The 115343-nt window shown below is 66.2% G+C and carries 99 protein-coding genes and 2 riboswitches (2 of these 101 running past the window's edge); of the genes, 50 read left to right on the top strand and 49 right to left on the bottom strand.

Translation table 11 applies throughout. The annotated features are described in order from the left end of the window. On the top strand, window positions 1–914 hold the 3' portion of the coding sequence (locus KQH53_08960; GenBank protein MCB2226793.1) for a hypothetical protein. The gene continues 82 nt to the left of window position 1, outside the view; only the last 914 of its 996 coding nucleotides appear in the window; the start codon falls outside the window, past its left edge; the stop codon is at window positions 912–914. A 193-nt stretch (window positions 915–1107) separates the two neighbouring features. Here the strand turns inward: KQH53_08960 and KQH53_08965 are convergent, their stop codons facing one another. Beyond that, a complete protein-coding gene (locus tag KQH53_08965; GenBank protein ID MCB2226794.1) occupies window positions 1108–1452 on the bottom strand; it encodes a hypothetical protein in 345 nt (114 codons plus the stop codon). A 166-nt stretch (window positions 1453–1618) separates the two neighbouring features. On the opposite strand from KQH53_08965, the gene KQH53_08970 reads away from it, so the two are divergent. From KQH53_08970 to KQH53_09040, 15 genes are all read left to right on the top strand, one after another. Next, the gene (locus KQH53_08970; protein ID MCB2226795.1) at window positions 1619–2239 is read left to right on the top strand and encodes a YkgJ family cysteine cluster protein; all 621 of its coding nucleotides are present in this window, start codon (window positions 1619–1621) and stop codon (window positions 2237–2239) included. 74 nt (window positions 2240–2313) lie between these two features. Then, window positions 2314–4986 carry a DNA polymerase I gene (polA, locus tag KQH53_08975; GenBank protein ID MCB2226796.1) on the top strand — a complete coding sequence of 891 codons (2673 nt, stop codon included), beginning with the start codon at window positions 2314–2316 and terminating at the stop codon, window positions 4984–4986. Between the two features lie 21 nt (window positions 4987–5007). Further along, the gene (locus KQH53_08980; protein ID MCB2226797.1) at window positions 5008–5784 is read left to right on the top strand and encodes a hypothetical protein; all 777 of its coding nucleotides are present in this window, start codon (window positions 5008–5010) and stop codon (window positions 5782–5784) included. A 120-nt stretch (window positions 5785–5904) separates the two neighbouring features. Further along, window positions 5905–7203, top strand: coding sequence for a hypothetical protein (locus KQH53_08985; protein MCB2226798.1), 1299 nt, complete (start codon window positions 5905–5907; stop codon window positions 7201–7203). Between the two features lie 4 nt (window positions 7204–7207). Further along, a complete protein-coding gene (locus KQH53_08990; GenBank protein MCB2226799.1) occupies window positions 7208–8437 on the top strand; it encodes a hypothetical protein in 1230 nt (409 codons plus the stop codon). Further along, on the top strand, window positions 8437–9603 hold the full coding sequence (gene carA / locus KQH53_08995) for a glutamine-hydrolyzing carbamoyl-phosphate synthase small subunit (GenBank protein MCB2226800.1): 1167 nt from the start codon (window positions 8437–8439) through the stop codon (window positions 9601–9603). Before KQH53_08990 ends, carA begins: the two co-directional genes overlap by 1 nt. A 30-nt stretch (window positions 9604–9633) precedes the next feature. Continuing rightward, the gene (locus KQH53_09000; GenBank protein MCB2226801.1) at window positions 9634–10530 is read left to right on the top strand and encodes a DUF4405 domain-containing protein; all 897 of its coding nucleotides are present in this window, start codon (window positions 9634–9636) and stop codon (window positions 10528–10530) included. A 75-nt stretch (window positions 10531–10605) separates the two neighbouring features. Then, window positions 10606–13869, top strand: coding sequence for a carbamoyl-phosphate synthase large subunit (carB, locus tag KQH53_09005; protein ID MCB2226802.1), 3264 nt, complete (start codon window positions 10606–10608; stop codon window positions 13867–13869). A 52-nt stretch (window positions 13870–13921) separates the two neighbouring features. Next, window positions 13922–15328 (top strand): amidophosphoribosyltransferase, encoded by a 1407-nt coding sequence (locus KQH53_09010; protein MCB2226803.1) that lies wholly within the window; start codon window positions 13922–13924, stop codon window positions 15326–15328. Window positions 15329–15337: 9 nt separating this feature from the next. Then, on the top strand, window positions 15338–16333 hold the full coding sequence (locus KQH53_09015; GenBank protein MCB2226804.1) for a KpsF/GutQ family sugar-phosphate isomerase: 996 nt from the start codon (window positions 15338–15340) through the stop codon (window positions 16331–16333). A 142-nt stretch (window positions 16334–16475) separates the two neighbouring features. Further along, entirely contained in the window at window positions 16476–17837 is a 1362-nt protein-coding gene (locus KQH53_09020) for a cytochrome c biogenesis protein ResB (protein ID MCB2226805.1), read from the top strand. 4 nt (window positions 17838–17841) lie between these two features. Further along, a complete protein-coding gene (gene ccsB, locus KQH53_09025) occupies window positions 17842–18666 on the top strand; it encodes a c-type cytochrome biogenesis protein CcsB (GenBank protein ID MCB2226806.1) in 825 nt (274 codons plus the stop codon). 101 nt (window positions 18667–18767) lie between these two features. Beyond that, a complete protein-coding gene (locus tag KQH53_09030; GenBank protein ID MCB2226807.1) occupies window positions 18768–19403 on the top strand; it encodes an MBL fold metallo-hydrolase in 636 nt (211 codons plus the stop codon). 167 nt (window positions 19404–19570) lie between these two features. Continuing rightward, window positions 19571–21805 (top strand): hypothetical protein, encoded by a 2235-nt coding sequence (locus KQH53_09035; protein MCB2226808.1) that lies wholly within the window; start codon window positions 19571–19573, stop codon window positions 21803–21805. A gap of 35 nt (window positions 21806–21840) precedes the next feature. Continuing rightward, window positions 21841–22323, top strand: coding sequence for a hypothetical protein (locus KQH53_09040; GenBank protein ID MCB2226809.1), 483 nt, complete (start codon window positions 21841–21843; stop codon window positions 22321–22323). A gap of 185 nt (window positions 22324–22508) precedes the next feature. Here the strand turns inward: KQH53_09040 and corA are convergent, their stop codons facing one another. Together corA and KQH53_09050 are read right to left on the bottom strand one after the other, a co-directional pair. Beyond that, complete coding sequence (gene corA / locus KQH53_09045; protein ID MCB2226810.1) at window positions 22509–23576, bottom strand: magnesium/cobalt transporter CorA; 1068 nt, start codon at window positions 23574–23576, stop codon at window positions 22509–22511. 20 nt (window positions 23577–23596) lie between these two features. Then, window positions 23597–24853, bottom strand: a complete 1257-nt coding sequence (locus KQH53_09050; GenBank protein MCB2226811.1) for a glycosyltransferase family 2 protein — start codon at window positions 24851–24853, stop codon at window positions 23597–23599. Between the two features lie 417 nt (window positions 24854–25270). On the opposite strand from KQH53_09050, the gene KQH53_09055 reads away from it, so the two are divergent. Next, entirely contained in the window at window positions 25271–25756 is a 486-nt protein-coding gene (locus KQH53_09055) for a hypothetical protein (protein MCB2226812.1), read from the top strand. Window positions 25757–25837: 81 nt separating this feature from the next. Here the strand turns inward: KQH53_09055 and KQH53_09060 are convergent, their stop codons facing one another. Continuing rightward, on the bottom strand, window positions 25838–27013 hold the full coding sequence (locus tag KQH53_09060) for a DUF1343 domain-containing protein (GenBank protein MCB2226813.1): 1176 nt from the start codon (window positions 27011–27013) through the stop codon (window positions 25838–25840). A 264-nt stretch (window positions 27014–27277) separates the two neighbouring features. Between KQH53_09060 and KQH53_09065 the strand changes: the two genes are divergently transcribed. Then, window positions 27278–28378, top strand: a complete 1101-nt coding sequence (locus KQH53_09065; GenBank protein MCB2226814.1) for an asparaginase — start codon at window positions 27278–27280, stop codon at window positions 28376–28378. Between the two features lie 54 nt (window positions 28379–28432). Continuing rightward, entirely contained in the window at window positions 28433–29005 is a 573-nt protein-coding gene (locus KQH53_09070) for a hypothetical protein (GenBank protein MCB2226815.1), read from the top strand. A gap of 61 nt (window positions 29006–29066) precedes the next feature. Here the strand turns inward: KQH53_09070 and KQH53_09075 are convergent, their stop codons facing one another. Beyond that, window positions 29067–29969: a prenyltransferase gene (locus tag KQH53_09075; GenBank protein ID MCB2226816.1), complete on the bottom strand. Its 903-nt coding sequence runs from the start codon at window positions 29967–29969 to the stop codon at window positions 29067–29069. A gap of 130 nt (window positions 29970–30099) precedes the next feature. Here KQH53_09075 and KQH53_09080 point away from each other — a divergent pair, with 130 nt between their 5' ends. From KQH53_09080 to KQH53_09090, 3 genes are all read left to right on the top strand, one after another. Beyond that, window positions 30100–30930, top strand: coding sequence for a hypothetical protein (locus tag KQH53_09080; protein MCB2226817.1), 831 nt, complete (start codon window positions 30100–30102; stop codon window positions 30928–30930). Between the two features lie 140 nt (window positions 30931–31070). Then, entirely contained in the window at window positions 31071–31901 is an 831-nt protein-coding gene (locus KQH53_09085; protein ID MCB2226818.1) for a mechanosensitive ion channel, read from the top strand. Further along, complete coding sequence (locus KQH53_09090; protein ID MCB2226819.1) at window positions 31898–32911, top strand: DUF481 domain-containing protein; 1014 nt, start codon at window positions 31898–31900, stop codon at window positions 32909–32911. The genes KQH53_09085 and KQH53_09090 overlap by 4 nt, the downstream gene beginning before the upstream one ends. Window positions 32912–32988: 77 nt before the next feature. On the opposite strand, the gene KQH53_09095 is transcribed toward KQH53_09090, so the two are convergent. From KQH53_09095 to KQH53_09105, 3 genes are all read right to left on the bottom strand, one after another. Next, entirely contained in the window at window positions 32989–34443 is a 1455-nt protein-coding gene (locus KQH53_09095; GenBank protein ID MCB2226820.1) for a lytic transglycosylase F, read from the bottom strand. A 110-nt stretch (window positions 34444–34553) separates the two neighbouring features. Next, complete coding sequence (cydB, locus tag KQH53_09100) at window positions 34554–35576, bottom strand: cytochrome d ubiquinol oxidase subunit II (protein MCB2226821.1); 1023 nt, start codon at window positions 35574–35576, stop codon at window positions 34554–34556. Window positions 35577–35594: 18 nt separating this feature from the next. Beyond that, complete coding sequence (locus KQH53_09105) at window positions 35595–36911, bottom strand: cytochrome ubiquinol oxidase subunit I (GenBank protein MCB2226822.1); 1317 nt, start codon at window positions 36909–36911, stop codon at window positions 35595–35597. Window positions 36912–37147: 236 nt separating this feature from the next. Between KQH53_09105 and KQH53_09110 the strand changes: the two genes are divergently transcribed. Then, on the top strand, window positions 37148–37792 hold the full coding sequence (locus KQH53_09110; GenBank protein ID MCB2226823.1) for a CBS and ACT domain-containing protein: 645 nt from the start codon (window positions 37148–37150) through the stop codon (window positions 37790–37792). A gap of 73 nt (window positions 37793–37865) precedes the next feature. Further along, window positions 37866–39050: an aminotransferase class III-fold pyridoxal phosphate-dependent enzyme gene (locus KQH53_09115; GenBank protein ID MCB2226824.1), complete on the top strand. Its 1185-nt coding sequence runs from the start codon at window positions 37866–37868 to the stop codon at window positions 39048–39050. A gap of 45 nt (window positions 39051–39095) precedes the next feature. On the opposite strand, the gene KQH53_09120 is transcribed toward KQH53_09115, so the two are convergent. Both KQH53_09120 and pspF read right to left on the bottom strand, forming a co-directional pair. Next, window positions 39096–39800 carry a DUF2461 domain-containing protein gene (locus KQH53_09120; GenBank protein ID MCB2226825.1) on the bottom strand — a complete coding sequence of 235 codons (705 nt, stop codon included), beginning with the start codon at window positions 39798–39800 and terminating at the stop codon, window positions 39096–39098. Between the two features lie 52 nt (window positions 39801–39852). After that, entirely contained in the window at window positions 39853–40875 is a 1023-nt protein-coding gene (gene pspF, locus KQH53_09125; protein ID MCB2226826.1) for a phage shock protein operon transcriptional activator, read from the bottom strand. A gap of 206 nt (window positions 40876–41081) precedes the next feature. On the opposite strand from pspF, the gene KQH53_09130 reads away from it, so the two are divergent. The 3 genes from KQH53_09130 to pspC are packed head-to-tail and all read left to right on the top strand — an operon-like array spanning window position 41082 to window position 42413. Further along, window positions 41082–41765, top strand: a complete 684-nt coding sequence (locus KQH53_09130; protein ID MCB2226827.1) for a PspA/IM30 family protein — start codon at window positions 41082–41084, stop codon at window positions 41763–41765. A 25-nt stretch (window positions 41766–41790) separates the two neighbouring features. Continuing rightward, window positions 41791–42033 (top strand): envelope stress response membrane protein PspB, encoded by a 243-nt coding sequence (locus KQH53_09135; protein ID MCB2226828.1) that lies wholly within the window; start codon window positions 41791–41793, stop codon window positions 42031–42033. Beyond that, on the top strand, window positions 42030–42413 hold the full coding sequence (gene pspC, locus KQH53_09140; GenBank protein MCB2226829.1) for an envelope stress response membrane protein PspC: 384 nt from the start codon (window positions 42030–42032) through the stop codon (window positions 42411–42413). The genes KQH53_09135 and pspC overlap by 4 nt, the downstream gene beginning before the upstream one ends. Here pspC and KQH53_09145 read toward each other — a convergent pair. The 9 genes from KQH53_09145 to KQH53_09185 form a co-directional block, all read right to left on the bottom strand. Next, window positions 42410–45940, bottom strand: coding sequence for a PAS domain S-box protein (locus KQH53_09145; GenBank protein ID MCB2226830.1), 3531 nt, complete (start codon window positions 45938–45940; stop codon window positions 42410–42412). The genes pspC and KQH53_09145 overlap by 4 nt on opposite strands. 185 nt (window positions 45941–46125) lie before the next feature. Next, entirely contained in the window at window positions 46126–46692 is a 567-nt protein-coding gene (locus KQH53_09150) for a 2-oxoacid:acceptor oxidoreductase family protein (GenBank protein MCB2226831.1), read from the bottom strand. Further along, on the bottom strand, window positions 46689–48773 hold the full coding sequence (locus tag KQH53_09155) for a 4Fe-4S binding protein (GenBank protein ID MCB2226832.1): 2085 nt from the start codon (window positions 48771–48773) through the stop codon (window positions 46689–46691). Before KQH53_09155 ends, KQH53_09150 begins: the two co-directional genes overlap by 4 nt. Before the next feature lie 127 nt (window positions 48774–48900). Then, entirely contained in the window at window positions 48901–50088 is a 1188-nt protein-coding gene (locus KQH53_09160; protein ID MCB2226833.1) for an ABC transporter substrate-binding protein, read from the bottom strand. Window positions 50089–50137: 49 nt separating this feature from the next. After that, complete coding sequence (locus KQH53_09165) at window positions 50138–51415, bottom strand: phenylacetate--CoA ligase (protein ID MCB2226834.1); 1278 nt, start codon at window positions 51413–51415, stop codon at window positions 50138–50140. A gap of 18 nt (window positions 51416–51433) precedes the next feature. Further along, window positions 51434–52183: an ABC transporter ATP-binding protein gene (locus KQH53_09170; protein MCB2226835.1), complete on the bottom strand. Its 750-nt coding sequence runs from the start codon at window positions 52181–52183 to the stop codon at window positions 51434–51436. Beyond that, window positions 52176–52958: an ABC transporter ATP-binding protein gene (locus KQH53_09175; protein ID MCB2226836.1), complete on the bottom strand. Its 783-nt coding sequence runs from the start codon at window positions 52956–52958 to the stop codon at window positions 52176–52178. The genes KQH53_09170 and KQH53_09175 overlap by 8 nt, the downstream gene beginning before the upstream one ends. After that, window positions 52959–53915 (bottom strand): branched-chain amino acid ABC transporter permease, encoded by a 957-nt coding sequence (locus tag KQH53_09180; protein ID MCB2226837.1) that lies wholly within the window; start codon window positions 53913–53915, stop codon window positions 52959–52961. Next, window positions 53912–54796 carry a branched-chain amino acid ABC transporter permease gene (locus KQH53_09185; GenBank protein ID MCB2226838.1) on the bottom strand — a complete coding sequence of 295 codons (885 nt, stop codon included), beginning with the start codon at window positions 54794–54796 and terminating at the stop codon, window positions 53912–53914. The genes KQH53_09180 and KQH53_09185 overlap by 4 nt, the downstream gene beginning before the upstream one ends. A 215-nt stretch (window positions 54797–55011) precedes the next feature. Between KQH53_09185 and KQH53_09190 the strand changes: the two genes are divergently transcribed. Beyond that, window positions 55012–55587 (top strand): HdeD family acid-resistance protein, encoded by a 576-nt coding sequence (locus KQH53_09190; GenBank protein MCB2226839.1) that lies wholly within the window; start codon window positions 55012–55014, stop codon window positions 55585–55587. Here KQH53_09190 and KQH53_09195 read toward each other — a convergent pair. After that, the gene (locus KQH53_09195) at window positions 55584–57338 is read right to left on the bottom strand and encodes a chloride channel protein (protein ID MCB2226840.1); all 1755 of its coding nucleotides are present in this window, start codon (window positions 57336–57338) and stop codon (window positions 55584–55586) included. The two genes, KQH53_09190 and KQH53_09195, sit on opposite strands and share 4 nt — an antisense overlap. 365 nt (window positions 57339–57703) lie before the next feature. Between KQH53_09195 and KQH53_09200 the strand changes: the two genes are divergently transcribed. The 3 genes from KQH53_09200 (at window position 57704) to KQH53_09210 (ending at window position 61903) form a co-directional block, all read left to right on the top strand. Next, window positions 57704–58810, top strand: a complete 1107-nt coding sequence (locus KQH53_09200) for a lysophospholipid acyltransferase family protein (GenBank protein ID MCB2226841.1) — start codon at window positions 57704–57706, stop codon at window positions 58808–58810. After that, on the top strand, window positions 58737–59864 hold the full coding sequence (locus tag KQH53_09205; GenBank protein ID MCB2226842.1) for a hypothetical protein: 1128 nt from the start codon (window positions 58737–58739) through the stop codon (window positions 59862–59864). Before KQH53_09200 ends, KQH53_09205 begins: the two co-directional genes overlap by 74 nt. Window positions 59865–60046: 182 nt before the next feature. Further along, window positions 60047–61903, top strand: coding sequence for an HD domain-containing protein (locus KQH53_09210; GenBank protein MCB2226843.1), 1857 nt, complete (start codon window positions 60047–60049; stop codon window positions 61901–61903). A 72-nt stretch (window positions 61904–61975) separates the two neighbouring features. Here the strand turns inward: KQH53_09210 and KQH53_09215 are convergent, their stop codons facing one another. Continuing rightward, window positions 61976–63805 (bottom strand): EAL domain-containing protein, encoded by a 1830-nt coding sequence (locus KQH53_09215; GenBank protein MCB2226844.1) that lies wholly within the window; start codon window positions 63803–63805, stop codon window positions 61976–61978. A 362-nt stretch (window positions 63806–64167) separates the two neighbouring features. Here KQH53_09215 and KQH53_09220 point away from each other — a divergent pair, with 362 nt between their 5' ends. The 3 genes from KQH53_09220 to KQH53_09230 are packed head-to-tail and all read left to right on the top strand — an operon-like array spanning window position 64168 to window position 68561. After that, complete coding sequence (locus KQH53_09220) at window positions 64168–65781, top strand: bifunctional aspartate transaminase/aspartate 4-decarboxylase (protein MCB2226845.1); 1614 nt, start codon at window positions 64168–64170, stop codon at window positions 65779–65781. Window positions 65782–65807: 26 nt separating this feature from the next. Then, window positions 65808–67499 (top strand): hypothetical protein, encoded by a 1692-nt coding sequence (locus KQH53_09225; GenBank protein MCB2226846.1) that lies wholly within the window; start codon window positions 65808–65810, stop codon window positions 67497–67499. A gap of 15 nt (window positions 67500–67514) precedes the next feature. Continuing rightward, entirely contained in the window at window positions 67515–68561 is a 1047-nt protein-coding gene (locus KQH53_09230) for an asparaginase (GenBank protein ID MCB2226847.1), read from the top strand. Between the two features lie 71 nt (window positions 68562–68632). Here KQH53_09230 and KQH53_09235 read toward each other — a convergent pair whose 3' ends face one another. Next, window positions 68633–69724 carry a PEGA domain-containing protein gene (locus KQH53_09235; protein MCB2226848.1) on the bottom strand — a complete coding sequence of 364 codons (1092 nt, stop codon included), beginning with the start codon at window positions 69722–69724 and terminating at the stop codon, window positions 68633–68635. 186 nt (window positions 69725–69910) lie between these two features. Between KQH53_09235 and KQH53_09240 the strand changes: the two genes are divergently transcribed. From KQH53_09240 to KQH53_09315, 16 genes are all read left to right on the top strand, one after another. After that, a complete protein-coding gene (locus KQH53_09240; protein ID MCB2226849.1) occupies window positions 69911–70954 on the top strand; it encodes a HAMP domain-containing histidine kinase in 1044 nt (347 codons plus the stop codon). After that, a complete protein-coding gene (locus KQH53_09245) occupies window positions 70947–72269 on the top strand; it encodes a PDC sensor domain-containing protein (GenBank protein ID MCB2226850.1) in 1323 nt (440 codons plus the stop codon). The genes KQH53_09240 and KQH53_09245 overlap by 8 nt, the downstream gene beginning before the upstream one ends. After that, window positions 72266–72637 (top strand): response regulator, encoded by a 372-nt coding sequence (locus KQH53_09250; protein MCB2226851.1) that lies wholly within the window; start codon window positions 72266–72268, stop codon window positions 72635–72637. The genes KQH53_09245 and KQH53_09250 overlap by 4 nt, the downstream gene beginning before the upstream one ends. Window positions 72638–72652: 15 nt before the next feature. Beyond that, window positions 72653–74032 carry a sigma-54 dependent transcriptional regulator gene (locus tag KQH53_09255; protein ID MCB2226852.1) on the top strand — a complete coding sequence of 460 codons (1380 nt, stop codon included), beginning with the start codon at window positions 72653–72655 and terminating at the stop codon, window positions 74030–74032. A 283-nt stretch (window positions 74033–74315) separates the two neighbouring features. Next, the gene (locus KQH53_09260) at window positions 74316–74501 is read left to right on the top strand and encodes a hypothetical protein (protein MCB2226853.1); all 186 of its coding nucleotides are present in this window, start codon (window positions 74316–74318) and stop codon (window positions 74499–74501) included. Between the two features lie 67 nt (window positions 74502–74568). Next, window positions 74569–75102, top strand: coding sequence for a prepilin peptidase (locus tag KQH53_09265; GenBank protein ID MCB2226854.1), 534 nt, complete (start codon window positions 74569–74571; stop codon window positions 75100–75102). Then, window positions 75103–75516, top strand: a complete 414-nt coding sequence (locus tag KQH53_09270; GenBank protein MCB2226855.1) for a pilus assembly protein — start codon at window positions 75103–75105, stop codon at window positions 75514–75516. Between the two features lie 8 nt (window positions 75517–75524). Beyond that, entirely contained in the window at window positions 75525–76349 is an 825-nt protein-coding gene (gene cpaB / locus KQH53_09275) for a Flp pilus assembly protein CpaB (GenBank protein ID MCB2226856.1), read from the top strand. A gap of 12 nt (window positions 76350–76361) precedes the next feature. Then, window positions 76362–77738 carry a type II and III secretion system protein family protein gene (locus tag KQH53_09280; GenBank protein ID MCB2226857.1) on the top strand — a complete coding sequence of 459 codons (1377 nt, stop codon included), beginning with the start codon at window positions 76362–76364 and terminating at the stop codon, window positions 77736–77738. After that, window positions 77722–78780, top strand: coding sequence for a hypothetical protein (locus KQH53_09285; GenBank protein ID MCB2226858.1), 1059 nt, complete (start codon window positions 77722–77724; stop codon window positions 78778–78780). Before KQH53_09280 ends, KQH53_09285 begins: the two co-directional genes overlap by 17 nt. A gap of 118 nt (window positions 78781–78898) precedes the next feature. Next, a complete protein-coding gene (locus KQH53_09290) occupies window positions 78899–79876 on the top strand; it encodes a hypothetical protein (protein MCB2226859.1) in 978 nt (325 codons plus the stop codon). Window positions 79877–79886: 10 nt separating this feature from the next. After that, window positions 79887–81026: a P-loop NTPase gene (locus KQH53_09295; GenBank protein ID MCB2226860.1), complete on the top strand. Its 1140-nt coding sequence runs from the start codon at window positions 79887–79889 to the stop codon at window positions 81024–81026. After that, window positions 81023–82375: a CpaF family protein gene (locus KQH53_09300; GenBank protein ID MCB2226861.1), complete on the top strand. Its 1353-nt coding sequence runs from the start codon at window positions 81023–81025 to the stop codon at window positions 82373–82375. The genes KQH53_09295 and KQH53_09300 overlap by 4 nt, the downstream gene beginning before the upstream one ends. Continuing rightward, window positions 82372–83340, top strand: a complete 969-nt coding sequence (locus KQH53_09305) for a type II secretion system F family protein (protein ID MCB2226862.1) — start codon at window positions 82372–82374, stop codon at window positions 83338–83340. Before KQH53_09300 ends, KQH53_09305 begins: the two co-directional genes overlap by 4 nt. Window positions 83341–83342: 2 nt before the next feature. Continuing rightward, on the top strand, window positions 83343–84296 hold the full coding sequence (locus KQH53_09310; GenBank protein MCB2226863.1) for a type II secretion system F family protein: 954 nt from the start codon (window positions 83343–83345) through the stop codon (window positions 84294–84296). Window positions 84297–84307: 11 nt separating this feature from the next. Further along, window positions 84308–85900: a tetratricopeptide repeat protein gene (locus KQH53_09315; protein MCB2226864.1), complete on the top strand. Its 1593-nt coding sequence runs from the start codon at window positions 84308–84310 to the stop codon at window positions 85898–85900. A gap of 74 nt (window positions 85901–85974) precedes the next feature. Here the strand turns inward: KQH53_09315 and KQH53_09320 are convergent, their stop codons facing one another. The 27 genes from KQH53_09320 to KQH53_09450 all read right to left on the bottom strand — a co-directional run. Continuing rightward, entirely contained in the window at window positions 85975–87819 is a 1845-nt protein-coding gene (locus tag KQH53_09320; GenBank protein MCB2226865.1) for a TonB-dependent receptor, read from the bottom strand. A 17-nt stretch (window positions 87820–87836) separates the two neighbouring features. Next, a riboswitch (cobalamin riboswitch) is annotated at window positions 87837–88010 on the bottom strand. A gap of 159 nt (window positions 88011–88169) precedes the next feature. Then, a riboswitch (cobalamin riboswitch) is annotated at window positions 88170–88358 on the bottom strand. Window positions 88359–88401: 43 nt separating this feature from the next. Further along, a complete protein-coding gene (locus KQH53_09325; GenBank protein ID MCB2226866.1) occupies window positions 88402–89910 on the bottom strand; it encodes a cobyric acid synthase in 1509 nt (502 codons plus the stop codon). Beyond that, window positions 89907–91271 (bottom strand): cobyrinate a,c-diamide synthase, encoded by a 1365-nt coding sequence (locus tag KQH53_09330; GenBank protein ID MCB2226867.1) that lies wholly within the window; start codon window positions 91269–91271, stop codon window positions 89907–89909. Before KQH53_09330 ends, KQH53_09325 begins: the two co-directional genes overlap by 4 nt. A gap of 13 nt (window positions 91272–91284) precedes the next feature. After that, window positions 91285–92595, bottom strand: a complete 1311-nt coding sequence (locus KQH53_09335) for a cyclic nucleotide-binding domain-containing protein (GenBank protein MCB2226868.1) — start codon at window positions 92593–92595, stop codon at window positions 91285–91287. A 116-nt stretch (window positions 92596–92711) separates the two neighbouring features. Continuing rightward, complete coding sequence (locus tag KQH53_09340) at window positions 92712–93053, bottom strand: hypothetical protein (protein ID MCB2226869.1); 342 nt, start codon at window positions 93051–93053, stop codon at window positions 92712–92714. 119 nt (window positions 93054–93172) lie between these two features. After that, the gene (locus tag KQH53_09345) at window positions 93173–93745 is read right to left on the bottom strand and encodes a nitroreductase family protein (protein ID MCB2226870.1); all 573 of its coding nucleotides are present in this window, start codon (window positions 93743–93745) and stop codon (window positions 93173–93175) included. Window positions 93746–93762: 17 nt separating this feature from the next. Beyond that, window positions 93763–95418: an AMP-binding protein gene (locus KQH53_09350; GenBank protein MCB2226871.1), complete on the bottom strand. Its 1656-nt coding sequence runs from the start codon at window positions 95416–95418 to the stop codon at window positions 93763–93765. 4 nt (window positions 95419–95422) lie between these two features. Further along, window positions 95423–96169 (bottom strand): ATP-binding cassette domain-containing protein, encoded by a 747-nt coding sequence (locus tag KQH53_09355; GenBank protein MCB2226872.1) that lies wholly within the window; start codon window positions 96167–96169, stop codon window positions 95423–95425. Beyond that, window positions 96162–96938: an ATP-binding cassette domain-containing protein gene (locus tag KQH53_09360; GenBank protein MCB2226873.1), complete on the bottom strand. Its 777-nt coding sequence runs from the start codon at window positions 96936–96938 to the stop codon at window positions 96162–96164. The genes KQH53_09355 and KQH53_09360 overlap by 8 nt, the downstream gene beginning before the upstream one ends. Before the next feature lie 4 nt (window positions 96939–96942). After that, window positions 96943–97965, bottom strand: coding sequence for a branched-chain amino acid ABC transporter permease (locus KQH53_09365; GenBank protein ID MCB2226874.1), 1023 nt, complete (start codon window positions 97963–97965; stop codon window positions 96943–96945). Window positions 97966–97968: 3 nt separating this feature from the next. Beyond that, entirely contained in the window at window positions 97969–98835 is an 867-nt protein-coding gene (locus KQH53_09370) for a branched-chain amino acid ABC transporter permease (GenBank protein MCB2226875.1), read from the bottom strand. A gap of 95 nt (window positions 98836–98930) precedes the next feature. Then, window positions 98931–100211, bottom strand: coding sequence for an ABC transporter substrate-binding protein (locus KQH53_09375; protein MCB2226876.1), 1281 nt, complete (start codon window positions 100209–100211; stop codon window positions 98931–98933). Continuing rightward, window positions 100195–100413: a helix-turn-helix domain-containing protein gene (locus tag KQH53_09380; GenBank protein MCB2226877.1), complete on the bottom strand. Its 219-nt coding sequence runs from the start codon at window positions 100411–100413 to the stop codon at window positions 100195–100197. The genes KQH53_09375 and KQH53_09380 overlap by 17 nt, the downstream gene beginning before the upstream one ends. A gap of 205 nt (window positions 100414–100618) precedes the next feature. Next, window positions 100619–101977: a sigma-54 dependent transcriptional regulator gene (locus KQH53_09385; GenBank protein ID MCB2226878.1), complete on the bottom strand. Its 1359-nt coding sequence runs from the start codon at window positions 101975–101977 to the stop codon at window positions 100619–100621. Then, the gene (locus KQH53_09390; protein MCB2226879.1) at window positions 101965–103557 is read right to left on the bottom strand and encodes a PAS domain S-box protein; all 1593 of its coding nucleotides are present in this window, start codon (window positions 103555–103557) and stop codon (window positions 101965–101967) included. Before KQH53_09390 ends, KQH53_09385 begins: the two co-directional genes overlap by 13 nt. 308 nt (window positions 103558–103865) lie before the next feature. Next, the gene (locus tag KQH53_09395; GenBank protein MCB2226880.1) at window positions 103866–104396 is read right to left on the bottom strand and encodes a hypothetical protein; all 531 of its coding nucleotides are present in this window, start codon (window positions 104394–104396) and stop codon (window positions 103866–103868) included. 10 nt (window positions 104397–104406) lie between these two features. Then, the gene (locus KQH53_09400; GenBank protein ID MCB2226881.1) at window positions 104407–104826 is read right to left on the bottom strand and encodes a hypothetical protein; all 420 of its coding nucleotides are present in this window, start codon (window positions 104824–104826) and stop codon (window positions 104407–104409) included. A 229-nt stretch (window positions 104827–105055) separates the two neighbouring features. Next, window positions 105056–105487 (bottom strand): response regulator, encoded by a 432-nt coding sequence (locus KQH53_09405; GenBank protein MCB2226882.1) that lies wholly within the window; start codon window positions 105485–105487, stop codon window positions 105056–105058. A gap of 65 nt (window positions 105488–105552) precedes the next feature. Further along, window positions 105553–106179, bottom strand: coding sequence for a hypothetical protein (locus KQH53_09410; protein MCB2226883.1), 627 nt, complete (start codon window positions 106177–106179; stop codon window positions 105553–105555). Between the two features lie 182 nt (window positions 106180–106361). Continuing rightward, complete coding sequence (locus KQH53_09415; GenBank protein MCB2226884.1) at window positions 106362–107642, bottom strand: hypothetical protein; 1281 nt, start codon at window positions 107640–107642, stop codon at window positions 106362–106364. Between the two features lie 99 nt (window positions 107643–107741). Beyond that, window positions 107742–109007 (bottom strand): hypothetical protein, encoded by a 1266-nt coding sequence (locus tag KQH53_09420; protein MCB2226885.1) that lies wholly within the window; start codon window positions 109005–109007, stop codon window positions 107742–107744. Between the two features lie 49 nt (window positions 109008–109056). Continuing rightward, window positions 109057–111069 carry a molybdopterin-dependent oxidoreductase gene (locus tag KQH53_09425; protein ID MCB2226886.1) on the bottom strand — a complete coding sequence of 671 codons (2013 nt, stop codon included), beginning with the start codon at window positions 111067–111069 and terminating at the stop codon, window positions 109057–109059. A gap of 42 nt (window positions 111070–111111) precedes the next feature. After that, on the bottom strand, window positions 111112–111312 hold the full coding sequence (locus tag KQH53_09430; GenBank protein ID MCB2226887.1) for a hypothetical protein: 201 nt from the start codon (window positions 111310–111312) through the stop codon (window positions 111112–111114). 18 nt (window positions 111313–111330) lie between these two features. Continuing rightward, complete coding sequence (locus tag KQH53_09435; protein ID MCB2226888.1) at window positions 111331–112665, bottom strand: hypothetical protein; 1335 nt, start codon at window positions 112663–112665, stop codon at window positions 111331–111333. Between the two features lie 14 nt (window positions 112666–112679). After that, window positions 112680–113981, bottom strand: coding sequence for a TRAP transporter large permease (locus tag KQH53_09440; protein ID MCB2226889.1), 1302 nt, complete (start codon window positions 113979–113981; stop codon window positions 112680–112682). Next, a complete protein-coding gene (locus tag KQH53_09445) occupies window positions 113978–114454 on the bottom strand; it encodes a TRAP transporter small permease (protein MCB2226890.1) in 477 nt (158 codons plus the stop codon). The genes KQH53_09440 and KQH53_09445 overlap by 4 nt, the downstream gene beginning before the upstream one ends. A gap of 69 nt (window positions 114455–114523) precedes the next feature. Further along, window positions 114524–115343 carry the 3' portion of a TRAP transporter substrate-binding protein gene (locus KQH53_09450; GenBank protein MCB2226891.1) on the bottom strand. The gene runs 164 nt beyond the window's last position, so only the last 820 of its 984 coding nucleotides appear in the window; its start codon lies beyond the right edge, outside the window — the gene reads right to left on this strand; the stop codon is at window positions 114524–114526.

Here is a 115343-nt window from a genome sequence, read left to right on the forward strand (position 1 = left end):
ACATGACCTCCTGGTTCGACACCACCCTGGGGGACATGAAATCCAACATCTCCTATGAAGGCAGCTACTCGCCGGACCGCACGGTGGAGGGCCAGGAAGTGGACATGGGTTACCTGGAGAACTCGCTCCGCTTCGTCTTTCCGGTATGGCAGAACTCGCGCCACGAGTTCTCCATCAACGGCCGCGCCGCCCTGATGGCGGTGAACACCGACGCCATCCTGCCCCAGAGCAACCGGCCTTTCCCCGACGATTTATGGGACTTGCGCGCCGGGGCCAGCTACCGCTACAAGCTGGACCGGGGATGGGTGGCCGCGGCCAACCTGACCATCGGCTCGCCCAGCGACAAGCCCTTCAACAAGCTAGACGACACCTCCATCGGGGCCACCGCCTCGCTGATGGTGCCCCAGAGCAAGCGCCACTACTGGCTGTTTTTCGTCAACTACAGCAACACCCGCGACTTTTTGGCCGGCATTCCCATCCCCGGCGTGGCCTACTCCTACACCACCGGCAAGGAGCTTTGGCTGCTTTTGGGTCTGCCCCTGGCCATGGTGCGCTGGCGGCCCGACCCCAAATGGACCTTGGCCGCCACCTACATCTACCCCCGCAGCGTCATCACCCGCATCGGCTACCGCATACTGCCTTGGCTGGAGCCCTACGTGGGCTTTGACTGGACCTACCAGCGCTGGTTCCTCAGCGACCGCAGTGACACCAAGGACCGCTGGTTCTTCTATCAAAAGGAAGGCAAGGCCGGCCTGAGGGTGCACTTCAACCGCGACTTGAAGCTGGATCTCTCCGGGGCCTACGCCTTTGACCGCCTGTGGTTTGAGGGCAACGACTACGATGACCGCGACCAGGACCGCATAAACCTGGAGAACGGCTTGGTGGTCAGCCTGGCCCTGAGATGGTCCTTCTAAGGCCGGCTTGGCCAGGCGGCGGCGAGCAGCAGATGGAGGCGTAGCCTAAGCTACGTCGAGGCTGGAGCGAAGCCGCCAACCCAGCATCCCGGCCTCTGGCGACGCCGGTTAAATAAAAAACGCCCGCCGAGGGGAACCCGAAGGTTCCGCCGGCGGGCGCTGGCTTTAGTAGCCGCGCTTCAACAGCGCATGGCTACTTCTTTTTCTTGGGGGCGGCCTTTTTCTTGGCCGGCTTCTTCCTGAGCTTGGCGGCCATCTCGTCCACTTCCTCGGCACCGTGCTCCAGCCACTTTTCCTCGTCCGGCCAGAGGATCTTGATCAGGCGCTGGAACTCGCCGGCGTGTTCTTTTTCCTCGTCCGCGATGTCCTGCAGAACCGCCTTGGCCAGCTTGTTGGTGGTGGCGTCGGCCAGGGCCTCATAAAGATGGATCGCCTCCTGCTCGGCGGCCAGGGAAAGACGCAGGGCGCGGGCCAGTTCGCGGTTGGTCAGCTTGCGGCCCGGAGTCACACCGGAGAAGGGATTCAAAAACTCGGCCATTGCTTGTCTCCTTTCGGGCACGGGCGCGGCATCGCGCGCCCGCTGATATGTGGTCTCACTAAAATTATTATAGACACCATTCACCGGGGATTACAAAGAACCGGCGGGTTGACGGGCCGGAAGCCCTGGCCTACAGTAGCCGCACCCCAGCGAGGAAAGAGAGCCCATGAGCCCCGAGCCCAGCACACCGCCCCTCGACCCGGCCGCCTTTCAAAAGGCCCTGGCCGAGCTGTGGTCCCAGGCCGACGGCGCCTTTGCCCAGGTGGCCCAGGCCTTTCCGGCCGAGGTTAAATGCGGCTCCGGCTGCGACGACTGCTGCCGCGCGGTGTTCGACCTCACCCCGGCCGAGGTGCTGGGCCTGGCCCTGGCCTTCCGCGCCCTGCCCCGGGCCGAACGCCGCGAGGCCCTGCGCCGGGCCGAAAAGGCCGCCGCCGAGTTCGACAAGATCACCCGCCTGGCCCTGAACCAGCCCGAGGAGGAGCGCCTGAAAACCTTCTCGCGGGCGCGGGTGGCCTGCCCTCTGCTGCAAAAGGGCCGTTGCCTGCTCTACGCCTCCCGGCCCCTGACCTGCCGCATCTATGGCGTGCCCGTGGCCGCCGCCGGGGGAGGCCACGCCTGCCCCCGCTCGGGTTTCGACCAGGGCGAGAGCTACCCCACCGTGGACTGGGACTTGGTGCAGCAGGCCCTGAACCGCCTCAGCGCCATGGCCCTGGAGCTGGCCCCCAGCCTCAGGCAAGAACGCATCGACCTGGCCCGCGCCCTCATCTGGGCCTCGGAGCAGGCTTGACCCTATAGGCGCCGGGAGCCTAGGCTGACCCCAGGGGCATCCGCCCCGCCCACCCTCATGAACGGAGAGCGGCCGTGGCCACCAAGCCGACCCTATATCTGCTGGACGCCTCCAGCTACATCCACCGCGCCTTCCACGCCATCAGGAACCTGACCACCAGCGGCGGGGTGCCCACCGGCGCGGTGTACGGCTTCGTGCAGATGGTCTTGAAGGTGCTGGCCGACGCCAAGCCCGAGTATCTGGGCGTGATCTACGACGCCAAGGGCCCCACCTTCCGCCACGAGATGTACAAGCCCTACAAGGCCAACCGCCCGCCCCTGGACCCGGCTCTCAAGAGCCAGCTCCCCCTGGTCCGGCAGGTGGTCACCGCCCTGAACCTGCCCGCCATGGAGATGGAGGGCTACGAGGCCGACGACCTCATGGCCACCCTGGCCCGCCAGGCCGAGGACAAGGGTTTCAAGGTGGTGCTGGTCTCGGGCGACAAGGACCTCTACCAGCTGGTGGACGACGACGTGACCCTCTGGGACACCATGAAGGACCTGCGCTACGGGCCCCAGGAGGTGTTGGACAAGCTGGGGGTGGGGCCGGAGCGGGTGGTGGACTTCCAGGCGCTCACCGGCGACAACACGGACAACATCCCCGGCGTGCCCGGGGTGGGGCCCAAGACGGCGGTGAAGCTGCTGGGCGAGCACCCGGACCTGGAGGCGGTGCTGGCCGCCGCGCCGGAGATGAAAAAGTCCAAGATGCGCGAGAATCTCATCGCCCACGCGGACGACGCGCGCATGAGCTGGAAGCTGGCCAAGCTGGCCGTCGACGCGCCGGTAAAGTTCGTGCCCGAGGCCTTCGCCTTTGAGGAGCCCGACCCCGAGGTGCTCACCCCGGTGCTGGCCCAGCTGGAGTTCGGCTCCCTGCTCAAGCAGTTCGCGCCCGAGCCTAAAAAGGGCGAGGGCGACTACCGCCTGGTCACCGACCCGGCCGAGCTCAAGGAGATCATCTCCCAGGCCGAAAAAAAGGGCCGCGTGTCCATCGACACCGAGACCACCAGCATCGACCCCATGGAGGCCGAGCTGGTGGGCTTCTCCCTGTGCTGCAAATCCGGCGAGGCGGTGTACGTGCCCGTGGGGCACCAGCTCCCGGACGGCGAAAAGCAGATGGAGCGCGGCGAGGCGCTGAAGCTCTTGGAGCCCCTGTGCGCCGATGCCAAGGTGGCCAAGGTGGGCCAGAACCTCAAGTACGACCACATCGTGCTCACCCGGGCGGGCGCGCCCCTGGCCAACATATCCTTTGACACCATGGTGGCCTCCTATCTGCTCAACCCGGGCAAGAACTCCCACGGCCTGACCGCCATTGCGGCCGAGTTCCTGGGGCGGGGAATGATCTCCTACGAAGAGGCCACCGGCGGCAAGAACCAGAGTTTTGCCTTCGCCGATCTGGACAAGGCCACGCCCTACGCGGCCGAGGACGCGGACGTGGCCTGGCAGGCGGCGCGGGTCCTGGAGCCCCGCCTGGAGGAAGCGGGGCTGGAGCCGCTGTTCACCGACCTGGAGATGCCCCTGGTGCCGCTGTTGGCTCGGCTGGAGATGAACGGGGTCAAGCTGGACACCGAGGCCCTGAACGAGCTGAGCAAGGAGCTGGAGGGGCAGCTCAAGGACCTGGAGGCATCCTGCTACAAGCTGGCCGGGCACGAGTTCAACCTGAACTCACCCCAGCAGCTGGCCACGGTGCTCTTTGAGGAGCTGGGCCTGCCCCAGGTGAAAAAGACCAAGAAAAAGACCGGCTACTCCACGGACGTGACCGTCCTGACCATCCTGGCCGCGCAGCACCCCCTGCCCGCCGAAGTGCTCAACTACCGCACCTTGAACAAGATCAAGGGCACCTATGTGGACACCCTGCCCGTGTTGGTGAACCCGGAGACCGGGCGGGTGCACACCAGCTTCAACCAGACCGTGACCGCCACCGGCCGCCTGAGCAGCTCGGACCCCAACCTGCAAAACATCCCGGTGCGCTCCGAGCTGGGGCTCCGCATCCGCGAGTGCTTCGTGCCAGAGCCGGGCAAGCTCATGCTCAGCGCGGACTACTCCCAGATCGAGCTCAAGGTGCTGGCCCATCTGAGCCAGGATCCCCTGCTCCTAGAGGACATGGCCCACGGCCTGGACGTGCACACCCAGACGGCCTCGCGCCTGTTCGAGGTGGAGCCAAAGGACGTGACCAAGGAGATGCGCGCCCGGGCCAAGACGGTGAACTTCGGGGTGCTCTACGGCATGAGCGCCTTCCGCCTGGCCCGCGAGCAGGGCATCAGCAACTCCGAGGCCCAGGAGATCATCCACAAGTACCTGGGCCGCTACGCGGGCATCGCCGCCTTCCAGCAGGCCAACCTGGCCGGAGCGCGGGACAAGGGCTACGTGACCACCCTCCTGGGGAGGCGGCGCTATTTGCCCACCATCAACTCCTCCGACCGCATCGCCCGCGAGGCGGCCGAGCGCGTGGCCCTGAACACGCCCATCCAGGGCACCGCCGCGGACCTGATCAAGCTGGCCATGCTCAAGGTGCAGGCCATGCTGGACAAGGAATACCCCGACGCCCTGATGATCTTGCAGGTGCACGACGAGCTGGTCTTCGAGGTGCCCGAAAGCCAAGTGAAGAAGTTCGCCGAGCGGGTGCGCACGGAGATGGAAGAGGTCTACAAGCTGGCCGTGGAGCTCAAGGTGGACATCGGCTGGGGGGCCAACTGGGCCGAGGCGCACTAGCGCGCCTTAAAAGGGGGGGACATGGCTGCATTTCAGCGTTACATCGGGGTGGACTACTCCGGGGCCAGGACACCTGACTCGCGGCAAAGCGGGCTGAGGGTTTATCTGGCCGAGGGGGATGACGACCCAGAGGAAGTTCGTACCCCCACGAACCCGGCCTGGAACTGGACCCGCCGCGAACTGGCGAACTGGCTTTTGGGGCAGTTAAGGGAAGAGGGGCCAACTCTGGTTGGCATTGACCACGCCTTTTCCTTTCCCGGCCAGTATTTCGTCAAATATGGCTTGAAGAGCGACTGGGGCTCATTCCTTCAAGACTTCCATCAGTACTGGCCGAGCGACCAAGAGGGCGCTGTAGTATCCAAGCTGAAGGACACGGCGGGGCTCGGCAAAGAGCGCGCGGGCGAGGCCACCTGGCGGCGGGAAACCGAAAAACGGAATAAAGCCAAATCCGTCTTCCACTTCAATGTTACCGGCACGGTGGCCAACTCAACCCACGCCGGGCTCCCCTGGTTGCTGCACCTCCGGCGGGAGTTGGGCAACCGGGTATTTTTCTGGCCCTTTGATGGCTGGCTTCCTACTCCCGGCGTGTCCACGGTGGCGGAAGTCTACCCTGCCCTTTGGAAAGAGTTCTCGCCTCCCGGCAAATTCTTGGATCATCAACGGGACGCTTACGCAGTGGCCAAGTGGATGCAACAAAAGGACCTGGACGGCGACCTTCCAAACTTTTTCCGGACCAACCTTACTCCCGGGCAGCGCCAAATGGCCGAGGTAGAGGGCTGGATATTGGGAGAGTTGTAGGCCCCGGCGCGCCGCCCGAATCGGCCGTAAAACCGGCTGCCTTGACGCACTGCCGGGGCACCGCTATAAATGGGGCAACCCTAGGAGCCATGCGGGCTTTCGGCGGGCAAGCGGGCGGCAATGAACCAATCTCTCATCACCTATAATCTGGCCCTCGGTTTGGCCGGGACGGCGTTGCCTGTCCTGTGGCTGGGCTCGGGCCTGGCTGGGCGCTGGGACGAGCTGTGGGCTCGTTTGGGTCTCTACCGCGACCAGCCCGAGGCCGGACCAGGCCCCCGGGTGTGGCTCCAGGCGGTGAGCGTGGGCGAGGTGGGCGTGGCCGAGGCCATTGCCGCCGAGCTTTGGGCCTCGCGTCCGGAGATAAGCCTGAGCGTTAGCTCCTCCACGGCCAAGGGCCTGGAGCGGGCGGCCGAGGTATTCGCGGGCCGGGCAAGGGTGCTGCCCTTCCCCCTGGAGGCCCCCTGGGCCGTGGCCGCCGCATGGGGCAAGGTGCGGCCCCATGTCTACGCCTCCCTGGAAACCGAGCTGTGGCCCAACTTCCTGGCCTGGCTGGAGCATCGCGGCACCGAGCTGCTCTTGCTCAACGGCCGCATCAGCCCGCGCAGCTTCCCGCGCTACATGAAGGTGCGCCCCCTGGTGGCCGGTTGCCTGGGCCGCTTTGCGCGCCTGGGCATGATCGGGCCCGAGGACGCACAGCGGGCCGTGGCCCTGGGCGCGCCCGCCGAGCGGGTGGCCGTGGACGGCAACGCCAAGTACGCGGGCATGATCCAGCGGGCCGAGGCCTGCGACACCAGCGAGGCAACTGCCCGCCTGGCCCTGGGCGAGGCCCCGCTTTTGGTGGCGGGCAGCGCGCGCACGGGCGAGGAGGAGCCGGTGCTGGAGGCGTTCGCCTCGGTGCTGGCCCAGCGCCCCGAGGCGATCTTGGCCGTGGCCCCGCGCCACGTGGAGCGCGCCCCCCGCTGGCTGGCCCAAGCGCGGGGAATGGGCCTGAGCGCCGCGCTGTGGAGCGAGCTATCGCCCGCCAGCCCCCGCAACTCTGACACCAAGCTGGTGGTGGTGGACGCCATGGGCCAGCTCATGGCCCTGTACGGCCTGGGAAGGGCCGCATTCGTGGGGGCCTCCCTGGTGGAGCTGGGCGGGCAGAATCCGGTGGAGCCCGCCGCCTGGAGACGGCCTCTGGCCTTTGGCCGGGACATGAACGATTTTCTGGATGCCGCCCGCGAGCTGAAAGCCCAAGGCGCGGCCCAAGAGGTGGCCGACGCCGCCGAGCTGGCCGCCTGGTGGCAGCACATGCTGGCCGACCCGGCCGAGGCCGCCCGCCGGGGCGAGGCCGCCCGCAAGGTGGCCCAGGGCTATGCCGAGGCGGCCCGGTCCGCAGCCGGGCGCATCCTGGACGCCTTGGAACGCAAGGGAGTCTGAGCCCATGGCCCGCCCCAAGCCCAACCCCCGCCCTCTAGTGAGCCAGGCCGACCTGGCCCGCCTGGCCGCCGGCCTGGACCAGACCACCAAGCGCCGCCTCACCCAGGTGGTGCGCCTGTGGAAAAAGATCAAGCAAAACGGTGGCAAGGTGGTGGTGGCCACCGGATCGGGCCCCAACCTGCACGAGGGGGTCACCTGCATGGTGGCCGAGCTGGTGCGCCTGGGCCTGGTGGACGGGGTGCTCACCTCCAGCGCGGTGGTAGGCCACGAGATGGCCGGGGTCTTGGAGCGGGTGCGCCGGGTGGACGGGGCTAAGCTGGACCTGGACCCGGCCGGGCTGCCGGCTGACGGCAAGGTGGAGGTGGCCCTTTTGGGCGCCGAGCGGGCGGTCGAGCTGGCCAAGCAGACCAACCTGGACCGCGACTATTACCGGCGGCTACTCTCCGCGCCCGGCAAGGAAATCATCAAGGTGGCCGGCAACTTGGCCTACCCCACCGGCCTGGGGGTGGAGCGGGCGGCCCGCCGTCTGGAGCCCCTGGCCCGCTCCCTGGGCCAACCCCTGGAGGCGGTGGTGGGGCGCGGCTGCGACCCCCTGACCATGCTGGGGGCCTGCGCCCGGCGGGGGGTGCCTTGCCTGGTCAGCGTGCCCCAGCTGGTGGGCGGGGGCCAGGTGGGCCTGGCCGTGGGCGACAGCATAACTATTTCCCAGCGATCGGCCCGGGTGGCCGGGCTTTTGGGCTCGGCCGACCTTATAATAGAGAGCGGGGTGGCTCTGACCCAGGAGATCCACGACGGGCCCTTCGAGACCTTCACCGGCCACGGCATGTGGCCCCGTCACGAGGGCCAGGCCACCTACAGCCTGGGCGGCAAGGCGGTGGTGCGCATCGACCTGGACCCCAACCTGGAGCGGGTCTGGGCCATGCAGCGCGACAAGGGCGCGGTGGGCGCGGCCATCGACCAGGGAAAGCCCAAGGCGGTGGGGCTTAAGGTGCCCTTCCGCATGGAGATGAGCGGGTTTGCCCGGCTGCCCGGGGCCCTGCCCCTAACCGGCGACCTGGGGGTCATCTGGCCCCTTTTGGCCAGCCGCGTGATGCGGGCCATGGGTGTAAAATCAGGCTATCTGTGTTACAAACAAGGCACGCCGCCCGGCGAGGCGGTGCGGGAACATATTGTGAAGAACGTCAAGCCCCTGGACCCCGACGCGGCGGTGCGGGGGCTCAAGGAAAACAGCTAGTGTCAGTAGCCAAAGACGCCCTCTTAGTATTGGAAGACGGCACCGCCTTCCCCTGCCGCGCCTTTGCCGGCTCCGGCGAGGTGGCGGCCGAGGTCTGCTTCAACACGGCCATGACCGGCTACCAGGAGGCCATCACCGACCCCTCCTACAAGGGTCAGATGCTGGCCATGACCTATCCCCTGATCGGCAACTACGGCACCAACCCCGAGGACGTGGAAAGCCGCGCCGTGCAGGTCAGCGCCTTTTTGGTCAAGGAATACCAGGAGTTCCCCTCCAACTTTCGCTCCACCTCGAGCCTCAGGGAATACCTGGAGGCCGCCGGGGTCATGGGCGTCGAGGGCCTGGACACCCGGGCGCTCACCCGCCATCTGCGCATCCAGGGAGCCATGAAGGGCGTGCTAAGCACCGAGGACCTGGACCCGGCCAGCCTTAAGGCCAAGGCCTCGGCCAGCCCGGGCCTGGTGGGCATAGACCTGGTCAAGGAAGTCACCTGCCCCACGGCCTACCGCTGGATCGGCGGCAAGGTGGAGCGCGAGCTGGACCTGAGCGGCGAGATCGACCCCGAGGCCCTGTGGGCCGGAGGCGAGGGCGAGTCCCGCGTGGTGTGCCTGGACTGCGGCATCAAGTACAACATCCTCAGGCGCCTGGAAAACCGGGGCAACAAGCTGTTGGTGGTGCCGGCCAAGACCCCGGCCGAGACCATCCTGGCCTGCTCGCCCGACGGCATCTTCCTGAGCAACGGCCCCGGCGACCCGGCCGCGGTGACCTACGTGGTTGAGACGGTCAAGGAGCTCATGGGCCGCTCGCCCATCTTCGGCATCTGCCTGGGCCACCAGATGATCGGCCAGGCCCTGGGCGGCAAGACTTTCAAGCTCAAGTTCGGCCACCGGGGAGCCAACCAGCCGGTGATGGACCTGGCCACGGAAAAGGTGGAGATCACCAGCCAGAACCACGGCTTCTGCGTGGACTCGGACACCATCGACGACCCGCAGGTGGTGATGACCCACCTGAACCTGAACGACCGCACCTTGGAAGGCCTCCGCCACAAAGAGGTGCCCTTGTTCTGCGTGCAGTATCACCCCGAGGCCGCGCCCGGGCCGCACGACGCGGATTACCTCTTCGACCGCTTCCAGGAAATGATGCGGACCAAACAGCCGCTGGCCTGAGGCCAGTTCGCGGGGAATGGGCGACACCGCATGAGCGCCGCGAAATCCAGCTTGAGCCTCAGGGGGCTCACCTCGCTTCTGAGCGGGGCGGGCCTTTTGGTCATGGGCCTCAGCGGCTTGGTGGCCTACTTCATGCCCCAGGGGCGCATCGCCTATTGGACCGACTGGAGCTTCTTGGGCCTGACCAAGACCCAGTGGGGCGACATCCACATCATCAGCTCCATCCTGTTCCTGGTGGCGGCGGGCTTCCACCTCTGGTTCAACTGGAAGCCTTTTGTCAATTACCTCAAGGGCAAGGCGGCCCAGATGGCCGGCCGCAAGCGCGAGCTGATCATCACCCTGGCCGCCCTGGTTCTGGTGGTGGCGGCGGGCATCAAGCCCTTCCCGCCCCTCAGTTGGCTCATCGACCTGAACGGCTATCTCAAGGGCTCCTGGGTTACCAGCCCGGCCCACGAGCCGCCCTTCGGCCATGCCGAGGAGCTTCGCCTCTCGGTGTTCTGCAAGAAGGTGGGCCTGCCCGCCCCGGCGGCAATGGAACTGCTCAAGGCCAAGGGCATGCAAGGCGTGTCGCTCCAGGCGCGGGTGCTCGACATCGCCCGGGCCAACCGCGTCTCTCCCATGGAGCTTTACGTGCTCCTCAAGCCCCTGGAAAAGCCGGTTGCCCCGGCCAAGCCCACGGGCCACCTGTACAACGCCCAGGAGGTGGAGGAGCGTTTCGCGGGCACGGGTATCGGCAACAAGACCCTGGCGGGCGTGGCCCAGGCCGCGGGCCAGAGCCCGGAGGCCATCAAGGCCCGTTTGACCAAGGCGGGGCTCAAGGTGGCCCCCGGCCAGACCCTCAAGGCGGCGGCCGACGCCAACCAACTGAGCACCCCCTTGGAGATGCTCAAGGCCATGCTGGTGGACGGCTACCAGCCTCGGCGATAAATTTTAGGATTCGGGCCCTCACGGGCCCTTGGCCTGCAACCCACCGGCCATGGCCGGGAAAAGACAGCTGACAAGATGCCCAAGCGCACCGACCTACACAAGATCATGATCATCGGCTCCGGGCCGATCATCATCTCCCAGGCCTGCGAGTTCGACTACTCGGGCACCCAGGCGGTCAAGGCCCTCAAGGAAGAGGGCATGGAGGTGGTGCTGGTCAACTCCAACCCGGCCACCATCATGACCGACCCGGAGATGGCCGACCGCACTTACGTGGAGCCCATCACCCCGGAGATGGTCATCGAGGTGCTCCGGGCCGAGCGGCCCGACGCCATCCTGCCAACCCTGGGCGGCCAGACCGGGCTCAACACCGCCTTGCAGGTGGCCGAGACCGGCATCCTGGAAGAGCTGGGCATCGAGATGATCGCCGCCACCCCGGAGGTGATCAAAAAGGCCGAGAGCCGCGAGCTGTTCCGCGAGGCCATGGAGAACATCGACCTCCGGGTGCCCACCAGCGACATCTGCCACACCATGGACCAGGTGCTCAAGTCCGCCCAGCGCATCGGCTATCCCGTGGTGGTGCGCCCCGCCTTCACCCTGGGCGGCACCGGCGGCGGCGTGGCCTACAACCGCGACGACCTGGAGCGCATCGCGGCCCACGGCCTTTCGGCCAGCCTGACCCACGAGGTAATGATCGAGGAGTCGGTGCTGGGCTGGAAGGAATTCGAGCTGGAGGTGATGCGCGACCGCAAGGACAACGTGGTCATCATCTGCTCCATCGAGAACCTGGACCCCATGGGCATCCACACCGGCGATTCCATCACCGTGGCCCCGGCCCAGACGCTGACCGACCGCGAGTACCAGGTGATGCGCGACGCCTCCATCGCCATCATGCGCGAGATCGGGGTGGAGACCGGCGGGTCCAACGTGCAGTTCGCCATCAACCCGGCCAACGGCGAGCTGGTGGTCATCGAGATGAACCCCCGGGTGAGCCGCTCCAGCGCCCTGGCCTCTAAGGCCACCGGCTTCCCCATTGCCAAGATGGCCGCCAAGCTGGCCATCGGCTACACCCTGGACGAGCTGCCCAACGACATCACCCAGGAGACCATGGCCTCCTTTGAGCCCACCATCGACTACTGCGTGGTCAAGGTGCCCCGCTGGGCCTTTGAGAAGTTCCCCGGCGCCGAGGACGTGCTCACCACCTCCATGAAGAGCGTGGGCGAGACCATGGCCATTGGCCGCACCTTCAAGGAGGCGCTGCAAAAGGGCTTGCGCGGCCTGGAGATCGGGCGGGCCGGCCTGTTAGGCGACGGCAAGGACCCCTCCCCCGAGGCCCCGGAGATGAGCCCAGAGCGCCTGCGCTCGCTCATCACCACCCCCAACAGCCAGCGCATTTTCTGGGTGGCCCAGGGCCTCAAGAGCGGCATGAGCGTCGAGGACATCCACAAGCTCACCACCATCGACCCCTGGTTCCTGTTCAACATCGAGCAGATCGTGAAGTTCTCCGGCGAGCTGGAGCAGCACCGCCCCTGGGGCCAGCTGCAGAACAACGCCCTGGGCCAGCTGGAGACCGGGCAGATGCGCCGGGCCAAGGAGATGGGCTTCAGTGACCGCCAGATCGCCCATGCGGCGGGCAGCGACGAGGACTCGGTGCGCGCCCGGCGCAAGGAGCTGGGCATAGAGCACACCTACAAGCTGGTGGACACCTGCGCCGCCGAGTTCGAGGCCTACACGCCCTACTTCTACAGCACCTACGAGACCGAGGACGAGTGCCGGGCCGAGGACAAGCGCAAGGTGATGATCCTGGGCGGCGGGCCCAACCGCATCGGCCAGGGCATCGAGTTCGACTACTGCTGCGTGCACGCCTCCTTCGCCCTCAAGGAGATGGGCATCGAGTCCATCATGGTCAACTCCAACCCCGAGACGGTCTCCACGGACTACGACACCAGCGACAAGCTCTACTTCGAGCCCCTGACCAAAGAGGACGTGCTCAACATCATCGACTCCGAGAAACCCGAGGGGCTCATCGTGCAGTTCGGCGGGCAGACCCCGCTGAACCTGGCCGTGCCCCTGGAAAAGGCCGGGGCCCCCATCCTGGGCACCCCGCCGGATGCCATCGACCGGGCCGAGGACCGCGACCGCTTTTGCGCCCTGCTCAACCTTCTGGATTTGCGCCAGCCGGACAACGGCACCGCCACCAGCGTGGAGCAGGCCCTGGCCGTGGCCCAGCGCATCGGCTACCCCGTGGTGGTGCGCCCCTCCTATGTGTTGGGCGGCCGGGCCATGGAGATCGTCTACGACGACGAGTCGCTGGAGCGCTACATGACCACCGCGGTGCAGGCCAGCCCGGACCACCCCATCCTGGTGGACAAGTTCCTGGAGGATGCGGTGGAGGTGGACGTGGACGCGGTGGGCGACCACACCGGCGCCTGCGTGGTGGCCGGCATCATGGAGCACATCGAGCAGGCGGGCGTGCACTCGGGCGACAGCGCCTGCGTGCTGCCCCCGCACAACCTCGACCCGGCCATGATCGAGGAGATCAAAGAGGCCACCTACGCACTGGCCAAGGAGCTGGGGGTCAAGGGCCTGATGAACGTGCAGTACGCGGTCAAGGACGGCCTCTTGTACCTCTTGGAGGTCAACCCCCGGGCCAGCCGCACGGTGCCTTTCGTGTCCAAGGCCACGGGCATCCCCTGGGCCAAGGTGGCCACCAAGGTCATGATGGGCCTTAGCCTGTCCGACCAGGGCATCACCACCGAATTCTTCCCGGAGCACTACTCGGTCAAGGAGGCGGTGTTCCCCTTTGTGCGCTTCTCCGGCGTGGACCCCTGGCTGGGGCCGGAGATGCGCTCCACCGGAGAGGTGATGGGCATCGACCGCGACCTGGGCCTGGCCTATGCCAAGAGCCAGCTGGGCGCGGGCCAGCGCATCCCCACCAAGGGCACCCTGTTTATCAGCGTGAAGGACGCCGACAAGGCGGCGGCCGCGCCCATCGCGGCCACTTTCCACCGCCTGGGCTTCAACCTGGTGGCCACCACCGGCACCCACGCCTTTTTGACCAAGCAGGGCATAGCCTGCGAGCACGTGTTCAAGGTCTCCGAGGCGCGGCCCCATGTGGTGGACGACATGATCAACGGCAAGATCGATCTGGTGATCAACACCACCGAGGGCAAGGGCCCGGCGTCGGACGCCTACCAGATCCGGCGCACCGCCCTGGACCGGGGCCTGGCCTACATCACCACCTTGGCCGCGGCCAAGGCCACCGCCCTGGCGGTGGAGGCACTTTTAAAGAACGACACCATAACCGTGACCCCGCTGCAGGACTACTACGGCGAGGCCTAGGGGGTATTAAGGTTCGGCGACAATGCACAACCACTGTGATAGGATGGGCGCCATGAACCAGCCGTGCGATGACCACCCCAAAGAGTACTGCGGGGTCTTCGGTGTCTTCGGACATCCCGAGGCCGCCCGTCTGACCTATTACGGCCTCTACGCCTTGCAACACCGGGGCCAGGAGTCCGCCGGCATCGTCACCAGCGACGGCAAGCGCTTCCGTCAGAAGCGGGCCATGGGCCTGGTGCCCGACATCTTCTCCGAGCGGGACTTGAAGGGCCTTACCGGGCACATCGCCAACGGCCACGTGCGCTACTCCACCACCGGCTCCTCGGTGCTGGGCAACGCTCAGCCCTTTATCATCGACTACGCGGGGCACAGCCTCTGCGTGGGCCACAACGGAAACCTGGTCAACGCCCACCAGCTGCGGCGTCACCTGGAGCGGGAAGGCAGCATCTTCCAGACCTCCATGGACTCCGAGGTGGTGATGCATCTGCTGGCCCGCAACATCCACCTGGGCTTCGAGGAAGGCCTGGTCGCCGCCCTTTGTCAGCTCCAGGGGGCCTACACCTTCCTGTTCATGACCGAGGACACCCTGGTGGCCGCCCGCGACCCGCAGGGATTCAGACCCCTGTGCATCGGCGCCCTGGGCGATGCCTACGTGGTGGCCAGCGAGACCTGCGCCCTGGACCTCATCGACGCCCGCTTCATCCGCGAGGTGGAGGCCGGCGAGGTGGTGTTCATCGACAAGAACGGCCTGCGCTCCATCAAGCCCTTCTCCCGCCAGCGCCACGCCCATTGCATCTTCGAGTTCGTGTACTTCGCCCGGCCCGACAGCCGCATCTTCGGCCAGACGGTCTACGACGTGCGCAAGCGCCAGGGGGCCCAGCTGGCCAAGGAGTTCCCCCACCCGGACGCGGACCTGGTCATGCCCTTCCCGGACAGCGGCAACTACGCCGCCCTGGGCTACGCCTCGGCCAGCGGCCTGCCCTTTGAGATGGGCATGATAAGAAACCACTACGTGGGGCGCACCTTCATCCAGCCCAGCCAGGACATGCGCGACTTCGGGGTGCGCGTCAAGCTCAACCCGGTGCGCTCGCTGATCAAGGGCAAGAAGGTGGTGATCGTGGAGGACTCCATCATCCGGGGCACCACCACCATGGCCCGCGTGGAGAACATCCGGGCGGCCGGGGCGGCCGAGGTGCACATGGTGGTCTCCTGCCCGCCCACCAGCTTCCCCTGCCACTACGGCATCGACTTCTCCACCAAGGGCGAGCTGATCGCCTCCAACCACAAGGTGGAGGAGATCCAGAACATGCTGGGCCTGGACTCCCTGGGCTATCTGTCCATCGAGGGCCTCTTGACCGCCACCACCGCCACCCGCAAGGGCTTCTGCCTGGCTTGCTACGACGGCTGCTACCCGGTTGCCTTTGAAGAGGGCGGCGGCAAGTTCTGCATGGAGCACTGAGGCCAAGCTTTGAGCGACATCCTTAAAAAGGCCCGCGAGGTCCTGGCCATCGAGGCCGAGGGCATCGAGCGGCTCAAAAAACGCCTCGACACCAGCTTCGAGCAGACGGTGCAACTGATCCTGGACTCCCCGGGCAAGGTGATCACCACCGGCATCGGCAAGAGCGGCATCGTGGCCCGTAAAATTCAGGCCACCCTGTCCTCCACCGGCACCACCGCCCTGTTCCTGCACCCCGTGGAGGCGCTGCACGGCGACCTGGGGGTGGTGATGAAGGGCGACGTGGTCCTGGCGCTGAGCCACAGCGGCAAGACCCACGAGCTGGTGAGCCTGGTGCCCCAGCTTCGGCGTCACGGGGCCAAGGTGGTGGCCTTCACCGGCGGGCTGGACTCGCCCCTGGCCGAGGCCTCGGATCTGGTGGTGGACTGCGGGGTGGAGCGCGAAGCCTGCCCCCTGGGCCTGGCCCCCACCGCCTCCACCACCGCCGCCCTGGCCATGGGCGACGCCCTAGCCGTGGTGCTCATCGAAAAACGCGCCTTCAAGGTGGAGGACTTCCGTTTGCACCACCCGGGCGGCAACCTGGGCCAGCGCCTGTCCCTCAAGGTCAACGAGATCATGACCAAGGGCGAGGCGGTGCCCACGGTGCGGCCCTCCACCCCCATCAACGAGGCGGTGAAGGTAATCGATCAGGGCGACCTGGGCACGGTCTTGATCACCAGCCGGGGGATGCTGAAAGGCATCTTCACCGACGGCGACGTGCGCCGGGCGGTGTCCAACGGGGTGGAGCTGGGCGAGAGGCCGGTGAGCAGCCTGATGAGCCCGGCCCCGCTGACCGTGAGCCCCGAGGCCCAGGCGGCCGAGGCCTTGCACCTGATGGAAGACAAGCAGATCACCGCCCTGGCCGTGGTCAGCCCCAAGGGCCGGGTCCTGGGCCTGGTGCACTTGCACGACCTGTTGGGCCGGGGCGCGGTGAGCCTCAACGGCATGTTGCCCTCTCCCCGGGAGTAGGGCCCCGCGCCGGACGAACTCCGCCGGGCCGCCAGGATAAACCCCTTGCTTTCCTGGGCATTCGGAGAAGTTGCCGCCCCCCTACCCCTGTGGTAGCCTTACTGGTCATTCCCAAGAAAACGCTCCCCAACAAGGAGGCGGCGTGAGCGCAGACCAGCCCCGTAAACCATTTTTGGAACGCGTTTGGGACTTCTTCGCCTCGGTGAAGCTGTCCTTTTTCTTGCTGCTTTTGTTGGCGGTCACCTCCATCGCGGGAACCCTGATCCCCCAGAAGGAGCCGGCTGCGGTTTACGTGCGCGCCTTTGGCGAGGCGGGGTGGCGTTTGTTCCAGGCCCTGGGCCTGGATGACATGTATCACGCCCCCTGGTTTGTGTTCCTTTTGGCCATGCTGGCCGCCAACCTGGTGATCTGCTCCATCAACCGCCTTTCTCTGACCCTGCGCATCCTGGGCAAGGACCCGGCCGACGAGGCCGCGGCCATGCGCAAGCCCAAACAGAGCATCACCCTGCCCGGCGACCCGGGCGCCAACCTGCCCAAGGTCAAACAAGTCCTGCAAAGCCTGGTGGGCAAGGTCTCCAGCGCCCAGGACCAGGAGCGCACCACTCTCTTCGCCCAGCGGGGCGGCTGGAGCCGCTTCGGGGTCTACCTGGTGCACGCCAGCGTGCTGGTGATCATGGCCGGGGCCCTGGTGGGCAACTTCTGGGGCTACGCGGGCATGGTCAACATCGTGGAAGGCCAGAGCGTCCGGGCCATCACCCTGGACAACGGCCAGCCCAAGGAGCTGGGTTTCACCCTGCACTTGGACAAGTTCACCATGTCCTTCTACGACAACGGCATGCCCAGCGAGTACCGCTCAGAGGTCACCTTCATCGACCAGGGCAAGGTGGTCAAAAAGGCCAGCCTGATCGTCAACGACCCGGCCGAGTACAAGGGCATCGACTTCTACCAGGCCTCCTACGGCACCTCCATCAAGGAGGTGGAAGCCGAGTTCACCGACGAGCAGGGCCAGACCCACCGCGTAAAGCTGTACAACCAGCAGTGGAGCGAAATGCCCGGCGGCGGCCGCGCGGGTATCATGGCCTACCGCGACAAGGTGGACATGGGCAAGATGTACACCGGCCCCATCGCCCGCGTGCTGTACCAGAAGGGCCGGAGCGAGCCCCAGCAGCTCACCGCCTTCCGGGCCGGGGCCAAGATTCCCATGAAGGCCGGCCCGGTCAGCTTCGGGCTGATCAAGGCGGTCACCGCGCCCTACAGCGGTCTGCAAGTCAAGTACGACCCCGGGGTGTGGTTCATCTGGATCGGCTGCGGCTTGATGGTGGTCGGCTTCTTCATCGCCTTCTACTTCAGCCACCGCAAGGTGTGGCTGCGCCTGAGCCCCACCGGCCAGGGCCGCACCCGGGTGGAGCTGGCCGCGGCCACCAACAAGAACCGCCCCGGCCTGGCGCGGCTCACCGCCCGCCTGGCCGAGCGCCTGCGGGCCGGACAAAAGACGGGGGAGTGAGCCCATGGAAGCCTTAAGCAACCAGATCATCGTGGCGGTCACTTTCGCCCTATTGGGCACCTCGGTGCTCTATTTGTGCGCCTGGGCCTTCAAGTCCAAGGTCTTTGGCTGGGCCGCCTCGGGCCTCAACTGGGTGGCCTTCGCGGCCTTGACCGCGGCCATCGTCATGCGCTGGGTGGCCAGCCACCAGATGGGCATCGGCCACGCGCCCTTCTCCAACCTGTTCGAGTCTCTGGTGTTCTTCGCCTGGACCATCGCGGTGATCTATTTGATCATCGAGCTGGCCACCTGGATCCGCACCATCGGGGCCTTTGCCATGCCCCTGGCCTTCTTGGCCCTGCTCTACGCCCTCACCCTGGACCCGGCCATCAAGCCGCTGTTGCCCGCCCTCAAGTCCAACTGGCTGATCGCCCACGTGATCACCTGCTTCCTAGGCTACGCCGGCTTCGGGGTCTCGGCCGCCCTGGGGGCCATGTACCTGGTCACCGGCCAGGCCAAGGACCCGGCTTCGCCCCGGGCGCTGCTCTTGGACAACCTCATCTACCAGACCGTGGTGGTGGGCTTCATCCTCTTGACCGCGGGCATCGTCACCGGCAGCATCTGGGCCAACAGCGCCTGGGGCACCTACTGGTCCTGGGACCCCAAGGAGACCTGGTCGCTGATCACCTGGCTGGTCTACGCCTCGCTGCTGCACAGCCGCTTCATGCGGGGCTGGCAGGGCAAGCGCATCGCGATGTTCTCCCTGATCGGCTTCGCCTGCGTGCTGTTCACCTACTTCGGGGTTAACTTGTTGTTGAGCGGGCTGCACTCTTACGCCACCGGCAAATAAGCCAAACCAGGGCACTTCGCGCTCAAGCTGGACAGGGGGGCCCGGCTTTGCTAGCCTCTGTTGCAACGGCATAGCGCATCGGTACTAGGGAGAGAAACGGCATGAAAGTTATCCAGATGCTGGTGGGTCAGATGGCGGTGTTCGCCTATCTGGTGGGTTGCGAAAAGACCGGCGAGGCCATCGTGATCGACCCGGCGGGCAACGAGGAAGACATCGTCAAGCGGGCCGAGGACGAGGGGCTGAAGATCGTGAAGATCGTGAACACCCACGCCCACCCGGACCACACCTGCGGCAACGCCAAGCTCAAGGCCCTCACCGGCGCGCCCATAATCATCCACGAGGACGACGCCGAGGCCATGGTCAGCCCCCACTCCCTGGACTTCGCCCGCATGTTGGGCTGTAGCGATATCCCCCGCGCCGACCAGACGGTGAAAGACGGCGACGTCATCACCGCCGGCGAGGAGGTCAAGCTCAAGGTGCTCTCCACCCCCGGCCATAGCGACGGCGGGGTCTGCCTCTACACCCCGGGCCACGTCTTCACCGGCGACACCCTGTTCGTGGGCGGAGTGGGCCGCACCGACCTTCCCGGCGGCTCCTTCCCCAAGATGCTTTCATCCATAAAGAATCAGGTGCTCAGCCTGCCCGACGACACCATCGTCTGGCCGGGGCACCACTACGGGCCCTCCCCCCGCAGCACCGTGAAACAAGAACGGGAGACCAACGAGTTCCTGCGCTAGACCGGCCCGAGACCGACCGACTCCGGGGCGGGGCCTTCCCCCGCCCCGCCGCTTTGCGCGGCCTCTCCGCCTAAAAATTAGGAATTATTCTTGTTGCGCTCAAGGTACAACATGTTGTATCTTGTTCGGAACATAGCACTGCATGTAGCACTGAGGAGATAGCCCGCATGAGCGTGTGGAACCTGCAAGAGTACGTTTTCGCCAGCAAGTACAGCCGATACATCCCCAGCCTCAAACGCCGCGAGAGCTTTGACGAGGCCGTGGAGCGGGTGCTGGACATGCACCGCAGCCACTTCGGGCGCAAGGACCTGGTAATAGAGGACCTTTTGCGCGAAGTGGGTACGGCGATGCAAAAGCGCCTGGTCCTGGGCAGCCAGCGGGCCCTCCAGTTCGGCGGCGAACCCATCCTGAACAAGAACGCGCGCATGTACAACTGCACCACCTCTTACTGCGACCGGCCCCGCTTCTTCCCCGAGGCGCTGTGGCTCTTGCTCTGCGGCTGCGGGGTGGGCTTCTCGGTGCAGTGGCACCACATCGCCAAGCTGCCCGACATCGTCCCGCCCACCCCCGAAACGGTGCGCTACGTGATCCCGGATACCATCGAAGGCTGGGCCGACGCCCTGGGCGTGTTGCTCTCGGCCTACTTCACCGCCGACCAGCCTTCGCCCGAGCACCATGGCCTGACCGTGGAGTTCGACTACTCCCAGATCAGGCCCAAGGGCTCGCCCATCACCGGCGGGGCGGGCAAGGCCCCCGGCCCCGAGCCCCTCAAGCGCAGCCTGGAGCTGATCCGCCAGCTTTTGGACCGGGTGGTGGCCCAAGGCCATCGCCGCCTCAAGCCCATCCACGCCTATGATCTCTTGATGCACGCCTCGGACGCGGTGCTCTCGGGCGGGGTGCGGCGCAGCGCCACCATCTGCCTGTTCTCTCCGGACGACCACGAGATGGCCACCGCCAAGACCGGCAACTGGTTCGTGGAGAACCCCCAGCGGGCCCGCTCCAACAACTCCGCGCTCTTGATCCGCGACGAGACCGACCGCGAGCAGTTCATGGGCCTGATGCAGGCGGTCAAGGAGTTCGGCGAGCCGGGCTTCGTATGGGCCGACCACCGTGAGATCACCTACAACCCCTGCGTGGAGATAGGGCTCTACCCCCAGCTTGACGGCGTTTCGGGCTGGGCCTTCTGCAACCTCTGCGAGATCAACATCGGACAGGTGGACACGGAAGAGAAGTTCGCCGAGGCGGCCCGGGCCGCGGCCATCCTGGGCACCTTGCAGGCCGACTACACCGGCTTCGAATACCTGGGCGAGGTGAGCGAGAAAATCGCCCGCCGCGAGGCCCTGTTGGGCGTGTCCATGACCGGCATGATGGAAAACCCCCACGTGGCATTCGACCCGGACATCCAGCAGCGCATGGCCCAGCTGATCATGGAGGTGAACCTGGAGGTGGCCGCGCGCATCGGCCTGAACCCCGCTGCCCGGGCCACCTGCATCAAGCCCGCGGGCAGCACCAGCTGCATCCTGGGCACCAGCTCGGGCATCCACCCCCACCACGCGAGGCGCTACTTCCGCCGGGCCCAGGCCAACGACGGCGAGCCCATCGTGGACTTCTTCCGCCAGAAGAACCCCCTGGCTGTCGAAGAAAGCGTCTGGGACCCCAACGGCAACAGCGTGGTCATCACCTTCTGCATCGAGGCGGCTCACAACGCCAAGATCCGCAAGGAGCTGAGCCCGGTGGAGCTGTTGGAGCACGTCAAGATGACCAAATCCAACTGGATCGACGCCGGCCGCCGGCCCGAGCGCTGCATCATGCCCTTTTTGAGCCACAACGTGTCCAACACCATCACCGTGCCCGAGGGCCAGTGGGACCAGGTGGCCGAGTTCATCTACGACAACCGCATGTACTTCTCGGGCGTGTCGCTACTCCCGGACGGCGGGGACCTGGACTATCCCCAGGCGCCCTTTTGCGAAGTGCTCACCGCCGAGGAGATCGTGGAGCACTACGGCGTGGGGGCCATCATGTCCTCGGGGCTCATCGTGGACGGGTTGCACGCCTTTGACGACAACCTGTGGGAGGCCTGCGACGCGGCCCTGGGGCGCGGCCACGACCCGGACAGCCTGCTGGAGCCGGGCATGCCCCGCCGGGTGCGCGAGGCGGTGGGCCAGGTGATCTTCGCGCGCAAGGACTGGGTGCGCCGGGCCCACAAGTTCGCCAACAACTACTTCGGCGGCGACAGGCTAAAAATGACCCGCTGCCTCAAGCGGGTGCACAACTGCAAGCACTGGGAAGACCTGGGCCGCGAGTACGTGAAGGTGGACTACACCGAGCTGATCGAGGATTGCGACAACACCACGGTGGAAGAAACCATCGCCTGCGGCGGCGGGGCCTGCGAGATCATCTAGCGTTTGAGAGAGAAGATAGGAGAGGTTTTGAAAAAATGGAAAGACAATTAGAGCCTCTCGAAATAACCAACCCGAATACTGCTTGGGTAAAAAATGAACTAGAAAAACTGTATTTGGAATGGGTCGGGTGGCAGCGGGAGGTGGCTGAGATCAAAGACCAACCTTATGACCAAAATATTCAATTGGATGTTTTTGCCGATGGAGAGGATATGATGCATCGGCATACCATACTACAAGCAAAAACACTTACTTTCCTCAACAACAATATTAGAGGACATGGCTTCGTAGTAGGCTTTGACGGCACGCGAATTGATGACATTACTAGTCGCCTGCGCTATCGGGTAAAGCATAGGATAGCCGACTTAGAGATATTGCGCGCTTCCTTGCAGTACGCAATCGTTCCCGAAGGCTATTTCAAGAAAAAAGGGCGAGAGATCGCAGAGAAAGTAGTTAACAAAAGCATAGAGACGGGAGGGGACATAATCGCGGATTACCTTAAAAACCCGTTTACATCTTGAACCATTTCCCTACTCGAGCTAGAAGACACCGAAAACTTTGACTATAAAAATGAAGAGGTAATCTCCTTCCTTTACTGCTCCCTCCTGTTCGTCAGTTATTGCCTCCTCCCCACGCCCAACGAGAAAGGGCGGGATCGCTCCCGCCCTTCTCTATACTTTCAAAGCCTCTTGTCTTCCGGCCCGCCTCACAGCCACTTCTTGCGCCGGAAGTAGATGAGCATCCCGATGGCCACCACCCCCATGGCCCCCAGGGTGGCGTAGTAGCCCCACTTCCACTCCAGCTCGGGCATCACCTTGAAGTTCATGCCGTAAACCCCGGCGATGAAGGTCAGCGGTATGAACAGGGTGGCGATGATGGTCAGCACCTTCATTACCTGGTTCATGCGGTTGCTCACCGCGGACATGTACAAATCCATCATGCTGGCCAGCGAGTCCCGGAGGCCCTCGGTGGCGTCGATCACTTGAATGGTGTGGTCATACACGTCGCGCAAAAAGGGCTTGGTGGCCGCATCCACCAGGGAGCTCTCGCCGCGCTCCAGCCCGCCCACCAGCTCCCGGAGGGGCCAGATCGCCCGGCGCAGCTTCTGCCCCTGGCGCTTGAGGCGGTGCACCGTGTGCAGCACCTCCTGGTCCGGGTCCTCGTCCAGCTCGTCCTCCACCTCCTGGGTGGCCTCCACCAGCTTCTCCAGCACCGTGAAGTAGTGATCCACCACCGCGTCCATGAGGGCGTAGGCCAAATAATCGGCCCCCAGGCGGCGGATGCGCCCCCGGCCCGAAGCGATGCGTTCGGCCACCCCGGCGAAGGGGTCGCGGCCGCCCTCGGTGAAGGAGAGCACCCAGCCCTTGCCCAGGATGATGCTCACCTGCTGGGCGCTTATCTCGCAGTCCTGATCGCGGGGGCAGTCCAGGTCCTTGAGCACGATGAACAGGTAGTTCTCGAACTCCTCCAGCTTGGGCCGCTGCAGGGTGTTAACGATGTCCTCCTGCACCAGGGGGTGCAGGTCGAAGATCTCGCCCAAGCGGGCTATTACCTCCACCTGGTGCACCCCCTCCACCCGGAACCAGGTGATCTGGGGGTGGGCGGAAAGCTCCCGCATGGTGCCGGGATCGGGCTGGTCCAGCTCTTGGAAGCCCTCGGCGTCGTACTCCAGGACGTGGATGCGGGTGGGACCGTCGAACTCCTGGCCCACGTGCACCAGGGTGCCCGGCGGCAGGGACTCCTTGGCCCCCAGGTTCCTTACCCTTGTGAACAAAGCCCCCTCCCGCGTTCAGCCTATACCACGCAGACCTCTTCCACTCCGCGGTCCCACACCTGAATCAGGTAGTCCTTCTGCTCCTCGAACTTCTGGGCCTGCTCCTCCACCAGGTCCTCGGCCTCGGCGGAAGAAAGCTCCCAGCTCTGGCGCACGAAGCTGGCCACGCGCGCGTAGTAGAGCGGGGTCATCAGGTCCAGCAGCTTCATGCGGTGCTGGCTCCAGGAATGGAAGGTCGCGGCCAACTCATAGAGTATCTGCACCCAGGCCTCGGTGGGAAGATGGAAGTTGTTCACGTCCATCTTGGAGGCCTCTTCGATGTACTGATAGCACTTGCCGCAGAAGATGTCCTTCCACAGGGGCGAGAAGTTCTTGTAGCCGCTCTGGAAGTTCTCGATCATCGCCTCCAGGTTCACCTTCACCGGCTCGGGCTCGTTGCCGTTGCCGTTGCCGAAGGTCTCCACCGGCTCGGAGCCCTCAATCTGGCGCCATACGCTCTGGTAGCGCTCCATGAGGTTGAACAGGGTCCAGAGCACCTGGCGGAACATGGGCCCCAGATGGGAGGCCGGGTCCTTGGCGTCGTGAACCTTTAGCCCCAGGTTGGCCTGGCAGATCTTGAAGCCCTGGGTGATGGCGCTGGTGGTCATCCAGATGTCGATGCCGAAGCGGGCCACCTCGCTCTCCCAGACGTCCTGGTCGATGTAGTACTTGGCCACGTCGCGGCTGATGGCGAAGTCGCCGCCGATGGGCTGGCGGATGCGCTTGCCGTACAGGGCGCGGGTCAGGTTGTAGACGATGTTGTTGGTGATGGTGCCGTCGTATTTGTGCCTGAGGTAAACCGGCGAGACGTATTGATAGCCCTTTTCCATCACCGGGTCGATGAGCGCCTTGACCCAGTCGCCGGTGATGGACCTGAGGTCGCTGTCCACCATGGCGCAGGCCTTGACGTTCAGGCGCACCGCCGCCTCGAACACCGCCCGGAGCGCGCTGCCCTTGCCGGGCACCCCCCGGTAGATGCTTACGATCTTCTCCTGCCAAGGCTTGATCTCGAACTCCTTGGCGGTCTCGCGGGTGTCGTCGGTGGAGCCGCCGTCGGCCACCAGGATAACCGCCCGTTTGTCGCCGTAGTGGTCGGCCAGGCCGTGGGTCACCATCTGAATCACGTGGGCGATGGTGGTCTCGTTGTTAAAGCAGGGGATGCCCACCAGGATGTCGGCCTGGGCGATCTCTTCCAGGCGCTTGTTGGTGTAGCCGCGCAGGGCAGTATAAAAGGGCATACGTGTGCTCATCTCCATATCAAATCGGTTAGCTTTGCCTTTAATGATAGCGGATACGGCTATTTGGCTCAAGTGAACCCCAAAGTTCTCCCGGGTCATGGCAAATTCTAATTATTGCATTTGTTGAAATCATCACTATTTGCATGTAGTGTTTTTAGGACAATAGTAAATAGAGAGCAAACGATGGACCCATCTCTTAAAATCTGTAAAATGTGTAAGAAACCGCAAACCATAGTTCAGTCCCACATCTTCTCTAATCTCCTTTACAAACCGGTCCTCGGCGAACATGGACAATATATAGAAATAGACCCCGGGAACAACAGGAGACATAAGGCACAAGGAGGCATAAAGGAAAAACTATTATGCATAAGATGTGAAACTAAACGTAGCAACTGGGAGAATTATGCAAAGTTCTTCTTGTTCGACAAGAAGGCCTCAAAATGGAACAAAGTTTATCGGGATTTATTTTTGGTCTCGGGCATCAACTATAGCAAACTAAAATTATTTGTATTGTCAAACCTTTGGATGGTTTCTATCTCAAATACAATTCAACGCGCAGAGCCTACTTCTTTGGGGATGCATGAAGACACAATACGTCAAATGTTACTTAACGAAACGCCCGGCCCAAAAGAGCTATATGCAGTTCTTTTCAGAAAAATAAAAGAAAAAATTGGGACAGGACTAATGCTCGCTGATGCTATCAAACAGAGGCTGGAAGGGCATACTTGTTACTATATGGTATTTGGGGGCTACGCTTGGTACGTGATAGTGACAAGCCACAAACTAAACCAAACAATTCATCGGGCAATACTTAGCGAAAAAGGGGAGGCATTGGTCTCGTTAATGCCTATAAAAGAGACGGGTGCCGTCGAAGCCGTCAAACATGTCCACTCAGTAAAATAAAAGAATCATTATTTACGCATTTTTGTTTTCCTGCTGTTTTTTTACCTGCAACTCATTACAAGCACTATAAATCCAACAAAACTACGCGGGGTAGAGCAGAATCGGCCCGATGCGCTCGTCCCATTGGGCCAGGCCTTCGCTCCAGCGGGCCTCCAGCTCGGATGCCAAAGCCCCGTTCACCAGCCTATCCACCGCCTCGGCGTCGCCCAGCAGCAGATCAAGGGGCCGCCGCTCGTGCTCGTACTCATAGGGCGGTTCGCGCAAGGACCACAGGCCGGGTTGGGCCCGGTTGACGGCCCCCAGCAGGGCCAGGGTGGCCCGCAAGGGCTGATAGGCCGCCGGATCGGTGAGGTGTATCTGGAACCCGCCGCACACCTGGCCCGCGAACTTGTGGAAGGTGGGCTCGAAGAACAGGGGCCGAAGGGTGGCCCCGGCCAGGGCATCCGGCTCCAGCGCGGCCATCACCGCGCTTGGGTCCAGGCCCGGCGCGCCGAATATCTCAAAGGGCCGGGTGGTGCCCCGCCCCTCGCTCAGGCTGGTGCCCTCCAGGAGCACCTGGCCCGGATAGACCCGCGCCCCGTCCAGGCAGGGCAGGTTGGGCGAGGGCATGACCCAGGGCAGGCCGGTGGTGGCATGGTCGCCGCCCTGCCAGCCCGCGCAGGCCATCACCTCCAGGCGCACGTCCAAATTGCGTTCCGACACCACCAGCCGGGCCAGTTCGCCCAGGGTCAGGCCGTGCTTCAGGGGTATGGCGTGAGCCCCCACGAAGCTCATCAGCTCGGGCGGCAGGATGGGCCCCTCGGCCCCCCGGCCGATGGGGTTGGGCCGGTCCAGGACCATGACCCCCACCCCGGCCTTGGCGCACTCCTCCAGGCAGGCCACCAGGGTGCTGAAGAAAGTGTAGACCCGGCAGCCCACGTCCACCATGTCCACCAATAGCCAATCCAGCCCGGCCAGCATCTCCGGGGTGGGGCGTCTGGTCTCGCCGTAGAGCGAATAAATGGGCACCCCCAGGCCGGGGTGGGTGGCGTGGTCCGACTCCACCATGTTGTCCTGGCGCTCGGCGAAAAAGCCGTGCTGCGGACCGAAAAGAGCACGAATGCCGCTGGGATAGGCCTGGGCCACCGTCCGCCAGGCGGGGGTGAAATCGGGTAGCACGGCGGCCGGGTTGCACAGCAGGCCCAGGCCGGCGCCGGCCAAACGGGCGGGGGGCTCGGCGGCTAGGCGCGTCAGGCCGGTGGCCAGGGTCTGCGACATATGCTTGACCTCGCGGGTAAATATAAAGATATTAGAGCAGTATAAAAACAAGGGCCCCGGAGCTCAAGCCCCGAGGCCCTTTGGGAGGAGGGGAGGAAAGGTTTCCGCTTTTAATCGGCGCCGGGAGAGGGGGTGTTTGCTACCGCCGCCGAGGGATTGCGGATCGTGTATGGGGTTGATACAGAGCTGAACCTTCCCTCATCTGAAAAAAAGGTAATACCGACTCCTAGAACTGTCAACGTCTAGACGAAAAAAGGTGGAAGCGTGCAGGAATCATTACCAATTTATCGCCATCTTGGGCACCACCATCATCATGATCACTCCCACGAGCACCCCCGGGGAGGCGGTCCCGGCGAATACGCCCCGGCCCTGGCCGAGCTGACCCGCAGCGGCCTGACCGAAAGCGTGCACCGGGGGGCCATCACCGTGGCCGGGCCGGACGGCAAGCGCGTCAAGGGCCTGGGCCATCCCTCCATGCCCACCTTCCTGCGTTCGGCGGCCAAGCCCTTGCAGGCCCTGCCCCTGTATACCACCGGCGCGGCGGCCAAGTACGGCCTGGAGCCCCTGGAGATCGCCGCGGCCTGCGGCTCCTTGAACGGCGAGGATTTCCAACGCGAGGCGGTGGAGAGCATGCTGGCCAAGGCGGGCCTGGGCCCCGAGCTGCTGGACTGCGGCCGGCCGCGCCCCTTGGGCCGCGAGGTGGCCAAGGCCCTGTCCCTGGCCGGGGAGAAGCCCACCACCCTGCACAGCGCCTGCGCGGGCAAGCACGCGGCCATGCTGGTGGTGTGCGCGTCCCAGGGCTGGCCCACCGAGGGCTATCTGGAGATCGGCCATCCGGTGCAGAAGCTGGTGCTGAGCGCGGTGGCCCGCTTCACCGCCTACCCCGCCGAGCAGACCGGCATCGGGGTGGACGACTGCGGGGTGCCCACCTACCGCCTGCCCCTGATGACCCTGGCCGGGGCCTATGCCCGCCTGGCCGCCCCCACTGAGGCCGGCCTGGAGCCCCAGTGGGCCGAGGCCGCCGAACAGATTATGGCAGCCTGCCTGGCCCATCCCGAGATGATCGCGGGCACCGGCCGCCTCTGCACCCGGCTCATGCAGGCCGCCCCCGGCGCCTTCCTGGCCAAGACCGGCTCCGAGGGCACCTACGCCGTGGCCCTGCCCGGCCTCAAGCTGGGCCTGGCCCTGCAGATCGAGGACGGCGCTTTCCGCGCCCTGGGCCCGGTGGTCTGCGAGGCCCTGCACCATCTGGGCGCGCTGGGCCACGAGGCGCTGGACGGCCCCCTGGCCGACCTGCACCGCCCGGTGTTCAAAACCCACCGGGGCGATCCGGTGGGCACCATCAACGCGGTTTTCAGCCTATAGGCCCCGGGCCGGCAAGGCGCGATCTTATGGGGAACCGCAGGGAGAGATAAGGCCATGACGCGAGTCCATGCCCTCCTGTTGCCGCTGTTGCTGTTGGCGTCCCTGCTCTCAGCCGCCTGCGGCGATCCGCCGCCCGAGCTCAGCGAGACGCAGGCCAAGTTCAAGGCCCACCTCCTGGAGACTATCAAGCAGGAGAAGGCCATCTTCATGCCCCTGCTGCTCAACAGCCCGGACCCGGCCAAGGCCCTGCAAGACAATATCGACCAGCAGTTCAAGGAGGCCATCGCCAAGGGCAAGCCCTTGCAGCACGACCTGGCGGTGCTCAACGCCGAGGCCACCATCCTGGCCTGGCGCTCGCCCGACCCCGACGACCTCACCCAGACCTACAAAGGCTATATCGGGCAGAACTACTCCCACTTCAAGAAGCTGGACCCGGTGTTCCACGACGACCGCATCGCCGCCTTCGAGGTCTTCACCCAATACGGGCCGGGCTTCGGCATCTGCGCGCCCATAAATCACGACGGCAAGCTGGCCGGCGCCCTGTGCATCGGCTTTGATTACGACACCATGATCAAGCACCACGGCATGGACAAGTCGCAGCTGTTGACGATCAATTTCAACAAGTGACCCGGCGGGCCCGCCGGGCTTTGGGGCGCCCCCGCGCGGGGCGTCCTTTTTTATTGGGCCGCTAGCCCAGCCACTTGCCCAGGAGGAGGCCCAGGGTTATCAGGATGCCGGTGCTGAAGTGCCCCGCGATGGTTAGCCCCTGGGCGGGCAGGACGGCGGGCGGGTCGTCATAGCTCTTCCAGGCGATGGCCGAGGCCTTTAGGGCCGGGATCAGGCCGCCCCAAGCCAGGTAGAGCCAGGGGGTGAGCCCCCAGCCGTGCACCAGCCAGGCGATGGTGGGGAACGGGGCCAGCATCAGCCCGGCGTAGACCACCCGCGAGCGGGCCAGGCCCAGGCGCACCACCAGGTTGTTCTTGCCCGCCGCCGCGTCGGCCGCCAGGTCCGGGAACTGGTTGATCCACAACACCGCCGTGATCTGCCAGCCCTGCACCAGGCCCAGCCACCAGGTGACCGCGTAAAAATCGCCGCTCAAGACATAGCCGGTGGAAAAGGTGAGCAGCGGGCCGAAGAGGATGAGGATGTCCAGCTCGCCCAGGCCGATGGCCATGAGGGCCAGCGGCCCGCCCGAATAGAGCCAGCCGCCGATGAGCCCCGCCGCGCCCAGGGCCAGGGCCCAGGGGCGGCCCATGAGGGCCAGATAGAGCCCGCACATCCCGGCCGCCGCGAAAAAGACCCAGGCCAGACCGTGCACCACGCCCCGGCTCATCAGGCCGTCCTGGATGACCCGGCTCCCCCCGGAGAACTGGGTGGCCAGGCGGTTGATGGGGTCCGAGCCCCGGGCGTCGTGATAATCGTTGATCAGGTTGGCCCCTGTGTGCAGGCAGCCCACCCCCAGCAGGGTTATGCCCAACAGGAGCCAGGGCATGGGGCCCTGCTCCCACCACCAGGCGGCCACGACCATCAGCGGCAGAAACGAACCGGTCAGAAAGGGAACGCGGGTGGCGCGGACCAAAGCGGGCGGCATGACTCTTCTCCTCCCCAAGGCCCCCCACTTTAGCACGAAGCCGTGCGCACACCGCCAAGCATTTTCCGCCGGCGCGGCCTTTGCCCCTGTATAATTGGGGCCAAACCTTAGGCCGGGGGATAATCGCCAGATGAGCAAAGCCGCCGAGCAAGTCGGTCTGCCCGCCCGGGGGCCCTGGCTGCCCAACGCCCCGGTGCCCCTCACGCGCCGCCTTTCCCTGTATTTCCTCTACGCGGTCCTGGCGCTCAGCCTGTTCAGCGGCAATCTGCATTTCAGCGGCGTGCTGGTGATCCTGGGCTTCGTGGTGGTGTTCCATGTGGCCACCCGGCCCCTCACCTCCGATTTCATGGTGCGCTTCCCCCACTACTTCGCCATCATCCGCATCCTGTTGGTGGTCATGTGCCTGGGCCTGGCCCTGTCCGTCCTGCCCATCCCGGCCCACTGGCGCTCCCTGGAGCAGGTGGCGGTCTCCTCCCTGGCCCTGATCATCACCGTGACCTGGACCATCATGGTGATGATCTATCTGTTCCAGGCCCGCCAGGTGCGCCTGGACACCATCTTCTCCGGGGTGGCCGCCTTCTTCTTGCTGACCATCGTGTGGACCGAGGCCTACAAGGTCTTGAGCTTCTTCCAGCCCCACGGCTTCCACCCCTCCATGTACCCCACCCCGGGCATGGGCGACCAAGTGCACCTCAGGGCCCTTTACTACAGCCTCTCCACCATCACCACGGTGGGCTTCGGCGACATCCTGCCCATCACCGCCACCGCCCAGATCCTCAGCGGCCTGGAGGCCGCGGCGGGCCAGCTGTTTTTGGCCGTGCTCATCGCCCGCCTGGTCTCGCGCCAACTGGCCACCGCCATGGAGCCCATCGCTCCCATCACCCACCGGCCCAAGATGCCCACCGGGGCCCATCTGGCCCGCCGTCTGCGCCGCCAGCGGCGCCTGCCGCGTCTGCGCTGAGCGCGGCGCCTCCACCCAACGCCCAAAAAATACGGCTTTTCCTTGGCCCTGGGGGCCCCTTGCCTTAAAATGGCCCCAAACCGGCCGCGCTTTTCCGCCCCCCATCGGGGCTGTCTTCCGCTAATCAGGGAAGGAACCGCATGGAACAGATAATCGCCGACATCCAGCAATGGGTAGCCCGCTACGGGCTCCAGGTGGTGGGCGCCATCGCCATCCTGGTGGTGGGGCTCTTCGCCGCCAAGCTGGCCACCAAGATATTCCGCAAGATCCTGCGCAAGGCCAAGGTGGACGAGACCCTGGTCGGTTTCGGCGGGAACCTGCTGAAGTTCGTCTTGATCATGTTCGTGATCATCGCCATGCTCTCCAAGCTGGGGGTGCAGACCACCTCGCTCATCGCCATGCTGGGCGCGGCCTCCCTGGCCGTGGGCCTGTCGTTGCAATCCAACCTGGCCAATTTGGCCGCCGGGGTGCTTATCCTCATCTTCCGGCCCATGCGCCTGGGCGAGATGGTGGAGATCGGCGGGGTCTTGGGCAAGGTGGAGGAGATCACCATCCTGGTGACCAAGCTGCGCATGGTCGACGGCAAGCTGGCCATCATGCCCAACACCAAGGTCTTCGCCGACAAGCTGGTCAACTACACCGCGGCCGATCCCCGCCGGGTGGATTTGGTGATCGGCATCGGCTACGACGACGACATCCCCAAGGCCAAATCGGTGCTGGAGCGACTGATGGCCGAGGACGCGCGCATCCTCAAGGAGCCAGCCGCCACGGTAGTGATGCTGGAGCTGGCCGATTCCAGCGTGAACTTCGCGGTGCGCCCCTGGACCAGTAACGCCGACTGGTGGGCGGTCAAATGCGATTTGACCGAAAAGATCAAGCTCGCCTTTGACGCCGAGGGCATCAACATCCCCTTCCCCCAGCGCGACGTGCACATCTACCCCACCCAGCCTCCCAAGGAGCAGGCCTCATGATTCTGTCCCCGGCCCGTTTGGTCCCTTGTTTCCTGGCCCTTTGTCTCTGCCTTTTGGCCGCGCCCGCGGCGGCCGACGTGGTCAAGATGAAAAACGGCGACCGCCTCAGCGGCACCATCGTGGACATGGGCGCCGGCAAGCTGACCCTCAAGACCACCTACGCCGGCAAGTTGATCATCAACTGGAGCGAGGTGGCCGGGGTCGAAAGCGACCAGCCCCTGACCCTGGAGACCACCGGCGGCAAGACCGTCACCGGCCAGGCCCAGGCCGCAGCGCCCGGACAGGTGAAGCTGGCCGGGGCCGAGGCCCTGGAGCTCAAGCAGGTGGAGGCCATCAACCCCGAGGACTTGGATCCCTTGCGGATCAGCGGCCAGGTGAACCTGGGGGTGGACATCAGCCGGGGCAACACCAATAAGCAGAACATCGACACCATGGGCCGCGCGGTGATGACCTGGAAGACCGTCAACCGGGTGGTGGCCGGCTTCGATATCCACCAGGCCCAAAGCAAGGGCGTGGACACCAGCGACAACAGCAAGGGCTACATCGACTACAACCGCTTTATCAGCGAGAAGTGGTATTGGCTGGCCAACCTCAGGGGCGAGCAGGACCGCTTCAAGGGCATCGACTTCCGGGGCATGACCGGCTTAGGGCTGGGCTATCAGATGTGGCGAGGCAAAAAGACCAACCTCTTGTTCGAGCTGGGCCCCAACTTCGTGTGGGAGGAGCAGGCGGGCGGCGACACCGAGGACTACTTCGCCTGGCGCTGGCACATCGGCTACGACCGCTGGTTCTTCAACAAGTCGGTGCAGTTCTATCACCGCCAGACCGGCTTCGTGGCCGTGGACGACTTTACCAACTGGATCTGGAGCGCCAACCAGGGGCTCAACTTCCCCCTGGTCCTGGGCTTCGTGTTCACCACCTCCTTTAACATCGACTACGACAATCAGCCGGAGCCCGGCAAGAGCCGGACCGACAACCGCTTCATCATCAGCCTGGGCTATCAGTTCTAAAACAAGGCGGCGTGAAAAATTCGGCGGCCGGGAGCATCCTCCCGGCCGCCGCGTTTTTTTAGATACAGGCCTTGGGCCTACTTGCGCATCAGGTCGATCACCTCTTGGTAGGAGGCGTCCTTGTCCCGGTCCGAAAGGCGGTAAGACACGTAGTACTTGAGCACGTTGCGCACGTAGTGCACCGGCTCGCTGCTCACCAGGCGCAGGGCCCCGAACTCGCAGTTGAAGAACCATAGGTTGGGGTCGTAGCCCAGCTTGGGGCTGGCCGAGCGCACCCGGTTTATGGCCCCGGGACCAGCGTTGTAGGCGGCCAGGCAGAAGCTGAACTTGGCCATGCCGTTCATGCCCGCCTGGTCGAAGTAGCGCGAGCGCAGATGGGCCATGTAGCTCACCCCTGCCTTGATGTTGTACTCCGGCTGACGCAGCCGCTTGGCCTCTGCCTCCCGGCGCTCTCCCTTGCCCGTGGGCATCACCTGCATCAGGCCCACCGCCCCCCGGTGGGATACGCAGTCCGGGTCCAAGCGCGACTCCTGAAAGGCCTGGGCCGCCAGGAACAGCCAGTCGAAGCCGTACTCCTTGGCGTATTTCTGAAACAGGGGGGCATAGCGTGTGAAGCGCTCCCGCTCCTGATGCTGGTTGGGGTTGTGCAGCCAGCGGTTGTCTTTGAAGTAGCGCTTGAACAGCACGTTGCCGGTGAGGGTGCCTTGGCGGTGCTTGACCAGGAAGCGGTTGAGGCTGGCCAGTAGCTGGGGGCTGTCCGGCCGCACCAGCCAGCCCAGGCCGCCTCCCCGGCGCAGGGCCAGCTTGTGGTGCACCACCAGGTTGGGCATCACCCCGGCCCACGCCCCGGCCACCGGGCTGTCCACCACGGTCAGCGGGGCCACCCCCGCGTTCACCAGGTCCAGGATGTCCTCGTCGGTGAGCAGTTCCGGGGCAAGCACCACCTGGGCCGGTTTGCGTCCCTTGGCCCGCAGCTCATGGTTCAGCTTGGCCAGGCTGGCCAGGTAACTGCTGCCCCGGCCCACCAGCACCCGGCGGCCGCTCAGGTCCTCCAAAGAGGCCAGGCCTTTAACCGAGCGGTGGGAGACCACCACCTCGTCCACCCCGGTGATGTAGGGCTTGGTGAAGACCAGGCGCTTGGCCCGTTCCGGGGTGATGGTTATGCCCGCGGCGGCCATGTCGCCGTAACCCTTCTCCAACAGGGGCAGCACCCGGTCGAAGGGCACGGGGATGAACACCACCTCCAGGGGGGGCAGGTGCTTGGGCCGGTGATAGTTGAGGGCGTGCTGATACTTTTCCAGCAGGGCGTAGTCCAGGCCGTAGGGGCGGCCGTGGCGCAGGAAGAAGTAGGTGTGGGAATACTCGGTGAGCACCCGGATGACGCCCATCTTGCGCATCTGGGGCAGGTCCCGCTTGGCCGGGGAGCCCAGGCTCTGGGCCAGCTCGTCCAGAGGGGAGCCGGGCGGCGCGGCCAGGGCGGCTCCCGCCCACAGCGCGGCCAACAGGGGCAATATGATCAGCAGCTTTTTCATGGCCCGCATTCTAAGCGGGCCCGGGGGCGGGGTCAACGGGAAGCGGCGGCCGGAAGCATCTCTTCCGGCCGCCGCTGGTTTTCAGGTGTCGGGCCCTAGGCCCTGTAAGGCTAGTAGGTCTCTTGGACCAGATCTTCCGCGGTCACCTCGTGACGGAAGGTGTGGTAGACCCAGATCTGGTAGGCGATGACCACCGGCACCATGACCAGGGCCACTCCCAGCATGATCTTGAGGGTCAGGGGGCTGGAGGCCGCGTTGTGGATGGTCAGGCTGGCCTTGGGGTCTATGCTGCTGGGCAGCAGGTTGGGGAACAGCCCCACCACCCCGAACAGGGTGGCGCCCACCGCCACCGCGCTGGAGGAGAACCAGGTGGCCCACAGGGCGCCCTTCTCCAAGAAGAAGCGGGTGCACAGTAGCCCCGCCACCGCGATGAGCGGCACGATCCACAGCACCGGGATGGCCAGGTAGTTGGCGTAGAGGTTGGTGGCGAACCAGGAGGCCGCCAGGAAGGCCACCGCCAAGACCAGCAGGGGCACCCACAAGATCTTGGCGAAGCGCTGGGCCCGCGCCTTCAGCTCCCCGGTGGACTTGATGGCCAGCCACACCGCGCCGTGATAACAGAACAGGCACAGGAACAACAGCCCGCCCAGCAGGCCGTAGGGGTTGAGCAGGGTGAACAAGGTGCCCTTGTACACGCCCTGGGCGTCGATGGGGATGCCCTGGAAGATGTTGGCAAAGGCCACCCCGAACAACAGGGCCGGGGCCGCGCTGCCCACGAACAACAGGATGTCCCAGCCGTCGCGCCAGCTATGGCCGTCCTGCTTGTTGCGATACTCCAGGGCCACGCCCCGGATGATCAGGGCGAACAGGACCAGCATCAGGGCCGAGTACAGGGAGCTGAACATCACCGCGTAGGCCAGGGGGAAGGCCGCGAAGGTCACGCCGCCGGCGGTGATCAGCCACACCTCGTTGCCGTCCCAGAAGGGACCCATGGCCTGGTAGACGGTGCGTTTTTCTTCCTCGTTCTTGGCGATGAAGGGCAGCAGGGTTCCGGCGCCCAGATCAAAGCCGTCCAGCATGAAGTAGATGGCCCACAACAGGCCCCAGAGCACGAACCAAATGGTTTCCAACATGGCTATATCCTCCCTGCCCTAGGCCGCCGCCGGGGCGGGGGCGGGGCCTTTCTTGGCGAAGCGGGCCATCAGCCAGAAAGCCACCGCGCCCAACAGGCCGTAGAAAAGGATGAAGGCAATCAGGCTGACCGCCACTTGGCTCGCGTCCACCGGGCTCACGCCGTCCGAGGTGCGCATGAGCCCCCACACCAGCCAGGGCTGGCGGCCCACCTCGGCCAGCATCCAGCCTGCCTCGTTGGCAATGTAAGGCAAGGGTATGGAAAAGAGCATGATGCGAAGGAACTTGGGATGCTCCAACAGCTTTTTGCGTATCACCCAACCGTAGATGGTCAGGAACATGAACAGCATGCCCAAGGCCACCATGGTGCGGAAGGAGACAAAGGTAAGGAACACCGGGGGCCGGTCCTCTGGCTTGAAGTCACTGAGACCCTTGACCTCGGCCGAGGGATCGTGGAAGGCCAGCATGGACAACGCGCCGGGGATGGGCAAGAACTCCACTAGGTTGCCCTCCCCGCTCAGCTTGGGGATGACAAAGGCGTAGATGGGCGCGGACTTCTCGGTCTTCCAGTGGGACTCCATGGCCGCCAGCTTGGTGGGCTGGGTGGCCGCCACCTCGGCGCCGTTCAGGTGCCCCTGCACCACCTCGAAGATGGAGAAGAGAAGGGCGAATGCCAAGGCGATGCGGAAGCTCTTGGTGAAGAAAGATATGTTGCGCTTTTTCAGCAGATGATAGGCGCTGATGCCCATGACGAAGAAGCCGGCCAGGATGTAGGCCCCGCTCACGGTGTGGATGAACTCAATCACCGCGAACTTCTGGGTGATCACCGCGATGAAGTCGTCAAGCTCGGCCCGGCCGTTCCTGATGGCGTAACCCACCGGGTGCTGCATCCAGGCGTTGGCGCTGATGATCCAGTAGGCGCTCAGGTTGGAGGCGAAGGCCACCAGCCAGATGGCTACCAGGTGCAGCTTGGGGGAGATGCGCTCCCAGCCGAAGACCCAAACCGCGATGGCGGTGCTCTCCAGGAAGAAGGCCAGGGTGGCCTCGATGGCCAGGAGAGAACCAAAAATATCGCCCACGTAGGCCGAGTAGCGGGCCCAGTTGGTACCGAACTGGAACTCCAGGGTGATGCCGGTAACGATGCCCAGGCCGAAGTTGATCAGGAACAGCTTGCCCCAGAACTTGGCCATTCGTTTGTACTCTTCGTCTCCGGACCGGTACCACTTGGTCTCCATGATGGCTACCAGGATCGATAGCCCCAAGGTCAGGGGGACGAAAAGGAAATGGAAGAAGGTGGCTGCGGCGAATTGCAGCCTCGAGAGTATTAGGACCTCCATCTGCTTCCCCTTTCAAGGATCAATAATAGAAACTATTACTGAAACTAAATAGCCCCGGAACCACCCTTTTGTCAAGCCCCAAGGCTATTGTTATTAGTGTAAAGGAATTGCCGAGGAGAAATTAGGACTTTTTTGGCCGCCGCGGCCGGATGGGCTTGGGGACCGGGGCCGGGGTGTCATATAATGACCTACCGGCGCTTCCGCGCCGCCCTACCCCGCACGCCTGGAGGGAGCTCATGAAGGTAAGGCATTGGATGACCCCCGACCCGCTCACCGTATCCCCGGACACGCTGCTGCTCGACGCCCAGAAGCTGATGAACGAGAAGAAGATCCGCCGCCTGCCGGTGGTGGACAAAAAGGGCCGCCTTCTGGGTATGCTCACCAGCCGCCACATCCTGGGTGCCATGCCCAGCGGGGCCACCACCTTGAGCGTGCATGAGATGTACTCCCTTCTGGACAAGCTCAAGGTGAGCGAGGTGATGCAGAAGAACGTGCAGACCGTGGGGCCCGACGACCTGGTGCAGGAGGTCATGCTTAGGGGCCACAACGAGGGCATCGGTGCCTATCCGGTGGTGGAGAACGGCAAGCTCATCGGCATCGCCACCGAGAGCGAGATATTCAACGCCCTGGTGCGCCTCATCGGCTCCAGCGAAGGGACCAGCCTCATCGAGCTGGCCAACGTGGAGCTGGCCAAGGAGGTGGGGGCCACCGGCCGCATCGCCTCGGTGATCGAGAAGCGCGGCGTGCCGGTGGAGGCCATCTTCACCGCGCCCCACCGCTCCAGCGCGGGCAACCACGTCTACATCCGGGTGCGCAGCGCCAACAAGTCCGGCTTGCAGGCCGACCTGGACGCGGCCGGCTTCAAGGTGGTCCTGAACTAAAACCGGCCGGCCGCGAGGCCACTCGGCAAGCAGACAGCCGACCCCGCCGGGTCAAGAGAGTAATCACCTAGGAATGACGAGTCTTTTAGGCTACCCCGGCTTCAGCTTGGACCTGCCCCCCATCGTGCGGGCGGAAAACGCCTGTGTCTACGATGCCGAGGGCAAGCGTTACGTTGATTTGGAATCAGGTATTTGGTGCACCGGCATGGGGCACCGCCACCCCCGCGTAGTCCAAGCCCTGACCCGGCAGGCCGGCCGGATATGGCACGCGGGATATTCCTACAACTCGCCGGTGGTGGATGAAGCGGCCCGGGAGCTCCTGGAATTAACCGCCCATGCCGGCGGCAAATGCATATTTTTATGCTCCGGCAGCGAGGCGGTGGAGTACTCGACCCGGGCGGTGCGCCAGGTGATTCGCCGACCGCTTATCCTGACCTTCACTGACTCTTACTTCGGGGCATACGGCGACGCCCACCGCAAGAGTGGAGACGAGTGGTTCCTTTTTGATTGGGGCGACTGCGCCCGTTGCGCCCCAGACCGTGTTTGCGGCCCGGATTGCCCTGCCTGGCAAAAGATCCCCTTCCCCGAAATCGGCGGTTTCCTTTTCGAGCCCGGCAGCTCGTCCGGCCTGGTCCGCTTTCCTCCCTCCAAGCTGGTCAACGCCCTGGCCGGGCAGGTGAAACAAAACAATGGCTGGCTCATGGTCAATGAAGTCACCACCGGCCTGGGCAGAACCGGGGAATGGTTCGGCTACAACCATTACGGCCTGACTCCGGACGCGGTGGCCCTGGGCAAAGGGCTGGGCAACGGCTACCCGGTGAGCGCGGCCCTACTCTCCCCGGACTTGTCCTCCGCTCTGGAGGAAGACCCGGTGCACTATGCCCAGTCTCATCAGAACGATCCCTTGGGCGCGGCAGTGGCCCTGGCGGTCCTGCGCGCTTTAAAAGAAGAAGACCTCATTGCGCGGGGCCGCGGCATTTCGCGGCTATTGCTGGAGGGCTTGGCCGCTGTCAAAGAAGCTACCGGCAAGATCAGGGAAATCAGGGGGAGGGGCCTCATGGTGGCGGTGGAGCTAGACGGCGACAAAGACGCCGCCTTCACCGCCCAGGTGCGGAGGGGCCTGCTGGACAAGGGCTATATTGTGGCGCAACGGCCCGGAATGAACGTGATCCGCCTGGACCCCGCCCTCACCATAGAGGAGGCCGAGATCACTGGCTTCCTGTCCGCTTTGCAACAGGTGCTGGAGCAATTAACCTAGCCGGCACGGCCGGTGGATTAGCGGTCTCGTGATCCCTGCTTTGCCTTAGCCAGCCGCCCGCCGGGTCATGGCCACCAACCACTGGTGGATAGGCAGCATGGCCTGATAGTGCGGCAGGCACCAGTCGGGCAGCTCGCTGGTGTAGAACTCGGGCGGAATCTTGAACTCTTTGCCCGCCCACACGCCATCGTACTTGAGTAGCTCGGCGCGGGGGTGGTCCTTGGCATAGCCCCGGGGCACCCGCTTGTAGCGGGGCCCGCCCAACTCGTAGCCCGCCTCGGCCACCTTGGCCATGGCCTTTTCCAAGGCCGGGCCGTACTTGTCGCTGGCCGCCGCATCGCGATAGGCGGGCAGCATCTCCTTGGGAAAGCAGTACATGCCCACCCCCAGCATCACGCTGGGCGGCTCCAGCTGGAAGTAGAAGCCCGAGCACTCCATGCGCTTGCCCGGCCCCTCCCACCACCACAGGCCCATGTGGCGCTTGTAAGGCGTCTTGTCCTTGGCGAAGCGGGTGTCCCGGTTGATGCGGAACATGCTCTTGTTCACCCGGGGGTCGGCCTTCACCTGGGGGGCCATGCCTTGGAGCAGCGAGCCCATGGCGGTCACGAACTCCCGGTTGGGGGCCAGGACGTGGTCGTCGTAGATTTTGCGGTTTTTTTCGAACCAGGCCTTGTCGTTGTGCTTGGCCAGGTCCTGCCAGAACTTAACCGTCTTCTTGCTATAGCCAACGAAATCGTCCTGCAGGACCATGCGCCTCTCCCGGCCAAGGGTGAATCTCTATGCAAATAATATGAGGCCGGAATCAGAGGCTGTCCACTCCGCCGTACTTTTTCAAAAGGCCGCGCAGCTGGTGATAGGTCAGGCCCAGGGCCCGGGCGGCCTGCCGCTGGTTGAAGCGCGCCTCGGCCAGGGCCTGCTTGAGCAGCCCGCGCTCAAAGGCGGCCACCGCCTCCTTGAAATCGCCCGGCAGGGGCGGCGGGGGCGGCGGGGCTTGGGGCGATGGGGCCACGGCCGGAGCGGCGCCCTCCCCGGCCGAGGCAAAGGGCGAGGCGAACGGGTCCAGGTCCAGCTCGTCGATCAGCGGCCCCTCGGCGCGGTACACCGCCCGCTCCACCACGTTTTTGAGCTGGCGCACGTTGCCCGGCCAGGCGTGGGCCGCGATACGCTCCCGCATCTCGTGGCTGAAGCGGGGCGGCTCCTCGTGGCCCAGCTCGGTGGCCATGCGCGCGGCGAAGTGCTCGGCCAGGAGCAGCGCGTCGCCCTCGCGCTCCCTGAGCGGCGGCAGGGTGAGCACCTCAAAGGACAGGCGGTCCAACAGATCCTGCTTGAAGCGCCCCTCCCGGGCCAGGGCGGGCAGGTCCGCGTTGGTGGCCCCCACGATGCGGACATCCACCTCCACCGGGCGGCTGCCCCCCACCCGCTCGAACATGCCGTACTCCACGGCCCGGAGGATCTTCTCCTGGGCGGTCAGGGGGATGTTGCCGATCTCGTCCAGAAACAGGGTGCCCTGGTGGGCGCTCTCGAAGCGCCCGGCCCGGCGTCCGGCCGCCCCGGTGAAGGCCCCGGCCTCGTGGCCGAACAGCTCGTCCTCGATGAGCGAGGGGGCCAGGGCGGCGCAGTTCAGGGTGACCAGGGGCTCGCCCCAGCGGGGGGAGAGGTAGTGCAGGCGCGCGGCGGCCAACTCCTTGCCGGTGCCCCGCTCGCCGATGATCAGGACCGGGCGCTCCACCCGGGCCGCCCGGGACAGGGCCTCCTGAAAGGCCAGGAAGGACTCGCTCTGGCCCAGGGTGTCGCCCGGCGGCGGGCTGGGGATGCTCGCGTTCATACGGTCATTTTTACACCAAATTAGTCATTTTGACTATCTATTAGTTTTCCGTGTCATGCCTGTCTGGATCGCCCGACAATAGCCAAAAAGCTTAACATGCTGCAATTACATGCTTATCTCCTTTAAACGCGACTTGGCCCGGGCCTTGCTTTATAGGGCGGCCAGAAAGCCAAGCGGCAGCGCCGCCCCAGTAAACGGAGGAAATCATGGGAGTGTTCAACCGGCTGCGTGATATCATTAGCTCCAACATCAACGCCATGCTCGACCGGGCGGAAGACCCGGAAAAGCTCATCCGCCTGATGATCGTGGAGATGGAAGACACCTTGGCCGAGGTCAAGGCCGCCTGCGCCGGGGCCATGGCCACCCGCGCCAAGGCCCAGCGCGAGCTGGACGCCATCCATCACCGGGTGGGCGATTGGCAGGCCAAGGCGGAGCTGGCCCTGGACAAGGGCCGCGAGGATCTGGCCCGCGAGGCCCTGGCCGCCAAGCGCGACTTCGCCGCCCGCGAGATTGAGCTGGAGCATGAGCTGGCCGCTCATCAGAGCGTGGTGGAGCAGTACCACGCCGACATCACCCAGCTGGAGCAGAAGCTGGCCGGAGTGCGCGAGAAGCAGCGCTCCCTGGCCCAGCGCCACAAGCTGGCCCGCCACGCCAAGCAGGCCCGGGGCAGCGCGGCCAAGGCCGACTCCAGCGAGGTGATCATGCGCTTCGAGGCCTTCGAGAACCGGGTGGAGCGCCTGGAGGCCGAGGCCGAGCTGGCCGGCATGCCCCGCCGCCACGGCCTGGAAGAGCAGTTCGACCGCCTGGTGGGCGACGAGGAGATCGAGGCCGAACTCAACGCCCTCAAGGCGGCCAAGACCGCCCCGGGCCAGAGCCAAGGCCAGGACTAGCCTTCCGGCGCCCTAAGGAGATGCCGTGCCCGCCGTACTCGCCGCCATATTCGCCTTTGTCCTGCTGGTTCTGGGCATCCTGGGAGGAGTGTTTGTGGCCATCGTGCGCCTGATCAAAGGCCCCAAGGGCAAAGAAACCGCCCGGGCCGACCAAGACGAAGCCCGCCTGATCCAGGAGCTGCACCAGGGCCTCACCCGCATGGAAAGCCGCATCGACGCCTTGGAGACGATCCTGGCCGAGCGGCAAGGAAAGGAGCCCCGCTCATGAGGCTGTTTGAAAATCTGGGCCGTCGCGGCCTCTACCGTTCCCGCCACGGGGCGTTGTTGGGGGTGTGCCGGGGCCTGTCCGAATACTTCGACTTCTCGGTCACCTGGGTTCGCATCATCACCGTGGTAGCCTTCATCTTCACCGGCTTGTGGCCGGTGGGCGTGCTCTACCTCATCCTGGCCCTGGTCATGAAGCCCGCGCCCGCCCTGCCGCCGCAATACGAGGACGAGACCGAGGAGCACCACTCCTACGCGGACAGCAAGAAGGCCGCCCTGGGCCGCATGAAGCAGACCTACGACAACCTGGAGCGCCGTATGCGCCACCTGGAGGACGTGGTCACTTCCCGCGATTTCGATTGGGATCGTAAGGTCCGGAACTAATCCCCGGCCGGGGCCCCCTCCGCGGGCTCCTGGTCAATGACCTGGCGCACGGTGCGCAGCAGGTCGTCGAGGCGGTAAGGCTTGGTGATAAAATACCGGGCCCCCGCCTCGAGCATTTCCCCCCGCTTTTCGCTGCCCGCGTAGCCGGTGGCCACCACCACCCGGGCCCCGGGGTCCACTTCCAGAATCCGGCGCAGGCAGCGGTCCCCGCCCATGCCCGGCATACCCAGGTCCAGGATCACCAGGTCCACCTGCTCGGGGTTGTCGCAGAACATCTCCAGGGCGCCCTCCCCGCTGTCGGCGGTCAGCACGCCGTAGCCGTACTGCTTGAGCACGTCGCGCACCACCTCCAGGATGGCCTCCTCGTCGTCCACCAGGAGCACGGTCTCGCGGCCGCCGGTCACCGGAAGGTCGCAATCCTGTTCCTGCTCGGTCGCCGTCACCTCCCCGGTCCCGGCGGGAATGTAGATGAAAAACTCGCTCCCCTGGCCCAGGGCGCTTACGCAGTTGATGTAGCCGCCGTGGCTCTCCACGATGCCGTACACCGTGAACAGCCCCAGGCCGGTGCCGCTGCCCAGGCCCTTGGTGGTGTAGAAGGGCTCGAAGACGTGGCGCACCGTCTCCTTGTCCATGCCCAGGCCCTCGTCCTTGATGCGCAGCAGCACGTGCTCGCCCGGCTCCAGCCCCGGGTGGGTGCGGCAGAACTCCTCGTCCAGCTCGGTGTTTTCGGTGCTTATCAACAGGCGTCCGCCCTGGGGCATGGCGTCGCGGGCGTTGGTGGCCAGGTTCATCAAGACCTGTTCCAGCTGGGTGGCGTCGCCCATGATCACGCGGGCCTCGCTGGCCAGGCGGGTCTCGATGTTGATCATCTTGGGGATGGTGCGCTCCAGAATCCTCACCGCCTGGGCCACCTCGTGGTTCAAATCCACCGGCTTAAGCTCGGCCTCGCCCTTGCGCCCGAAGGTCAGGAGGCGCCGGACCAGCTCGGCTGCCCGCCCCACCGCGGCCTCCATCTCGCCCAGATACTTCTTGGTGGAGGCCTCTCCCGAGGGGGCGCAGCCCAAAAGCTCCACGTAGCCCCCGATGCCTTGCAGGATATTATTGAAGTCGTGGGCGATGCCGCTGGCCAGGTTGCCCACCGCCTCCATCTTCTGGGCCTGGATCAGGCGCTCCTGCAACTCCTTGAGCTCGCGCTCGGCCTTTACGCGCTGGGTGATCTCGCGGCCCGAGCCGCTGACGTAGGGCACCCCGTCCTTGGCCACCAGGAGGTTGCGGTACTCCACATAGTGCTTGCTGCCGTCGCGCCCGGCCAACAGGGACACGCCCTCGGCCTGGCCCTCGCGGCGCAGGGTGGGCAGATACTCCTCCATGAAGGCCCGCCGGTGCTCCGGGCGCATGAACTCGCCCAGGGTGCGGCCCAGGAGTTCCTCGCGGGAATAGCCCAGGGTGCGCACCACCGCCTGGTTCACCGAGAGCAGCCGCCCCTGGTCGTCGTGGGTGTAGATCAGGTCGCTGATGCTGTCGAACAAATGGCGGAAGCGCTCCTCGGACTCTTGCAGGGCGGCCTGGGCCTTCTTGCGCTCGGCATTGGTCAGCGCCTGGGCCACCTGGTCGGCCATGCCCCCCACGAAGGAGATCTCGTCCTCGCGCCAGGCATGGGGCCCGCCGGTGCGCTCCAGGCACACCATTCCCATCACCCGGCCCCTGAGGCGCACCGCCGAGGCCAGCATGGCCGCGATGTCGTTGGGCTCCAGGTAACTGAAACGAAGCTCGGCGGTGCGGGCGTCCAGGTATACGTCCTGGGCGTCCACCGCCCGCTCGGCCTCCAGGGAGGAGCAGAACACCTGGTGCAGGTCCGCGCTGAGCTCCTCGCCCCAGGCGTGGCGCTGGGCCTGGGCGTCGTAGACGTCGCTGGCCACCAGGCGGTCGCGGCTCTGGTTGAACAGCCAGAGCCCGGCCCGCTCCACCCCCAAAGCCTCGGCGCAGAGCTCGGTTATGCGGCGGGCGGCCTCGGCGAAGTCGCCCTCCACCAGCGAGGGCATTCCCGCCGCCTGCACGATGGCCGCCTGCTGGCGCTCCACCCGGGCCAGGCGGGCGGCCCGCTCCTCCTCCACCAGCTTGCGCTCGGTTATGTCGCGGAAAAACACCTGCAAGGCCGGGCGGCCTTCCCAGTCCACCACCCGCGAGGCCAGCTCCATCCACTTGAGCTGGCCCTGCTTGGTGTAGATGCGGCAGGGCAGGATGTGGGCGTGGGTCTGCCCGGAGATACGTCCCTGGTAGCGGTCGGTGAGGTTGGCCACGTCGTCGGGGTGGAAAAAGGCCTCCGGCCCCTTGCCCACCACCTCGGCGGGCTCCCAGCCCAGGACGCCGGTGAGGGCCATGTTGGCGAAGACCAGTTTGCCGTCCTGCACCACGGTGATCAGCTCGGTGGCCTGCTCCACCAGGTTGCGGTAGCGCGCCTCGGAGTGTTGCAGCTTGTCCTGCATGGACTTCAGGCGGCTCAGGTCGCTGGCCACCAACAGCACCCCCCGGCTGGCGTCGTCGCGCTCCAGGGGTGAGCTGGATACCAACAGAGGCACCTGCTCGCCGCCCTCGGTGCGCACCGTGACCTCCTCGCCCTGCACCTGCCCCCCGGCCAGCTCGTCCAGAAAGCGCTTGGCCGCGCGGGGCCGGGCCAGGAAGGGGCGGAACAGCTCGGCGCTGCGCCGGCCCATGATGGCCTCGGCGCCGCCGAAGCCCAGCAGGCGGGCCATCACCGGGTTGGCCCAGGAGATGCGGCCGTGCTGCAAATGGGCCAGGCCCACGGGCACCGCCTGCACCGTGGTGCGGTACAGGGTGCGGGGGCTTACCACCCGGCCGTAGCGCCGGGCCGCCCAGAACAGCGCCGCCGCGGTAGGCATCACCGCCAGGTTGGCCAGGGAGGCGAAGTCCGGGCCCACGGCGGCCATGAGCCACTGGGCCAGGCCTTGCAGGGTCATGGTCACGAAACCGCCGATGACCAGCAGCCGCTTTTCGGCCCGGGTGTCCGGGTCGGCCTCGGCGCGCATGTCGCGCCACAGGCGCAGGAGCATCAGCAGCAGGAAAACGAAGCTGTAGGCCAAAAAGCCCTGGAACCATGGGTTGAAATGCGAGGGCCCCAGAGGCACCCCGTAGAGGCGGGGGCTGATCAGGTCCGGCTCAAGCAGGCCTAGCAAATAGAACCCCAGGGGCACCCCGAAGATCCACAGGCGGTCGAGCCAGCGGACCGGGCGCACCAGGGCCAGGATGCCCTCGCCCACGAAGGCGGTGGGCAACAGGAACAGGAAGGCGAACCAGCGGTATATCTCGAAGGCCACCCGGGGGGGATAGATGCGGGCGGCGTGGGAGATCAGAACGTCGAAGAAGGCCCACGCGATGATGCACACCAGCCAGCGTAGGAAGGCGTTGGTCTTGGGATTACCAGGGGTGTGCCTGCCCAGATACAGGATCAGGGCCAGGCAATACCCGATGGTGAAGGCCAAGTTGGCCAGATAATAGGTCTCGTGCATCTATGAATCCGCGAAGGCCGGTTATACCGGACCCCCGGGAGAGGCTGGCTCCCGCGCTGGGAACGGACCAAATTTGCCAAAGCTCGCCAAGGGGCAGGCCGAGTTTCCGCCAGCATCTTAGCAGGCGCGGGCCTCGCGGTAAAGCCGCTTAAATAGTGGCCTAAGAGGGGGATTTCCCGCCGGGCTCAGGCCTGGCGGGCCGTCCCGGCCCCCAGGGCCAAGAGCTCGCGGTTGGCCTTGGCCCGGGCCTCGGGCTGCCCCTGGGTGATGGCCTTTTCCACCTCGTCCGAACCCACCGGCAAGGCCCCGGCCGCGGCCGCCGCGCCCAGGAGCACCACGTTGGCCCCCTTGGCCGCGCCCACGCTCCGGGCCAGCTCCGAGGCGGGCGCGCAGACCACCCGCGCCCCGAAGGAGGCCAGGGCCTTTTTGCCCTCGGCCGAAAGGAAGCCCAGGTCCGGGGCGTTGACCACCAGCCAACCGCCGGCGGCCAGGTAGGCCAGGTTGCGCACCGCCTCGCCGGGATCCAGGGCCAAGACCAGCTCGGCCGAGCCCAGGCTCACCAGGGGCCCGCTGAAATCGCCGGCCTTGAGGTGGCTGACCACCGCGCCGCCGCGCTGGGCCATGCCGTGCACCTCGCTGATGAGGATGCCTTCAACCTTGGGCTCCAGGGCCGTGGCCAGGGCGCGGGTAACGAAGAGCACCCCCTGGCCGCCCACGCCGGCCACCACCGCCTGCCAGCTCAGCCCGCTCATGAGAGCACCTCCATGGGCGCGATGGCCCCTTGGGCGCAGACCTCGGCGCAGAGCCCGCAGTCCACGCACCAGTCGCGGTCGATGGATATGTAGCCCTCGGCGTCCCTGGCCAGGGCGGGGCAGGCGAACCAGGTGGAGCACAGGCCGCAGGCCACGCAGGCCTTGGCCGGCTCCAGCACCATGGTGCCGGTGGGGCACACCTCGGCGCAGAGGCGGCAGCCGGTGCACTTGGCCTTGTCCACCTTGATGCGCGCCTTGCCGGTGCGCTTGAGCGCCCCGGCCGGACAGACGGCCACGCAGCGGCCGCAGTCGGCGCAGGGGTTCTCCTTGGGCTTGAAGGCGGTCTTGACCGGCTTGGCCGTGCCCAGAACTTCCACCCTGCAAGGCTGGGAAACCGCCTCGGCCGGGCGATGGGCCGCGCAGGCGTGGCGCGCGATGATCACCGCCACCGAGCCCTCGGGCTTCTGGGTCCAGCGCCAGGCCTTCTTGAGGATCTTTTGCAGATTCCCCATGTCATAGGGGTCTAGCTCGGTGAGCCATTTGACCCCGCAGCCTTCCACCAGCTTCTTCAGCTCCACCGCGTGGCCGGGGTGGCCGTCGGCGGTGAGGCCGTTCTCCGGGGTGGGCTGCATCCCGGTCATGGAGGTGGTCTCGTTGTCCAGGATCACCAACACGAAGCGGGCCCCGTTGTACACCGCGTTGACCAGGCCGGTGATGCCCGAGTGGTAGAAGGTGCTGTCGCCGATGGTGGCCACCACCGGGGTTTCGTCGCCGGACTCGCCCAGGGTGCGGCTCAGGGCGTGGGCAAAGGTCACCGCCGCGCCCATGTCGTGGCAGGTGTCCACCGCGCCCTGGTTCATGCCCAGGGTGTAGCAGCCGATGTCGCTGGGGTAGACCCCGCTGGGCAGGCCCTTACGCAGGGAAAAGAACACCGCGCGGTGGGAGCAGCCGGGGCAGAGATTGGGCCGCCGCATGGGCGGCTGGTCGGGCACCGAAAGCACCTTGCCCTTGGGGCGGGGGGTCTTGAGGCGCGCCTCGCCCACGGCCCGCTCCAACACGCCGCCCAGCACCTCGGGGGTCAGCTCGCCCGCGCTGGGCACATGCCCCGAGGCCCGGCCCCAGAGCCGCTCGCGCTGGGGCGAGAGAAGCTCCAGCACCGGCTCGGTCTCTTCCAACACCAACACCCGCTGGCAAGAGGCCAACAGCTCCTCCACCGGCCCGGTGGGCAGGGGATAGGGCACCGAGGCTTGCAAGAAGGGGATGCGCCCTTCCTCCACCGGCAGGCCCAGCTCGGCCAGGAGGTCGCGGGCCAGGGCGGCGGCCACGCCCGAGGCCAGGATGCCCAGGCGGGCCCGGGGCCGGGGCGCGGCGTGCCAGGTGTTCAGGGTCTTACTGGCGCTCACCTCGGCCTGAATCTTGGTCAGCTTGGCGTTGAGCGCCTGGTGCAGGGCCAGGCGCATCTTGGGGATGGCCGCCCAGCGGAAGGGGTCCTTGGTGAACACCGCCTTGCGCCCCAGCTCCCGGGGCGCGCGCAGCTCAAGGTTCTGGCGGCCGTGGCACACACGGAGAGTGGGCCGGAGCATCACCGGAATCTGGTAGCGCTCGCTGAGCTCATAGGCCGGGGCCACCAGATCGCGGGCCATGGCCGGGCTGTCCGGGTCGAACACCGGCAGCTTGGCGAAATGGGCCAAGAGGCGGCTGTCCTGCTCGGTCTGGGAGGAATGGGGCCCCGGGTCGTCGGCGCTCACGATGATCATGCCGCCGATCACCCCGATGTAGGCCGCGCTCATCACCGGGTCCAGGGCCACGTTGAGCCCCACCATCTTCATGGCCACGGCAGAGCGCAGGCCGGTGTAGGCGGCGGAAAGGGCCACCTCCATGGCCACCTTCTCGTTGACCGACCACTCCACGTAGGGCGGCTTTTTCATCTCCGTGCCGTAGTGCACCACGGCGGGGAGCACCTCGCTGGAGGGAGTGCCGGGGTAGGCGGTCATCACCCCTATCCCGTTTTCCACCAGGCCCCGTCCCAAGGCCTGGTTGCCCATGAGTATCTCTTTTCTGGCCCTCGCTTTGGCGCTCAACGTCTTTTCCTCGGCTGGGTTGTCATTGAAAACAGCCCATAAAATATCCCGGCACGAGGCCGGGCGCAAGTAAAGCGGCCGCCCGGCCGAGGGCGCATTGGCCCCCGGCCGGACGGGATTGACTAGGTTAGTCGGCGATGACGAACTTGCCGTCCTTGACCAGGAGCATGACCATGGAGTCCTCGCCCAGGCCGTTATGGTCCTTGGGGCTCAGGTTATAAACACCCGAGACGCCCACGTAGTTCTTGGTGTTCTCCAAAGCGGCGCGCACCTTGTCCGGGTCGGTGCCCGCCTTCTGCATGGCGTTGGCCAACAGGTACACCGCGTCCCAGGCGTAGCCGCTGTGGGTGTTGATGGGGTACTTCTTGTCATAGCCGCGCTTCTTGTAGAGCTCCACGAACTCGGCGATGACCTTCTTCTGGGGGTCGGAGTCGGGCAGGGCCTCGAAGACCATCAGCTTGGTGGCGGGCATCAGGTCGCCCTCGGAGGCCTTGCCGGCCAGGCTGATATAGCGCGGGCCGGGCAGGCCGTGGCACTGCACCAGCGGGGCCTTGATGCCCAGCGCGTTGTGGTTCTTGGAGATGATGGCCCCGGCCGGGCCGATGGTCCAGCAGATGATGGCCTGGGGGTTCTTGGCGGCCAGCTTGGTGAGCTGGCTCTTCATGTCCACGTCCTTGGGGTTGAACTGCTCGGCCCCCACCACGGTGATGCCGTACTTGGGCGCCAGGCGGTTGATCCAGCGCGCGCCGTCGCGGCCGAAGCCGTCGCTGGCGCTGATCAGAGCCACCTTGGTCAGGTTGTGCTTCTTCAGGTAGCCCAGCACCTTCTTCACCGCGATGGAGGAGCGCTGGGGAGCCTTGAACACATACTTGGCGGTGCCGAAGTTCATCTTGCCGTGCTTGCCCTCCATGATCACCGGGTCGCCGCCCACGGTCATCACGGTGGGAATCTTGGCCGCCTCCACCTGCTTTTTCACGGCCATGCCCGTGCCGGTGCGGGTGGGGCCGATCACCGCCTTCACCTTGTCCAGGTTCACGAACTTCTTGAAGGCCATCACCGCCTTGGTGGGCTGGCCCTCGGTGTCGGCCAACACCAGCTCGATGGGCCGCCCCTGGATGCCGCCCTTGGCGTTGATCTGGTCCACCACCATCAGGGCCACCAGCTTGGTGGGGGTGCCGATGGAGGCGGCGGGGCCGCTCTCGGCGAAGAAGGCCCCGATCTTGATGGGCTCTTTCTTGTCGGCCGCCGCGCCGGGGGCGGCCAGGGCCAGCAGGCCGCACAGGGCCAATACCAGCGCCATGCTCAAACGTCTCATCTCTCGTCCTCCCTTGCGGCCCCGCTCCCTAGCATGGCGGGGCCAAAATTTATTCCTCTTCGCGGCGGTCGAATATGCGCCGCGACTTGCGCTCGCTGCGCGGCAAAGACGCGTAGTCCACAATCTCCACCGCGGTGCTGACCATGATCTGCTGCTTCACCCGGCGGGCCACCTGCGAGGCCAGGCCCTCGTCATCGCCGCCGCCGCCCTCGGGGGCGCGCTCCACCCGGATCTCCATGTAGTCGCGGCCGTCGTCGCCCCGGGTGAGGATCACCTGATACTCCGAGCCCAGGCCGGGCACCCCGCTGAGCACGTGGTCGATCTGGCCGGGGTAGATGTTCACCGCCCGGAAGATGATCATGTCGTCGCTGCGCCCCAGGATGCGGTCGTGGCGCGGCAGGGGGTTGCCGCAGGCGCAGGGCTCGGGCAGCAGGCGGCAGAGGTCGCGCGTGCGGTAGCGGATCAGCGGGGCGGCCTCCTTGCGCAGGGTGGTCACCACCATCTCGCCCACCTCGCCCGGGCCGACCGGCTGCATGGTGCCCGGGTCGATGATCTCCAGAATATAGTAGTCAGCCCAGTAGTGGATGCCGTCATGGGCGCTGCACTCGATGCCCGTGCCCGGCCCGTATAGCTCGGTGAGACCGGGGATGTCGAACAGCTCCGCCCCCAGGGCCTGGCCGATGCGTTGGCGCATGGCCTGGCTGGTGCGCTCGGAGCCGTAGATCACCTTGTTCACCTTCACCTGGTCCTGGATGCCCCGGCGTTTCACCTCCTCGGCGATGAGCAGGGCCATGGAGGAGGTGCAGCAAAGCACCGAGGTCTGGAAGTCCACCAGGAACTGGCACTGCATCTCCAGGTTGCCCGGCCCCATGGGCAGGGCCAGGGCGCCGAAGCGCTCGCAGCCCGCCTGGAAGCCCACGCCGGCGGTCCAGATGCCGTAGCCCACCATGATCTGCACCCGGTCGGACCGGCTGAGGCCCGCCATCTCGTAGCAGCGGGCGAACATGGTGGCCCAGTCGTCGATGTCCTTGGCGGTGTAGGAGAGCACCTTGCGCTTGCCGGTGGTGCCGCTGGAGGCATGCACCCGGACCACGTCTTCCACGGGCACCGAGAGCAGGGGCAAGGGGTAGCCGTCCTTCAGGTCGTCGGCCGTGGTGAAGGGCAGCTTGCTCAGGTCGTCAAGGCTCTTTATGCTGCCGGGCTCCACGCCCGCCTCTTGCAGGCGGCCGCGATAAAAGTCGCAGCCCTGGTAGGCGTGGTCCACGGTCCATTGCAGGCCCCGGAGCTGGTGCTCGGCCAGGGCTTGTTCATCCTTATATGAAGGCATGAAGCTCATGCGGGCTCCTTAGTCATGTTTAGGCGCGGCCAGGCCCTGGGCCCGGCGGGGGCCCAGGAAGGCCTCGCGCAGCATCTCGTCGGCCAGAATCTCCTGGGGCGTGCCGCTCTGGCGGATGCGCCCGCCGGTGATGATGTAGCCCCGCGCGCTCACCGAAAGCGCGCCCAGGGCGTTCTGCTCCACCAGGAGCACCGAGCAGCCTTGGGCGGGCAGGCCGCGCACCACGGCCAGGATCTCGGCCGCCACCTGGGGGGCCAGGCCCAGGCTGGGCTCGTCCAAAAGCAACAGTCGGGGCCGGGCCATGAGCCCCCGGGCCATGGCCAGCATTTGTTGCTCCCCGCCGCTCAGGGTGCCGGCCGCCTGGTCCAGGCGGTCGGCCAATATCGGGAACATGCTCAGCGCCTGGTCCAAATCCCGGGCCACCTCTTTGGCCTGCCCGCGCCGCAGGCGCACGTAGGAGCCCAACTCCAGGTTCTCGCGCACGCTCAGGGGGCCGAAGAGCTGGCGCCCTTCGGGCACCTGCACCACCCCGGCGGCCACCACCGCCGAGGGCGAGGCCCCGCTGATCTGGCGGCCGTCCAGGGTCACCCGGCCGGAGCTGGGCCGTAGCAAACCGGAGATGATGCCCAGAAGGGTGCTCTTGCCCGCGCCGTTCATGCCCAGCAGGCTCACCACCTCGCCCGCGCCCACCTGAAAGCTCACCTCGCTGAGCACCGGCTGGCGGCCGAAGGCAAAGGATATGGACTCGACCCTAAGCAAGCAGCCCGAACTCCTCTCCCCCGCCCAGATAGGTGCGGATCACCTCGGGGTCTTGCTGTATCTCCTCGGGCGGACCCTGGGCGATGAGCTTGCCGCCGCTGAGCACCGCCACCTGATCGGAGATGCGCATGACCAGGGACATGTCGTGCTCCACCAGGACCACGCCGATGCCCTGCTCCTTGATCTTCACGATAAGCTCGCCCAGGGCCTCGGTCTCGGCCGGGTTCAGGCCGGCCACCGGCTCGTCTAAAAGCATCATTTTGGGCCGCGCGGCCAGGGCCCGGGCCAGCTCCAGGCGTTTCTGGTCGCCATAGGCCAGCTCCTCGGCGGGCTGGTCGGCCAGGGCCTCCAGGCCGAAGAAGGCGAGCATCTCGTCGGCTCGCGCCTTGATCTTGGCCTCTTCCCGGCGCAGGTAGGGCAGGCGCAGCATGGCCGCCGCGAAGCCGCCTCGGCTGGTCGCGTGCAGGCCCACCATCACGTTTTCCCGCACGTTCATCAGGCCGAAGACCTGCAAGTTCTGAAAGGTGCGGGTCAGGCCGCGCCTCGCCAGCTTGTGCCCGGCCATGCCCAACACGCCGCGCCCCTCGAAGCTCACCGTGCCGGTGTCCGGGTTGACCACCCCGCTCACGCAGTTGATGGCCGTGGTCTTGCCCGCCCCGTTGGGGCCGATGAGCGCGGTGACGCTCCCGGCGGGCGCGGCCAGGCTGAAGTCTTCCAAAGCCTGCAAGCCGCCGAAGCGGATGGACAGGCCCTTTATGTCCAGGAGAGCGCCCATCTAAAAGGCCCTCCCCCCGGGGCGCACCCGCTTGCCCTCCAGCCAACCCACCACGCCCTGGGGCAGGAAGATCAGGAGCACCAAGAGGATGCCGCCGAAGATGATGTCCTTGTACTCCTCCACCACGGCCAAAAGCTGGGGCAGCGGGGTGATGAGCCCGGCGCCGAACAGGCCGCCCCACAGGCTGCCCATGCCCCCGATGATGCACATGGTGACCAGCTCGACGGACTTGAAGATGTCGAAGGTCTTGGGGGTGATGATGCCGTAGTAGTGGGCGTAGAGGCTGCCGGCCACCGAGGCGTACACCGCGCTGACCACGAAGACCTTGACCTTGTAGGCCTCGATGGGCACGCCGGAGGCCGCCGCGGCCAGGGGCGATTCGTGCAAAGCCTTGAGCCCCCGCCCCACCCGGGAGTGCACCAGGTTGCGGGCCAGGCCCAGCCCCACCAGCACCGCGCCCCACACCAGCCAATAAAAGGACTGGTCCGTGACGATGGCGTGGCCGAAGAAGCTCAGCGAGGGAATGCCGCTGTACCCGCTGGGCCCGCCGGTGATGTCGTCCAGCTGCACCATGAGCACGCTGACGATGAGGTTGAAGCCCAGGGTGGCCATGACCAGATAGTTGCCCTTGAGGCGCAGGGTGGGCACCCCGATGATGGTGGCCACCACCGCCACCACCGCCGCCGCAAAGACCAGGGTCAGCCAGGGCTCCCAGCCATAGGAGCCGGTGAGGATGCCCGAGATGTAGGCCCCCAGGCCGAAGAAGGCGGCGTGGCCCAGGCTGATGTGCCCCGCGTAGCCGATGAGCAAATTCAGGCCGATGACCACCAGCACGTTGAGGGCCACCACGTTGAGCACGTTGAGGTAATAGGGGTTGGTCACCGCCAGGGGCAGCAGGGCCAACAAGAGGGCCAGCCCGCCCAGCCCGGCGTAAAAGCGTTTGCCCGAGCGGCTCATACCCGCTCCCCGCTTTTGACGCCCATGAGCCCGCCGGGGCGCAGGAACAAGACCAGGAGCAGCACCACAAAGGCCACCGCGTCCTTGTACACGCTGGAGATGAGCCCGGCGCTGAGGCTTTCGATGAGCCCCAGTACCAGCCCGCCCAGGATGGCCCCCACGAAGCTGCCGTAGCCGCCCAGCACCGCGGCAGCAAAGCCCTTGAGCCCCATAATCACGCCCACTTCATAAGAAAGGCTGGTGATTGGGGTGATGAGCACCCCGGCCAGGGCGCCCAGGCCGCCGGCCAGGCCGAAGGAGTACATGGTCATGCGGTTGGCGTCGATGCCCATGAGCGCGGCGGCCGAGGGGTTGATGGAGGTGGCCCGCATGGCCTTGCCGGTGAGGGTGCGGTTGAAGAACCACAGCAGGGCCACGATCGCTGCCAGGGTCATGCCTAAGACCCACAGGTTCTGCGGGGTCAGGGTGGCGCCCAACACGCGCAACGGCACCTCGGGGCTCAGCGGAGGCAGGGCCAGAGCGTCCTTGCCCCACAAGTGCTTGAAGATGCCGCGCATCAGAATGGACGCGGCGATGGTGATGAAGATGAGCACCATCACCTGGCGGCTCTTGGCCGGGCGGATAGCCAGGCGCTCCATCATGGCTCCCACCAGGGCCACCGAGACCACCGCGCAGGGGAAGGCCAGGATCATGGGCAGGCCCACCCCGGTGAGGAAGGTGTAGGTCATCAGGCCGCCCAGGGAGAGGAAGTCGCCCTGGGCGAAGTTGACGATGCGGGTGGCGTTGTAGATCAGGCAAAAGCCCAGGGCCACCAGGGCGTACACCGCCCCGGTGGTCAGCCCGCTGACCACGTACTGCGCTATCTGGTCGCCGAAGCTCAAACCCGTCCAACCTCGCCTGAAAAAAGTCCGCCCGGCCCAGAGGGGAACCGGGGTTTCTGCATACAGTATACGACCCTCAGGGTATACCTAGCCAAGCCCGCCTTGTCAATGAATGCCTAGGCGTTAGGCATTGCTTGACATGGGGGCATATACCTTTTCATGATGGGGCAAAGCCTACGGCCGCTAAGCGCCGGGGCGTAAGGAGGTTGTAGAGAATGAGCGACAGTGCTAGCCAGACCGGCGGCATTCTGCCCCGGAGCATTGAAGAGATCAAGCAGCACCGCGGCGGCCTCATGGCCACGGGCATCATCTCCCTTATCCTGGGCAGCCTGGCCATCCTGGCTCCCCTGGCCGCCACCATGGCGGTCACCTTGCTCATCGGGGCGGTGATCCTGCTGCAGGGCGTGATCCAGCTCATCCACTCCTTCCGGTCCAAGGGCTGGAGCGCCTTTGCCTGGAACCTGCTGGTGGGCATCGTCTATGTCATCGCCGGCGGGCTCATCCTGGCCCGGCCGCTCCTGGGCGCGGTCACCATAACCCTGGTGCTGGCCATCTTCTTCCTGGTGGAGGGCGTGGTCAAGCTGGGCCTGGCCTTCAAGGTGAAGCCGGCCCCCAACTGGAAGTGGATTCTGTTCAGCGGAATCATGGGCGTGGTGCTGGGCCTGATCATCCTCTCGGGCTGGCCCGGCGACACCCTGTGGGTGCTGGGCCTGTTCCTGGGCATAGACCTCATCTTCGGCGGCTGGGCCATGATCATGCTGGCCGCGGGGGCCAAACAGGCGCAGGCCTAAGCTTCTTCGCCGCCATCCAGCGAGCTCTTGCGCTGGGTGGTGGTGTAGACGCTGATGATGTCGCGGTGGCTGAGGATGCCCACCAGCCGCCGGTCGTCCGGCCCGGCCACCACCGGCAGGGTGGCGTAGTCCTTCGCCGAAATCTTGCGTAGCGCCGCGTCCAGGGTGTCCAAGGGGGTCACGGTCTGCACCTCGCGGGTGGCCAGCTCGGCCACCACCACCAGGTCCCACAGGTCCTTGTCCACGTGGTGCGCCGCGTAGTCGGCGTGGCTAATGATCCCCACCAGCTCGCCCCGGTCATTGACCACCGGGAAAGAGGCGTACTTGGAGAGCATGACCTTGCGGTGGAACTGGCCCAGGGTCATGTTCTGGGGCACGCTGTCCACCGAGGGCCGCATGGCCCGGTCCACGCTCAGCGAGCGCAACAGGTTCATGTCCTTGCCCGCGTGGATATCCACCCCCCGCCGGATCAGCTTGAGGGTGTAGATGGATTCGGGGTTGATGTGCTGGGCCACCAGGGTGGCCACGGTGCAGCCGATCATCAGGGGCAGGATTATCTGGTAGCCCCCGGTCATCTCGAACAGAATCAAGAAGGCGGTGATGGGCCCGTGGGTGGCTCCGGCCACCACCGCGGCCATGCCCACGATGGCATAGGCCCCGGCCCCGGCGGTGTGCCCCGGGGCCAGCTCATGGGCCAGGCCCCCGAAGGCCCCGCCCAGCATGGCCCCGATCACCAGCGAGGGCGCGAAGATGCCCCCGGACATGCCCCCGGCGATGGTCAGGCTGGTGGCGAAAATCTTGACCACCATGACCATGAGCATGAGCCACCAGACCATCTGGTGGTTAAGGGCCAGCTCGATGCCCTCGTAGCCCACCCCCAGCACCCAGGGGAAGCCCAGGCCCATGATCCCCAGGCCCAGGCCCGCCAAGGGCGTCTTGGCCCATTCCGGTATGCGGATGGCGTCCACCCAGTCCTCGACCTTGTACAGGGTGGCCGTAAAGCCCGCGCCCACCGCGCCGGCGGCCAGGCCCAGGCCGGCGTATAGGGCCAGCTCCCAGGCCGAAACCAGATGATAGGCCGGCACCATGAAGGCCGGGAAGTCGCCCAGGTAATAGCGGCTGACCGCCGTGGCCATCACCGCCGAGAGCACGATGGGGCTGAAGGTGGCCACCGCGAAGTCGCCCAGCACGATCTCCATGGCGAACATCATGCCCGCCACCGGGGCGTTGAAGGTGGCCGCGATGCCCGCCGCCGCGCCGCAGCCCACCAGGATGCGCATGCGCCCGGCGCTCACCTTGAACACCTGACCCACCCCGCTGCCGATGGCCGAGCCGATCTGCACGATGGGCCCCTCCCGGCCCACCGAGCCGCCCACCGCAATGGAAAGGGCCGAGGCCAGGGACTTGACCAGCACCACCCGCATGCGGATGAAGCCGCCCTTGAGGCTAACCGCCTCCATCACCTCGGGCACCCCGTGGCCCTTGGCCTCGCGGGCCACGAAGTAGATGAGCGGCCCCACCACCAGCCCGCCCGCCACGGGCACGGCCAGCAGATACCACCAAGGCAGCCCGGCCACCACGCTCAATAGGTTGGCGTCGCTGCCGTAGGAGAGGGTGCGCAGGAAAGATATGAGATAGCGGAAGCCTACCGCGCCATAGCCCCCCAGAATCCCCACGGCCACGCCCAGGACCATGAGGGTGCCCTGCTCGGTGGTCCATAAGCTGCGGGTTAACTTTTTTAGGGGGGTCATTCAATGGCCCGGCTGAAGGTATGATTTCGCCGCTCCCGGCTCCCCACCATAGCAAATTACCGGGCGGTTCAGTCAAGCGGCCTGGGGCCGGGGGCGGGCTTCACCCAAGCTTAACATGGGAGAGTCAAAAAAATGCTTGTAGGTTCACGTGCTTAATGCGTAATATTACTTTGTCCAACGGCTATATCCAAAGCTTGTCCCAATAGGGGGGTATGTCCCGGTGTAGTTGGGCCTAGACAGACCCGAACAACGCTGTTACCGGTCATCTGTCGTGTATTCCGCCGGGCACGTCCGCTACTCCCTCTCAAAATTTTGGCTGCGGGGAAGCCGCCTGCGGCTGCACCCCGCCGCTGGGGAGCACTGCCATGAGCATGCCGGTCGTCGACCATGCGAAGCGCACGGGTGTCGGCAACCCAAGGACCTACCGTGGCGAAGATTTCCCCAAGGAACCATCCCTTGGGGAAAGGATCAAGGCCTGGACGTGGACCTGGGCCAAACAGAAGCTGCAACTGAAGGACCTGAGCTCCTTTTTGCAGCTCTCCTGGAACACCTGGATCTTCGGGGCCTTGCCGGCCTGGATGAGCCGGATGTATCTTGGAAGCTTGGCGGGGCTGTATTTCAAGGTGGCCGGCAAGGAGTCCGGAGCCATCAAGCGCGCCCTGAGCCATTGCCTGCCCGCCGCCAAGCTGGGCCGCGTCTGGCCCAAGGTCCGCGCCGGGATCATCGACCACTACCATGAGAAGCTCTACCTGGCCTTCAAGAGCTTCCCCACCATCCGGGCCAAGTGCCTGCGCAAAGTGAAGATCACCAACCAGGAGGTCCTGGACCAGGCCGTGGCCCAGGGGCGCGGCGTGCTCTTGATCACCGGCCACTACGGCGCCCTGGAGTTCATGCCCGGCGCCTTGGCCTTTAGGGGCTATCCCCTTTCGGTGATGGTCCACTGCAAGACCCCGCGTCTCAAGGCCATCCTGGAGGAGCGCTCGTCCCGGGCGGGCACCGAGCTGATGGACCCCAAGTCCGGCGAGGTGTTCTTCACCGCGGTGGAGCATCTCAAGCGGGGCCGGGTGCTCATCACCCAGTGCGACGAGATCAGCATGTGGAAGCCCTACAAGGACAAGACCACCAAGTTCCTGGGCCTCTCCGTGCCCCTGGACCGCTCCATGGACCTTCTGGCCCGCAAGTCCAAGGCCGTGGTGATCATGGGCCTGGTGCACCGCCGGGGCCGCCGCTACGAACTGGAGCTATTGGACCCCTCCGCCCATCCCGCCGGCCATGGCCAGACCCAGGTCTCGGCCCAGTGCCTGTCGGTGCTCAGCGATTATATTCTCAAAGAGCCCCAGCAGTGGTATGAGTGGAAAAAACTGAACCAGTTCCTGCCTGCTCAAGTGGACACGGTGAATGCACATAACAAGCCTGAGCGCCTATTTGATTCGTTGGCCCTTCAGCCTGGCGGTGTCCCACAGCCTGGCTAGCAACACGGCCACGGCCAACGTCGTGGTGGCGCTGACCGACGGGCAGGGACAAGTCGGCTACGGCGAGGGGGTTCCTCGCAGCTATGTGACCGGAGAAGAGGTGGAAAGCTCCCTGGCCGCCCTGAAAAGCGGCCTGGGGCCCCTGGTCCTGGACGCCGAGATACCCGACGGCCAGGCCCTGGGCTGGCTGGAGCGCATCGCCGGAGCCCAGGCCCTGGACGCCGCTCCGGCCTCGGCCTGCGCCCTGGAGACCGCCCTCCTCGACCTGGCCGGACGCCGCGCGCGGCGCTCGCTGAGCAGCTTCCTGGGCTCCGGCGCGCCCGCGCCGGTGGTCTACAGCGCGGTGGTGCCTCTTTTACCCCCCCCGGCCCTGCCCGCCATCCTGGGCCAGGTAAAGGCCATGGGCCTGAAGCAGGTCAAGGTGAAGGTGGAGCGCCAGGGCGGCGTGGAGCTGGTGGCCAAGGTGCGCGAGGCCCTGGGCCTCGAGGCCCGTCTGAGGGTGGACGCCAACGGCGCCTGGAGCCCCGGCGAAGCGATTGATCAGATCAAGGCCCTGGCCGAGCTGGGAGTGGAGGCGGTGGAGCAGCCGGTGCCCGCCGAGCTGGGGCCCCGAGCCCTGGCCGAGGTCAACGCGGCGGTGGAGCCCATGCTCATCGCCGACGAGTCGCTGTGCACCCGCGCGGACGCCGAAGGGCTCATCGCCGCCCGAGGGGTGGGCTGCTTCAATTTGCGCCTATCCAAATGCGGCGGCCCGTCGCGCACCCTGGAGCTGATGAAGCTGGCCCAAGAGGCGGGGCTCAAGTGCATGCTAGGCTGCCAGGTGGGCGAGCTGGGCATCCTCTCGGCCCTGGGCCGCCAGTTCGGGGGCATGCACCCGGAGCTGGTCTACCAAGAGGGCAGCCTGACCCGGTTCTTCGTGGACCAAGACCTGATCCGGCAAAACCTGACCTTCGGGCCGGGAGGCATGGCCCCGCCGCTCATCGGCCCGGGCCTGGGGGTGGAGGTGCTGCCCGCGGCCCTAGAGGGTTGCGAGCGCTTCACCCTGGCGGCCTGATCCGCTCAGCGCCTATAGGACCACTATATGTTGTATCGCCCTAATTTGACTGCACAATAAAGGTTCTGTTTTTTTAGGGACGCTCTTGACAAACGGAGCGCTCCGACTGATGATCTACAAAGCAACTTCGCGGAAAAGCTAAAACTTTTCAGCCCCCCCGGGGTTGCGGGATGGATCAGGCCGTGGAACGCCACAACAGCTGCCTCAATAGCCGGGCCATCATCGACTATGTCGAGCGGCACTACGGCTCGCCTCATTTGCTCCTCAAGGGGCTGGAGGATGAGCTCGGCGAGATCGAGGAGCCCCTGGCCTTTTTGCGCGACGCCCACAACTGGGTGTCGGCCGGGCTTCTGGCCCGCATGTACGCCAACGCCCGCGAGCTCACCGGCGATCCCCGCGTGGCCTTCCAGATCGGCTTCGAATCGGTCACCCACCAGCGCCTGGGTTACATCCAGCAAATCCTTTTGAAAGCCTGGGCCTCGCCCCGCGTGGCGGTCAAGCGCCTGGAGACCATCAACCGCAAGTTCAACCGCACCAAGGAAGTGGAGCTGGTCGCCCAGGAATCGGACCACGCCCTGGTGCGCCTGCACTGGCTGCCCGGCATCGAGGTCAGCGACGACTTCTGCCTGATGAACCAGGGGGTCTACTCGGCCATCCCCACCATCTGGGGCCTGCCCCCGGCCCGGGTGGAGGAGACCAAGTGCCAGTTCGAGGGCGACGAATACTGCGAGTTCGACGTCCGCTGGCGCAACCCCTCCCTGGTGCAGCGGGCCCGCCTGCTCATCCACAACCAGCGCAGCCTCCTGGGCGAGAGCCTGGCCGAGATCGAGCACGACAAGCAGCTTCTGGAGCACAAGTACTCCGAGGTGCAGGCGCTCAACCGCCAGCTCATGCGCAAGATAGAGCAGATCCTGGCCATCCAGCAGGCCTCGGGAGCCATCCTCTCCGAGCTGGACTACGGCCGACTGATTCCCAACGTCCTCTCCCTGTTCCTCAGGACCATCGGCTACCAGCGGGCCATGATCATGCTGGTGGACGAGAGCGCGCAGATGCTGCGCTTCGAAGAGGGCGTGGGCATGGACCCCAGCGACCTGGCCCCCATGGACGGCTATTCGGTGCCCATGGACCGCTCCAGCAACCTCCTGGCCCGCGTGGCCCAGAGCGGCCAGCCCCTGATCAGCCACGACGCGGCCCGTTTGAACCTGAACCCCAAAAACCTCATCATCCGCAAGTATCAGCCCCAGGCCATCGTGATCCTGCCCCTGACCGCCCAGGGCCGGGTGATCGGCATCCTGGCCGCCGACCGCCCCGAGGGCGACGACCCGGTGACCAGCATGGACCGCGACTATCTGGGGGTGTTCGCCAACCAGGTGGCCCTGGCCATCGAAAACGCCCGCATGTACCGGGACCTCAAGGAATCCTTCCTGTCCACGGTGCAGTCCCTGGCCCAGGCCCTGGAAGCCAAGGACCCCTACACCCGCGGCCACTCCGAGCGCGTGACCACCTACGCGGCGCGCCTGGCCACCCGGGTGGGCCTGCCCGAGGAAGAGGTGGAGATGCTCAAGCGCCTGGGCATGCTCCACGACGTGGGCAAGATCGCCCTGGACCGCCAGATCCTGAACAAGGAAGGCAAGCTCTCCGACGAGGATCTGGAGATGGTGCGCAAGCATCCCATCTGGGGCGAGAGCATCATCCGGCCCCTCAAGCTGACCAAGGCCGAGATGGCCATCGTGCGCCACCACCACGAGCGCTACGACGGCCGGGGCTATCCCGACGGCCTGGCCGCCGAGGCCATCCCCCTGCCCGCCCGGGTGATCAGCGTGGCCGACGCCTTTGACGCCATGACTAGCGACCGCCCCTACCGCAAGGCCATGGGCCTCAGGGACGCCCTGGACGAGTTGGAGCGCGGCGCGGGCAGCCAGTTCGACCGCAAAATGGTGGAGGCCTTTGTCACCATGGTGCGCGAGGGCCGCATCGACGACGTGCTGCCCCGCCACCGCAAGGACAACCTGCGCCATCTCAACCTGGCCAAGACCTAAGCAGTCATCGCTATAAAATGAATAAGGCCCCGCCGCACGGCGGGGCCTGGTTGTTTTTTGGGGAAGGCTCTTTTAGTGCAGGCGCGTACCGCTGGCCAGCAGGTCGTACAGCTCCGTCTCGGGCAGGGGCCGGCTGAACAGGAAGCCCTGGATCTGGTCGCAGCGCCGCTCGCGCAGGAAGCTCAGCTGATCGCGGTTCTCCACCCCCTCGGCGATCACCTTGAGCCGCAGGCCCCGGCTCATGTTGATGATGGTGTCCACGATGGAAGCGTCGTCGCTGTTCACCGCCACGTCCTGCACAAAGGAGCGGTCTATCTTCAGGGTGTTCATGGGGAAGCGCTTCAGATAGTAGAGGTTGGAGTAGCCCTTGCCGAAGTCGTCCATGGAGAGCTGGACCCCCAGGCGGTTTAGCTCCTCCAGAGTTACGATGGCCTCGTCCACCGAGTTCATGACCATACTCTCGGTCACCTCCAGCTCCAGGCAGCGCGGGTCCAGGCCGGTGCGCCCCAGGGTCTCGGCCACCATGGGCACCAGGTCCTTTTGCTGAAACTGGCGCGGCGAGAGGTTCACCGACACCGCCAAGCCCTCCCGTCCCTTGTCGTGCCAGGCCTTGGTCTGGCGGCAGGCCTGCTCCAGCACCCAGCGCCCGATGGGCACGATCTGGCCGGTGTCCTCGGCCAGGGGAATGAACTCGCCCGGGCTGATGAGCCCCTGCTCGGGGCGCTGCCAGCGCACCAGGGCCTCCACCCCCACCACGCTGCCCTGGTTCAGCTCCACCTTGGGCTGGTAGTGCACCAGGAACTCCTGGTTGTCGATGGCCGAGCGCAACGCGCCCTCCAGGGCCATGCGCCGCTGCACCTTGTCGTTTAGCTCCGGGGTGAACAGCTTGAAGTTGTTGCGGCCCGCTCCCTTGGCCCGGTACATGGCCATGTCCGCGTTGGCCATCAGGGTCTCGGCCTCGCGGCCGTCGTCCGGGAACAGGGTGATGCCCACGCTGGCCGAGAGGAAGAACTCGCGGCCCCGCAGGCTAAAAGGCCTGGCCATGGCGTCCAGCACCCGCTGGGCCACCACCCCGGCGTACTCCGGCTCCCGGATGCCCATCAAGAGCACGATAAACTCGTCGCCGCCCAGGCGGGCCACGGTGTCCTCGTCGCGCACCGTGTCGGCCAGGCGGGCGGAGGTCTCGCGCAACAGCTCGTCGCCCGCCGCGTGGCCCAGGCCGTCGTTCACGTGCTTGAAATTGTCCAGGTCCAGAAACAACAGGGCCAGGCGCTGGTCCTTGCGGGCCGAGCTGGCGATGGCCTTTTCCAGGCGGTCGTTGAACAGGCGGCGGTTGGGCAGCCCGGTCAGCGCGTCGTGGTAGGCCAGGTAGGTGATCTTCTCCTCGGAGTTCTTGATGGCGCTGATGTCGCGCACCGCCCACACCAGGCGGCCTTGGTCGCCGCCCATGCGGGCCACGGAAAGCCACTGGTGAAACTCGTGGCCGTCGGGGCGCTGGTGCACCACCTCGCCGCCCCACACCCCCTCGTCCTCCAGGGCCGCGAAGATCGCGGCATAGACGCCGGCCGCGTCGGGGTGCTGGTTCAGCCCGGCCAGGGACTGGCCGTTCGCCTGCCCGGCCTCGTGCCCGCAGATCTGGCAGAAGGCCGCGTTGACCATCTGGACCTGGCCCATGGCGTCGGTTACCGCGATGCCTTCGGAGGTGCTCTCCAGCACCTGCTCCAGCAGGCGGCTGTGGTGGCGGCAATGCTCCAGCTCGCGCCCGAGCTGCTCCATCACCTCCAAACCGCTTTCCACCACCTGGCTCAGCTCGCGGCGGCGGGCCTGATCCAGCTCCAGCCGCTCCAGGACGGCGCTCAGTTTGTCTCTCCAGCTGCTGATGATTTCCGGGCTAGGCGTCACGGTTGCTCCCATCCAGGTTACGGACCTAAAAGCCAAATTGCGCACTAAGTTAGCACCCTTGCCCGACGCCTGGCAAGCCCTGTCCCGGCCGGGGGCTCTGGTTTAACGCGATGGTCACGCAACACGGCCAACCGCATCGGGCCCAGGCCCCATGCGGTCTTTCGCGGAGGCCGGGGCGGCAAGCCAAGCATCCGCAGGCCCGGCCGGAGCGATCGGGGCCCGGCCAAATCGCTCCAGGCTGTATTGTCTTTAATCTCCTAGTGATATTGCGCTAGAATGGGTCCAACCACGCCCGCCCCGATCTCCCATCCAGAACGCATCCATCCGGCGGGATATTCAGGCTACATTTCCGGGAGGGGACCATGCCCAAGAAAAAGACTTCCACCCGCGCCCAAGAACGCAAGCTGGAAAGGCTCAGCCCCTTCCAGCTCAAGAACCGCCTCATCGAGCTGGCCACCACCAGCCACGAGCGCATGATGCTCAACGCGGGCCGGGGCAACCCCAACTGGACCGCCACTGAGCCGCGCCAGGCCTTTTTCAGCCTGGGGCAGTTCGCGGCCTCGGAGTCCGAGCGCGCCCTCGACCTGCCGGCCATGGGCGGCCACCCGGTGGTGCGCGGCATGATCAGCCGCTTCGACAAGTGGTGCGCCGCGCATAAGGATCAGGAGGGCGTGGCCTTCCTGCGCTCCGCCCTTTCCCTGGCCCAGCGGGAGATGGGCCTCAAGCGGGCCGACCTGTTGGCCGAGCTGGTGGGCGGCATCCTGGGCGACAACTACCCCACCCCGGACCGGATGCTCTCCCTGTGCGAGGTGGTGGTGCGCAAGTATCTGGACCTGGAGATGTGCGCGGCCAAACCGCCCCGGGGCAAGTTCGACCTGTTCGCCACCGAGGGCGGCACCGCGGCCATGTGCTACATCTTCAACTCCCTGGCCGAGAACAAGCTGTTGCACAAGGGCGACAAGATCGCCCTGGGAACCCCCATATTCACGCCCTATCTGGAGATCCCCCACCTCAACGACTATGAGTTGATGGAAGTGGAGGTCATGGGCGACGAGCACAACGACTGGCAGGTGCCCGAGGGCGAGCTGGAAAAGCTGGCCGACCCCAAGGTCAAGGCCTTCTTCCTGGTCAACCCCTCCAACCCGCCCTCGGTGAGCATGGCCCCCAAGGACCTCGCCTACCTGGCCAAGCTGGTCAAGACCAAGCGCAAGGACCTCATCATCCTCACCGACGACGTGTACGGCACCTTTGTCAACGGCTTCCGCTCGCTCATGGCCACCTGCCCCAAGAACACCATCTGCGTCTACTCCTTCTCCAAGTACTTCGGCTGCACCGGCTGGCGCCTGGGGGTCATCGCCATCCACCAGAACAACGTCTTCGACCAGGCCATCGCCGGGCTGTCCAAGAAGGACAAGAAGGCCCTGAACCAGCGCTACGGCAGCGTGACCCTGGACGTGCCCTCCATGAAGCTCATCGACCGCATGGTGGCCGACAGCCGGGCCGTGGCCCTTAACCACACCGCCGGGCTCTCCACGCCCCAGCAGGTGCAGATGGCCCTGTTCGCCTTGCAGGGCCTGCTGGATTACAAGGCGGGCTACAAGTACAAGGCCCAGGCCCAGGCGGTGGTGAGCCAGCGCTTCGACGACCTGTACAAGGCCGTGGAGTTGGGCTATAGCTCCAGCCCCTACGACGCGCACTACTACACCACCATCGACGTGGGCGACATGGCCGAGGCCAAGTACGGCAAGGCCTTTGCCAAGTGGATGATGAAGAGCTACGAGCCGGTGGACTTCGTCCTGCGCCTGGCGGCCGAGCGCGAGGTGGTGCTCCTGCCCGGGGCGGGCTTCGACGCGCCGGACTGGACCATCCGGGTGTCCCTGGCCAACCTTCCGGACCAGGCCTACGTGAAGATCGGCAAGCAGGTCAAGAGCCTGGTGGCCGAGTATTACGGCGAGTACCAAAAGGCCAAGAAGTAGGGCCGCGCGAGAGGGAGTCGATACTCATGCACGAGGTAATCGCGTTTCTCAAGAACAACCAGGTGGTCCTGATGTTTTTGGTGATCGCCCTGGGCTACATGCTGGGGCACATCAAGATCGGCTGGTTCTCCCTGGGCACCATCGCCGGCTCGCTAATCGTGGGCCTTCTTATCGGATTGACCGCCGACTACAACATCGCGCCCATCATCAAGAGCGTGGGCTTCGGCGTGTTCATCTACGCGGTGGGCCTGCGCGTGGGGCCCCAGTTCTTCGCGGGCATGAAAAAGGACGGCCTCAAGCTGGTCACCATGTCCCTGGTGGCCTGTCTGTCGGGCTTCGCGGTGGTCTACATCATCTCGGAGTGGCGGGGCTTCGACTGGGGCATCGCGCCGGGCATCCTCTCCGGGGCCATGACCAACACCCCCACCCTGGGCGCGGCCGAACAGGCCATAACCTCGGGCGCGGCCAAGCCGCCCGCGGGCATCACCGCGGACATGGCCATGAGCTCGGTGGCCGTGGCCTACGCCATCACCTACCTCTTCGGCACGGTGGGACGCATCGTGCTGTTCAAGATGCTGCCCCGCTTCTTCGGCTACGACCTGGCGGCCGAGGCCAAGAAGCTTGAGGCCCAGATGAGCCAGGATGAGCCGGGCCACGACCCCAACAGCGACTACTTCTCCGAGTACCACATCTGGGACCTGCGCTCCTTCGAGGTGACCAACCCCGAGATCGAGGGCAAGCCCTTGAGCGAGCTGGCCCAGGAGCACCCGGAGAACCTGGCCATCGAGCGCATCAAGCGCGGCGACAAGATCATCGAACCCAGCCCTGATTTCAAACTGGCCCAGGGCGACCTCATCGCCCTGTCCGGCTCCATCAACGACGTGGCCCAGGCGGCCAGCGTCATCGGCCCGGAGAAACCGGACAAGGAGATCCTGGACCTTATGGCCGAGGACCTGGAGATCCTGGTGACCAACAAGGCGGTGGCGGGCAAGAGCCTTCAGGAGGTGGGCCAGAACCACGGCCGGGGCTGCTACGTCACCGGCTTCATGCGCGGCGGGGTGGAGCAGCAGGTGCACCACGGCCAGAAGCTGCAAAAGGGCGACATCCTCATCATCAGCGGCATCGGCTCGCGGGTGGACGAGCTGGCCAAGGTGCTGGGCTACCCGGTGCGCCGCTCCGGGGTCACCGACCTGTTCACCCTGGCGGTGGGCATGGTGGTGGGCAGCCTCATCGGGGCCATCACCGTGAAGGTCTTCGGCGTGCCCCTGAGCCTGGGCTCGGCCGGCGGCCTCTTGTTGGCGGGCATCGTCATCAGCTTCCTGCGCTCGCGCCACCCCACCTTCGGCAACATCCCCGGCGGGGCCCGGGCCATCCTGGAGGACATCGGGCTCACCATCTTCATCGTGGTGGTGGGCCTGAGCGCGGGCAGCAGCGTGATCAAGGTGCTCAAGACCTCGGGCGCCGACGTGTTCCTGGCCGGCCTGGCGGTCACCTTGATCACCGCCATCCTGCCCTGGCTGTGGGGCAAGTACATCCTCCGGCTCAACCCGGTGATCAACATCGGCGCCTGCACCGGCGCCGGAGTGATCACCGCCGCGCTCAAGGCGGTGAGCGAGGAGGCCAAGTCCTCCCTGCCCGCCCTGGGCTATCCCGTGCCCTACGCGGTGAGCACCATCCTGCTCACCGTGGCCGGCTACATCATTCTGCAACTTCTCTAGGGAAACGGAGCAGCCATGCTCAAGAAAATATGCCTTATCATTTGCGCCGCCGCGCTGATCCTGGCCGCGCTTCCGGCCCTGGCCAAGGACAAGCTGCCCTTGGTGGTGGTGGTGGCCACCGGCGGCACCATCGCCGAGAAAACCGGGGGCGGCGGCGGAGCCCAGCCCGCCCTGAGCGGCAACAGCCTGGTGGCCGCGGTGCCCGGCCTGGCCAAGGTGGCGCGCATCCGGGTGGTCAACCTGGTCAACATCGACTCCTCCCAGATGACCCCGGCCATCTGGGCCAAGCTGAGCCGCACCGTGGCCGCCGAGCTGGCCAAGCCCGAGGTGGCCGGCGTGGTGGTCACCCACGGCACCGACACCATGGCCGAGGGAGCCTGGTTTTTGGACCTCACCCTCACCAGCCCCAAGACGGTGGTCTTCACCGGGGCCATGCGCGACGCCAGCGATCTGAGCCCCGACGGGCCGGTGAACATCATGGACGCGGTGACCCTGGTGCTTTCGCCCGAGGCCAAGGGCTGGGGCGTGGTGGTGTGTTTGAACTACTACGTCAACGCGGCCCGCTGGGCGGTGAAGACCCAGACCACCAACGTGCAGACCTTCACCTCCGGCCAGAAGGGCTACCTGGGCTACGTGCTGGGCAAAGTGGTGGAGCGCTGGCACCCGCGCCCGCCCCGCCTGACCCTGCCCCTGCCCGCCAAGCTGGCCAAGGTGACCTTCGTGGCCGACTACGCGGGCAGCGACGGCTCGCTGATCCGCTATGCGGTGGACCATGGCGCCAAGGGCCTGGTGGTGGAGGGCGTGGGCTCGGGCAACGTGAACGCCGAGGTGTACGGAGCCATCAAGTACGCCCTGAGCAAGGGCGTGGAGGTGGTGATCACCACCCGGCCGGTGCACGGCGGGGCCTGGCCCATCTACGGCGACCAGGGCGGCGGCTACACCCTCAAGAAGGCGGGCTGCATCCTCTCCCGCGACCTGGATAGCTTCAAGAGCCGCCTGCTATTGATGCTGGCCCTGGGCAACGGGGCCAGCCACCAGCATCTGCTGGAGTTCTTCAAGTAAGCTCGGCATAACCAGGGGCGGCCTCCGCGCGGGGACGCCCCGGCCTCATCCCTTTTCCCTAGGCCCAGCCCCTAAGGCAGGGGCGCGAAGCTTTGCAGCACCGCGCGGAAGGCGGGCTCCAGCTCGGCCTGGCGCGCGGGCGGGCAGATCAGGCTGAGGATGTAGACGCGCTCCCCCACGCTCAGGAACACCACCGTGGCCTGACCGTCCTTGCCCTGGTACAGGGCCTGGTAGGCCGGGCGTCCGGCCACGCTTCCCTTCTTGCCGTTGGCCTTGTGTTGCAGGGCCCCGCCGGGCCGGCCCACCGCCCCCTTCTCGAACTCGGCCACGAAACTCTCCAGGCTCATGCCCGGCGCGGCCGTGGCCAGGTTAACCTGGATCATGGCTTCCTTGTCCGGAGTCCACAGGCTCACCTGGCGCTTGGCCGCGTCCTCCGTTGGCTTCCAGCCCTGGGGCGGGACCAGGCTGGCCCGGGCCGCCGCAAAGGCGCGGCTGCCCGCCGGGGCCCTGGGCTGGGCCGTGCTCTGTATCTCCACCGGGGTCAGGTCGAACTCCACGGTGGTGGTGGTCATGGGCTTTATCTCCACCGGCCGCCCCTGGCGCACCCCGCCCGCCTGCACCTGCAAGAAATGGCTACCCACCGGCAGCTCGTCCAGGGTGAGAGGGGTCTCGCCCCGTAGATGGCCGTCGAGCTGCACCTGGGCCTTGGGGCGGCTGAGCACCTTCAGGGTGCCGTGGGTTTGGGCCTTTTGCAGCTTCCGTGACATGGCCAGATACTTGCGCGCCTGGCCGTTTTCGGGAAACACCGCCAGATGCTGCTGGAAAAGCCTGGCGGCCTGGCGATAATGCCCCGCGTTGAACTCGTCCAAGGCCTGGGTGTAGGCCAGGCGGGCCTTGCGGCGGCGCTGAATCTCGGGCTGGTCGGCGTAGTCTGGCTGCGCGGCGGGCTTGGCCGCCGGGGGAGCCGCCTGGGCCGGGGGCGCGGGGGGCGCGGCCGGGGCCTGGGGCGCAGCTGGTGCGGCGGGGGCCGGGGCGGCGGCCGGAGGCGGGGCGGGCTGCTGGGCCTGGAAGCGCTCGGCGTCCACCCAGGGCTGCTCTCCGGCGGCCAGGGCCGGCAAAGCCCACAACGACACAAGGGCCAAAACAGCTAGCAGGCGGGGCATTATCGCTCCTCAGTGGGGCATTATCGGCTATTCATGCGCGATATCTTGGCATAAAAGGCCCCGAGCGGGCAAACCATGTGATTTTTTACCATGTTTAACTATTGGCCTTCACGATGTATCATGTTCTATTGTTACGGTATTGGTTGCCATTCGTGACCGCCGCCCGAGAGGAAACTGCCTTTGAGCTTGCCCGATTATCATACCCGGTTTCTTCTGGCCGCTTCGGTGGGTCAGGACGCCCTGGCGGTGTTCGACCCCGAGGGGTTGAGCTTTCTCAACCCGGCCGGCGAGCGCCTCATGGACCGCGAATTCGCCGACCTTTGCGGCCTGGCCCCCGCCCAAGTGGTCCAGCCCGCCCCGGCCCCCCTGGAGCAGGGCGACGAGTCGCCCTTCCTGGGCCGGATCATGCGCCCGGACGGCCCCGGCGTCCTGGTCAAGGGCCTGGCCTTCGGCCTGGAGGACCAGCGTCAGATGTGGGTCTTTAGGGAGTACATCTCCCTGGCCGAGCTGGGCTCCCTGGCCGCCGGCCTGATGCACAACCTGGCCGGCCCCTTGAGCGTCATCCGCTCCTCGGCGGAGATGATGAACACCCTCCTGGGCCGGCTGGCCGAGGAAGAGCCCGAGATGGCCGAGCGCATGAACAACTGGCCCCCCACCCTCAGGCGGGGCGGCGACAAGATCATCGCCCAGGTGGACCAGATCGCGGCAACCACCCGCGACCTCTTGGCCAAGATCAGCGGCGACAGCCGCCGTCAGCACCAGTCCCTGGACCTGAACGAGATCCTGCGCACCGAGCTGGCCTTTCTGCGCAACGACCTCAACATCAAGCACGGGGTGGAGTTCCAGGTGAACCTGGACCCGGCCCTGCCCATGATCAAGGGGCTCTACTCCGACTTTTCCCAGGCCCTGCGCAACGTGCTCTTGAACGCGGTGGAGGCCACCCTGGGCCAGAAGGAGCGCCGCCTGGGGGTGCTCACCTGCCGCAACCAGGGCTGGGTGGAGGTCTGCGTGTCGGACAACGGCCAGGGCATTCCCCCCGAGGTGCGGCCCCGCATCTTCGAGCCCTTCTTCTCCCACGGCAAGCACTCGGAGGACCAGGTGGGCCTGGGCCTGCATTCGGTGCGCCAGTTGCTCAGCTACTACGGAGCCCGCTACCAGATAGACTCCAACCCCCAAGGCACCGAGTTCACGGTGCGCCTGCCCCGCGAGGCGGAGGCCGAGGGTGTCTGAGCGGCCCCGCCACCGCGCCTGGGCCTTTTTCGCCTTGGTCACCATCCTGGCGGCTCTGCCTCTGGCCCTGGGCTATTATTGGCTCAGCAACGAGCTGCGCGGCGAGGCCCTGCGGCAGCATCTGCGCCAGGTGAACAACCGGCTCAACCTGTGGCAGGAGCAGTTTTACGACGCCAAGTGGGACTCCCAGGCCGATGCCGGCGACGACACCCTCCACCTGGGCTCCTACGACGAGGCCCGGCTCATGGCCGACACCCTGGTGTGGTACGTGTATCCCGACGGCCACGCCTTTATCGAGGGCGTCGCGGTGGTGGGCCTGGACGGCCGCCCCCGCCCCAGCAAGGCCGCCGCGGTGATCGACGACGCCGGCGAGCCCCTGCCCAAGGCGCGCTTGGACGAGCTCAAACAGACCCGCCCCTGGCTGGACGATCCCTGGCTGCTCTCCTATTCCTTTGTTATCGACGCCTTCCAAAAGGACCCGGAGCGCGACTTCTACATTTCCCGCCTCATCCCGGACCGGGGACGCCTGGTATATGTGATGGCCGCGCCTTGGAAGGACAAGGACGGCAAGCTGTTGGGAGCGGTGGTCCAGCAGCAGGACATCAAACAGTTCGCCCGGGACATCATCCTGCCCGGGGCCAAAGGCACCAGCCTGTGGATCGTGGACGCGGGGGGCACGGTGGGAGTGGCCACCGACGCCCTGGCCCAAAGCTCGGCTGAGACCTTCGCGGCCTCCGGGGCCCTGGCCGCGGCGCTTAACCAAGGCAAGATAGCCGTGGACGCCGGCAAGATGGGGGCCCAAGGCAGCCAGATGCAGGCGCTGCCTCAGGGCGAGGCCCAGCTGAATTGGCGCACCATGGAGGGCAGCTTCGTCCTGGCGGTGGTGGAGAGCCAGGCCGTCCTGGGCGCGGTGGGCCAGGACACCCTGAACAAATTCGGGGCCATCGCCCTGCTCAGCATGGTCATCCTGGCCGCGGCCGGCGCGGTCTACACATTCTCCGCCCTCCGGCGCGAAGGCCGCATGGTGGAAAAAGCCACCCTGCTGCGCTACGCCGGCACGGTGAGCCACCGGGTGCGCAACGCCCTGGTGGTGCTCAGCGGGGCGGTGGAGATGCTCCAGGTCAAGGTGTCCTGGGGCAAGGACCAGCAAGCCCGTGTGGACAACTACGACCGCGCGGTGCAGGATATCGAGGTGACGGTGCGTGAGCTGGAGCGCCTGAGCCAGGGCGACACCGAGCTGCTCCACGAAGGGCAGTTGGGCAACCGGAGCATGTACCGGATCGATCCGCAAAAGGACGAAGGGGGGACCTCTTGAGCCTGATCTTGGTCGTCGACGACGAGCCCGGAGTGCTCCAGACCATCAGCGACTGGTTGGGCGGGGAAGGCTACGAGGTGGCCACGGCGGGCTCCGCCGAGGAGGCCATGGCCTGGTTCCGCCAGACCGACCGCGTGCCCGACGCCGCTCTGGTCGATATCAAGCTGACCGGGGCCAACGGCTTCGAGCTGGCCGACTGGCTGGCCAAGGACTTCGATTTCCACGAGGTGATATTCCTCACCGCCTTTTTCTGGGAAGAGGAGACCCGGCGGGAGCTGGTGGCCCGGCGCACCCCCTATTTCGAGAAGCCCCTCAAGTTCACCCGCGAGGTTTTGCCCTTTTTAGAACGCTTTTTGGCCAAGTCCTGAGGAGTTGCCCGCCCCATGGCCCCCTCCAACCAAATACTGCTGGTCGACGACGACCAAGACGCCCGCGAGATTGTGGCCGAGGCGCTCAGCCTGGACGGCCACCAGGTGGTGGAAACCGGGCGCGGCGACGATGCCATCGCCTTGCTGGAAAAGCGCGGCTTCCATCTGATAATCACCGATTTGCGTATGCCCGGGGCCAGCGGCGAGGAGCTCTTGAACTACGTGGAAGAGCACCTGCCAGGCACCCCGGTGATCATGGTCACCGGCTACGGCTCGGTGGACGTGGCCGTGCTAGCCATGAAGCGCGGAGCCTTCGACTTCCAGCAAAAGCCCTTGAACCTGGAGCATCTGCGCCTGACCGCCAAGCGGGCCCTGGCCAAGGCCCAGCTCAACCACGCGGTGGACTATCTGCGCCACGAGCAGCCCTACATCTACCGCCTGGATTCCCTGGTGGCCCGGAGCCCGGCCATGCGGAAGGTGTTGGCCAAGATCACCCGGGTGGCCCCCACCGACGTGACCGTGCTCCTAACCGGCGAGACCGGCACCGGCAAGAGCCTCTTGGCCGGAGCCATCCACGCCAACAGCCCCCGCGAGGGGGCCAACCTGGTCACGGTCAACTGCGCGGCCCTCGCCGAGACCCTTTTGGAAAGCGAGCTGTTCGGCCACGAGAAGGGCGCTTTCACCGGGGCCCACAAGGCCCGGGTGGGCCGCGTCCAGCAGGCCCACGGCGGCACCCTGTTCCTGGACGAGGTGGGCGACATGAGCCCGGCCACCCAGGCCAAGACCCTGAGGGCCATCGAGGACAAGGAGGTCCAGCCCATCGGCGGGTCCCGCACCATCCAGGTGGACGTGCGCATCATCGCGGCCACCAACGTGGACCTGGCCGAGGCGGTGAGCCAGGCCCGCTTCCGCGAGGACCTCTTCTACCGCCTGTCCGTGGCGCCCATCCACATCCCGCCGCTCAGGGAGCGCGCCGAGGACGTGGTGCCCCTGGCCGAGATGTTCCACCACAAGATCTGCCAGGAGAGCCGCTGCCAGGCCCGCCCCTTCTCCCCGGCGGCCATGGAGGCCATCCAGGAGTACCAGTGGCCGGGCAACATCCGCGAACTGAGAAACTCGGTGGAGCGGGCGGTGCTCTTCGCCTCGGGCGACGAGATCGATCCCAGCGACCTGGGCCTGAGCCCCACCGTGTCGGGCAGGGAAAGCGGCAACGGCCTGCCCACCCTGGAGCTCAAGGAGCTGGAGCACCTGGCGGTGGAGCTGGCCCTTAAGCAAAGCGACTGGGTGCAGAGCCGGGCGGCCGAGCTTCTGGGCATCTCCCCCCGGGCGCTGTCTTATAAATTAGACAAGTTGGACATCAACCACCCCATGCTGGAAGCCCGCCGCCGCCGCTAGGGCATTTCCGCCCTAATTACGCTTTCGTAATTACGATACCGTAATTGTAATCAATTTCGTAATTGATCGCGGCCTCTTGCATCGTCTTGCCCATCGCCTGCCCTTTTCAGGCCTTTCAGTTTATCGTATTGTTTTAATTGTCTTTTTTAGCATCAATCCAGTCCAAAACAATTTTTTTTGCCCTTTGCGGCCTCCTGGCACGCTTCCTGTATCTGTATTGGGTCAAACGACAGATTTCAAACGGTCCTTAACGAATCGTATTCCCTAATCCAGGAGGAGAGTCATGAAGGCCTGCCAGGCAATCAAGAGGTTGATCACGGATGACAGTGGTATCAGCGCCGTCGAGTACGCGCTGCTCCTGGCCCTGATCGGGGCGGCCATCGCCACCGCCGCTTATACCCTGGGCACCACGGTGACTTCCAAGATCACCGCGGCCACCACCGCCTTGAACACCTCGGGCGGCTCGTAGGACTCACTCAAGTGGGGATGAGGCAGAAACCATGTTGGCGCGGGCGGAGAGCAGTGCACTTGCCCAGTTGAGCGGACCCAGCTGGGGCCTGCTCCCCGCCTGCCTTTTCTTGCCCTGGTTGGCCCTACACGCGGGGGCCAACCAGGGCAACCTTTTGGTCATGGTGCTCATGGCCATGCTAATGGCCAGCTACGACCTCATCTCTTACCGCATTCCCAACCAGCTCAATGCCTTGGCCGCCCTGTGCGGCTTGGTCCTGGCCATTGGCCGGGGCGGCTGGTCCGCCGCGCCCGACGCCCTTCTGGGCGGTCTAGTGGCCGCCGGGCTCATGGCCATCTTCTTCTTTCTGGGCGCCGTGGGCGCCGGCGACGTCAAGGCCCTGGGCGCCTTGGGCGTCTTCCTGGGGCCCTGGGGCGCGGTTGAGCTGTTCTACCTGACTGTCCTGGCGGGCGGGGCCTTGGCCATCGTCCGCCTCTTTGCCGCCCACGGCCTGGCCGGAATCCGGGGCTGGCGGGTCTTTGCCCGCGGCCTCAAGCTACCCTACGGTTTGGCCATCTGTGCCGGGGCGCTCTGGCTGGCAGTCCTCAAGGGGGCTTACTAAATGTCCATCGTCCGCAAGCTGCGCCGCTCCGAGCGAGGCTCGGTGGCGGTGGAATTCGCTCTTTTTCTGCCGGTGTTCCTGCTGCTTATCTTCGCGGTGGTGGAGCTGGGCTCGGCTTGGTACGCCAAGCAGATCATGGTCAATGCCTCCCGCGACGGAGCGCGCATGGCCAGCCTGCTCAACCCCGGAGACATCACCAACACCGACGTGGAAACCCACGTGCAAACCCTGCTGACCACCTCCGGTTTCCCGGGCGCGGCATCGGTGACCGCCACCGGCGCCGACGGCGGCGCGGGGGACCTGGTCACGGTGCAGGTCGACAGCACCTATCAGCTCCCGGTGCTGGGGGCTCTGGCTCCCGGCTCCCTGAGCTCAGTCAATTTGAGCGCCACCACGGTGATGCGCCACGAATGAGGTGAACCATGAACCGTAAGGCACCCCTGATATTCCTGGCACTGGCATTGATGCTGGCCGGGGCGGCCGCCTGGGGGGCCCACAAGTGGATCAACGCCCAGGCCCGGGCCGGCGACGGAGCCAAGAAGCTCCAGCTGGCCCCGGTCATCGTGGCCGCGCGGGTTCTGCCCGCCGGCCAGAGCCTGGCTTCCGGCGACCTGACCATCATCAACTGGCCGGTGGGCGCCCTTCCCAAGGGCCGCTTCACCAGCGCCAAGGCGGTGGTGGGCCGGGTCACCAAGGGCCCCATGGTCAAGGGAGAGCCCATCCTGGCCGCCAAGCTGGCCCCCAAGGGCGCGGCCGGCGGCCTCTCGGCGGTGGTGCCCCCAGGATACCGGGCCATGACCGTGCGGGTGGATGAAGTCATCGGAGTGGGCGGTTTCGTGCAACCCGGCGACCGGGTCGACGTGCTGGTCACCCTGAGCGGCGGCAGGTTCAACAACGACCCCATCGCGCGCACCACCCTGGAGGACATCAACGTGCTCACCGTGGGTGAGAAGGTCCAGCGCGACAGCAAGCTACGGGGCCGCACCAACAAGGTGAAGGTGGTTACCTTGCAGTTGAAGCCCGAGCAGGCCGAGCGCCTGGCCTTGTCCTCCAACCAGGGCAAGGTGGTCTTGGCGCTCAGGAACCAGACCGACCACGACCCCAACCCCGGCAACGGGGTCACTCTGTCGCGCCTGGTGCCCCTGGCCGGAGCCAAGGCCCCCGCGGCCAAGGACGGCAAGGAGCAGCCCCAGGGAACCGTTATCGAAGTGCTAAAGGGAATAAAGCTGAGCCGTCAGATACTTTAAGGGAGATACGCCGTGCCTGCCCCGGTCCGCGCTATAAATCTTTTCCTGGCCATGCTTTTGGCTCTGGGCCTGGCCGCTTCGTCCGCCCCGGCGGCCGAAGTGCGCCGCGAGGTCATCCGCCTGGGCCACTCCCGCCTGCTCAAGCTGCCCATACCCGCCGGCCGGGTCAGCGTGGGCCGCTCCGAGGTGGCCGACGTGGTCATGGTCACCCCCCGCCAGCTCTACCTCAACGCCCGCCAGGTGGGCAGCACCAACGTGAGCCTCTGGGACCAGAAGGACCGGCTCATGGAGGTGTTCGAGGTGCAGGTGATCCGCGACCTCACCACCCTCAAGGAGCAGCTCTACAAGGTGCTGCCCGGCGAGCCGGTGGAGGTGCGGGGCCTGGGCGCCTCGGTGGTGCTCTCGGGCCAGGTGTCCAGCGACGAGGCCAAGAAGCGGGCCGAGGCCCTGGCCGAGGCCTATGCCCCCAAGAAGACCGCCAGCCTCATCGAGATCGGGGGCAACCAGCAGGTGCAGATTCTGGTGCGCTTCGCCGAGGTCAGCCGCAAGGTGACCAAGCGCATGAACATCAACCTGTCCATCGTCAACCCCCTGACCGGCGACTTTTTGTTCACCATGATGGGCGCGCTGATCAAGCCCAGCAGCACCAGCGGCAGCTCCCTGACCCTTTCGGACCGGGTGAACGCCATGGGCGGCTTCCACACCGGCCAGACCAAGATCTCGGGCTTTTTGGACATCCTCAAGGAAAACGGCCTGGCCAAGATCCTGGCCGAGCCCAACCTGGTGGCCTCTAGCGGCCAGAAGGCCGAGTTCCTGGCCGGCGGCGAGTTCCCCATCCCGGTGCCCCAGCGCGAGAACATCACCATCACCTTCAAGAAGTACGGCGTGCAGCTCAACTTCGTGCCGGAGATACGCCCCGGCCGCCGCATCCGCATGACCGTGGCCCCGGAGGTGAGCGAGCTGGACTTCACCACCGCGGTGGTGGTGCAGGGCTACACTGTGCCCGGCCTGACCACCCGCCGGGCCAAGACCCAGCTGGAGATGGCCGACGGCCAGAGCTTCGCCATGGCCGGCCTGTTCCGCAACGACATCACCCAGTCGGTGGCCAAGTTCCCGGTGCTGGGCGACCTGCCCATCCTGGGGGCCCTGTTCCGCAGCACCGAGTTCCAGAAGAAGAAGACCGAGCTTCTGATCATAGTGACTCCGCGCATCGTGCAACCCGGGCAAGAGAGAGTGGGACCGGCCCCGGCCGCCCACTTCACCGAGCCTGATGATTTTTCCCTGTTCATGCTTGGCAAGATGGCCGTGCCTTCACCGGCGCGCGCCACGGGTCCGCCGGTCTCGCCCAAGGAACTGGAGGGGCATTTCGGACATGACCTGGCTTGGTAGGCTACATAGGCTCTGCAAGCAGGACCGGGCGGGCATCGCCGCCGTGGCGGCCATCATGCTCACCTCTATGGTGGCTCTCACCGGCGCGGCCGTGGACATCGGCATGATGGCCTCGGTGCGCTCCGAGCTCCAAAACGCGGCCGATGCCGCGGCCCTGGCCGGGGCCGCCAGCATCATCGGCAGCGCGGCGGACAATTCCGTGGTGGCCCAGCCGGAATTGGCCTTGGCCGAGGCCCAGGCCATGGCCTATCAAAACACCTCGCAGGGCATCAACCTGCAACTGGCCCTGGAGGACATCACCCTGGGCTTGTGGCAGGAGGACGCCCACGCCTTTGACCCCGACCACATCGGGGCCACCAGCGACCCCAACAACCTGAGCGCCTGCCGGGTCATCATCCGGCGCGACATCACCATCAACACCCCGGTGCCCACCATCTTCCTGGGCATCCTGGGCATCGACACGGTCAACGTGTCGGCCATGTCCACCGGCCACCTGGGCTGGGCGGGCACGGTCAACAGCGGCCAGGTGGACCTGCCCATCGCGGTTAAGAAGGAGGCCCTCACCGGCAGCGGCCTTATCTGCGGCCAGCAGATCACCTTCCACGACGAGGGCAGCGAAAACAGCGAGTGGACCACCTTCTTCACCTACCCCACCAACGACCCCGCGGTGCGCGGCTACGTGGATGGCAGCGAAGACGTGCCCGCCCTGGAGGTGGGTGATCAGATCAGCGTCACCAACGGCAACCTGAGCAACAACACCTTCGACGCCCTGGCCGACCGCTTCCAGGCTGAAGGCACCGACATCGACGGTGACGGCACCGCCGACTGGTGGCCGGTGCTTTTGCCGGTGATCGGCGACGACGGCTCCGGGGCCAGCACCGCCGAGATCGTGGGCTTTGCCAGCATGGTTATCCACGAAGTGCGCGACGCCCCCAACAAGGACATCGTGGCCAGCCTGCAATGCGGCATGGTGGTGCCCGAGAGCAAGACCGGCGGCGGCAACTTCGGCAGCCGCGCGGCCACCCCGGTGCTGGTCGAATAAGAAAAGAGGTCATATCCCCACAATGCGGTCCGCCCTGCCCCATACCCCCCGAGCCGCTTCCCGGCTGCGCGCCCTTTGGCGCGGGAACCACGGAGCCATAGCTTCCGTCGCGGCCTTCATGCTCACCGCCGCGGTGGGCCTGACCGGAGCGGCGGTGGACGTGGGGCTCATAGCCAGCACCCACAACGAGCTGCAAAACGCCGCCGACGCCGCCGCCCTGGCCGGAGCGGGCACCATGCTCGCCTTTGCCGACGACGGCAGCCAGATAAGCGCCCAGACCACCACCGGCATCACCTCGGCCCAGCAGGTGGCCCTGGCCAACTCCGCCGCCGGAGTGAACCTGGCCCTGAGGACCGAGGACATAACCGTGGGCTACTGGGACAAGGACACCGACACCTTCGACGCTTCCAAGAGCGGCAGCAGCGACCCGGACGACATCACCGGCTTCCGGGCCGTCCTCCGGCGCGACGCCCTGGCCAACGGCCCCCTGGGCACCTATTTCGCGGGCATCGTGGGCCTAAGCTCCGTGGACTTGAGCGCCACCTCCACCGCCTATCTGGGCTGGACCGGGAGGGTGGACCCCTCCTCGGTGGACCTGCCCCTGGCCATCCACGCCTCGGCCCTGCAAAACGCGGGCAGCCCCAATTGCGGAATCCCGCTCACCTTCAACAACGAGGCCAGCGAGACCGCCGAGTGGACCACCTTCTTCACCTGGCCCACCAACGACAACACGGTGCGCGACTATTTGGACGGAGCCGACCAGACCCCGGCCATGCAGGTGGGCGACACCATCAACGTAATCAACGGCAATCTCAGCGTAGCCACCATGGAGGCCCTGGCCGGTCGTTTCCAGGCCGAGGGCAGCGACACCAGCGGCGACGGCATCGCCGACTCCTGGGAGGTGGTGGTGCCCGTGGTCACCCCGGGGGCCAGCTCCACCGTCTCCACGGTCACCGGCTTCGCCACCCTGGTGCTCACCGAGGCCGACGGGGCCCACGTGAACTTTTCCCTGCAATGCGACCGGGCCATCGTGGGCAGCACCAGCGGGGGCGACAACTACGGCACCCGGGCCACCCTGCCCAGCTTAATTCAGTAGGAGGAGCCAAGTGTCCAGTCAAGATCCGCAAATACTGGCCCTCCACCTCAGCAAGCCCGGGGGCGAGCGCCTGCGGGCCATGGTCCAAGGCGCCAGCCTGGGCAACCTGCTCGGCCTGGAGTCCGCCGCCGAGGAATTCGAGCGCAAGGCGGTTCAGCTTCAGCCCGAAGTGATGCTGGTGGAGTTCAATCCCGACGAGGCGGGCATGAGCGAGATGCTCACCCGGCTCCGGCGCCACGTGCCCCGGGGGTCGGTGGTGGCCTGGGCCCAGACCCTGGCCCCGGAGGCGATCCTGTTGGCCATGCGCCTGGGTGTGCGCGAATACCTGCCCACCGAGGCGGACGGCTCGTCCCTGGCCGAGGCGGTGCAGCGGCTCATGGCCAGCCAAGGCGCCGGTGAGCAGGCCCAGGGCCATCTGCTGGGGGTAATGGGCGTCAAGGGCGGCGTGGGCACCAGCTCCCTGGCCCTAAGCCTGGCCTGGGTGGCCAGCCAGAGCACCAGCGCCCGGGTGGCCCTGGTGGACCTGGACCTGGCCAGCGGCGACCTGGCCGCCCTGGTGGACCTGGAACCCACCCGCACCATGCTGCACGTGGCCGAGGAGTACGAGCGCCTGGACAGCCTGTTGATGGACAGCTTCCTGGCCGAGGTGGCCCCGGGGCTGCGCCTGCTGGCCGCGCCGGGCGACGCGGTGACCGCCGAGGAGGTCAAGGGCAGCCACGTGGAGCGCGCCCTGGGCTTCCTCCTGGCCGACCACTCCCTGGTGGTGGCCGACCTGCCCCCCCGGGTGGATGAGGCCTGCCTGGCCGCCCTGGACCGGGCCAAGCTGCTGCTGTTGGTCACCGAGCCCACCATCCTGGGCTTGCGGGCGGCCAAGCGCGCCCTGGAGCTGTGCCGCAGCCTGGGCCGCGAGGACGACAGCCTGGGCCTGGTGATCAACCGGGCCGGTTCCAAGCAGAGCGTGTCGGCCAAGGAAGTGGAGCACGTGCTCAAGGTGAAGCCCCTGGCCGTGCTGCCCAACGAGACCCCGGTCCTGTTGGAAGCGGCCAACTCCGGCCGCCCGGCCGCCCGCCACTGGCCCCGGGCCAAGTGGTCCAAGGCGGTGTCCGCCATGGTCACGGACCTGTTCAGCGGCAACGGAGATGAGCAATGAGCCTGCGCGCCAGACTGGGAGTGGCGGCCATGAGCTCCGGCGGCCAGGAGCGCCAGCGGGACTATGCCCGCGAATCGGCCCTCCAGGAGCTGAAGGCCCGCATCCACTACAAGGTCATCGAGTCCCTGGACCTGTCCATCCTCACCAACACCGACGACCTGCAAGCCGAGGCGGACCTGGAAGAAGCCATTCGCCTGGTAGTGGCCGGCGAACCCGACCCCATGAGCGAGGTGGAGCGGGAGCTGTTGGCCCGCGAGATCAAGCACGAGGTCATGGGCCTGGGCCCCTTGGAGCCGCTGTTGGCCGACGACAGCATCACCGAGGTTCTGGTCAACAGCTTCGACCACGTGTTCGTGGAGCGGGGCGGCCGCCTGGAGCAGATACCCATCCGCTTCCGGGACAACGAGCACCTGCTCAAGATCATCGACAAGATCGCCAGCGCGGTGGGCCGGCGCATCGACGAGTCCAGCCCCATGGTGGACGCCCGCCTGGCCGACGGCTCCCGCGTCAATGCCATCATCCCGCCCCTGGCCCTGGACGGCCCGGCGCTGAGCATTCGTAAGTTTGCCCGCGACCCTCTCAAGGTGGACGACCTGGTGCGCCTGGGCTCCTTCAGCGCCCAGACCGCCAAGTTCCTGGAGGCCTCGGTCAAGGCGCGGCTGAACATGCTCATCTCCGGCGGCACCGGCACCGGCAAGACCACCTTGCTCAACGTGCTCAGCTCCTTCATCCCGCACCACGAGCGCATCGTGACCATCGAGGACTCGGCCGAGTTGCAGTTGCAGCAGGAGCACGTGGTGCGCCTGGAGACCCGCCCGCCCAACATCGAGGGCATGGGCGAGGTGGCCATGCGCGACCTGGTCAAGAACAGCCTGCGTATGCGCCCCGACCGCATCGTGGTGGGCGAGGTGCGCGGCGGCGAGGCCCTGGACATGATGCAGGCCATGAACACCGGCCACGACGGCAGCCTGACCACGGTGCACGCCAACAGCGCCCGCGACGCCATCAGCCGCCTGGAGACCATGATCTCCATGGCCGGCCTGGACATCCCGGACAAGGCCATCCGCCAGCAGGTCGCCAGCGCCATCCAGATCGTCATCCAGGTAAGCCGCCTGGCCGACGGCTCCCGCCGCGTCACCAGCGTGCAGGAGGTCACCGGCATGGAGGCCGACACCCTGACCATGCAGGAGATCTTCCGCTTCAACCAGACCGGCATCGACGAGCGCGGCCGGGTGACCGGATACTTCGGCCCCACCGGCATCCGCCCCCGCTGGAGCGACCGCATCGCCAGCTTCGGCATCGGCCTGGACGCCGAGCTCTTCGGCGAGGAACCGCGAGGCGCGGCATGATCTGGGGATTCACCGCCCTGATTTTCCTGAGCCTCTTGGGCGCGGCCTGGGCGGTGTTCAACCTGGTCTACGCGGGCAAGACCGGGCGCGAGGAGGCCTTCCGCCGCCGCCTGGCCGCCCTGGAGACCGACGAGACCGCCGCCACCGCCGCGGCCCGGGTCTATTTCCGCGACACCGCCTACAGCACCATCCCCTACCTGGACCGGCTGCTGGCCAGCCTGCCCAACGTGAGCGACCTCCAGCTGCTGCTCCACCAGGCGGGCACACCCTGCAACCTGGGCACCCTGGTGCTGGTCAGCGGGGTGCTGTTCAGCATCGGCCTGCTGCTGGGGCTTATGGACGGCTCCCTGGGCATGGGCCTGCTCTTGGCCGTGGGCGGGGGTCTGCTGCCGGTGTTGTGGCTGCGTTTTCTGCGCAAGCGTCGCCTGGCCGCCTTTGAGGAGCAGTTCTCCGAGGCGGTGGACTTGATGGCCCGGGCCCTTCGCGCCGGCCACTCCTTCGGCTCGGGGCTCAAGATGGCCTCTCAGGAGATGGAGAACCCGGTGGCCGAGGAGCTGGCCCGCACCTTTGAGGACTACTCCTTCGGCAAGGGCATGGAGGACGCGCTGAGCGACCTGGTGAAGCGGGTGGGCCTGCAAGACGTGAAGTTCTTCGCCACCGCGGTGGCCCTGCAACGCGAGATCGGCGGCAACCTCACCGAGATCCTGGACAACATCGGCCATATCGTGCGGGGCCGCTTCGCGCTCAAGCGCCAGGTGAAGGCGCTGTCGGCCGAGGGCCGCATCAGCGCGATCATCCTGTGCCTCATGGCCCCCGGCCTGCTGGGGGCCTTGTGGTTTTTGAGCCCCAACTACCTGAGCCTGTTGTTCGAGCATCCCATGGGCAAGACCCTGCTCATCACCGGCGGCGTGTTCCAGGGCATGGGCATCCTGGTGATCAAGAAACTCATCAACCTGAAGGTGTGAGCATGGAACAGGCAAGCAACCTGAGCGGCAATACCCTGGCCATCGTCATCGGCCTGGGCTTCGGCCTGGCCGTGCTGCTGGTGCTGGCCGCGGTGGGCTCGGTGGTCATGCGCCGCGAAGAGCCCACCCAGCGCCGCCTGCGCGGCATGCTGGGCAGCGAGCCCAAGCCCAAGAACTCCCCGGCCAAGCGCCAGCTCAAGCAGGTGATCATGGGCCTGCTGGGCCGCCTGGCCAAGCCGGCCCGGCCCCGCCAGGACTGGCAGGCCAACCAGATCCGCACCAAGCTGTTGCAGGCCGGCTTTCAGGCCCCCAATGCGGTGAACACCTTCCTGGGCTTCAAGGTGGCCCTGTTGATCGTCTTCCCCCTGGCGGTGCTCATCAGCCCCATCACGGGCAAGGTGGGCAACCTGCAACTCATGCTCTCGGTGGTGGGCGCGGCTTGCCTGGGCTTTTTCCTGCCCCAGTTCATGCTGGAAAGCCGCATCCGCTCCCGGCGCAAGGCCGTCACCCGCGAGCTGCCCGATGTCCTGGACCTGCTGGTCATCGCGGTGGAGGCGGGCCTGGGCCTGGACCAGGCCATCCGGCGGGTGGCCGACGAGGTCTCGGTGTCCAGCCCCACCCTGGGCTCGGAGTTCAACCTGGTCTCCCTGGAGATGCGCGCCGGCATCCCCCGCCCGATGGCGCTTCGGAACCTGGCCCAGCGCTGCGGGGTGGAGGAAGTGAGCAGCCTGGTGGCCATGCTCATCCAGGCCGACCGCTTCGGGGTGAGCGTGGGGCGCTCGCTCCGGGTGCATTCGGACACGGTGCGCACCAAGCGCCGCCAGCAGATGGAGGAGGCCGCGGCCAAGATTCCTCTCAAGCTGCTGTTCCCGGTGCTTTTCATGATCTTCCCGGCAATCATGGTGGTTATGGCGGGTCCGGCGGTTATCCGCGTAAGCCAGAACCTGCTGAATTAAGGAGGGCGGTCATGCCCAAGAACAAGCCGATACTGTTCCTCGGCGCGGCCCTGGCCGCGGGAGCCCTGATGCTGGCCACGGGTTGCGCCTCCACCAAGGACCCGGGCGCGGCCCGCTGGCTGCAACGCGGCGAGGCCGAGCAGCTCCTGGCCGCCCAGGCGGCCCGGGCCGAGATCGACCCCGACCCGGACAAGGTACCCATGGAGGCAAGCGCCATGGAGGCCCAGGGCGACGTGATGGCCTCCCAGGGCGCGCCCTGGACCGCCATGAACCAGTACCGCCTGGCCCTCCGGGAAGCCAAGGGCAAGAGCAAGACCCGCCTGGAAGGCAAGATCGCGGGTCTGGACCTGCGCACCGGGCGCTTCGAGGTGGCCCGCGACGGCTTTGCCAAGCTGACCAAGGCGCATCCCGGCCAGGCGGTGTTCTGGCAGGGGCTGGGCCTGGCCCAGATCGGGCTCAAGGAAATGCCCGCGGCCGAGGCCTCCCTCACCCGCGCGGTGAACCTGGACCCCTCCCTGTGGCGGGCCCAGAACCTCCTGGGCGTGATCTACAACCAGGCCAAGCAGCCCAAGAAGGCCGAGGCCGCCTTCCGGGCCGCCCTGGTCAGCAAGCCGGGTAACCCGGCCCTGTTCAACAACCTGGCCCTTTCCCAGATCATGCTGGGGGACTATCAGGGCGCCGAGGCCAGCCTGCGCCGGGCCCTGTCCCTGAACCCCGAGCACAAGAAGGCGGCCAACAACCTGGGGCTCTTGCTGGTGAGCATGGGGCGCAACCAGGAGGCCTTCCAGACCTTCGCCTCGGCCGAGGGCGTGGCCCAGGCCCACAACAACATGGGCGTGCTCCTGGCCTGGCGGGGAGAGCCCATGCAGGCCCAGCACCAGTTCAAGGCCGCCTTGCAGGCCCTGCCCCGCTACTACCCCATGGCCGCGCGCCATCTGGACCAGCTGGGTGAGCGTCCCGAATCCCCGCCCAGCCGCATGAGCGCCCGGCCCATGGTGCCCCTGGCCGGCCGGAGCAGCTATAAGGCCCGCGCCTCGGCCAAGCCCAAGGCGGCCAAGCCCAAGCGCCGCGCGGCCGCCAAGCCCAAGTCCAAGACCGTGGCCAAGGCCACCGCCCCGGCCAAGCCCGCTCCCAAGCCCGTGGCCAAGTCCCCGGTCAAGCCCGCTCCGGTCAAGCAGGCCAATGGCGCTCCCCAGGCCGCGGCAGCCCCCGCCCCCGCGGTTTCTGGCGCCAAGCCCGCGCCCGTTCCCAAGCCCGCGCCCCTGACCAAGGAGCAGCGCATCGCCCGCGACAAGGCCCAGGCCCAGGCGGAAGCCAAAGCCAAGGCCAAGGCGGCGGCCGAGGCCCGAGCCAAGGCCCAGGCCCAAGCTAAGGCCAAGGCGGAAGCGGCGGCCAAGGCCAAGGCCGAGGAAGAGGCCAAGGCCAAGCCCACGGCCCCGGACCAGGGCGTGCGCTCCGGCCGGCCGGCCGTGGCCCAGCCCAAGGCCACCGCCCGCGCGCCCCAGGGCCTGTGGATCCAGCCCGACGGCACCATGGCCTACGGCGCCGCCCCCAGCGGCACCCAGGGCTACGGCGTGGTCTTCGGCGCCTCTCCCCGCGACTGACCCCCACCCCGCCCCAAAAAAGCGGCGGGCCCCCTAAGGGGCCCGCCTGGGGTTGCCGTGGAGCCTTACAATACCTAGAACTCTGCCCTGAGGCCCAAGAAGCCGGACAGACCCAAAGTGTTGTAGCCCTGTATCTCCACGTAGTCCTCGTCGAAGAGATTGATGACGTTGCCGTAGACGCTCAGCCACTTGGTGAGCTTGTAGGTGGCCGTGGCGTTCACCGTGATGTAGGAGTCCACCTGGCTGGTGTTGGCAGCGTCGGTGTAGCGGTCGCCCACGTACAAGGCCCAGACCCGTATGTTGAGCCTGTCGTTCATCAGGGGCAGGCGCACGCCCAGGGTGCCCTTGTCGCGGGGGTTGTAGGCCAGCTCCTTGTCGGTGCTCTCATCCTGGGCGTCGGTGTAGGTCCAGGAGCCGTTCACCTCCAGCCAGGAGCAGATCATGGCCGAGGCGAAGAACTCCAGGCCCTGGCTCTTCACCTCGTCCAGGTTCTCGTACTTCCAGGTGTTCATATCGAAGTTGATCAGGTTGTCGGTCTGGATGTTGAAATAGGTCAGCCCCAGCTTGACGCGCTGGTTCCACAAGGTCTGGGTAACGCCCAGATCCCAGCCCTTGCTCTTCTCGGGCTCCAGTTTTTGGCTGCCGTAGGGGCTGTAGCGCTGGTAGAGGCTGGGCGCCTTGAAGCCGGTGCCGTAGGTGCCTTTGAAGGTGGTGCCGCTGGCCGCGATGGTGTAGGAGGCCCCCGCCCGCCAGGTCACCTGGGCGTCATAGTCGTCGTTGTTGTCGTTGCGCACCCCGCCCAGCAGGTAGAGCCCGTCCAGGATCTTGAGCTGATCCTGCAAGTACAGGCTCATGGTGTCCGCGGTCTTCTTGCCCACCGAGTCATAGGTGGTGGTGTAGTCGCCCTGCTCCTGCTGCCACTGCGCCCCCACGGTCACCGTGTTGATGTCCTTGTAGAGCAGGTTGTGCCGCCACTCGGCGGTGGTCAGGTAGGAGTTGTAGTCCGAGCCGTCCTGGTAATCGTTGGCCACCGAGCCGTAGGACACGGTGAACTTTTGGTTCCACCAGGAGAAGGGCGCGTTGGTCACGCCCAGGATGCTGGTGTAGGAGGTGGTCTTCACGTTGTCGTTGGTGTCGCCCTGCTTGCCGTTCACATAGCCGTCGTAGTCGCTCTTGGCCTGGTTGTAATAGCCGATGAAGTAGATCTCGGTGTTGTCGTTGATGTCGAAGCCCACCCGGCCGTTGAACTGGTAGGAGTGGTAGGCGTCGTCCTCGCTGCCCGCCTTGATCTTGGAGATTCCATCGGTGTTTATGCCGGTGCCGGCCACCATGAAGTTGAAGCGGTCGATCTGGCCCTGGGCGCCCGCGTTGCCCTGGAAGGTGTTGTGCGAGCCGTAGCCTACCGTGGCCCAGCCGGTGGGGTCGCCCTGGCCGCGCTTGGTGATGATGTTCACCACGCCGGCCATGGCGTCGGAGCCGTAAAGGGTGGACTGGGGCCCCTGCACCACCTCCACCTGGCCGATGCCGCCGGTGAGCAGGTTGGCGATGTCAAAGGCGCCGTTGGTGGAGATGGGGTCGGCCATGCGCACCCCGTCCAACATGAGCATGGTCTGCCCGGACTGGGTGCCCCGCATGGTCAGGCTGGTGGTGCCGCCAAAGGGGCCGTTACTGCGAATGTACACGCCGGGCACGTCGCGCAGGGCGTCGGCCAGGTTGAACTGGGCCTTTTCCTTGATCTCCTGGTCGCTGACCACGAAGGTGGTGGAGGGGACCTGGTTCATCTCCTCCTCGGTCATGGTGGCGGTGACCACCACATCGCTTTGGTGCACCGTCTTTTTCTTGGCCTTGTCTTCCGCCCCGGCCAGGGCGGGGGCCACACACATGAGGCCCGCCAAAATGGGAACCAGAATCTTACGCATGGTTATGTCCTTCCCGCGAAGTTCACGGGCGGGATGGGTCTTCCGGCTCGGGGCATCCTACCGGCCCGCCTTCCCACCGTCCGCCGGGACGGCAGTGGCTTGCTAATGGGCTTTCGTTCCCCTCACGGCTGCGGGGCAGCGGGCGAATCTCACGCCACTTCCTGTGACATCCCACCTGGGTTGTACGAGGCTCGCGCCTCCTTTTTGGATTGGAGCCCACGCCGGGGCGGGCCCGAAAATAAAAAACCCCCGTCCAATCATGGACGGGGGGATTGCACCCAGCTTTCTTGGTCTCCCCTTCGGAACTCCGGTCCGCGAAGGGCGGCCGCCACCGGTCACAGGCCGGTGATTAAGCTCCGGGCGGAGTCGGCAGGTCTTCTGGCTCCCGGTTCATCCTCTGGCCGCGCCTTCCCACCGCGCTTAGGCGCGGCAGTGGCTTTAGTGCAGCCTTTGTCCCCGGTCACAGCGGCGGGACCGCGACGGTTTCGCACCGTCTTCCCATATTAAGCCACAGTGGCACCGGCTCCGCATATGTAGCCTCCTTCCTATCCCAACCGGCAAATGGAGTCAAGCCCTATATGATTAGGCGCGGGGCTCCAGGAGGCCGTCCAGATTCAGATGGGCCTCCAAATGGTCGGCCAAGAGGTCGAACTGCCTCTCGCGGAAGGCGGCGTAGTCGCCGGACAGGGGCGCGTCCCCGCCCCGGGCCCAGGCCAGGAGCGCGGCGCGCAGGGCGTCGTTGTCCAGGATGCCGTGAAGGTAGGTGCCCACCACCCGGCCCTCGGGGCTCACCGAGCCCTCGTCCTGGTCCACGGCATTGCCCAGCACGCTGGCCAGGCGGAAGGCGGGACGCGGCGCGGCCAGGGCACGGGTGAGGCCCATGTGGATCTCGTAGCCCCGCATCTCGCCGGGCGCGGCAAAGGGCAGGCCGTCGGCGCAGCGGGCCAGCACCCGGGTGGTGGTTTTGTCGCCGGCCATGGTGGTGGCCACGGGCAGCAGGCCCAGGCCGGGCTCATCGCCGGGCGGGCCCTCCACCCCGTCCGGGTCGGCGATGCTCTCGCCCAGGAGCTGGTAGCCCCCGCACAGGCCCAACACCTTGCCCCCCAGGGAATGGAAGGCCTTCACCGCCTGGTCCAGGCCGCAAGAGCGCAGCTTGGCCAGGGCGGCCAGGGTGTTTTTGGTGCCGGGGAGTATGAGCAGGTCCAGCCCGGCCAGCTCCTCGGGCCGCTCCAGCCAGGAGAGCTCCACCCCTTCGGTGGCGGCCAAGGCGTCGAAGTCGGTGTAGTTGCTTATGTGGCTGAGCCGCACCACCCCCACCCGGACCGCCCCGGCCCGCGCGGCCAGCTCGCCGCGCTCCAGGGCCACGCCGTCCTCCTGGGGCAAGAGGATGTGCTCGAAGCGCGGCACCAGGCCCAACACCGGCACCTTGCCCTTTTGGGCGATGTAGTCCATTCCCTCGCGGAAAAGCTCGGGGTCTCCCCGGAACTTGTTGATGATCACCCCGCCCACCAGGGAACGCTCGGCCGGGGTCATCAGGTCCAGGGTGCCCAGCACCTGGGCGAAGACCCCGCCGGTGTCGATGTCCGCCACCAGGATCACCCTGGCCCCCACCCGCTCGGCCAGGGGCAGGTTGACCAGGTCGCTTTTCTTCAGGTTCACCTCGGCGCAGGAGCCCGCCCCCTCCATGACCACCACCTGGTGGGCCGCGCTCAGGCGATCGAAGGCCTGCGTCACCGTGTTGAGCAGTTGGGGCTTGAGGGCGTAGTAGGCCTTGCCCGCGTAGTTGCCCATGGGCTTGCCCATGAGCACCACCTGGGAGTTGGTCTGGCCGCCCGGCTTGAGCAGGATGGGGTTCATGTCCACCGAGGGGGCCAGCCCGGCCGCCTGGGCCTGGGCCACCTGGGCCCGGCCGATCTCCAGCCCCTCGGGGGTGATGCCCGAGTTCAGGGCCATGTTCTGAGCCTTGAAAGGAGCCACGTCCACGCCGCGTTGCTTGAGCCAGCGGCAGATGCCCATGGTGATGACGCTCTTGCCCACGTGGCTGCCGGTGCCGGCCACCATGATGGGGCGGTAGAGGGGGCGCTGGTTCATGCGGCATACTCCCGGGCCTGAGCCACCAGGGCCGGGGCCAGGGCGGGGTTGGAGCCGAAGTGCAGGTGCAGGTAAGAGGCCAGGACGTTGCCTTGCGTCAGGCCCCAAGGCTGGCCCGCGCCGTGCCCCGGGCTCTCCACGGCGTAGGAGTCGGCCAGGGCCTCCGCGCCGGAGATGATCTCAGAGTAGTGGAACTCGTGGCCCCGGGCCTCGCTTCCGGCCGGGCCCAGGACGGTGTCTTGCTTGAAGCGCAGGGCGCGGTAGCCCAGGGAGGCCAGGCGGGGCAACATGCGGGTGCGGATGGGCAGCAGCCCGGCCATGGGCCAGGCGCGTCCCTGAAGATCCTCCAGCTCTTGCCCCAGATACATCATGCCTCCGCACTCGGCGTAGATGGGCAGGCCCGCCCGCCCGGCCTCGGCGATCTCCATGGCCAGGGAGCGGTTGGCCGCCAGGGCCTCGGCGGCCAGCTCGGGATAGCCCCCGCCCAGATAGAGCCCGCCCAGGTTGGGCGGCAGGGCCGCGTCGCCCAGCGGCGAGAAGAAAACCAGCTCCGCCCCGGCCGCCTCCAGGCGGCGCAGGTTCTCGGGGTAATAAAAACAGAAAGCGCGGTCGCGGGCCACCCCCAGGCGCACCGGCGGCCCGGCGGGGGCGGGCTCGGGCATGGGCGGCGTCAGGGCCAGCTCGGGCAAGCCGTGGATGAGCGCCGTGAGGTCCAGGCCCTCCTCCAGCCAGTCGGCCAGGGCGTCCAGCTCGCTTGGCCCCAAGCCGTGCTCCTCCGCGGTGACCAGGCCCAGATGGCGCTCGGGCAGGCCGCCCTCCGCGCGGCGCAGCAGGCCCCCGGCCCAGGGCAGCGAGGGCGCGGCCTCCAAGGCGGCGCGGGCCAGCTCGCGGTGGCCCGGTCCGGCCAGGTTGTTGGCCAGGAGCCCGGCAAAGCCGAGGCCGGGATCGAAGCGGGCGAAACCCAGGGCCAGGGCCGCGATGCTGCGGGCCATGGCCGAGGCGTCGGCCACCAAGAGGATTGGCAAGCCCAGCAGCTTGGCCAGCTGGGCGCTGGAGCCCTGTTCCGTGGCCGGGCCGCTGCCGTCGAACAGGCCCATGGCCCCCTCCAGCACCGCCACCTCGCCGCCGGCGGCGTGGCGGGCGAAAACGGCGCGGTTCTCCGTGGGCGAGAGCATCCAGGTGTCCAGGTTGTGCGAGGGGCGGCCGCAGGCCAGGGCGTGGTGGCCGGGGTCGATGAAGTCCGGGCCCGCCTTAAAGGGCCGGGCGTCCATGCCCCGGCGCTTGAGCGCGGCCAACAGAGCCAGGGTCACGCTGGTCTTGCCCACCCCGCTGGAGACGCCGGCGACGCAGATTCCCTTCATGACGGCGGGAGCCCTAGGGCTGGGGCGCGGCCAGGTCCATGGTGGCCAGTTGATCGCGGGCCACGCCGTAGCTCTTTTTCAGGCGCTCGGGGTCCAGCTTGACCAGCAGCCAGCCGATGGGCTTGCCGTTGTTTTCCAGGCGATAAGCCAGGGCGGTCACCGGGCGGCTGCCCCCTTGGCTGCGGTCCTGCTGGAAATAGTTGAGCACCGCGTGGTCGCCCTGTCCGGTGCGCAGGAAGGTGATGTGTCCGAAGCTGGTGCCCACCCCCTGGGTCACCATGTCGTTGAACGGGGAGTAGGCCTCCAGCACCCGCTTATCCGGGCCCAGGATCACCAGGCCGGTGTAGGGCAGGCTCTTGGCCTGGGGCATCTTGAAAAAGCGGGTGAGCACCTCGTGGCTGCGCTCGATGCGCCCTTCGGCCACCGGCTCGGCCAGGAGCGAGGTGAGCAACATGCGGTCGCTGATGAGCTGGGTGCGCACCTTTTCCAGGTTTTCGCCGCCGCCGGTCATCTGGCTGCTGAGCTGGGGATAGAACACCAGGGCTGCCGCGCAGATCAAGAGCCCCAGGCTGGCCGCGATGAGCCAGCGGCGCAAATGGGTGAAGCGGCGCTTGAGGCGGTGGGTGTTGGTTTCGTCGCGCCCCACCACCAGCAGGCCCTTGAACTCCTGGCGGGCGTCGTAGAGCCCGCTGACGCTCAGGGCCACGTAACGCTTGCCGTTGACCGGGTGCTCGATGGCCACCGTCTTTTCCTGGGTGTTCTGGCCCGAGGCGGCGGCGCGGGCCAGGGCGCGCACCTCCTCCCCCTTTTCGAACAGGCCCTCCAGAGGGCGCTGGCCCACCTGGCGCCACTGCCGCCCGAACAAGCCGGTGGCCGCCTGGTTGAAGGCCACGATCTTGCAATTGACGTCGGTGAGCACCACCGCGTCGGGCAGCATGTCCGAGAATTCCTTGAGCCCGAAGAGCACCTGGCTGGCGTCGTCCAGGCGGTGGGCCAACAGGCGGGTCATCTGGCGGGCCAGGTCCGGGAACTGCTCCAGGAAGTCGTTGATCTCCTCGCGAGGGATGGAGACCGCCCGGCCCTCTTGGGTGGCCTTTACCGTGGCGGTGCGCCGCGAGCCCAGGAGGAAGGACATCTCGCCGAAGACCGCGCCGGGCTCCTGGATGGCGCTGATCACCTGCTGGCCCTTGAGCACGTCCAGCTTGCCCTCCAGCAGGATATAGAGGTTCTGCGAGTCCTCGCCTTCCAGGAACAGGGTCTGCCCTTGGTGGAAGGAAACGACGTACCGGCTCAGTTTGGGGTCGCTGGTAAATTGCTCGATCATGGCTCGCCTTCGCTCCGAGGGGCTGCCGGGCTCCGGGCGCGGCTATGGCCCGCTGTCAAACGCGGACCTGCCTTATTTTATAACAAAGCCCGGCGCATTGTTAGCACCGGCACGGCCTAGTCGCTGAGCCAGGAGCCCTCGCCCTGGCGAATAAGCGCCTTGGACACGATGCACCCCACCTCCATGACTCGCCAGGTGGGCACGCAGCCGTACTTCTCGGGGATCACCTTGTTCCAGCGGTCCGAGGCGAGGTATTCATCCAGCTCGGCCACGGAGCGGAACACGTAGAGCGCGCCCCAGCGGCCCGCCTCCTGCTCCACCCACCAGCACTTGTACTCCACCGGGTCCATGTCGTTGAACACCGGATAGGAGGCCAAGAACAGGGCCCGCATCTGATCGGTGGACGGCAGGGTGTCGGGCGCGAACTCGACCCACAGGGCGCGCTTTTCCTGGGACATGGCTACTCCTTATGTTGAGGGACGGCGGCCAGGCCTCAGCATAACACCATGCGCGCCAAAAGAAAGGGCCCGCCCCTGGGGGCAGGCCCAGAAAATCCACCGGGGCGGACCCGGGTTGCTTACTGGTCGTAAGCCTCCGAGAACACCTTGGGCGCCTTGCGGGGCGGGGCCTTCACCTCGCCGGCGGGCACGCCCAAGGGAATCACCCCGGCCACTTGCAGGCCTTGGGGCGCCCCCAGTGCGCTGGCCAGGGCGTCGGGGTCGAAGAAGGTGAGCCACAGGCTGCCCAGGCCCTTTTCGGCCGCGGCCAGCATGAGGTTCTGCACTGCGGCCGAAGCGCCCTGCAAGGCGCCCAGGGGCTGGTTGAAGTAGCCGCCCAGGCCGCCCTTTTTGGGATCGGCGAAGACCACCACGATCACCGGGGCCTGGTCCAGAAAACCGAAGCCGTACTTATTCACCCAGTCCGGCCCTTCGGCGTCGATCACCGCCTGTTTGGCCGCCTCGCACACCGACTTGATCTTGCCCTTGGCCTCGGCCCCGCGCACCACCACAAAGGACCAGGGCTGCAAATGCAGCGGGCTGGGGGCCCAGGTGGCGGCCTGGATCAGCTCGGCCACTGTCTCGTCGCTCACCGGGGCCTCGCTGAAGGCGCGCACGCTGCGCCGCCCTTGAAGCACATCTTGAAATTCCACGCTCGTCCCTCCCTGGGTTAACTGGCCCGCTTCTCTTTTTCTAAACGGCGGCGCTCCTCGTCGCGGATCTCGCGCCTGAGGAGCTTGCCCACCTTGGACTTGGGCAGCATGTCCCGGAACTCGATATAGGACGGCACCTTGTAAGGCGCCAGGCGGTCGCGGCAGAAGCGGATGAGCTCGGTGGCCCCCACTCCCTTGGCGTCCTCCTTCATCACCACGATGGCCTTGATGCGCTCGCCGACTTTCTTATCCGGCACGCCCACCACGCAGGCCCCCACCACGATGGGGTGATCTTGCAACACCGCCTCGATCTCCGAGGCGCTGACCCTATAGCCCTTGTGCTTCAGGATATCAGCCGAGCGCTCCACATAGAACAGCTGGCCGCTCTCATTCATCTTAAGGTAGTCGCCGGTGCGGTAGTAGACGACGCCCTCGATCTCCACGAAGGCGGCGGCGGTCTCCTCGGGCTTGTTCAGGTAGTTCTTCACCGCGAAGGCGCTGGTCACCAGCAGCTCGCCCAGCTCGCCCACCGGCGATGCTTGCAAGGATTCGGGGTCCACCAGCTTGACCTCGCGGCTGGCCAGGGGCTCGCCGATGCTCATGGGCTCGGGCTCGCCCGCGTCGATGCGGCTGTAACTCACGTGACCCGCCTCGGTGGAGCCGTAGACCTGGTAGATGGGCACCCCCACCCGCTCTTTCCAGCGGGCCAACACCTCCCGGGGCAGCACATCGCCGCCGCAGTAGCAGTACTTCAGCGAACTGAGGTCGTAGAAGTGCTGGCGGTCGTTCTCCAGGATCATGCGGTATAGCGCGGGCACTCCCAGCATCCATCGCACCTTGTAGCGCTGGATGCTGTCCAGGATGGCGTCCACCTGGGGCTGGGGCATCAAGACCGTGGTGTTGCCCAGGTTGAGCCCCACGGCCATGAATAGGCCCAGGGCCATGATGTGGAACAGGGGGTTGATGGCGATGTAGGAGTCCTTGCCCGGCAACACGTGCCCGGCCAGCACCTGGTCCATCACGTCGGCCACGTAGGAGCAGTGGCCCCAGTGGTTGCCCGGCACGCCCTTGGGGAAGCCGGTGGTGCCGCCGGTGTAGAGGATGTAGGAGAGGTCCTCCACCGGGTCCAGATCCACCTGGGGCGGGTCGGGCGGGGCGGAGAGGATCTTCTTGAACCACACCGTTTCCTCGCCGCCCTTCACCGTGCCGGTGGGCGCCTTGTCGAACATGGCCGCCACCACCCGCTTTAAGGGCGAGACCAGGTCCAACAGGCTGGTGACGATGACCAGCTCCAGGCTGCTGCCCTCCAGGATCTCGCTGACATAGCCGTAGTTGGTGTCGTGGCACACGATGGCCCGGGCATCCGAGTCCTCGACCATGTAGGCGATCTCGTGGCTGGTGTAGATCGGCGAGACCAACACCACCACCGCGCCGATCTTTTGGCAACCCAGCCAGGCGATGACCAGCTGGGGGCTGTTGGACAGATACAACAGCACCCGGTCGCCCTTGGCGATGCCCCGTTGGGTAAGCCCCGTGGCGAAGCGGTCCACCATATCCTTGAGCTTGGCGTAGCTGATGCGCTGGCCCAGGAACAGGATGGCCGTATTGGCGGGATACTTGGCCGCCGCTTCCTCGAAGCGGGTGAAGCTCAGTTCGCTGCGATAGTCGGCCATGGGCTCACGCTCCGAAGTAGGCCGACTTGACGTCGGGGTTGTTCATCAGCTCGTCCTTGCCTCCCTCGATCACCGCCGAGCCGTTCTCCAGGATGTAGCCGTAGTCGATGATGGGCATGATGGGCCGGGCGTACTGCTCGGCCACGATGATGGCCACCCCCCTTTCCTCGGCGATCTCCTTGATGCTCTTGGCCAGCCAGTATTGGATGGCCGGCGACAGGCCCAAGAGCGGCTCGTCCAAGAGGAGCAGCTTGGGCTGGGCCATGAGCGCCCGGCCGATGGCCAGCATCTGCTGCTCGCCGCCGGAGAGGAAGCCGCCCAGGCGGTGGATGATCTTGGTCAGCGGCGGGAAGGTCTTGAACACGTACTCCAGGGTCTCCTCGGCCTGGGCCGAGGTGGCCAGGTAGCCCGCGATGCGCAGGTTTTCCATGACCGAGCTTTCCGGGAAGATGCGCCGCCGCTCGGGGCAGAGGATGATGCCCGCCTTGGCCCGGGCGGCGGGCTTGGCGTGGCTGATGTCCTTGCCCAGATAGTTGATGTCGCCCCGGATGGTGATGCGCTCTCCCCCGGCCATGCGCTCCTTCTTGGCGATGTCCTCCATGATGCCGCTCAGGGTGTACATCAGGGTGGACTTGCCCGCGCTGTTGGCCCCGAAGACCCCGACGATCTGGTTGTCTCCGCAGGTCAGGCTGACGTTGTTGAGCGCCAGCATGTTCTCGTAGAAGACCATTAGCCCCAAGGCTTCAAACATAGCTGTATACCTCCTCGGAGCCGAAGTAGGCCTCCTTGACCTCCTTGTTGGCCATCACCTCGTCGGCCGTGCCCTCGCAGATCTTGGCCCCGAAGTTGAGCACCATGACCCGGTTGGCCAGGCGGAACAGCTCGCGCAGGCGGTGCTCCACCATGATCAGGGTGATGCCCTCCATCTGGAGCTTTTCCATCAAGGGCACCATGGAGGCCATCTCGCTCATGGACAGGCCGGAGAAGACCTCGTCGCAGATGATGATCTCGGGCCGGAGGGCCAGGCAGCGGGCCAGCTCCAGGCGCTTCAAGTAGCCGGTGGGCAGGCTGGAGGCCGTCTTGTAAGGCACGTAGGACTCGCGCTCAAAGCCGATCTCCTCCAGGATGTCCACGGCCACCGTGTCGCGCGATCCCATGCGCCCGCCACCCCGCCAGCCCCCGGTACGCCGGGCCCGCCGGCTGAACATGGGCACGATGAGGTTCTTGTAGGCGGGCAGGCTGTAGTAGGGGCGCATCACCTGGAAGGTGCGGGTCAGGCCCCGGTCGGCGATCTTGTGCGGGGCCAGGCCCATGATGTTCTTGCCCTTGTAGATGACCTCGCCGCTGTCGGCCTTCACGAACCCGCTGATGGCGTTGACCAGGGTGGTCTTGCCGCTGCCGTTGGGCCCGATCACCCCCAGGATGTCTCCCGGGGCCAGATCGAAGCTGACTTCGGTGAGCGCCTTGACCCCGCCGAAGGTCTTGTTCACGTCGCGTACGGATAGGATTGACTCGGCCACGGCGCTATATCTCCACCCAATGTTCGAACTGGTTGTACTTGCGCGACCCGTAGCTCATCAGCCCCTCGCTCTTGAACACGATGAAGGCCATGAGGATGAGGGCGTAGACCGCGATGCGCAGGGTTCCGAAGTCCCGGAGCAATTCGCTGACCGGCACCAGGATCAGGCAGCCGATAACCGGCCCGGCCAGGGTGCCGCCGCCGCCCACCACCGTGGCCGCGATGGGGATGATGGAAAAGTCCAGGGCGAACTGGCTGATGCCCGCCCACATGTAGATGTGGGCCAACACCGCCCCGCCCAGGCAGCCCAGGGAGGCGGCGATGAACACCCCGATGGCCTTGTAGTAGGTGATGTTGATGCCCGAGGCCTTCACCGCCTGGTCGTTGTCCTTGACCCCCCTGAAGACCAGGCCCATGTCCGCGTTGACCAGGCGCCTGAGGGCGAACAAGGCCAAGAGCATGCAGATGATCACCACGTACATCTCGACCCACTTGTTGGGGAAGCCGTCCAGGCCCATGACGCCGTCGGTGCCGCCGAAGACGTCCAGGGCCTCGATGACCCGCGCGGCCAGCAGGGGAAACATCAGGCTGACGATGGCGAAGTACACCCCCCGAAGCGGCAGGCAGGGCCAGAGCAGCAGGGTGCACAGCGCCCCGCCCAAGACCGTGGCCGCGGGGATGGTGACCCAGATGGGCAGGCCGAACTCGGTGTTCAAAAGGGCCGAGACATAGGCCCCCACCCCGATGTAGAGCGCCCCGCCCAGGCTGACCAGGCCCACGTAATGGGCCAGGAAGTCGAAGCCGATGGCCAGCAGGGCGTAGATGCAGATGATGGTGAGCACCTTCTGCCAGTAGGGCACGCCGCCCAGGATCAGGGGCATGGCCAACAGACCCACGATCAACAGCAGGCGCGGGCCCAAGAGGAACATCATCTCCCGCCAGGAGCCCACCGCGTAGACCCCGTCGGAGCGCACCTTGATGCCGCGGTCCAGCCGTTCCCGGCGCCTTTGCTCATGTTGCTTGGCCATGGGCTAGACCCTCTCTTCCAGTTCTTTTTGTTTGCCGAACAACCCCGAGGGCTTGATGATCAGGGTGAGGATGATGGCCACCAGGGCCACCACCACCGAGAAGTGCGCCCCCAGATAGACGGTGGTGAGGATCTGGGCGAAGCCGATGACGAACGCGGCCAGGATGGCTCCGGTCCAGGAGCCCAGGCCGCCGACGATGCACACCGCCACGGCCATGATCAACACGTGATAGCCCGCCTCCACCACGATGCTCCCCAGGGGCAGCAGAATGATGGCGGCCACCGCCGCGCTCAGCGAGCCCAGGGCCATGGAGGCGATGGCCATGCGGTCGGAGTCTATGCCCAGGGTAAGGGCGGCGCGCTCGTCCTGGGCCATGCCCTTCAAAGCCAGGCCCAGGCGGGTGCGATTGACGAAAAAGTACAAGAGCCCCACCAGCACCGCCCCCAGGCCGACCACCAATAGGCGCTGGTAGTCCACCGTCACCCCGAAGATGTCCACGCTGCCTTCCACGAAGGAGTCCAGGGTGAAGGTGCCGCCCTTGAGGCCGCCCCAGCGCAGGCCTTCCAGAATGGCCAGGCCGATGGCGTAGGAGGCGATGATCTCGCTGATGGACATGCCCCGGATGCGCACCAGGATGAAGGAGTACATGGCCCCGCCCACCACGGCCAAAAAGGCCAGGGACAAGGCTATGGCCAGCACGTAGGGCAGGCCCAGCTTGTGCAGAAGTATCCAACAGATGTACCCGGCCAGAACGTAGAGCGCGCCATGGGCGAAGTTGGGCAGGCGGCTGACCCCGTAGACCAGGGTGAAGCCCAGGGCCATCAGGGCCAGGGTGGCGCTGTTGATGATGCCGTAGATAATTATGTCCATCGCTTAAGCCTCGTAGTCCGTGGTGAGGGGGCGGACCGGCCGGAACAGGGAGCTGCCCGGCCGGTCCGCCAGGTCGGAATGGATTCGGACTACGCCTACTTGCCGGCCTTCATCCAGGGAGGCAGCAGGATCTTGCCGGTGGCGATCTTGGGCGGGAACACCACCACGCGCTTGCCCTTCTGCCACTGGAACACGGTGCCCACCGCGCCTTCCTTGGGGTCCAGGCTGGGGATGATCTGGTTGGTCTTGGGATCGAAGCGGATGCGGCCGTACACGCCCATCATGTCGGTGGCCTTCAACGCGGCCACCACCTTGTCCGGGTCCAGGCTGCCGGCGCGCTCGATGGCGTTTTTGAGCACGTACACCGCCATGTAGGAGCTGGAGGTGCCGTAGCCCTCGGGCTCCATGCCGTACTTCTTCTGGTAGGCCTTGACGAACTTCATGGTCCAGGGAGTGGCGTCGGAGGGAGCGTTGCCCGCGTTGACCACGTTGGCCAGGCAGTACTCGCCCTTGCCGTCGGTGGCCTTCCAGAAGCCGGGCTGCTCGGCGGCGGCGATGATGGTGCCGAAGGGCAGCGCGGGCACCTTCATGTCATACCACTGCTTGAGCAGGATGGCGCTCTCGGGCATGTCCATCCAGATGATGATGACCTGGGCGCCCTTCTTTTTGGCGTCCAACAGGCCCATGGAGAAATCGGTGGAGCCGGTGGGGTAGACCACCGGGTCGGCCAGAACCTTCCAACCCTTCTTGCCCATCACCTTTTTCAGAATCTTGCCGCCGGTGCGGGCGTGGGCCACGTCCTGCACCATGATGTAGAGCTTGTCCAGCTTGAACTGCTTGCCGATGTCCATGAGGCAGGGCACCAGCTCACCCAGCACCATCCACTTGGCCTCGCCGGAGATGCGGAAGAGATACTTGAACTTCTCGGGGTTCTTGCCCACCACGGCGTGATACTTGGGGGTCAGGGACCCGGTGGTGAGGATGGAAATCTTCTTGTGCTTGCTCAGCAGGGCCATGGCCGCCAGGGCCGCCTCGGAGCGCACCGGTCCGCCCACGATGAAGTCGGCGTGCTTTTCCAGGATCAGCTTTTCCACCGCCAGGAGCGCCTCGCTCACCGGCACCCCGGGCTCCAGGTCGCGGGTGTCGATCACGTCCAGCTCGAAGGGACGCATTTCGCCGCCCACCTTCACGCCGCCGGCCGCGTTGATCTCCTCCACGGCCAGCTTCATGGCCCGCTCCGCGTCCCAGCCGTAGAGGAAGGCGGTAGACAAGGGCGCGCCGATCACGATCGGCTTGGCCGCCAAGGCGCCTCCCGCCGGCAGCAACAGCGCCAGCAGGGAAAGCGCCACCACGAACAACCTAACTTTTCTGGTCATGCTCATACCCCTCTTTGAGTGTCGACTCGGTCTGGTTAAGTTCCGTGTCCGGCGAGGCAGGTTGTTCTCGCAAGATGCCGCGCAAAGTCGCCGGGGTAATGCCCAGGATGCGGCTCGCCTGTTCCAGGTCGCCCTTGGTATGGGCCAACACCTTTTGGATGTATTCTCTGCGGGCTTGATGCAAAGTGCCGACGCGATCCATGGCCACTCACAGGCTGGAGCTAAAGCGGTCCCAGTGGATACGCTGCAAGCACCATACCAGGGCCTTCCCGGCGGGGCTCTCCGGCCTAATTCGCTTTAATCGCTGACAAATTCAAGATGGGCCCCGAGCGGGGCATGGCCGGGAGGCCCAGGCGCCAGAAAGCTATTTACCAGGGGCGTGCCAAGGATGTTTCCAGCCCCCGGGGCTACACCGGGCGCTTGAAAGAGTAGCGGGCCATGCGCTTGCGCAGGGTGGGGCGCGAAACCCCCAGGGCGCGGGCCGTGGCCGAGATGTTCCAGTCGGTCTGGTTGAGGGTGGTGAGGATGTGCTCTTTTTCCATCTCGTCCAGGGTGCGCATTCCGCCCGGCCCGGGGGCCGCGCCGCCCGCGTCGTCCAGGGCCGCCTCCACCGCCTCGGCCAGGAGCACCGCGCCGCGGGATTCCATGGCCGCCTTGGTGAGCACGTTTCTCAGCTCGCGGACGTTGCCCGGCCAAGGGTGGGCCTTGAGCCGCTCCAGGGCCGCCTCCTCCACCCGGGTCACGTTGAGGTTCAGGTCCTGGTTGATGGAGAACAGAAAGAACTGCACCAGGTCCGGCAGGTCGGCCAAACGATGGCGCAAAGGCGGCACCGCGATGCCCACCACCTTGAGCCGGAACAAGAGGTCTTGCCGAAAGCGCTTGGACGCGGCCATGGCCTCCAGGTCCTGGTTGGTGGCCGCGATGATGCGGGCCTGGGAGCGGCGGGGGGTGGTGCCGCCCACGGGGATGAACTCGCGGTACTCCAGAAAGCGCAAGAGCTTGGCCTGGAGGTTGAGCGGCAAATCGCCGATCTCGTCGAAGAAGATGGTGCCCCGGCCGGCCAGCTCCAGGCGGCCCTTCTTGCTCTCCACCGCGCCGGTGAAGGCGCCGCGCTCGTGGCCGAAGAGCTCGGACTCCAAGAGGTTCTCCACCAGGGTGGTGCAGTCCACGGTGACAAAGGGCTGGTCCCGGTTGGGCGAGGAGTCGTGGATCACCCGGGCGATGAGCTCCTTGCCGCAGCCGGTCTCGCCCTGGACCAAGACCGAGGCCTGGTTGCGCGAAAGCAGGCCGATGGTCTTGAAGATGGCGTGCATCTGGGGGGTATCGCCGATGATGCGGTTGCGCGGGTCCGGCTTGTGGCCGTCGTCCACCACCGGCTGGCTCTGGCGGGTGGCCGCCGCGATGTGCAGGGCCTTGTCCACCGCGCGGCCCAGGTCCCCGGCCTTGAGGGGCTTCCTGATATAGTCGTAGGCCCCCAGGCGCATGGCCTCGATGGTGGTCTCCATGTCGTGGAAGGCGGTGATCACGATCACCTTGACCTCGGGGTCCTGGCGGGTGATGCGGGGCAGGAGCTCCAGGCCCGAGACATCGGGCAGGTTCACGTCCAGGATAATCACCTGGGGGTTCAGCTCGCGCCACAGGGACAGGCCCTTTTGGCCGGTGGGCGCGCTTTTCACCGCCTGGCCCCGCTCCTGGAGAAACATTTCCAGGGACTCGCGCAGGGAGTCGTCGTCCTCGATGAGCAGTATCTCGGTCATTGCCGGCATGGCAGCCTCAGGGCGAAGGTGGCCCCCAGGCCGGGGCGGCTCTTGACCACCACCCGGCCGTCATGGGCCTCCACCACCCGCTTTACGTTGCTCAGTCCCAGGCCGGTGCCCTGGGCCTTGTTGGTGGCGAATGGCGCGAAGAGCCCGGCCCGCACCTTGGGGGAGATGCCCGGCCCGTTGTCGTGCACCCCCAGCTCGGCCCAGGCGCCCTGCTGGTCTTGGAACCGGCGGGTCCAGACCATGATGCGTCCGCCCGCGTCCACCGACTCGATGGCGTTGAGCAGCAGGTTGAGTAGCGCCTGCTCGATGCGGGCCGCGTCGCCCATGACCGGGGGCATGTCCGGGGCATGGCGCTGGCGCAGGCTTATGCCCTTTTCGGCCACCTTGCCGGCCAACAGGTCCACGCAGTCCTCGGCCACCGCGCCCAGGCCCACCGCCTCGGTCTCCAGGCTCAAGGGCCGGGCCAGGTCCAACAGCTGCTTGAGGATCTCCTCCAGTCGGGTGAGCTCGCGGACGGTGATCTCCAGGCGGCGGCGGTCGAAACCGCTCAGGTCCAGCTTGTCGTTCAAGATCATCATGTTCAGGGTGCAGGTGGACAGGGGGTTTCTTATCTCGTGCGACAGGCTGGCGGCCACATGGCCCACGTAGGCCATGCGCTCGTGCTCACGGATGGTGGCCTCCATGGCCACCCGCTGGCTGATGTCGCGGCAGATGCCGATGGTCACCGGCCCCTGCCCCAGGTCCACCACCTTGTAGCGGATCTCGGTGACCGCCTCCTCCGGGGAGCGGCCGGAGCGGGAGTATTCCAGCTGGCCCTCGGGCGCGCGCTTGGCCAGGGCCTCCCACAGCGCCTCCATGACCCGCTGGCGGTCGGCCGGGGCCACGAAATGGAAGAAGGGGCGGCCCAGCACCCCTTCCTCGCTGGCCCCGTGCATGGCGCAGAAGGCGCGGTTGGCGAAAACGATGCGCTCGCCCTGCACCACGAAGTAGCCGTCGTTGATCTCGTTGACCAGGGTCTTGTAGCGCTTCTCGCTCTCGGCCAACTCCGCGGTGCGGGTGCGCACCTTGCGCTCCAGGTTGGCCGCGTGGCGGCGCAGGGAGCGCTCGTGCATCTTCTGGAAGTAGTCGGAGAAGCGGTGGATGGTGTAGGCCAGGCAGGCGTTGATCTGGGGCACGCTCTCGGCCAGCAGGTCGCTGAGGGCCGGGGCGCACAGCCGGGCCACCACGATCTCGCGGAAAAGCTCGAAAGCCCGCTGCACGTCGGACAGGGGGAAGCCGGCTTGCAGGCGCTTTTGGGTGATGTAGTCGATGAAGCGCTCGATCTGGCCCAGGTCGCCGTTTTCCAGGGCCAGGGCGTTGGCCCGGAAGGCATTGATCACCGTGCCGTAGAGTTCGGCGGTGGGGCGGCGGCGATAGGCGGGGGAAAGCTGGCCCAGGCGCTCCACCCACTCGTCGATGATCTCGTCCTGGTTGTTCTTGAGCCAGGCCAAAAAGCGGCCGTAGGGGGTGAAGGGATAGGCCTCCGGCCAGGGCGCCAGGGCCGTGATCGCGGTGGGGACCGGCGCGCCCGAATCAGGCATGGCGCCCCTCCGGGGTCGGTCCGGGTCTGGCAGCCGTGGATCGCATGAGCCTCGCTCCCTGCTGCAAAAAAGGCACGGATGGGGCTGGGGCTCCGGCGGACCGCCCGCGGGCGGACGGAGGATGGAGCACGATCGATGGCAGGTATGCGAATCCGCCGGGAAAACTTTACGGCGCGGCCTGGGGATGGGAGATCAGGCTGATAATCTCTGCCGCGCCGCTTGGCCCGCGCGAAAGCTGTTCGGCGCGAGCCGGTGACGCCTCTTTGTAGCACATGCGGGCACGAGGGAACAAGATGGGGGGCGAAGGGCTAGAGGGAGACGGCCGTTCCCCGCGCCCGGAACCAGCGCAACAGGGCCCCTTCCAGGGCCTCCCCGGCGTTCAGCTCCCGGCCGATGACTCGGCGCAGCTCGGCCAGGCGCTCCTCGCCCAGGCGCTCGCAGAGCTCGGGGCAAAAGAAGTTCAGGCAGATGGCGAAGTGGGCGGTGAGGCGGCAGCCGGCGGGGCTGTTGAAAAAGCAGTCCTGGCCCCCGTCGTCCTCGCCGGGGAACTCGGCCCCCAGCATCAGGTTGATCAGAAGCAGCAGTTCGCCGTACCATTCCTCGGCCCCGGCAAAGCAGCAGGAGGCCCCGCCGTCCTCCCCGGCGCAGATGGCGCAGGCCTCGAAGGCATTCTCCGAGCGCATCAGGCCCTGAGAGCGCAGGATGGCCTGGTGATACTCGCCCAACAGGCGGGCGATATCCGGCTCCCCGGCCAGGGCGGCCCGGTGCTCTTCCCACAGGGCCCGGGCAGCGGCGGCGCGGCGGGCCCGGGCGGGGGCTATGGGTTGATTACGCAGCAATTCAAGCTCGCTATACCAGCTTCCAGTGCTGGTACTTGGCCAGGTCGGTGGCGTATTCCTCCAGGAAGCGGCGGATGGTCACCACCTCCACCAGGGCCGAGGTCTCCATATTGGAGTTGACCGCGTAGGCATGGCCGTTGCCGCGGAAAAAAAAGGCGGAATGGTTGGTGTAGCGCCGGGTGCAATAGGTGATGATGCCCGCGCCCTTTAGCACTTCCTTGGCCTCGGCCCGGCGGAAGTGCAGGCCCCGGACGCTCCTCAGGAGCTTGACCTTGTCAATGCGGCCCCGGAGCACCTCGCACTGGCTGCGGGCCACCAACTGCTCCGGGTCCGGCGGGGTCAGCTCCATGTAGTGGAAAGCATTGACCACCGCGGTGGGAAAACAGCCGTAGGGCGACACCTGGGTCGAGAACTTACGCCTTTTGTACAAAGCGCCTGCCAAAAAGCCGGGCCCGCCGGGCGGGACGGCCGGGTGAGATTGTGGCGGTTGCGGCGCGGGCGCGGGGCGGGAAACGCCGCGCCGGGGAACCTGCGCCGGGCATCAAGAGAAGGCCAGGACATCTTACCGGATGGGGCCCAGGCGGTCACCAAAGAGTTGGAGCCCGCCGTCCCGGGGACGGAGGGCCCAACCAAGCTATCGTATTAATTGAACTAAGCCGCTACCAGCCGTACTTTTGCAGGGCGGCGCGCACCGCGTTTTCCCTGACCTGCTCGTCCATCTCTATGCGCCGCTCGCGGCCCTCGTTGATCTTGGCGGCCAGGGCGTCGATATCAGCCGGTTTTTCCATGAAATCCAGGGCGCCCAGCTTGATGGCCTCGATGCCGGTTTGCAGGGTGGCGTGGCCGGTGAGCAGGATGATCTGCAAATCGGGTTTCTTGGTCAGGGCCCGCTTGAGGGTTTCCATGCCGTCGATCTCGGGCATCATCAGGTCCAGCACGATGGCGTCGAAGATCTGATTGCTGATCTTTTCCAGAGCCGCGGCCCCGTTTTGGGCGGTCTCCACGCTGAAACCACGGTTGGCCAGCCGCTCGGCCACGGTCTCCAGGAATTCGGGCTCATCATCCACGATCAACACGTTAGGCTGCAGCATTTCATCTCCTCGCTGGCTCTGGGGCGGTCCCCCGGCACCCCGTTTTCTTCCGATTATAACCTTTTTTACTTGAGCAGGCTAAGGCGCAGTTCTTGCCGGTCCGCGCTGAAGGCCGCGCCCATGGCCTCAAGAATGGCCGCCTGAGGCGGTTCGGGCTCGCGGTTGAACTCGCCGCGCAGCCAAAACACCAGGCCCTCGTCGTTCCTTTCCAGGCCCGCCCGGAGCACCGCTCCCTTGTCCGCCGCCTCGGAGGCGCTCACCAGGCAGTACCACATGGCCGCTTCCAGGAGGAACATGTCCGCCCAGGGCGGCAGGTCGATGTTGTCCGAGCCCGTTTCCACCGTGATGCCCTTGAGGGCGGCCCGGCGGGCGAACATCTCCAGGGTCAGGGGCAAAAGCCCCTCGGCGCGCAGGGCGCCGGGCTTCAGGTCGGCCGAGTGGGCAAAGGCGTTGAGCCGCTTGACCACCTCGTCGGCCTGGCCCACCCGCGCGATGATGCGCTCCACCAGGGTGTGCAGGCGGGCCGGGTCCACCGGCCTGCCCTTATCGGCCATGACCAGGAACTCCTGGAGCAGATGGCTCTGCTCGTTCATCACCGCCAGCTCGTTTTTTATCTCATGGGTGGCGTTGGCGGTCACCTGGGCCAGGAAGTCCAGGGACAGGCGCCGCAGCTCGTCGTGGTTGTCGCTCATCGAGAATGTCTCTCCCCCGCCCGCCGGAAGGCCCGGGAGCCCGGCCGCCGCGCGACCGCCGCCCCGGAAGGGCGGCCCCAGCCTCGGATGCCCTCAGCCATGGTGAATAGTCTGGCTAAGTATGTCACAAAAACGCCCCAAGCGGGAAAGGATGAGGCCTTCTTTTTTTGGTGGAAGCGGGTCTAGAGGTGGAAGACCGTGGGCACGTTCTGCTCGTCCACCTCGATGCCCACGTAGTCGCCGGTGGAATAGCCGAAGTCGCGGAAGGCGGCCACCACCTCGGCGTTGCGCGCGGCGCTCCAATAGGCGGTCCACAGGGGGTTGCGCACCGTGGATACCCCGTAGGCGTCGTGGCTGCACAGGTTGCGGTGGAAGCGGCCCTGGCAGATGAGGGTGTCGGCCTCGGAGAGGAACTGGTCCACCTCGTAAAGGTTGGCGTAGAGCGCCCGGCTCAGCTTGGCTTGCAGCTCCGGGGTGTCGTCCAGGTAGTGGTTGGCCACCTGGTAGAGCTCCTCGGGCACCTCGATGGACAGGCCCAGCACCCCGAAACGCTCGTAGCTCAGGGCGAAGCGCTCCATCTCGCGCTTAAAGGAGCGCACCATGCCCACCACCTCCTCCACGCCCTCGGGGGTGGCGCCCTCGCCGTGGATCATGTCCTCGCAGCGGCCGATGATCCGGAGGTAGCGTTCCTGGCTGTCCATGAGGTAGATGGGGCGCTCGCGGTAGTTGCGCCGCCGCCGGATGCGGTCCAGCCCGTCCAGGACCACGGACCGCTCCCGCTCCTTGAACTCCAGGGTGTCCAGCTTGGAGATGTCGGTGGCCTGCACCACGTGGATCACCCCGTCCGGGCCGATGACGTACTCGATCTCGCAGGCGAAGCCGAGCTGCTGCTGGATGGCCTCGGAGAGCTTGAGCAGCTTGCGGTCGTGGGGGGTCTTGGTGATGTAGGGCTCGCTCTGCACCCGCTGCGCCCGGTTGCGGCAGTAGCCGAACTCCCACTGGTCGCCCAGCATCTTGGCCATTACGTTGGTGCCCTCGATGAAGGGCATCACGATCAGCCCCAGCTCGTCCATGTCCAGCTCCGGGGAGTGCTGGAACTTTTGCTGGCGCATGATGCTCAGGCGCTTGGCGGTGCCGGCGGCCTTGATGATGCGCTTGCGGGCGTAGAGCACCCCGCCCACGTCGGCGTAGGTCTCCAGGGACTCGAAGGTGCCGCCCTTGTAATTGGCCTCCTGGGGGTGGCAGGAGCGGGCGATGACCTTGTAGTCCGGGCAGTGCTGGCCCAGGAACTTCTCCAAGGCCTCGAAGGTCTCGTTCTCGAAATCCTCGGCCGGCATGTAGAGAAAAGGCGGCACGTTGAAGCGAGTTGAGCGCAGAAGGCCCAGCAGCCGCGCCTTTTCCGGTATTTGTATGCGGGAGCCAGCCATGAACAACACGCCCGAATCGCCTGAGGTATGGGTCAAAGACGCGGCTCCCGGATACCGGGCGCCGCGTTCAGTTTCAATAATACATCCTGGCCGCCGCGCTTCAAGCCCGGCCGGTGACAATCAGACGAATTGGTTCTAGGGCTCCAGGAGCCCGAAAGGCAGGTTGCCCCGCTCGTCAAAGGGCATGGCCTGCTCCGGGCCCTCGCCGGCCAGCTCGCCCAGCTCGGCGGCCTCGGCGGCCAGGGCCGGGGAGATGAACATGCGCTCCAGCTCCAGGGTGTTCTTGATCCACACCACCCGCGCCTGGGCGGTGTCCTCCAGGCCCACGCTGTTCAGGGCGTCGGCGATGGCCTCGTCGTCGCGGTCGTAGGTGAAGGGCACCCGGCCCTTTTCGGGCACCGCGGCGGTCAGGCAGTTCACCCGGGTCTTGTGGGAGTCGATCTTGGCGGCCAGGCGCTGGTGCACGAAGTCGGCCGCGCCCACCCCCACCGCGTTGCCCAGGCTCTGGTCGGTGAGGTCGCGCACGTAGATGCGCCGGAACTGGATCTCGTCGGGCTCGGGACTCACCTGGTTCATCACCCGGCCGACTACGTTGGAGTCCATGCCCGCCCCGCTGATGTTCTTGCCCATCTCGTCCACGATCAAGAGATCCACGTCGCTGAAGGGCACCCGGCCCATGAGCTCGCGGGCGCGGATAAGCAGCTCGGCGTCGCTTTCGATAAAACGCTCGGGCGCGCAGACCCGCACCTCGGCGGTGCGCTCCTGGTGGTTCTCCACCAGGCCCACCCCGGCCAAGAGCGGCAGGCGCTCCAGGATCACCTCGATGATGGCCATGATCACCGCCTCGAAACCGAAGCGGTAGAACTGGGCGTGGGCCATCTTGGCCCCGGCGTGCTTGCCCGCCCCGATGGTGAGCATCTTGCACAGCCCGCTCTCCACCTTGCCCCGAAAGCTGGTGTGCGGCTTCACCCGGTTGACCACCACCACGCCGTCGGCCGAGGTGAAGTCCGTGCCGATCAAGACCGGACGGCCCATGCGGTTGAGGCCCAGCTCCTCCACCTCCATGGAGGCCTGGATGGGCGCACCCACCGTATCCAGGGTGATGCCCAGCTCGGCCAGCATGGCCTTCTGGCCCTCGGCGCTGCCCCCGCCGTGGCTGCCCATGGCCGGGGCCACGTAGGGCTCGGCCCCCAGGGCCTTGAGGTGGGCGGCCACCGCCGCGATGGCCGGGACCATGTCGCGCACGCCCCGGCTGCCCGCGGTGATGGCGATGCGGGCTCCGGGCTTTATCTTGGCGCCCAGGTCCAGGGCGCTCAGGCCGCGCTCCACCTCGGCGGGAACCTCCTCCACCTGGGGAGCAATGCGGCGGCTGCGCAGAGGGATCATGCTGGGATAGTTCATGCGGTGCTCCTATTAAAAACAGAGGAACACTTTATCACGGCCGTGGGATTTAGGCCGGGCTGATCTCCACCGCGTTGCAATGGAAGGCGCAGGTATTGCCCATGTCGGTCAGGCGCTGGCTGGTGAGCTGGTTGGCTCCGCCGGCGGCGAAGAACCGGGGCCAGTGGATGCCCTCCAGAACCAGCAGCTCGGGGCGGGTGTCCTCGGTGATTTGGGCCCACAGGCGGCACTCGCCCCGCTGGTTGAACACCACCACCTCCTGGCCGTCGCGGATGCCGCGAGGGGCGGCGGCGCTGGGGTGGATCATCACCACCGGCCGCCCGGCTTCGGTGCGCAGGGCCTCGATCTCGTTGAAGGCCGAATTGAGCATCAGGTGATGGGGAGGGGTGATCAGCTCCAGGGGGTAGTCCGCGCCGCCGGGATCGCGCACCATCTCGCCGCTGGGCAGGGGGTCCAGCCCCTGCTCGGCCAGGGTTTGGCTGTAAAGCTCCACCTTGCCCGAGGGGGTCTTGAAGCCCTCGGCGTAGGGGTTGGCCGGGATGTTCAGGCGCACCGGCTCTCCCCGCCACAGGGCGTCCATGTCCACCCCCTCCAGGCCTGGCTCAGGCTCGGCCAGGAAGGCTCGCATGAACCAGTCCTCGTCGTGGCTGAACACCTCGTCCGTAAAGCCCAGGCGCTGGGCCAGCTCCTGGAAGATGCCCAGCATGGGGCGGCTGTCGCCCACCGGCGGAATCACCGGCCGGGCGATTTGCAGGTAGTTGTGGCCATAGGCGCGGTACAGGTCCGTGACCTCGAAGGAGCTGGCCCCGGGCAGGATGATGTCGGCCATGCGGGCGCTGTCGGTGAGAAACATCTCGTGCACCACGGTGAACAGGTCCTCGCGGGCCAGGCCGGCCATCACCGCGCGCGACTGGGGAGCCACCGCCGCCGGGTTGCACAGGTACACGTAGAGCGCCTTGATGGGCGGGTCTTCCAGGCTGGTGAGCGCCTCGCCCAGGCGCACCATGTTCACCGAACGGAGGCCGGGCGGGCAGAGGTCGGGCCGCAGCAGGGCGTTCAGGTTGGCGGGCGAACCGCCCAGGGAGCGGGTGAGGCCGCCACCCTTTTTGGCAAAGGCCCCCACCAACGCGGGCAAGAGCGCGATGGCCCGCATGGCCATGCCTCCGGCCAGCTGGCGGGCCGGGCCGCAGCCGGTGCGGATGTAGGGCGCGCGGGCCTTGCCGTATTCCCGGGCCACCTGGGTGATGACCTCCTCGCTCAGGCCGGTGAGCTCGGCCGCGCGCGAGGGCGGGTACTCCGCCGCGCGGGCGGCCAGGGCCTCGAAGCCCACGGTGTGCTCATCGACGTATGCGCGGTCGACGAGCCCCTCGCTGATCAGCACCTGCATCATCCCCAGAGCCAAGGCCGCGTCCGAGCCCGTCTTGAGCATGAGGTGCTGGTCCGCTTCTTGCGCGGTGCGGTTGCGGTAGGGGTCGATCACCACGATCTTGGCCCCGGCCTTCTTGGCTTTTTGGAACCAGGGCCAGGCGTGCAAATTGGTGGTGAGGGTGTTGGAGCCCCAGATGAGGATGTAGTCCGAAAACGCGGCGTATTCGAGGTCCGTGCTGGGGCCGGAGCCCAGCCCCGCGCTGACGCCCGCCGAGGCCGCCGGGCTGCAAATGGTGTAGAGCAGGCGGCTGGCCCCCATCTTGTGGAACAGGGCGTGGCCCGCGTGGCGCTGCACCAGGCCCATGCTGCCCGCGTAGGAATAAGGCAGGATGGCCTCGGAGCCGTGTTGGGCGGCGATGTCGCCCAGGCGGGCGGCCACCTCGCCCAGGGCCTCGTCCCAGGAGATGGGCTGGAACTGCCCCGAACCCTTGGGCCCGCTGCGCTTGAGGGGGGTGGTTATGCGTCCGGGGTTGTGCACATGGGCGGGGAAGTGCCCCGCCTTGCGGCAGAGAAAGCCTTGGGTGTAAGGGTGCTCCGGGTCGCCCTTGACCGCGGTTATGCGGCCGTGCTCAACCTTGGCCAACAGGCCGCAGGAGTCGGGGCAATCCTTGCAACAAACCGAACGATGCCACATGGCCGGGCCATCCTTGCCCCTCCCGCCCGGGCCGCGCGGCTGCTAATCCTCCGGCTGCGTCTCGACCGGCTCTCCCGAGGCGGTGAGCCCCAGGCCCATGCAGATCATGGCCAGGCTGGCCCGGATGCGCTCGGTGTTGCGGGTCATGGCCGGAAAATCGCCGGCCTCGCGGCTCAGAGCCTCCAGCTCCCGCCCCAAACGGCGGGCCCGGTCTTGGAGGGCGTTGAGAGTCTTGTTGTCCATGCTCATCCCCCTTCGGGTCTAGTGCTTGGGACGCAGGTCCTTGAAGCGCCGCGCCTTGACTTCGTAACGCGTCAGGCTGCCCAGGGGGTGCACCTCTATAGCGTATCCCAGGTTGGTCTTGAGGCGAAGCTCGTTTTTGAGCGAGGCCAGGGTCTCCTCCTGGCCGCCGGCGGCCGGGTCGGCGAACTCGATCTTCAGGGTGAGGCGCTCGCTGTCGCCCAGGCGCTCCACCACCACCTCGTACTCGTCGGCCAAGGCGTCGAAGCCGCGCACCACCTCCTCGATGGCCGAGGGCGAAAGAAGCACCCCCTTGACCTTGGTGATGTCGTCCGCCCGGCCCTGCACCCCGCCCTTGATCAGCCGGAAGGTCCGGCCGCAGGGACAGGGATCGGGGTCCCACTCGATGATGTCCTTGGAGTCGAAACGGATGCAGGGCTGGGCCTGGCGGTCCAGGGCGGTGATGATCATCTTGCCCTTTTTGCCCGGCTCCTCGATGAGCTCGCCGGTCACCGGGTCCTCAATCTCCACCAGGAACAGCGCCTCGTTCACATGCATGCCGCCGGGCTGCTCGGCGCACTCGAAGCTCCAGGCCCCTATCTCGGTGGCCCCGGCGTGGTCGAAGAGCTTGGCTCCCCACACGTTTTCGATGCGCTGCTTGGTGCTGGGGATGCTGGCCCCCGGCTCCCCCGCGCAGGTGATGCGCTGGATGCTCATCTCGGCGGGCTCCAGGCCCAGCTTGTTCTTGGCCACGTCGGCCATGTTGAGCATGTAGGTGGGCGTGCCCATCATGGCCGTGGCCTTAAGCTCCTGAACCTTGAGCACCCGGGAGGCCGTGTCCAACACCCCGCCGGGCACCACCTCGCAGCCGATCTTCTCGCAGGCGTAGTGGCCCGCCCAGAAGGCAACGAAGATGTTGTAGCCAAAGGGGATGAACACCCGGTCGTGGGGGCGGTAGCCCTGGGACCAGAGAATGTAGCTCCAGGCCTCGGCCCACCACTCCCAGTCCTGCCAGGTGTCGGCCTGGTACACCGGGGTGCCGGTGGTGCCCGAGGTCTGGCGGAACTCGGCAACTTGCTCCAAGGGCACGCACAGGCGGCTGCCGTAGGGGAAGGGCTCCTGCTCCTGGGCGCCCTTTAGCGAAGCCTTGTCCACCTGGGGCACCCGGCGCACGTCGTCCCAGGTCTTTATGTCTCCCGGCTCCAGGCCGGCTTGGGCGTAGAATTCGCGGTACCAGGAGGAGTTGTTCCAGGCCCAGGCGACCAGCTTCTTGAAGCGGGCGAGCTGAGCCGCCCGGAGAAGCTCCAGGGGCATGGTCTCCAGGTACGGATTCCAATAGGGGCTCTGGTCAGGCATGGCCGCTCCCGGGGTCAATACATTAAGTTGGGTAGCCACAGGGCGATCTGTGGGAACAACACGATGAAGCCGGTGCCCACGATGAGGGCCAGCAGGAAGGGCAGCGCGCCCTTGAAAATCTTCTCCAGGGGAACGTCCTGGGCGATGCCGTTGACCACGTAGACGTTAATGCCCACCGGAGGGGTGATGACCCCCATCTGGGTGACCAGCACGATGATCACCCCGAACCAGACCGGGTCGTAGCCCAGGTCCATGATGATGGGATAGAAGATGGGGATGGTCAGCATGATCAGGGCCAGGGCGTCGATGAAACAGCCGCCGATCAGGTAGACCAGCACGATCATGGCCACCACCATGAAGTCGGGCATGTTCAGCGCGGCCACCCATTCGGCCACGTCGAAGGTGATGCGGGTGACCGCCAGGAAGTGGCCGAAGACCGTGGCCCCGGCCACCAAGAGCAGCACCATGCACGAGGTGCGCAGCGTCTCGTAGATGCTCTTCTTGAAGCCCGCCCAGGTGAGCTGGCGCCGCACCAGGGCCACCAGGCACACCGCCGCCGCGCCCACCGCGCCGGCCTCGGTGGGGGTGAAGACCCCGGCGAAGAGACCGCCCATGACCAGCAGGAACACCAGCATGGTCTCGCCGGTCTCGCTCAGCGAGAGCAGGCGCTCGCGCCAGGTGAAGGCAGAGCAGGCCGGGCCCTGCTGGGGCGCGAAGTAGCAGTAGACCCACACCGCCACCGCGAACATGAAGGTGATGAACACGGCGGGCATGATGCCGGCCACGAACAGCTTGCCGATGGACTGCTCGGTGAGGATGCCGTAGACGATGAGCACCACGCTGGGGGGCATGAGCATGCCCAGCCCGCCGCCCGAGGCCACCGAGCCGGTGGCCAGCTCGTCGCCGTAGCCGTAGCGCTTCATCTCGGGCAGGCCCACCGTGGCCATGGTGGCGGCGGTGGCCGGCGAGGAGCCGCACACCGCGCCGAAGGCGGTGCAGGCGCAGACCGTGGCCGTGGCCAGGCCGCCCCGGTAGCAGCCCACCATCTTATAGGCCGAATCGTACAAGCGCCGGCTGATGCCCGCGTTGAAGGCGATCTGGCCCATGAAGATGAACAGGGGAATGATGGTCAGCCCGTAGGAACTGTAGACGCTGTAAAAGTCGCGGGCCAGGAGCTTGAGGGCCGCCTCGGGGTTCACCTGCACCGCGAAGCCCACGAAGCCCACCAGGGTCATGACGTAGGCCACGGGCATGCGGGAGAAGATGACCACGATCAGGACCAGGATGCCGATGACGCCGATTACGGTGGGGCTCATTTGCCGGCCGCCTTTTTCAGGTAGTTCACGCTGTCGTTGAAAATGACCAGGCTGAGCACCCCGAAGGCCACCGCCACCGCGTAGATGAGGACGTAGTCCGGGAACTGGAGGCTCATGGAGACCTCGCCGGAATCCTTGACCGTGTTGCCGTAGAGGAACATCTGCCAGCAAACCAGGCCGAACAGGGTGCCGGCCACCAGGTTGCCGATGCCGCTGTACCAGGCCTGGGTGCGCGGTTTGAACTTCCTGACGAACAGGTCCACGCCCACGTGGCCGTGCTCGTGGTCGGTAAGCGGCATGGCGCAGGCCAGCACCAGGGTGGCCATGAAGCTCACGATCTCCACCGCCCCGAAGATGGGGTGATCGAAGGCGCGGAAGATGACGTCCACACAGGTGATGACCATCATCCCCGTGAGGGCGATGCCCCCGATGCGTTTAAGCAGGTTGATTAGCTGATCCACAGCCTTGTCCATGGTTGACTCCCGACCCCTCCCCAAGAATTGAGGGAGGGCGGCCGCGCGGGCCGCCCTCCGGATGGATGACTACTTGTTGACTTCGGCCAGCTTCTTCTGGGTGTACTCCAGGGCCTCCTTGGCGGGAACGCCCTTGGCGCTGGTCTGCTTGACGTACTCGCCCAGCACCGGGTCGGTGGCCTTTTTCCAGCGAGCCGCCTCTTCGGGGGTCAGCGACAGGAACTTGCGTCCCTTCTTGAGCATGAACTCGCGACCAACTTGGTCGGACTTGTCCCAGGCCGCGCCGTGCTTGGGGATCCATTCCTTGTTGATCTGGATGATGGTCTCCTGCACGTCCTTGGGCAGGGAGTTCCACTTGTCCTTGTTCATCACTACGTAGAAGGTGGTGGTGTAGGCGTTGGCGTAGTTCTGGGTGCAGTACTTGACCACCTCGGCCATGCGCCAGCCCTTGTTGGTCTCCACCGGGTACATGCCGCCGTCCACCACGCCGCGTTGCAGGGCCTGGTAGAGCTCGGGCATGGGCATGGCCACCGGGGTGCCGCCCAGGGCCTCGACCACCTTGGCGGTGGTGCCGTGGGAGCGGATCTTGAGGCCCTTAAGGTCCTCCATCTTGGTGACCGGCTTGTCCTTGGTGTGCAGCAGTCCTGGCCCATGAGCGTGGAGGTACATCACCTGGACGTCGTCCAGCTCCTTGGGCTTGAACTTCTCATAGACCGCGTTGGCCACCTGGGTGGCCGCCTTGCCGCTCTTGTAGCCCAGGGGCAGGTCCACCACCTCCATCAGGGGGAAGCGGCCCCGGTTGTAGGCGAACAGGCAGAAGCCCAGGTCGCTCATGCCCTGGACCGTGCCGTCATAGACCTGCTTGGCCTTGGTAAGGGTCTGGCCGGGG

The sequence above is a fragment of the Desulfarculaceae bacterium genome, from assembly GCA_020444545.1.
Lineage (GTDB): Bacteria > Desulfobacterota > Desulfarculia > Desulfarculales > Desulfarculaceae > Desulfoferula.

What these genes read in the sequence shown, in the direction of transcription:
- KQH53_09035 (MCB2226808.1), top strand. Translation starts at nt 19,571, where the DNA reads ATGAGCGTGTGGAACCTGCAAGAGTACGTTTTCGCCAGCAAGTACAGC.
- KQH53_09080 (MCB2226817.1), top strand. Translation starts at nt 30,100, where the DNA reads ATGAGCAAAGCCGCCGAGCAAGTCGGTCTGCCCGCCCGGGGGCCCTGG.
- KQH53_09225 (MCB2226846.1), top strand. Translation starts at nt 65,808, where the DNA reads ATGCACGAGGTAATCGCGTTTCTCAAGAACAACCAGGTGGTCCTGATG.
- KQH53_09010 (MCB2226803.1), top strand. Translation starts at nt 13,922, where the DNA reads ATGAACCAGCCGTGCGATGACCACCCCAAAGAGTACTGCGGGGTCTTC.
- KQH53_09380 (MCB2226877.1), bottom strand. Translation starts at nt 100,413, where the DNA reads ATGGATCGCGTCGGCACTTTGCATCAAGCCCGCAGAGAATACATCCAA.
- KQH53_09115 (MCB2226824.1), top strand. Translation starts at nt 37,866, where the DNA reads ATGACGAGTCTTTTAGGCTACCCCGGCTTCAGCTTGGACCTGCCCCCC.
- cydB (MCB2226821.1), bottom strand. Translation starts at nt 35,576, where the DNA reads ATGTTGGAAACCATTTGGTTCGTGCTCTGGGGCCTGTTGTGGGCCATC.
- pspC (MCB2226829.1), top strand. Translation starts at nt 42,030, where the DNA reads ATGAGGCTGTTTGAAAATCTGGGCCGTCGCGGCCTCTACCGTTCCCGC.
- KQH53_09200 (MCB2226841.1), top strand. Translation starts at nt 57,704, where the DNA reads ATGAGCATGCCGGTCGTCGACCATGCGAAGCGCACGGGTGTCGGCAAC.
- KQH53_09350 (MCB2226871.1), bottom strand. Translation starts at nt 95,418, where the DNA reads ATGGCCGACTATCGCAGCGAACTGAGCTTCACCCGCTTCGAGGAAGCG.
- KQH53_08990 (MCB2226799.1), top strand. Translation starts at nt 7,208, where the DNA reads ATGGCCCGCCCCAAGCCCAACCCCCGCCCTCTAGTGAGCCAGGCCGAC.
- KQH53_09430 (MCB2226887.1), bottom strand. Translation starts at nt 111,312, where the DNA reads ATGGACAACAAGACTCTCAACGCCCTCCAAGACCGGGCCCGCCGTTTG.
- KQH53_09405 (MCB2226882.1), bottom strand. Translation starts at nt 105,487, where the DNA reads ATGCTGCAGCCTAACGTGTTGATCGTGGATGATGAGCCCGAATTCCTG.
- KQH53_09445 (MCB2226890.1), bottom strand. Translation starts at nt 114,454, where the DNA reads ATGGACAAGGCTGTGGATCAGCTAATCAACCTGCTTAAACGCATCGGG.
- KQH53_09165 (MCB2226834.1), bottom strand. Translation starts at nt 51,415, where the DNA reads ATGCCTTCATATAAGGATGAACAAGCCCTGGCCGAGCACCAGCTCCGG.
- KQH53_09370 (MCB2226875.1), bottom strand. Translation starts at nt 98,835, where the DNA reads ATGGACATAATTATCTACGGCATCATCAACAGCGCCACCCTGGCCCTG.
- KQH53_09435 (MCB2226888.1), bottom strand. Translation starts at nt 112,665, where the DNA reads ATGCCTGACCAGAGCCCCTATTGGAATCCGTACCTGGAGACCATGCCC.
- cpaB (MCB2226856.1), top strand. Translation starts at nt 75,525, where the DNA reads ATGAACCGTAAGGCACCCCTGATATTCCTGGCACTGGCATTGATGCTG.
- KQH53_09110 (MCB2226823.1), top strand. Translation starts at nt 37,148, where the DNA reads ATGAAGGTAAGGCATTGGATGACCCCCGACCCGCTCACCGTATCCCCG.
- KQH53_09105 (MCB2226822.1), bottom strand. Translation starts at nt 36,911, where the DNA reads ATGGAGGTCCTAATACTCTCGAGGCTGCAATTCGCCGCAGCCACCTTC.
- KQH53_09285 (MCB2226858.1), top strand. Translation starts at nt 77,722, where the DNA reads ATGACCTGGCTTGGTAGGCTACATAGGCTCTGCAAGCAGGACCGGGCG.
- KQH53_08980 (MCB2226797.1), top strand. Translation starts at nt 5,008, where the DNA reads ATGGCTGCATTTCAGCGTTACATCGGGGTGGACTACTCCGGGGCCAGG.
- KQH53_09130 (MCB2226827.1), top strand. Translation starts at nt 41,082, where the DNA reads ATGGGAGTGTTCAACCGGCTGCGTGATATCATTAGCTCCAACATCAAC.
- KQH53_09160 (MCB2226833.1), bottom strand. Translation starts at nt 50,088, where the DNA reads ATGAGACGTTTGAGCATGGCGCTGGTATTGGCCCTGTGCGGCCTGCTG.
- KQH53_09060 (MCB2226813.1), bottom strand. Translation starts at nt 27,013, where the DNA reads ATGTCGCAGACCCTGGCCACCGGCCTGACGCGCCTAGCCGCCGAGCCC.
- ccsB (MCB2226806.1), top strand. Translation starts at nt 17,842, where the DNA reads ATGGAAGCCTTAAGCAACCAGATCATCGTGGCGGTCACTTTCGCCCTA.
- KQH53_09175 (MCB2226836.1), bottom strand. Translation starts at nt 52,958, where the DNA reads ATGGGCGCTCTCCTGGACATAAAGGGCCTGTCCATCCGCTTCGGCGGC.
- KQH53_09040 (MCB2226809.1), top strand. Translation starts at nt 21,841, where the DNA reads ATGGAAAGACAATTAGAGCCTCTCGAAATAACCAACCCGAATACTGCT.
- KQH53_09365 (MCB2226874.1), bottom strand. Translation starts at nt 97,965, where the DNA reads ATGGCCAAGCAACATGAGCAAAGGCGCCGGGAACGGCTGGACCGCGGC.
- KQH53_09440 (MCB2226889.1), bottom strand. Translation starts at nt 113,981, where the DNA reads ATGAGCCCCACCGTAATCGGCGTCATCGGCATCCTGGTCCTGATCGTG.
- KQH53_09180 (MCB2226837.1), bottom strand. Translation starts at nt 53,915, where the DNA reads ATGAGCCGCTCGGGCAAACGCTTTTACGCCGGGCTGGGCGGGCTGGCC.
- KQH53_09235 (MCB2226848.1), bottom strand. Translation starts at nt 69,724, where the DNA reads ATGCCCCGCCTGCTAGCTGTTTTGGCCCTTGTGTCGTTGTGGGCTTTG.
- KQH53_09300 (MCB2226861.1), top strand. Translation starts at nt 81,023, where the DNA reads ATGAGCCTGCGCGCCAGACTGGGAGTGGCGGCCATGAGCTCCGGCGGC.
- KQH53_09260 (MCB2226853.1), top strand. Translation starts at nt 74,316, where the DNA reads ATGAAGGCCTGCCAGGCAATCAAGAGGTTGATCACGGATGACAGTGGT.
- KQH53_09330 (MCB2226867.1), bottom strand. Translation starts at nt 91,271, where the DNA reads ATGAAGGGAATCTGCGTCGCCGGCGTCTCCAGCGGGGTGGGCAAGACC.
- KQH53_08965 (MCB2226794.1), bottom strand. Translation starts at nt 1,452, where the DNA reads ATGGCCGAGTTTTTGAATCCCTTCTCCGGTGTGACTCCGGGCCGCAAG.
- KQH53_09335 (MCB2226868.1), bottom strand. Translation starts at nt 92,595, where the DNA reads ATGATCGAGCAATTTACCAGCGACCCCAAACTGAGCCGGTACGTCGTT.
- KQH53_09085 (MCB2226818.1), top strand. Translation starts at nt 31,071, where the DNA reads ATGGAACAGATAATCGCCGACATCCAGCAATGGGTAGCCCGCTACGGG.
- KQH53_09000 (MCB2226801.1), top strand. Translation starts at nt 9,634, where the DNA reads ATGAGCGCCGCGAAATCCAGCTTGAGCCTCAGGGGGCTCACCTCGCTT.
- KQH53_09420 (MCB2226885.1), bottom strand. Translation starts at nt 109,007, where the DNA reads ATGAACTATCCCAGCATGATCCCTCTGCGCAGCCGCCGCATTGCTCCC.
- KQH53_08985 (MCB2226798.1), top strand. Translation starts at nt 5,905, where the DNA reads ATGAACCAATCTCTCATCACCTATAATCTGGCCCTCGGTTTGGCCGGG.
- KQH53_09220 (MCB2226845.1), top strand. Translation starts at nt 64,168, where the DNA reads ATGCCCAAGAAAAAGACTTCCACCCGCGCCCAAGAACGCAAGCTGGAA.
- KQH53_09410 (MCB2226883.1), bottom strand. Translation starts at nt 106,179, where the DNA reads ATGAGCGACAACCACGACGAGCTGCGGCGCCTGTCCCTGGACTTCCTG.
- KQH53_09205 (MCB2226842.1), top strand. Translation starts at nt 58,737, where the DNA reads ATGCACATAACAAGCCTGAGCGCCTATTTGATTCGTTGGCCCTTCAGC.
- KQH53_08970 (MCB2226795.1), top strand. Translation starts at nt 1,619, where the DNA reads ATGAGCCCCGAGCCCAGCACACCGCCCCTCGACCCGGCCGCCTTTCAA.
- KQH53_09355 (MCB2226872.1), bottom strand. Translation starts at nt 96,169, where the DNA reads ATGTTTGAAGCCTTGGGGCTAATGGTCTTCTACGAGAACATGCTGGCG.
- KQH53_09230 (MCB2226847.1), top strand. Translation starts at nt 67,515, where the DNA reads ATGCTCAAGAAAATATGCCTTATCATTTGCGCCGCCGCGCTGATCCTG.
- KQH53_09305 (MCB2226862.1), top strand. Translation starts at nt 82,372, where the DNA reads ATGATCTGGGGATTCACCGCCCTGATTTTCCTGAGCCTCTTGGGCGCG.
- KQH53_09425 (MCB2226886.1), bottom strand. Translation starts at nt 111,069, where the DNA reads ATGTGGCATCGTTCGGTTTGTTGCAAGGATTGCCCCGACTCCTGCGGC.
- KQH53_09070 (MCB2226815.1), top strand. Translation starts at nt 28,433, where the DNA reads ATGACGCGAGTCCATGCCCTCCTGTTGCCGCTGTTGCTGTTGGCGTCC.
- KQH53_09320 (MCB2226865.1), bottom strand. Translation starts at nt 87,819, where the DNA reads ATGCGTAAGATTCTGGTTCCCATTTTGGCGGGCCTCATGTGTGTGGCC.
- KQH53_09050 (MCB2226811.1), bottom strand. Translation starts at nt 24,853, where the DNA reads ATGCCCTTTTATACTGCCCTGCGCGGCTACACCAACAAGCGCCTGGAA.
- KQH53_09290 (MCB2226859.1), top strand. Translation starts at nt 78,899, where the DNA reads ATGCTCACCGCCGCGGTGGGCCTGACCGGAGCGGCGGTGGACGTGGGG.
- KQH53_09270 (MCB2226855.1), top strand. Translation starts at nt 75,103, where the DNA reads ATGTCCATCGTCCGCAAGCTGCGCCGCTCCGAGCGAGGCTCGGTGGCG.
- KQH53_09255 (MCB2226852.1), top strand. Translation starts at nt 72,653, where the DNA reads ATGGCCCCCTCCAACCAAATACTGCTGGTCGACGACGACCAAGACGCC.
- carB (MCB2226802.1), top strand. Translation starts at nt 10,606, where the DNA reads ATGCCCAAGCGCACCGACCTACACAAGATCATGATCATCGGCTCCGGG.
- KQH53_09030 (MCB2226807.1), top strand. Translation starts at nt 18,768, where the DNA reads ATGAAAGTTATCCAGATGCTGGTGGGTCAGATGGCGGTGTTCGCCTAT.
- KQH53_09145 (MCB2226830.1), bottom strand. Translation starts at nt 45,940, where the DNA reads ATGCACGAGACCTATTATCTGGCCAACTTGGCCTTCACCATCGGGTAT.
- KQH53_09150 (MCB2226831.1), bottom strand. Translation starts at nt 46,692, where the DNA reads ATGAGCGGGCTGAGCTGGCAGGCGGTGGTGGCCGGCGTGGGCGGCCAG.
- KQH53_09310 (MCB2226863.1), top strand. Translation starts at nt 83,343, where the DNA reads ATGGAACAGGCAAGCAACCTGAGCGGCAATACCCTGGCCATCGTCATC.
- KQH53_09120 (MCB2226825.1), bottom strand. Translation starts at nt 39,800, where the DNA reads ATGGTCCTGCAGGACGATTTCGTTGGCTATAGCAAGAAGACGGTTAAG.
- KQH53_09095 (MCB2226820.1), bottom strand. Translation starts at nt 34,443, where the DNA reads ATGAAAAAGCTGCTGATCATATTGCCCCTGTTGGCCGCGCTGTGGGCG.
- KQH53_09340 (MCB2226869.1), bottom strand. Translation starts at nt 93,053, where the DNA reads ATGTCCCAGGAAAAGCGCGCCCTGTGGGTCGAGTTCGCGCCCGACACC.
- pspF (MCB2226826.1), bottom strand. Translation starts at nt 40,875, where the DNA reads ATGAACGCGAGCATCCCCAGCCCGCCGCCGGGCGACACCCTGGGCCAG.
- KQH53_09375 (MCB2226876.1), bottom strand. Translation starts at nt 100,211, where the DNA reads ATGACCAGAAAAGTTAGGTTGTTCGTGGTGGCGCTTTCCCTGCTGGCG.
- KQH53_09090 (MCB2226819.1), top strand. Translation starts at nt 31,898, where the DNA reads ATGATTCTGTCCCCGGCCCGTTTGGTCCCTTGTTTCCTGGCCCTTTGT.
- KQH53_09075 (MCB2226816.1), bottom strand. Translation starts at nt 29,969, where the DNA reads ATGCCGCCCGCTTTGGTCCGCGCCACCCGCGTTCCCTTTCTGACCGGT.
- KQH53_09190 (MCB2226839.1), top strand. Translation starts at nt 55,012, where the DNA reads ATGAGCGACAGTGCTAGCCAGACCGGCGGCATTCTGCCCCGGAGCATT.
- KQH53_09195 (MCB2226840.1), bottom strand. Translation starts at nt 57,338, where the DNA reads ATGACCCCCCTAAAAAAGTTAACCCGCAGCTTATGGACCACCGAGCAG.
- KQH53_09325 (MCB2226866.1), bottom strand. Translation starts at nt 89,910, where the DNA reads ATGAACCAGCGCCCCCTCTACCGCCCCATCATGGTGGCCGGCACCGGC.
- KQH53_09385 (MCB2226878.1), bottom strand. Translation starts at nt 101,977, where the DNA reads ATGCCGGCAATGACCGAGATACTGCTCATCGAGGACGACGACTCCCTG.
- KQH53_09390 (MCB2226879.1), bottom strand. Translation starts at nt 103,557, where the DNA reads ATGCCTGATTCGGGCGCGCCGGTCCCCACCGCGATCACGGCCCTGGCG.
- KQH53_09315 (MCB2226864.1), top strand. Translation starts at nt 84,308, where the DNA reads ATGCCCAAGAACAAGCCGATACTGTTCCTCGGCGCGGCCCTGGCCGCG.